This window comes from Speluncibacter jeojiensis, from assembly GCF_029589495.1.
Taxonomy (GTDB): Bacteria; Actinomycetota; Actinomycetes; order Mycobacteriales; family Mycobacteriaceae; genus Speluncibacter; species Speluncibacter jeojiensis.
This window is the reverse complement of record NZ_JAAIVF010000001.1, coordinates 1,199,653-1,314,726: the sequence shown is the minus strand read 5'-3', so window position 1 is coordinate 1,314,726 and position 115,074 is coordinate 1,199,653. Positions and strand designations below refer to the sequence as shown.

General features: G+C 69.1%; 101 protein-coding genes and 2 pseudogenes (1 of these 103 only partly in view). 64 read left to right on the top strand and 39 right to left on the bottom strand.

Features of this window, described 5'->3' with window-relative positions; all coding sequences use genetic code 11:
- Positions 1-603, bottom strand: partial view of an ABC transporter ATP-binding protein gene (locus G4X40_RS05710; protein WP_277830755.1) — the 5' portion only. Its footprint begins 168 nt before the window's first position; 603 of the gene's 771 nt are visible here — the first part of the coding sequence; the start codon lies at positions 601-603; the stop codon falls past the left edge of the window.
- Positions 604-713: 110 nt separating this feature from the next.
- On the opposite strand from G4X40_RS05710, the gene G4X40_RS05705 reads away from it, so the two are divergent.
- Both G4X40_RS05705 and G4X40_RS05700 read left to right on the top strand, forming a co-directional pair.
- A complete protein-coding gene (locus G4X40_RS05705; protein WP_277830754.1) occupies positions 714-1,964 on the top strand; it encodes a sensor histidine kinase in 1,251 nt (416 codons plus the stop codon).
- Positions 1,952-2,596, top strand: a complete 645-nt coding sequence (locus tag G4X40_RS05700) for a response regulator (protein ID WP_277830752.1) — start codon at positions 1,952-1,954, stop codon at positions 2,594-2,596. Before G4X40_RS05705 ends, G4X40_RS05700 begins: the two co-directional genes overlap by 13 nt.
- A gap of 51 nt (positions 2,597-2,647) precedes the next feature.
- Here G4X40_RS05700 and G4X40_RS05695 read toward each other — a convergent pair whose 3' ends face one another.
- The gene (locus G4X40_RS05695; protein ID WP_277830751.1) at positions 2,648-3,685 is read right to left on the bottom strand and encodes an Lrp/AsnC family transcriptional regulator; all 1,038 of its coding nucleotides are present in this window, start codon (positions 3,683-3,685) and stop codon (positions 2,648-2,650) included.
- An 89-nt stretch (positions 3,686-3,774) separates the two neighbouring features.
- On the opposite strand from G4X40_RS05695, the gene G4X40_RS05690 reads away from it, so the two are divergent.
- The 5 genes from G4X40_RS05690 (at position 3,775) to G4X40_RS05670 (ending at position 9,203) form a co-directional block, all read left to right on the top strand.
- A complete protein-coding gene (locus G4X40_RS05690; RefSeq protein WP_277831303.1) occupies positions 3,775-4,971 on the top strand; it encodes a M20 metallopeptidase family protein in 1,197 nt (398 codons plus the stop codon).
- A gap of 27 nt (positions 4,972-4,998) precedes the next feature.
- A complete protein-coding gene (locus G4X40_RS05685) occupies positions 4,999-6,444 on the top strand; it encodes an MFS transporter (protein ID WP_277830750.1) in 1,446 nt (481 codons plus the stop codon).
- Between the two features lie 329 nt (positions 6,445-6,773).
- Positions 6,774-7,859 carry an S-(hydroxymethyl)mycothiol dehydrogenase gene (locus tag G4X40_RS05680; protein WP_277830749.1) on the top strand — a complete coding sequence of 362 codons (1,086 nt, stop codon included), beginning with the start codon at positions 6,774-6,776 and terminating at the stop codon, positions 7,857-7,859.
- On the top strand, positions 7,856-8,485 hold the full coding sequence (locus G4X40_RS05675; protein ID WP_277830747.1) for an MBL fold metallo-hydrolase: 630 nt from the start codon (positions 7,856-7,858) through the stop codon (positions 8,483-8,485). The genes G4X40_RS05680 and G4X40_RS05675 overlap by 4 nt, the downstream gene beginning before the upstream one ends.
- A gap of 4 nt (positions 8,486-8,489) precedes the next feature.
- Positions 8,490-9,203: an MOSC domain-containing protein gene (locus tag G4X40_RS05670; RefSeq protein ID WP_277830745.1), complete on the top strand. Its 714-nt coding sequence runs from the start codon at positions 8,490-8,492 to the stop codon at positions 9,201-9,203.
- A gap of 3 nt (positions 9,204-9,206) precedes the next feature.
- Here the strand turns inward: G4X40_RS05670 and G4X40_RS05665 are convergent, their stop codons facing one another.
- A complete protein-coding gene (locus tag G4X40_RS05665) occupies positions 9,207-9,776 on the bottom strand; it encodes a helix-turn-helix domain-containing protein (protein ID WP_277830743.1) in 570 nt (189 codons plus the stop codon).
- A 66-nt stretch (positions 9,777-9,842) separates the two neighbouring features.
- Between G4X40_RS05665 and G4X40_RS05660 the strand changes: the two genes are divergently transcribed.
- A complete protein-coding gene (locus tag G4X40_RS05660; protein ID WP_277830741.1) occupies positions 9,843-10,520 on the top strand; it encodes an AzlC family ABC transporter permease in 678 nt (225 codons plus the stop codon).
- Complete coding sequence (locus tag G4X40_RS05655; protein WP_277830739.1) at positions 10,517-10,831, top strand: AzlD domain-containing protein; 315 nt, start codon at positions 10,517-10,519, stop codon at positions 10,829-10,831. Before G4X40_RS05660 ends, G4X40_RS05655 begins: the two co-directional genes overlap by 4 nt.
- Before the next feature lie 16 nt (positions 10,832-10,847).
- On the opposite strand, the gene G4X40_RS05650 is transcribed toward G4X40_RS05655, so the two are convergent.
- The 3 genes from G4X40_RS05650 to G4X40_RS05640 are packed head-to-tail and all read right to left on the bottom strand — an operon-like array spanning position 10,848 to position 13,815.
- A complete protein-coding gene (locus tag G4X40_RS05650; protein WP_277830738.1) occupies positions 10,848-11,684 on the bottom strand; it encodes a methyltransferase domain-containing protein in 837 nt (278 codons plus the stop codon).
- Positions 11,685-11,688: 4 nt separating this feature from the next.
- Complete coding sequence (locus tag G4X40_RS05645) at positions 11,689-12,228, bottom strand: hypothetical protein (protein WP_277830737.1); 540 nt, start codon at positions 12,226-12,228, stop codon at positions 11,689-11,691.
- Positions 12,229-12,267: 39 nt separating this feature from the next.
- Positions 12,268-13,815 (bottom strand): FAD-binding protein, encoded by a 1,548-nt coding sequence (locus G4X40_RS05640; protein ID WP_277830736.1) that lies wholly within the window; start codon positions 13,813-13,815, stop codon positions 12,268-12,270.
- Between the two features lie 325 nt (positions 13,816-14,140).
- On the opposite strand from G4X40_RS05640, the gene G4X40_RS05635 reads away from it, so the two are divergent.
- From G4X40_RS05635 to G4X40_RS05620, 4 genes are all read left to right on the top strand, one after another.
- Positions 14,141-15,457 (top strand): lipase family protein, encoded by a 1,317-nt coding sequence (locus G4X40_RS05635; RefSeq protein ID WP_277830734.1) that lies wholly within the window; start codon positions 14,141-14,143, stop codon positions 15,455-15,457.
- Between the two features lie 75 nt (positions 15,458-15,532).
- On the top strand, positions 15,533-15,949 hold the full coding sequence (locus G4X40_RS05630; protein ID WP_277830732.1) for an antitoxin Xre/MbcA/ParS toxin-binding domain-containing protein: 417 nt from the start codon (positions 15,533-15,535) through the stop codon (positions 15,947-15,949).
- Complete coding sequence (locus tag G4X40_RS05625; protein WP_277830730.1) at positions 15,950-16,507, top strand: RES family NAD+ phosphorylase; 558 nt, start codon at positions 15,950-15,952, stop codon at positions 16,505-16,507. It abuts the gene before it with no gap.
- Positions 16,508-16,730: 223 nt separating this feature from the next.
- Positions 16,731-17,138 (top strand): hypothetical protein, encoded by a 408-nt coding sequence (locus tag G4X40_RS05620; RefSeq protein ID WP_277830728.1) that lies wholly within the window; start codon positions 16,731-16,733, stop codon positions 17,136-17,138.
- Positions 17,139-17,296: 158 nt separating this feature from the next.
- On the opposite strand, the gene G4X40_RS05615 is transcribed toward G4X40_RS05620, so the two are convergent.
- Positions 17,297-18,952: a hypothetical protein gene (locus tag G4X40_RS05615; RefSeq protein ID WP_277830727.1), complete on the bottom strand. Its 1,656-nt coding sequence runs from the start codon at positions 18,950-18,952 to the stop codon at positions 17,297-17,299.
- A gap of 478 nt (positions 18,953-19,430) precedes the next feature.
- Positions 19,431-21,092, bottom strand: coding sequence for an ATP-dependent nuclease (locus G4X40_RS05610; RefSeq protein ID WP_277830726.1), 1,662 nt, complete (start codon positions 21,090-21,092; stop codon positions 19,431-19,433).
- A gap of 247 nt (positions 21,093-21,339) precedes the next feature.
- Between G4X40_RS05610 and G4X40_RS05605 the strand changes: the two genes are divergently transcribed.
- Positions 21,340-22,161 carry an abortive infection family protein gene (locus G4X40_RS05605; RefSeq protein WP_277830725.1) on the top strand — a complete coding sequence of 274 codons (822 nt, stop codon included), beginning with the start codon at positions 21,340-21,342 and terminating at the stop codon, positions 22,159-22,161.
- Positions 22,162-22,273: 112 nt separating this feature from the next.
- On the opposite strand, the gene G4X40_RS05600 is transcribed toward G4X40_RS05605, so the two are convergent.
- Positions 22,274-22,867, bottom strand: coding sequence for a TetR/AcrR family transcriptional regulator (locus tag G4X40_RS05600; RefSeq protein WP_277830723.1), 594 nt, complete (start codon positions 22,865-22,867; stop codon positions 22,274-22,276).
- A 123-nt stretch (positions 22,868-22,990) separates the two neighbouring features.
- On the opposite strand from G4X40_RS05600, the gene G4X40_RS05595 reads away from it, so the two are divergent.
- From G4X40_RS05595 to G4X40_RS05575, 5 genes are all read left to right on the top strand, one after another.
- Positions 22,991-24,436, top strand: a complete 1,446-nt coding sequence (locus G4X40_RS05595; RefSeq protein ID WP_277830722.1) for a DHA2 family efflux MFS transporter permease subunit — start codon at positions 22,991-22,993, stop codon at positions 24,434-24,436.
- On the top strand, positions 24,433-25,833 hold the full coding sequence (locus G4X40_RS05590) for an IS1380 family transposase (RefSeq protein ID WP_277830721.1): 1,401 nt from the start codon (positions 24,433-24,435) through the stop codon (positions 25,831-25,833). Before G4X40_RS05595 ends, G4X40_RS05590 begins: the two co-directional genes overlap by 4 nt.
- 410 nt (positions 25,834-26,243) lie before the next feature.
- Positions 26,244-28,604, top strand: a complete 2,361-nt coding sequence (gene hsdR / locus G4X40_RS05585) for an EcoAI/FtnUII family type I restriction enzme subunit R (RefSeq protein ID WP_277830720.1) — start codon at positions 26,244-26,246, stop codon at positions 28,602-28,604.
- A 9-nt stretch (positions 28,605-28,613) separates the two neighbouring features.
- Positions 28,614-30,062 carry a type I restriction-modification system subunit M gene (locus tag G4X40_RS05580; RefSeq protein WP_277830719.1) on the top strand — a complete coding sequence of 483 codons (1,449 nt, stop codon included), beginning with the start codon at positions 28,614-28,616 and terminating at the stop codon, positions 30,060-30,062.
- The gene (locus G4X40_RS05575) at positions 30,059-31,747 is read left to right on the top strand and encodes a restriction endonuclease subunit S (RefSeq protein WP_277830718.1); all 1,689 of its coding nucleotides are present in this window, start codon (positions 30,059-30,061) and stop codon (positions 31,745-31,747) included. Before G4X40_RS05580 ends, G4X40_RS05575 begins: the two co-directional genes overlap by 4 nt.
- Before the next feature lie 204 nt (positions 31,748-31,951).
- On the opposite strand, the gene G4X40_RS05570 is transcribed toward G4X40_RS05575, so the two are convergent.
- On the bottom strand, positions 31,952-32,401 hold the full coding sequence (locus G4X40_RS05570) for a GNAT family N-acetyltransferase (RefSeq protein WP_277830717.1): 450 nt from the start codon (positions 32,399-32,401) through the stop codon (positions 31,952-31,954).
- A gap of 126 nt (positions 32,402-32,527) precedes the next feature.
- Between G4X40_RS05570 and G4X40_RS05565 the strand changes: the two genes are divergently transcribed.
- From G4X40_RS05565 to G4X40_RS05535, 7 genes are all read left to right on the top strand, one after another.
- Positions 32,528-32,815 (top strand): putative quinol monooxygenase, encoded by a 288-nt coding sequence (locus G4X40_RS05565; protein WP_277830716.1) that lies wholly within the window; start codon positions 32,528-32,530, stop codon positions 32,813-32,815.
- Between the two features lie 56 nt (positions 32,816-32,871).
- Positions 32,872-33,576, top strand: a complete 705-nt coding sequence (locus G4X40_RS05560; protein ID WP_277830715.1) for a TetR/AcrR family transcriptional regulator — start codon at positions 32,872-32,874, stop codon at positions 33,574-33,576.
- Positions 33,573-34,412 (top strand): SDR family oxidoreductase, encoded by an 840-nt coding sequence (locus G4X40_RS05555; protein ID WP_277830713.1) that lies wholly within the window; start codon positions 33,573-33,575, stop codon positions 34,410-34,412. The genes G4X40_RS05560 and G4X40_RS05555 overlap by 4 nt, the downstream gene beginning before the upstream one ends.
- Before the next feature lie 45 nt (positions 34,413-34,457).
- Complete coding sequence (locus G4X40_RS05550) at positions 34,458-35,684, top strand: acyl-CoA dehydrogenase family protein (protein ID WP_277830712.1); 1,227 nt, start codon at positions 34,458-34,460, stop codon at positions 35,682-35,684.
- A complete protein-coding gene (gene fabG, locus G4X40_RS05545) occupies positions 35,681-36,433 on the top strand; it encodes a 3-oxoacyl-ACP reductase FabG (RefSeq protein ID WP_277830710.1) in 753 nt (250 codons plus the stop codon). Before G4X40_RS05550 ends, fabG begins: the two co-directional genes overlap by 4 nt.
- A 2-nt stretch (positions 36,434-36,435) precedes the next feature.
- On the top strand, positions 36,436-37,197 hold the full coding sequence (locus tag G4X40_RS05540; RefSeq protein ID WP_277830709.1) for an SDR family NAD(P)-dependent oxidoreductase: 762 nt from the start codon (positions 36,436-36,438) through the stop codon (positions 37,195-37,197).
- A gap of 70 nt (positions 37,198-37,267) precedes the next feature.
- Positions 37,268-38,077, top strand: a complete 810-nt coding sequence (locus tag G4X40_RS05535; protein WP_277830708.1) for an enoyl-CoA hydratase — start codon at positions 37,268-37,270, stop codon at positions 38,075-38,077.
- A gap of 31 nt (positions 38,078-38,108) precedes the next feature.
- Here G4X40_RS05535 and G4X40_RS05530 read toward each other — a convergent pair whose 3' ends face one another.
- Positions 38,109-38,996: an RluA family pseudouridine synthase gene (locus tag G4X40_RS05530; protein ID WP_277830706.1), complete on the bottom strand. Its 888-nt coding sequence runs from the start codon at positions 38,994-38,996 to the stop codon at positions 38,109-38,111.
- 159 nt (positions 38,997-39,155) lie between these two features.
- On the opposite strand from G4X40_RS05530, the gene G4X40_RS05525 reads away from it, so the two are divergent.
- Positions 39,156-40,184, top strand: a complete 1,029-nt coding sequence (locus G4X40_RS05525; protein ID WP_277830705.1) for an ATP-binding cassette domain-containing protein — start codon at positions 39,156-39,158, stop codon at positions 40,182-40,184.
- Complete coding sequence (locus G4X40_RS05520) at positions 40,181-40,984, top strand: ABC transporter permease (protein WP_277830704.1); 804 nt, start codon at positions 40,181-40,183, stop codon at positions 40,982-40,984. The genes G4X40_RS05525 and G4X40_RS05520 overlap by 4 nt, the downstream gene beginning before the upstream one ends.
- Here G4X40_RS05520 and G4X40_RS05515 read toward each other — a convergent pair.
- From G4X40_RS05515 to G4X40_RS05495, 6 genes and pseudogenes are all read right to left on the bottom strand, one after another.
- Positions 40,974-41,636 carry a hypothetical protein gene (locus G4X40_RS05515; protein ID WP_277830703.1) on the bottom strand — a complete coding sequence of 221 codons (663 nt, stop codon included), beginning with the start codon at positions 41,634-41,636 and terminating at the stop codon, positions 40,974-40,976. The genes G4X40_RS05520 and G4X40_RS05515 overlap by 11 nt on opposite strands.
- 102 nt (positions 41,637-41,738) lie before the next feature.
- A complete protein-coding gene (locus G4X40_RS22930; protein WP_408642141.1) occupies positions 41,739-42,506 on the bottom strand; it encodes an MSCRAMM family protein in 768 nt (255 codons plus the stop codon).
- Positions 42,507-42,710: 204 nt separating this feature from the next.
- Positions 42,711-44,219 (bottom strand): annotated as a pseudogene (locus tag G4X40_RS22925) (MFS transporter); the annotation flags it as partial.
- Between the two features lie 165 nt (positions 44,220-44,384).
- On the bottom strand, positions 44,385-44,849 hold the full coding sequence (locus tag G4X40_RS05505; RefSeq protein ID WP_277830701.1) for a MarR family winged helix-turn-helix transcriptional regulator: 465 nt from the start codon (positions 44,847-44,849) through the stop codon (positions 44,385-44,387).
- A 153-nt stretch (positions 44,850-45,002) separates the two neighbouring features.
- Positions 45,003-45,431 carry a MarR family winged helix-turn-helix transcriptional regulator gene (locus G4X40_RS05500; RefSeq protein WP_277831302.1) on the bottom strand — a complete coding sequence of 143 codons (429 nt, stop codon included), beginning with the start codon at positions 45,429-45,431 and terminating at the stop codon, positions 45,003-45,005.
- A 61-nt stretch (positions 45,432-45,492) separates the two neighbouring features.
- Complete coding sequence (locus G4X40_RS05495; RefSeq protein ID WP_277830699.1) at positions 45,493-46,680, bottom strand: L,D-transpeptidase; 1,188 nt, start codon at positions 46,678-46,680, stop codon at positions 45,493-45,495.
- Between the two features lie 235 nt (positions 46,681-46,915).
- Here G4X40_RS05495 and G4X40_RS05490 point away from each other — a divergent pair, with 235 nt between their 5' ends.
- Positions 46,916-47,836 carry a DMT family transporter gene (locus G4X40_RS05490; RefSeq protein ID WP_277830698.1) on the top strand — a complete coding sequence of 307 codons (921 nt, stop codon included), beginning with the start codon at positions 46,916-46,918 and terminating at the stop codon, positions 47,834-47,836.
- On the opposite strand, the gene G4X40_RS05485 is transcribed toward G4X40_RS05490, so the two are convergent.
- Complete coding sequence (locus G4X40_RS05485) at positions 47,802-48,899, bottom strand: MGDG synthase family glycosyltransferase (RefSeq protein WP_277830697.1); 1,098 nt, start codon at positions 48,897-48,899, stop codon at positions 47,802-47,804. The two genes, G4X40_RS05490 and G4X40_RS05485, sit on opposite strands and share 35 nt — an antisense overlap.
- Before the next feature lie 56 nt (positions 48,900-48,955).
- On the opposite strand from G4X40_RS05485, the gene G4X40_RS05480 reads away from it, so the two are divergent.
- From G4X40_RS05480 to G4X40_RS05470, 3 genes are all read left to right on the top strand, one after another.
- The gene (locus G4X40_RS05480; RefSeq protein ID WP_277830696.1) at positions 48,956-49,687 is read left to right on the top strand and encodes a polysaccharide deacetylase family protein; all 732 of its coding nucleotides are present in this window, start codon (positions 48,956-48,958) and stop codon (positions 49,685-49,687) included.
- Positions 49,684-50,529: an alpha/beta fold hydrolase gene (locus G4X40_RS05475; RefSeq protein ID WP_277830694.1), complete on the top strand. Its 846-nt coding sequence runs from the start codon at positions 49,684-49,686 to the stop codon at positions 50,527-50,529. The genes G4X40_RS05480 and G4X40_RS05475 overlap by 4 nt, the downstream gene beginning before the upstream one ends.
- 70 nt (positions 50,530-50,599) lie before the next feature.
- Positions 50,600-50,998: a DUF1801 domain-containing protein gene (locus tag G4X40_RS05470; protein WP_277830693.1), complete on the top strand. Its 399-nt coding sequence runs from the start codon at positions 50,600-50,602 to the stop codon at positions 50,996-50,998.
- A 45-nt stretch (positions 50,999-51,043) separates the two neighbouring features.
- Here the strand turns inward: G4X40_RS05470 and G4X40_RS05465 are convergent, their stop codons facing one another.
- Positions 51,044-52,291: an ROK family protein gene (locus G4X40_RS05465; RefSeq protein ID WP_277830692.1), complete on the bottom strand. Its 1,248-nt coding sequence runs from the start codon at positions 52,289-52,291 to the stop codon at positions 51,044-51,046.
- A 571-nt stretch (positions 52,292-52,862) separates the two neighbouring features.
- Here G4X40_RS05465 and G4X40_RS05460 point away from each other — a divergent pair.
- From G4X40_RS05460 to G4X40_RS05445, 4 genes are all read left to right on the top strand, one after another.
- The gene (locus tag G4X40_RS05460) at positions 52,863-54,068 is read left to right on the top strand and encodes an Ig-like domain-containing protein (protein ID WP_277830690.1); all 1,206 of its coding nucleotides are present in this window, start codon (positions 52,863-52,865) and stop codon (positions 54,066-54,068) included.
- A gap of 144 nt (positions 54,069-54,212) precedes the next feature.
- Positions 54,213-54,773: a ribonuclease H family protein gene (locus G4X40_RS05455; RefSeq protein WP_277830689.1), complete on the top strand. Its 561-nt coding sequence runs from the start codon at positions 54,213-54,215 to the stop codon at positions 54,771-54,773.
- A gap of 178 nt (positions 54,774-54,951) precedes the next feature.
- On the top strand, positions 54,952-56,367 hold the full coding sequence (locus tag G4X40_RS05450; protein ID WP_277830688.1) for an MFS transporter: 1,416 nt from the start codon (positions 54,952-54,954) through the stop codon (positions 56,365-56,367).
- Between the two features lie 11 nt (positions 56,368-56,378).
- Complete coding sequence (locus tag G4X40_RS05445) at positions 56,379-56,861, top strand: MarR family winged helix-turn-helix transcriptional regulator (RefSeq protein ID WP_277830687.1); 483 nt, start codon at positions 56,379-56,381, stop codon at positions 56,859-56,861.
- A gap of 11 nt (positions 56,862-56,872) precedes the next feature.
- On the opposite strand, the gene G4X40_RS05440 is transcribed toward G4X40_RS05445, so the two are convergent.
- On the bottom strand, positions 56,873-57,298 hold the full coding sequence (locus G4X40_RS05440; protein ID WP_277830685.1) for a hypothetical protein: 426 nt from the start codon (positions 57,296-57,298) through the stop codon (positions 56,873-56,875).
- A gap of 80 nt (positions 57,299-57,378) precedes the next feature.
- On the opposite strand from G4X40_RS05440, the gene G4X40_RS05435 reads away from it, so the two are divergent.
- Complete coding sequence (locus tag G4X40_RS05435) at positions 57,379-58,746, top strand: TetR/AcrR family transcriptional regulator (protein ID WP_277830684.1); 1,368 nt, start codon at positions 57,379-57,381, stop codon at positions 58,744-58,746.
- Here G4X40_RS05435 and G4X40_RS05430 read toward each other — a convergent pair.
- A complete protein-coding gene (locus G4X40_RS05430; protein ID WP_277830683.1) occupies positions 58,728-60,476 on the bottom strand; it encodes an acyl-CoA dehydrogenase family protein in 1,749 nt (582 codons plus the stop codon). The genes G4X40_RS05435 and G4X40_RS05430 overlap by 19 nt on opposite strands.
- 153 nt (positions 60,477-60,629) lie before the next feature.
- On the opposite strand from G4X40_RS05430, the gene G4X40_RS05425 reads away from it, so the two are divergent.
- Positions 60,630-62,465, top strand: a complete 1,836-nt coding sequence (locus G4X40_RS05425; RefSeq protein WP_277830681.1) for an acyl-CoA dehydrogenase — start codon at positions 60,630-60,632, stop codon at positions 62,463-62,465.
- Positions 62,462-62,995 (top strand): VOC family protein, encoded by a 534-nt coding sequence (locus G4X40_RS05420; protein WP_277830680.1) that lies wholly within the window; start codon positions 62,462-62,464, stop codon positions 62,993-62,995. The genes G4X40_RS05425 and G4X40_RS05420 overlap by 4 nt, the downstream gene beginning before the upstream one ends.
- A gap of 33 nt (positions 62,996-63,028) precedes the next feature.
- On the opposite strand, the gene G4X40_RS05415 is transcribed toward G4X40_RS05420, so the two are convergent.
- Positions 63,029-64,123 carry an adenylate/guanylate cyclase domain-containing protein gene (locus G4X40_RS05415; RefSeq protein ID WP_277830678.1) on the bottom strand — a complete coding sequence of 365 codons (1,095 nt, stop codon included), beginning with the start codon at positions 64,121-64,123 and terminating at the stop codon, positions 63,029-63,031.
- 138 nt (positions 64,124-64,261) lie between these two features.
- On the opposite strand from G4X40_RS05415, the gene G4X40_RS05410 reads away from it, so the two are divergent.
- On the top strand, positions 64,262-65,032 hold the full coding sequence (locus G4X40_RS05410) for a DUF6319 family protein (protein WP_277830676.1): 771 nt from the start codon (positions 64,262-64,264) through the stop codon (positions 65,030-65,032).
- Positions 65,033-65,038: 6 nt separating this feature from the next.
- Here G4X40_RS05410 and G4X40_RS05405 read toward each other — a convergent pair whose 3' ends face one another.
- The 4 genes from G4X40_RS05405 to ilvD form a co-directional block, all read right to left on the bottom strand.
- Entirely contained in the window at positions 65,039-66,019 is a 981-nt protein-coding gene (locus G4X40_RS05405) for a pirin family protein (protein ID WP_277830674.1), read from the bottom strand.
- Between the two features lie 74 nt (positions 66,020-66,093).
- Positions 66,094-67,257: an alpha-hydroxy-acid oxidizing protein gene (locus G4X40_RS05400; RefSeq protein ID WP_277830672.1), complete on the bottom strand. Its 1,164-nt coding sequence runs from the start codon at positions 67,255-67,257 to the stop codon at positions 66,094-66,096.
- A 60-nt stretch (positions 67,258-67,317) separates the two neighbouring features.
- Positions 67,318-67,989, bottom strand: coding sequence for a hypothetical protein (locus G4X40_RS05395; protein WP_277830670.1), 672 nt, complete (start codon positions 67,987-67,989; stop codon positions 67,318-67,320).
- A gap of 68 nt (positions 67,990-68,057) precedes the next feature.
- Complete coding sequence (gene ilvD / locus G4X40_RS05390) at positions 68,058-69,752, bottom strand: dihydroxy-acid dehydratase (RefSeq protein WP_277830669.1); 1,695 nt, start codon at positions 69,750-69,752, stop codon at positions 68,058-68,060.
- A 144-nt stretch (positions 69,753-69,896) separates the two neighbouring features.
- Here ilvD and G4X40_RS05385 point away from each other — a divergent pair, with 144 nt between their 5' ends.
- Entirely contained in the window at positions 69,897-70,247 is a 351-nt protein-coding gene (locus tag G4X40_RS05385) for a metal-sensitive transcriptional regulator (protein WP_277830668.1), read from the top strand.
- A gap of 21 nt (positions 70,248-70,268) precedes the next feature.
- Here G4X40_RS05385 and G4X40_RS05380 read toward each other — a convergent pair whose 3' ends face one another.
- The gene (locus G4X40_RS05380; RefSeq protein ID WP_277830667.1) at positions 70,269-71,057 is read right to left on the bottom strand and encodes a VOC family protein; all 789 of its coding nucleotides are present in this window, start codon (positions 71,055-71,057) and stop codon (positions 70,269-70,271) included.
- Positions 71,058-71,265: 208 nt separating this feature from the next.
- Between G4X40_RS05380 and G4X40_RS05375 the strand changes: the two genes are divergently transcribed.
- Genes G4X40_RS05375 through G4X40_RS05365 form a run of 3 tightly spaced genes read left to right on the top strand, consistent with a single transcriptional unit; the run spans position 71,266 to position 75,327 of the window.
- Complete coding sequence (locus tag G4X40_RS05375) at positions 71,266-71,487, top strand: heavy-metal-associated domain-containing protein (RefSeq protein WP_277830666.1); 222 nt, start codon at positions 71,266-71,268, stop codon at positions 71,485-71,487.
- Between the two features lie 49 nt (positions 71,488-71,536).
- Positions 71,537-73,831, top strand: a complete 2,295-nt coding sequence (locus G4X40_RS05370; RefSeq protein ID WP_277830665.1) for a heavy metal translocating P-type ATPase — start codon at positions 71,537-71,539, stop codon at positions 73,829-73,831.
- A complete protein-coding gene (locus G4X40_RS05365; protein WP_277830663.1) occupies positions 73,831-75,327 on the top strand; it encodes a multicopper oxidase family protein in 1,497 nt (498 codons plus the stop codon). Before G4X40_RS05370 ends, G4X40_RS05365 begins: the two co-directional genes overlap by 1 nt.
- A gap of 217 nt (positions 75,328-75,544) precedes the next feature.
- Here G4X40_RS05365 and trxA read toward each other — a convergent pair whose 3' ends face one another.
- Positions 75,545-75,904 carry a thioredoxin gene (gene trxA, locus G4X40_RS05360; RefSeq protein ID WP_277830662.1) on the bottom strand — a complete coding sequence of 120 codons (360 nt, stop codon included), beginning with the start codon at positions 75,902-75,904 and terminating at the stop codon, positions 75,545-75,547.
- Between the two features lie 61 nt (positions 75,905-75,965).
- Positions 75,966-76,646 (bottom strand): DUF998 domain-containing protein, encoded by a 681-nt coding sequence (locus G4X40_RS05355; RefSeq protein WP_277830661.1) that lies wholly within the window; start codon positions 76,644-76,646, stop codon positions 75,966-75,968.
- Positions 76,647-77,015: 369 nt separating this feature from the next.
- On the opposite strand from G4X40_RS05355, the gene G4X40_RS05350 reads away from it, so the two are divergent.
- The gene (locus G4X40_RS05350; RefSeq protein ID WP_277830660.1) at positions 77,016-77,195 is read left to right on the top strand and encodes a hypothetical protein; all 180 of its coding nucleotides are present in this window, start codon (positions 77,016-77,018) and stop codon (positions 77,193-77,195) included.
- Positions 77,196-77,219: 24 nt separating this feature from the next.
- On the opposite strand, the gene G4X40_RS05345 is transcribed toward G4X40_RS05350, so the two are convergent.
- Positions 77,220-78,584, bottom strand: coding sequence for an FAD-binding oxidoreductase (locus tag G4X40_RS05345; protein ID WP_277830659.1), 1,365 nt, complete (start codon positions 78,582-78,584; stop codon positions 77,220-77,222).
- A gap of 150 nt (positions 78,585-78,734) precedes the next feature.
- Here G4X40_RS05345 and G4X40_RS05340 point away from each other — a divergent pair, with 150 nt between their 5' ends.
- The 5 genes from G4X40_RS05340 to G4X40_RS05320 all read left to right on the top strand — a co-directional run bounded on the left by G4X40_RS05340 (position 78,735) and on the right by G4X40_RS05320 (position 82,970).
- A complete protein-coding gene (locus G4X40_RS05340; RefSeq protein ID WP_277830658.1) occupies positions 78,735-79,112 on the top strand; it encodes a DUF309 domain-containing protein in 378 nt (125 codons plus the stop codon).
- Positions 79,109-79,777, top strand: a complete 669-nt coding sequence (locus G4X40_RS05335; RefSeq protein WP_277830655.1) for an LON peptidase substrate-binding domain-containing protein — start codon at positions 79,109-79,111, stop codon at positions 79,775-79,777. The genes G4X40_RS05340 and G4X40_RS05335 overlap by 4 nt, the downstream gene beginning before the upstream one ends.
- 41 nt (positions 79,778-79,818) lie before the next feature.
- Entirely contained in the window at positions 79,819-80,808 is a 990-nt protein-coding gene (locus tag G4X40_RS05330) for a magnesium and cobalt transport protein CorA (protein WP_277831300.1), read from the top strand.
- A 66-nt stretch (positions 80,809-80,874) separates the two neighbouring features.
- The gene (locus G4X40_RS05325; RefSeq protein WP_277830654.1) at positions 80,875-81,918 is read left to right on the top strand and encodes an ATP-dependent DNA ligase; all 1,044 of its coding nucleotides are present in this window, start codon (positions 80,875-80,877) and stop codon (positions 81,916-81,918) included.
- Positions 81,918-82,970 (top strand): DNA polymerase domain-containing protein, encoded by a 1,053-nt coding sequence (locus tag G4X40_RS05320; RefSeq protein WP_277830653.1) that lies wholly within the window; start codon positions 81,918-81,920, stop codon positions 82,968-82,970. Before G4X40_RS05325 ends, G4X40_RS05320 begins: the two co-directional genes overlap by 1 nt.
- 373 nt (positions 82,971-83,343) lie before the next feature.
- Here G4X40_RS05320 and G4X40_RS22920 read toward each other — a convergent pair whose 3' ends face one another.
- A complete protein-coding gene (locus G4X40_RS22920) occupies positions 83,344-83,931 on the bottom strand; it encodes an MFS transporter (RefSeq protein WP_408642140.1) in 588 nt (195 codons plus the stop codon).
- 224 nt (positions 83,932-84,155) lie between these two features.
- Between G4X40_RS22920 and G4X40_RS05310 the strand changes: the two genes are divergently transcribed.
- On the top strand, positions 84,156-84,383 hold the full coding sequence (locus G4X40_RS05310) for a hypothetical protein (protein ID WP_277830650.1): 228 nt from the start codon (positions 84,156-84,158) through the stop codon (positions 84,381-84,383).
- Positions 84,384-84,441: 58 nt separating this feature from the next.
- On the top strand, positions 84,442-86,424 hold the full coding sequence (locus tag G4X40_RS05305) for an HNH endonuclease signature motif containing protein (protein WP_277830648.1): 1,983 nt from the start codon (positions 84,442-84,444) through the stop codon (positions 86,422-86,424).
- Positions 86,425-86,708: 284 nt separating this feature from the next.
- Here the strand turns inward: G4X40_RS05305 and ctaD are convergent, their stop codons facing one another.
- Positions 86,709-88,421, bottom strand: a complete 1,713-nt coding sequence (gene ctaD, locus G4X40_RS05300) for an aa3-type cytochrome oxidase subunit I (RefSeq protein WP_277830647.1) — start codon at positions 88,419-88,421, stop codon at positions 86,709-86,711.
- Positions 88,422-88,661: 240 nt separating this feature from the next.
- On the opposite strand from ctaD, the gene G4X40_RS05295 reads away from it, so the two are divergent.
- Positions 88,662-90,317 carry a sensor histidine kinase gene (locus tag G4X40_RS05295; RefSeq protein ID WP_277830646.1) on the top strand — a complete coding sequence of 552 codons (1,656 nt, stop codon included), beginning with the start codon at positions 88,662-88,664 and terminating at the stop codon, positions 90,315-90,317.
- Between the two features lie 4 nt (positions 90,318-90,321).
- Here G4X40_RS05295 and G4X40_RS05290 read toward each other — a convergent pair whose 3' ends face one another.
- Complete coding sequence (locus G4X40_RS05290; RefSeq protein WP_277831299.1) at positions 90,322-90,960, bottom strand: response regulator transcription factor; 639 nt, start codon at positions 90,958-90,960, stop codon at positions 90,322-90,324.
- A 222-nt stretch (positions 90,961-91,182) separates the two neighbouring features.
- On the opposite strand from G4X40_RS05290, the gene G4X40_RS05285 reads away from it, so the two are divergent.
- From G4X40_RS05285 to G4X40_RS05270, 4 genes are all read left to right on the top strand, one after another.
- A complete protein-coding gene (locus G4X40_RS05285) occupies positions 91,183-92,130 on the top strand; it encodes an acyl-ACP desaturase (protein WP_277830643.1) in 948 nt (315 codons plus the stop codon).
- Between the two features lie 120 nt (positions 92,131-92,250).
- Positions 92,251-93,705, top strand: coding sequence for a TIGR02677 family protein (locus tag G4X40_RS05280; protein ID WP_332520713.1), 1,455 nt, complete (start codon positions 92,251-92,253; stop codon positions 93,703-93,705).
- Positions 93,702-95,057 carry a TIGR02678 family protein gene (locus G4X40_RS05275; protein ID WP_277830640.1) on the top strand — a complete coding sequence of 452 codons (1,356 nt, stop codon included), beginning with the start codon at positions 93,702-93,704 and terminating at the stop codon, positions 95,055-95,057. The genes G4X40_RS05280 and G4X40_RS05275 overlap by 4 nt, the downstream gene beginning before the upstream one ends.
- A gap of 29 nt (positions 95,058-95,086) precedes the next feature.
- Entirely contained in the window at positions 95,087-99,349 is a 4,263-nt protein-coding gene (locus tag G4X40_RS05270; protein WP_277830639.1) for a TIGR02680 family protein, read from the top strand.
- 27 nt (positions 99,350-99,376) lie between these two features.
- Here G4X40_RS05270 and G4X40_RS05265 read toward each other — a convergent pair whose 3' ends face one another.
- Positions 99,377-100,417: an alpha/beta hydrolase gene (locus G4X40_RS05265; RefSeq protein ID WP_277830637.1), complete on the bottom strand. Its 1,041-nt coding sequence runs from the start codon at positions 100,415-100,417 to the stop codon at positions 99,377-99,379.
- A 100-nt stretch (positions 100,418-100,517) separates the two neighbouring features.
- Between G4X40_RS05265 and G4X40_RS05260 the strand changes: the two genes are divergently transcribed.
- Both G4X40_RS05260 and G4X40_RS05255 read left to right on the top strand, forming a co-directional pair.
- Complete coding sequence (locus G4X40_RS05260) at positions 100,518-101,906, top strand: WS/DGAT/MGAT family O-acyltransferase (RefSeq protein ID WP_277830635.1); 1,389 nt, start codon at positions 100,518-100,520, stop codon at positions 101,904-101,906.
- 99 nt (positions 101,907-102,005) lie between these two features.
- Complete coding sequence (locus tag G4X40_RS05255; protein ID WP_408642117.1) at positions 102,006-102,917, top strand: Ig-like domain-containing protein; 912 nt, start codon at positions 102,006-102,008, stop codon at positions 102,915-102,917.
- Between the two features lie 77 nt (positions 102,918-102,994).
- Here G4X40_RS05255 and G4X40_RS05250 read toward each other — a convergent pair whose 3' ends face one another.
- The gene (locus G4X40_RS05250) at positions 102,995-104,509 is read right to left on the bottom strand and encodes a DEAD/DEAH box helicase (protein WP_277830633.1); all 1,515 of its coding nucleotides are present in this window, start codon (positions 104,507-104,509) and stop codon (positions 102,995-102,997) included.
- Positions 104,510-104,819: 310 nt separating this feature from the next.
- Here G4X40_RS05250 and G4X40_RS05245 point away from each other — a divergent pair, with 310 nt between their 5' ends.
- The 3 genes from G4X40_RS05245 to G4X40_RS05235 all read left to right on the top strand — a co-directional run bounded on the left by G4X40_RS05245 (position 104,820) and on the right by G4X40_RS05235 (position 108,309).
- Positions 104,820-105,881: a winged helix DNA-binding domain-containing protein gene (locus G4X40_RS05245; RefSeq protein ID WP_277830631.1), complete on the top strand. Its 1,062-nt coding sequence runs from the start codon at positions 104,820-104,822 to the stop codon at positions 105,879-105,881.
- 794 nt (positions 105,882-106,675) lie between these two features.
- On the top strand, positions 106,676-108,088 hold the full coding sequence (locus tag G4X40_RS05240; RefSeq protein ID WP_277830629.1) for a WS/DGAT/MGAT family O-acyltransferase: 1,413 nt from the start codon (positions 106,676-106,678) through the stop codon (positions 108,086-108,088).
- Positions 108,089-108,165: 77 nt separating this feature from the next.
- Positions 108,166-108,309: a hypothetical protein gene (locus G4X40_RS05235; RefSeq protein ID WP_277830626.1), complete on the top strand. Its 144-nt coding sequence runs from the start codon at positions 108,166-108,168 to the stop codon at positions 108,307-108,309.
- A 356-nt stretch (positions 108,310-108,665) separates the two neighbouring features.
- Here the strand turns inward: G4X40_RS05235 and G4X40_RS05230 are convergent, their stop codons facing one another.
- A complete protein-coding gene (locus G4X40_RS05230) occupies positions 108,666-109,367 on the bottom strand; it encodes a GAF and ANTAR domain-containing protein (RefSeq protein WP_277830624.1) in 702 nt (233 codons plus the stop codon).
- 116 nt (positions 109,368-109,483) lie between these two features.
- Positions 109,484-110,527, bottom strand: coding sequence for an STAS domain-containing protein (locus G4X40_RS05225; RefSeq protein ID WP_277830623.1), 1,044 nt, complete (start codon positions 110,525-110,527; stop codon positions 109,484-109,486).
- 256 nt (positions 110,528-110,783) lie between these two features.
- On the opposite strand from G4X40_RS05225, the gene G4X40_RS05220 reads away from it, so the two are divergent.
- Positions 110,784-111,521: a GAF and ANTAR domain-containing protein gene (locus tag G4X40_RS05220; RefSeq protein WP_277830621.1), complete on the top strand. Its 738-nt coding sequence runs from the start codon at positions 110,784-110,786 to the stop codon at positions 111,519-111,521.
- Between the two features lie 120 nt (positions 111,522-111,641).
- Entirely contained in the window at positions 111,642-112,346 is a 705-nt protein-coding gene (locus G4X40_RS05215; RefSeq protein ID WP_277830619.1) for a GAF and ANTAR domain-containing protein, read from the top strand.
- 108 nt (positions 112,347-112,454) lie between these two features.
- Here G4X40_RS05215 and G4X40_RS05210 read toward each other — a convergent pair.
- Positions 112,455-112,787 (bottom strand): annotated as a pseudogene (locus G4X40_RS05210) (transglycosylase family protein); the annotation flags it as partial.
- Positions 112,788-113,073: 286 nt separating this feature from the next.
- Entirely contained in the window at positions 113,074-113,943 is an 870-nt protein-coding gene (locus G4X40_RS05205) for an alpha/beta fold hydrolase (protein ID WP_277830617.1), read from the bottom strand.
- Positions 113,944-115,074: the final 1,131 nt, after the last annotated feature.

Below are 115,074 nucleotides of genomic sequence, written 5' to 3'. Positions count from 1 at the left end.
GCGGCGCAACAGGTCCAGCACCTGGCGTCCGGTGCGCGAGTCGAGCGCGCCGGTCGGCTCGTCGGCGAACACCGCGTGCGGTCGGGTGATCAGGGCACGGGCGATCGCGACCCGCTGCTGCTGGCCACCGGACATCTCGGCGGGACGCCGATGGTGCTTGTCGGCGAGCCCTACCGCGTCCAGCACGTGGTCCAGGTGAGCACGGTCGGCGCGGCGGCCGGCGAGCAGCAGCGGCAGCGTCACGTTCTGTTCGACGGTGAGCGCGGCCATGAGGTTGTACGCCTGGAACACGAACCCGATGTGGTCGCGCCGGAAGATCGTGCGGGCCTTGGGCTTCAGGGCACTGATCTCGGTCTCGCCCAGCCACACCGAGCCGCGGGTGGGCCGGTCGAGTCCGGCGGCGCAGTGCAGGAAGGTGCTCTTGCCCGACCCCGACGGGCCCATGATAGCGGTGAAACTACCGGGGGCGAGGGACAGACTGACGGTGTCGAGCGCGGTGACCTGTGTGCGTCCGGAACCGTACGTCTTGCTCACGTCGGCGAGGCGGACCGCCGACTGCGGCGGACTCTGGACCGGGGGTGGGGGAGAAGTGAAGGACCTCATGGGTGACCACGCTAGGAATCATCGCCGCCCCGGAACATCCCGTGCGGTACCGGATCGATGGTGTAGTCAGCTGTACCGACACGCGGCTTCGGGTGCGGCATGCTGGAGCGATGGTGCTCGGAGATCGGCTCGCGACGCGGTGGCGTGCCCTGCGCTTTCTCGCGGTCGAGGCGGTGGCCGCCGTCGTGTCGCTCTGCATGCTGACGGCCGGTCTGGTGGTGGCCGCGCTGCTCGTCCTGATCGTGGGCTGGCTGGCCGTGCCACGGTACCTGCGGGTGCTGCGCTGGTGGGCCGGACGGGCCCGCCTCCGCGCCGGTCGTTTCACCGGAAGACCTGTTCCGGAAAGGTATCCGCCGATCCCCGACGACCCGGGCTTTGCCGACGTGTTCCGGCTGCTCGCGGCCCCGGCCACCCGACGCGACGCGTCATGGGTGGCGATCCACGGGGTTGCTGCGCTCGTCATCGGAGTGATCGCAATCGGGTTGCCCCTCGGGATGATCAACTCGTTCGCGATCCCGTTCTACTGGCGGGCGCTGCCGCCGGACGAGCCGGTGAGCAACATCTACCCGGTCACCTCGTGGTGGGGTGCGGCGGGGATGCCGCTGGTGGGGGTCGGGTTCGCGATACTGGCGTGGTGGGGGATCCCGGCCCTCGCCCGTGGTATCGCCGGGCTGGCCGGCACGCTGCTCGCGCCGGGCCGGGAAACCGAGCTGTCCGAACGGGTCTCGGCTCTGACGGTGAGCCGCGCCGCGGCCCTGGACGCGCACGCCGCGGAGTTGCGCCGTATCGAGCGGGACCTGCACGACGGCGCCCAGAATCGTCTCGTGGCCGTCGTGATGATGCTCGGTCTGGCGGAGCGGTCGCTGCGGGTGGCGCCGGATCAGGCGCTGCCGCAACTATTGCGGGCGCAGGACGCCGCGGCGGAGGCGCTGTCCGAGCTGCGCACCCTGGTGCACGACATCTACCCTCCCGTGCTCGACGAACTAGGTCTCGGCGGGGCCGTCTCCGCGCTCGCCGGCCGCAGCAGCGTGCCGTGCGTCCTCGACGTCGACGGACTGCGCCGGGCGCCGGCCGCGGTGGAGGCGGCCGCCTACTTCGTCGTCGCGGAAGCCCTCACCAACGTGGCGAAACACAGTGGTGCCGAACAGGTACGGGTCACACTCTCGACATGTGACGACGACCGGGGCGGCACGCTCGTGATCGACGTCCGCGACGACGGGGTGGGCGGTGCCATCGCATCGTCGGGCAGCGGACTATCCGGGATCGGGCGCCGCGTGGCGGCGTTCGAGGGGAAGATGACGCTGGACAGCCCGCTCGGCGGGCCGACGAGACTCGAGGTGGAGCTGCCGTGCGGATTCTGATCGCGGAGGACGACGCGCTGCTGCGCGAGGGGCTCGCCCTGCTGCTCGGCAGTGTCGGCATCGAGGTGACCGCCGCCGTCGACGACGCGGAGAAGTTCCTCGACGCCTTCGAGGCCGACCCGCCGGACGGCGCGGTACTCGACGTGCGGATGCCGCCGACGTTCACCAGCGAGGGTCTGAAAGCGGCGATCGAGGCGCGCCGGCGTCGCCCCGGATTCCCGGTGCTGGTGCTGTCGGCGTACGTCGAGGACCGGTACGCGGGCGACCTGCTCTCCGACGGCGCGGGCGGCGTCGGCTACCTGCTCAAGGAACGGGTCGGCAAGGTGGAGGAGTTCGTCGACGCCCTGCGCCGCGTGGTCGCCGGGGGCACCGTGATGGATCCCGAGGTGATCTCGCAGCTGATGAGCCGGCGCCGCGCCGACGATCCGATCCGCAGCCTGACTCCGCGCGAATCGGAGGTCCTCGGGCTCATGGCGGAGGGGCTCGGCAACGCCGACATCGCCCGCAAACTCGTCGTGAGCGACACCGCGGTGAGCAAGCACATCGGCAACATCTTCGCCAAGCTCGGACTGTCGGCGTCCGACAGCGGGCACCGCCGCGTGCTCGCGGTCCTCGCGCATCTGCGGTCCTGACCAGCGATCAACGACCGCTGCCGCCGGCTCCACTGCCGGTACGGCTCCACCTCATGCGCTGTCGGACCAGATGTCGAGTGGCACCACGCCCACGGCCCGTCCGTCCGGTCCGAGCAGCCTGCCCATCCGCTTGACCGTGGAGAGCGTGACCGTGCGGTCGATGATCCGCATCGCCGGCACGCGGTCGGCCAGCACCTGTTCGAGTCGTTCGGTGTCCTCCAGCGACCGTAGCCACGCGGTCAGCAGGAAGTTGCTGGCTCCGCCGGTGAGCCCCAGACACACCCGGGTTTCGGCCAGCCCGGCCAACGCCTGCGCGACCTTCGGTGCCTGATCGCCGGGCGCCTGCGCCCACAGGGTGAGCGAGACCGGCCAGCCGGACAGCGGTTGGGCCATGTCGCAACGGAATTCGAGCGACCGGTGCTCGATCATCGAGCCCAGTCGCCGACGGACGGTGCTGGCGCTGGTGCCGATCGCGTCGGCGATCTCGGTCAGCGACGTGCGCGCATCGACCGACAGCACCTGGACCAACTCGCGTTCGACCGGAGTCAGCGCCCGGGTGATCTGCCGGCCCGACGTCGCGGGTACGGACTTGCCGAGGCGGGCCCGCTGCCCGGGGGTCAGTGCCCGCAGGCGCCAGTCGCCGCCTATCACGTGCGGCCGGGTGACCAGATGCGTCCGCGTGGCACGGACGCCGTCGAGTGCACCCAGCGCGGTGGTGACCAGACGGGACAGTGCCCCCAGCGTAGGCACGGTCACCGTCAGCAGCAGGTCCCTGCCGCCGCTGACGTGCTCGACGGTGAGCACCGGCGGCCATGCCGCGACGGCCTGCGCGGTCGCGTGGACCTGTCCGGCCGCGCAGTCGACCTCGACAAATGCCGCCACCTGCGGGCCGCCGGGATGGGCGACGACCCAGGCGACGCCGCCTGCCACCAGCCGGGACCAGCGTCGCGCCGCCGTCGCGGGGTCGATGCCGAGCGCCGCCCCGATCGTCGACCACGGCGCTCGGGGATCGAACTGCAATGCATTGATCAGGGCGATGTCGACCTCGTCGAGAACGTCGGCAGATTCCTGCACGGGATGGTCATTCATGAATGATTCCTGCGATCGACACGGCGTCAAGAGCGATGCAGGTCACCATAGCGGCTCTGCTGAACACACCCAAAGGGGCTGCCATGACCATGTCGATCCTCGATGACGTCCGTGAGTTGCAGGGCGATCTGGTGCAGCTGCGACGGTCGCTGCACACCGAGCCGGAACTCGGCCTGCACCTGCCGCGCACACAGGAGAAGGTGCTGACGGCGCTCGACGGGCTGCCACTGGAGACCACGCTCGGCGCCTCGCTGAGTTCGGTCACCGCGGTGCTGCGCGGGGGGATGCCCGGGCCGACCGTGCTGCTGCGCGCGGACATGGATGCGCTGCCGCTGACCGAGCAGACCCGGCTCGACTACCGGTCGACCAACCCGGACGCGATGCACGCCTGCGGGCACGACCTGCACACCGCGATGCTCGTAGGTGCGGCTCAAGCGCTTGCGGCGCACCGTGATCGACTGTCCGGGGACGTCGTGTTCATGTTCCAGCCGGGCGAGGAGGGCCACGACGGGGCCGGCCTGATGATCCGTGAGGGTGTGCTGGAGGCCTCGGGCAACCGCCCCGTCGCCGCCTACGGTCTGCACGTCAGTGCGTCGATGCAGGCGCAGGGCAGTTTCGCCACGCGCAGCGGTCCGGTACTGGCCGCGTCGCACGCGGTGCGCGTGATCGTGCACGGACGCGGCGGCCACGGGTCGATGCCGCACCGCGCCCAGGACCCTGTTCCGGCGGCGTGCGAGATGGTCACTGCCCTACAGACGTTCGTCACCCGCACCTTCGACCCGTTCGATCCGGTGGTGCTCACGGTAGGCCGGTTCGTGGCGGGCACCGCAAACAATGTCATCCCGGACACCGCGGAGTTCGGCGTCACGATCCGCAGCTTCTCCCGCGACAACCAGCGGCTCGTCAAAGAGGGGTTCCTCCGGACCTGCACGGGCATCGCGCAGGCGCACGGCCTCGAGGTCGAGATCGAATATGCCGACCAGTATCCGGTCACCGTGAACGACGCCGGCGAGGCGGAGTTCGTCGCCGAGGTCGTTGCGGACCTGCACGGCGAGCACCGCTTCACATGGTCACCCCAGCCCGCGACCGGTTCCGAGGACTTCTCCCGTGTGCTCGACGAGATCCCCGGCGCCTTCACGTTTCTCGGCGCCTGCCCCGCCGGCGTCGACGCCGCAACGGCGGCACCGAACCATTCCGCGCGTGCCGAATTCGACGACGCCGTGCTCGCGGACGGCGCAGCGATCCTCGGCGAACTGACGCTGCGTCGCCTCGCCCGGACCGCCTGACCTCACCACCGACACCAGGAGTTCATCGTGTCCACCCGTACCGCTCGATCGGTCACGCACGCCGACCGCACCGCCGTCGGCGTCGGTATTGTCGCGTTGCTCGGCCCGCTGATGCTGATCGAACTCTTCAGCGGAATCTTCCAGGTCTACTTCGCACCGCTCTATCCCGCACTGGCACACAAGTTCAGCGTCGACATCGCAACCCTGTCCTGGGCGCTGATCGTGTTCACGCTGTCGGGCGCGCTCTCGACACCGGTGTTCGCCAAGCTCGGTGACGTGTACGGCCACCGGCGGATCCTCAAGGTCGAGCTCGGCCTGGTCACTCTCGGCACCGTGCTGATCGCGGTGGCACCCACTTTCCCGCTGCTCCTGGCGGGCCGGTTCCTGCAGGGCATGTTCGCGGCATTCCTGCCGCTGATGTTCGGAATCGTGCGATCGCGTACCGACGTCGGTACGACGACACGAGCCGTTGCGTACCTGTCGGCGGTGCTGCTGTTCGGCACGCTCCTCGGGTCGATCGCGTCGACCCTGCTGCTACGTGCCTCCTCGGGCATGACCTGGCTGCTCTGGTTGCCGGTGGCCGGACTCGCGGTCGGGCTGGCCTCGCTGTGGCTCGGCCCGGGTGAACCCGCGAACGCGGGCGCGTCCGCGAACATCGATCTGCCAGGACTGCTCCTGCTCGGCGTCGGGCTCGCGTCGCTGCTGCTGGGATTGAGTCAGGGCCCGAAATGGGGTTGGGGCTCTGCGCGCATCCTCGTCGCCCTCGCTGCGGGTGTTGTCGCGCTGGCGGTCTGGGTCGTCGTCGAGCTGAACGTTGCCGAACCCCTTGCCGATCTGCGGTTCCTGTTCCGCCGCAACGTCGTCCCCGTCTATGTCGTCGGTGTGGGGGTCTACTTCGGTAGCATCGGCGGGCAGGTGTCCAGCGCAACGTTCATGGCACTTCCAGGTCACCGGCTCGGCTACGGGCTGGGGTTGAGCGCGTCGGAGATCAGCACGATGTTCATCCCGATCCTCGTCGTCGCATCGCTGGCGGCGGTGCTGACGGGGCGGCTGGGTCGCGTGCTCGGGTTCTCCTGGGTCATGGTCCTGGGCGGCCTGTGCGCGGCCCTCGGCACGGGCGGTCTGATCTTCTTCCACCACTCGGTCCCCACGTATCTGGCGTTCGCCGTTGTCGGCGGCGCGGGGATGGGGTTCATCGAGGGCTCGACACGCGCAGTCATCGTCGGCGCGTTGCGTCGGGGCGAGGTGGCGATGGGGCAGAGCATCTATGAACTCGCCACCGTCATCGGTGGTGCGTTGGGCGGTGCGGTACTCGGCGCGATCCTGTCGGCGCACCTGGTGCACGGCGCGATCCCGAGTGAGCGAGGTTTCGAGATCGTGTGGTCGACCACCGCCGCCCTCGCCGTGGTGGCGACGATCGCCGCGCTGGTCCATGCGCTCCGCGGCGGGGACAAGGGTGCGCCTGCGCGCTGAGTGGACGCGGTGTGCCGGACGGGCTCCGCTACTGCCGTGGACCCGGCCTGTCGCCGACCGCGGACAGGGGGTGCCGCCCATGCCGCGATGTATGCGGGTGCCGGGTTCGCAGCGACAGCCCCACGACCAGGTACACCGGGGTCAGGACGGCGAGAGTGCCCGCTGCGGTCTGCAGAATGACATCCATATCCACCTCGAGTCGTCGGACGACAGTGGCTTGGCCGCTGCCGACTGTACTGGCGCGGGGGAATGCCGGTGGGCGGCTTCCGCGGAATCGCCGACGGTGGAAACATGTCCGGCAAACGTGATCAACCGACGAATGAGGGGCAATGTCGCAACGAGTCCAGGGTGTCATCGCGCGGAGCAAGGGCGCGCCGGTCGAGGTCGTCGAGATCGTGGTCCCCGATCCGGGTCCGGGCGAGGTCGTCGTCCGGGTGCAGGCCTGCGGGGTCTGCCACACCGACCTGACCTACCGTGACGGCGGGATCAACGACGAGTACCCGTTCCTGCTCGGACACGAGGCCTCGGGCGTGGTCGAGACCGTCGGTGAGGGCGTCACCCGCGTCGAGGTCGGCGACTTCGTGATCCTGAACTGGCGCGCGGTCTGCGGACAGTGCCGGGCCTGCCGTCGTGGCCGGCCGCAGTACTGCTTCGACACGTTCAACGCCGAGCAGAAGATGACGCTGACCGACGGCACCGAGCTCACCCCGGCGCTGGGCATCGGCGCGTTCGCGGAAAAGACGCTCGTCCACCAGGGTCAGTGCACGAAGGTCGATCCCGAGGCCGACCCGGCCGTGGCGGGTCTGCTCGGCTGCGGCGTGATGGCGGGCATGGGCGCGGCGATGAACACCGGCGGCGTCACCCGCGGCGACTCGGTGGCGGTCATCGGCTGCGGCGGGGTCGGCGACGCGGCGATCGCGGGCGCCCGGCTGGCAGGTGCGTCGCCGATCATCGCGATCGACCGGGACGCGAAGAAGCTTCAGTGGGCCCGCGAACTCGGGGCCACCCACACCATCGACGCGACCGAGTTCGACGTCGTCGAGGCAGTGCAGGACCTCACCGGCGGATTCGGTGCCGACGTGGTGATCGACGCGGTCGGCCGGCCCGAGACCTGGGAGCAGGCGTTCTACGCGCGCGACCTCGCCGGCACCGTGGTGCTCGTCGGGGTGCCGACCCCCGAGATGCGCCTCGAGATGCCGCTGGTCGACTTCTTCTCGCGCGGCGGTGCGCTCAAGTCCTCCTGGTACGGCGACTGCCTGCCCGAGCGTGACTTCCCGATGCTGATCGACCTGTACCGGCAGGGTCGGCTGCCGTTGGACAAGTTCGTCTCCGAGCGCATCGGGCTCGGCGACGTCGAGCAGGCCTTCGCGACCATGCATGCCGGCGAGGTGCTGCGCTCGGTGGTCATGCTGTGACGACCCTGCGGGTGGATCGGGTGGTCACGTCCGGGCAGTTCTGCCTCGACGGCGGGTGCTGGGACGTCGACAACAACATCTGGCTGATCGGCGACGACGAGGAGGTGCTGATCGTCGACGCCGCGCATCAGGCCGAGCCGATCCTCGACGCCGTCGCGGGCCGCAAGGTCGTCGCGATCGTGTGCACGCACGCGCACAACGACCACGTCACCGTTGCTCCCGAACTGGCCGAGGTGACCGGCGCCCCGATCTTCCTGCACCCGGACGACGACGTGCTGTGGCAGCAGACCAACCCAGGTGTCGGCTACACCGCACTGTGGGACGGTCAGCGGATCGGGGTCGGCGGCGCAGAGGTCCAAGTCCTGCACACGCCCGGCCACTCGCCCGGATCCTGCTGTCTGTACGTGCCCGCGCTCGGCCGGTTGTGCAGCGGCGACACGCTTTTCGCGGGCGGCCCCGGCGCGACCGGACGGTCGTACTCGGACTTCCCGACGATCATCGCGTCGATCCGGGATCGGCTGCTGACGCTGCCTGCCGAGACGGTCGTGCTCACCGGCCACGGCGACAGCACCGAGACCGGCGCGGAGGCCCCGCACCTGCAGGAGTGGATAGACCGGGGACACTAGAGGGGTGAGTTCTTCGTCCGCCGAGGTCCTGCTGGTGCGCACCGGGGTGGCCGCCACGCTCGACCGTACGAGCGTCGGCGGCCGCGGCACGGTCGCGTCGGCATTGGTGAAGACGCCCCGCCTCGGAGCGGTTTCGGTGGGCGAGCTGGGTTTTCAGGGCGATGTCCAGGCCGACCTGGAGGTGCACGGAGGCCCCGCCAAGGCGGTTTTGGTCTACTCGGACGAGCACTACGACGACTGGGTCGCGGAGCTGGGACGGGACCTGCGCGGCACCGGGCTGGGCGAGAACCTGCGCATCCGCGGGCTGACCGAGCGGGACGTCTGCCCCGGCGACCGGATCGCGGTGGGCAGCGCGCTGTTCCGGGTCAGTGCGCCCCGCCGGCCCTGCTACAAGCTCGCGCTCGCGCACGGGATCCGCGACCTGTCGGCGCGGGTGCAGCGCAGCGGGCGCACCGGTTTCTACCTGGCCGTGGACCGGCCCGGCGAGGTGTGCGCCGGCGACCGGCTCGCCATCATCGAGCATGCGCCGCACGGGATCTCGGCCTTCGAGGTCAATCGGGTGATCAACCTGGACAAGCGGGACGTCGACGGCGCCCGACGGGTGCTCACCGCCGCCGCGGACCTGCCCCCGCGCTGGGTGGCGAAGCTGCGGCGACGGGTCGACGGTGCGGTGGAGTCGGACGACTCGGACACCGCAAGGCTGTACGGAACCGACTGACCGTCAAGAGTTCTCGGACACCAGGACCGCGGTCGTGTCGGGCTCGAGCGCCTCGAACACATGCGGCAGGTCGCCGGGATAGGCCAGGTAGTCGCCGGGGCCGAGTTCGATCGGTTCGTCGGCGAGGCCGACGCGGGCACGGCCCTGCGTGATCACCACGTGCTCGATGATCCCGGGCATGTGCGGGTCGGACTCGCGCGGCGACCCGGGCTCGGCACGTACCAGGTAGATGTCGCGGCGGGCGTGCGGTGGGCAGGTGGACAACAGCGTGATCGCGTAGTCGGCCTGCTCGGCGGCCAGCGTCGCGCCCTCGCCGGCGCGGATCAGCTGGACCCGGGGACGCGGCGGGTCCACCAGCTGCGAGAACGGCACCTTCAGCGCGATCCCGAGTGACCACAGTGTCTCGATACTGGGGTTACCCGTCCCGGACTCCAGCTGGGACAGAGTCGATTTCGCGATGCCGGCGCGTCGTGCGACCTCCGCCAACGACAGCCCGGCCCGCTTACGCTCCCGCTGCAGCGCGGCGGCGATCGCGGCCAGGGGAGGGTGCTGCGGTGGGTGATCTCCGCCCATTCGTTCGCTCCATCGGTCTATTGTTCGGTTTGACGAACCCCGTCCTTGGTGTTCATCATAATGTCCATGCGGACGATATGGCGAACGTTGGATCGGGCGAGCGCCCGTGACATCGCGCTGCTCTGCGCCGCCGACACGCTGGTCGCGGTCTCGTTCGGCGCCATCGCCACGGGGGCGGGACTGCCGCTGTGGCTGCCCATGGCGTTGTCACTGCTGGTCTTCGCGGGCGCCTCGCAGTTCGTCTTCATCGGGTTGCTCGCCGCCGGCGCCGGGCCGGTCGGCGCGGTGGTCGCCGGCCTGCTCGTCAACGCGCGGCACTTGCCGTTCGGCTTCGCGGTCGCCGACTCCGTCCGGGGGCGCCTCGGCCGGACGCTGGTCGGCAGTCACCTGGTCCTCGACGAGACTGTCGCCTTCACGATGACGCAGGACGATCCGCACCGGCGCCGCATCGTGTACTGGGCATGCGGGACAGCGCTCTTCGTGACCTGGAACCTGGGCGTGCTGCTCGGGTTACTCGGCGGCGGACTGCTCACCGACACGGCCGCGTTCGGCCTGGACGCCGCGCTCCCTGCCGTGCTGCTGGCGCTGGTCATTCCGGAACTGCGTAAGGAACGGGCGACATGGCGCGCAGCGGTCGCGGGAGCCGCCATCGCGTTGGCCGTCACCCCGTTCGTGCCCGCCGGTCTGCCCGCGTTGTTCGCGCTCGGTGGTCTTGTGATGCTCCTGCCGGGGCGGTGGCGGTGACCGCCGTGGGCCCTGGCGTGGCGCTCGGCGTGCTCGTGCTGGCCCTGGGGACCTATGGCTTCCGGGTGTCCGGGCCGCTGTTGTCGACACGGATCACACTGTCGCCCAAGGCCTCCAGGATCATGGCGGTGGCGGCTGTGGTGATGCTGACCGCGCTGGCGGTCAACTCGGCGCTGCTCGACGGCCGGGCGGTGGCGGACTGGTCGCGCCCTGCGGGTGTCGCGGTCGGTGCCGTGCTGGCCTGGCGGCGGGCGCCGCTGGTGCTGGTCGTGCTCGCGGCGGCCGGCACCGCGGCGCTGCTGCGACTCTGAAGATCGCTGCGACTTCTCAGGCGCGGCAGAGCAACTGGCCGTGCGGGATCGCCAGCCAGCCGTCCTCGGCGGTGGCCCACGCCCGCCAGGCCGCGGCGATCGCCTCCAGCTCGGCGCGGTCGGCCCACCCGGCGTCGAGGAGCTGGTCGGTCAGCGCCGACTGCAGGATCCGGTCCGCCCACATCCCGCCCCACCAGGCCCGCTCGTCGGGTGTGGCGAAGCACCAGACGTCGGCGCTCGGGACGATGTCGGTGAAGCCGGCCTCCCGCGCCCACGACAACATCCGCCGCCCGGCGTCGGGCTCGCCGCCGTTCGCGCGGGCGGCCCGCTGGTACAGCTCCATCCAGCGGTCCAGTGCCGGGAACTGCGGGAACCAGACGAAGCCGGTGTAGTCGGAGTCGCGGGCGGCCACGAACCCGCCCGGCTTGCACACCCGGCGCATCTCCTGCAGCGCGTGCACGGGATCGGCGACGTGCTGGAGCACCTGGTGCGCGTGCACCACGTCGAACGTGTCGTCGGGGAAGCCGAGCGCGTGCACGTCGGCGACCACGAAGTCGATGTTGGTGCTGCCGCGCTCGGCGGCCTCGGTGCGGGCCAGTTCCAGCGCGGTGTCGGTCACCTCGACGGCGGTGACCCGGCCCGGCGTGACCAGCGCGGCGAGGTCGGAGGTGATGGTGCCCGGCCCGCACCCGACGTCGAGCACCGACACCCCGGCGCCCAGGTACGGCAGCAGGTAACCGGCCGAGTTCTCCGCGGTGCGCTGCCGATGCGAGCGCAGCACCGATTCGTGGTGCCCGTGGGTGTAGACGGCGGTGTGGTCCTGTGTGCGGTGACCACTGTCCGGCTGGTTCATCGGTTCACCCTTCCCGGACCGCGGCGGGAACCCGGATCCCGTCCAGTCCCAACGAATCTCGGGTAGCACTCACCAGATCGCGCTTGTGTTCGCGGTAGCGGAGCCGAAACTGCTCCTGGTCCGGCACGCCGTCGATCGTCGCGGCGGTGAGAAATCCGAAGTACGCGGTGGCGGCGTCGAGGACCCGGCCGGGGGCGACCAGGCGCAACTCGTTCACGGTGCGGTCCAGCTCGAGGATCGACTCGGCCAGCGCCCGCAGTGCCGCGTCGTCGGACCGGACCGCGTCCTCGAGGTCGGCCTCGGCCAGCACGTCCGGGTCGACCTCGACGATGGCGTTGTGGGCACGGTCGGCGGCGCCGAGGAACTGAACGCACACCGCGCGCAGTTCCGGCCGCCACCAGGAGGCCGTCTCGGCGACCGGCACGACCGGCTTGCGGCGCCACCGGACACCCGCGACGCCGAGCAGCACCCCGATGAAGACAGCAACCGGGACCGCCCACCATGGGACGGTCCCGGTGCTCAGAAAGTCCGTCAACGTGCCCACCAGCCAATGCTAGGACCGTCGGCGGGCACGAGTCGGCATCTAGACGTTCTTGCCTGCCATGTCCATCACGGCGAGGTGGCTGAACAGCACGGACGTGCCGATCGGGTTGCCGCCACCGGGGTAGACGTAGCCGCTGGGCGCGGCCATCGTGTTGCCGGCGGCGTAGAGGCCGGGGATGACCTTGCCGTTCTTGTTCAGCACACGGGCGCGGGTGTCAGTGCGCAGTCCGCCCTTGGTGCCCAGGTCGGAGATGCCGAACGCGGCGGCGTGGAACGGCCCCTGCTCGATGGTGACCAGCGGCGGCTCGCCGTTGGAGAAGGCGCGGTCGTAGGCCTCGTCACCGCGGCCGAAGTCGCTGTCGACGCCGGTCGGGACCATCTCGTTGAACCGCGCCACGGTGGCGACGAGATTGTCGGCCGGGATGCCGAGCTTCTCGGCGAGCTCCTCGAGGGTGTCGGCGGTGTGCCACAGCCCGGCGGCGACGTACTTCTCGGTCTCGACCATGGAGACGTTGCTCGCCTTGCACGGCGGCACCTCGCCCTCCTTGTCGTCGTAGATCATCCAGTACGGCAGCGTGACCGTGCCCTCTTCCATCTGGCGGATCACGTCGCGGCCCAGACGGTCGTACGGCGCGGACTCGTTGACGAAGCGCTTGCCGTCCTGGTTGACGAAGATGCCGCCGGTGAACCACAGGGCGAAGGCCGAGCGGCCGTCCGGGTGGGTCATGCCCGGCGACCACCAGGCCTGGTCCATCAGGTCGATGTCGGCGCCGGCGGCGATGCCGGCGTCGAGCGCCTTGCCGACGTTGCCCCACGGACCCATGGTGTCGCGGGCCTCGCCGGGCACGCCGTACTTCTGACGCAACTCGTCGTTCTGCTCGAAGCCGCCGGCCGCGAGCACGACACCCTTGCGGGCGTGGATGCGGACCTGCTGCCCGTCGCGTTCGACGACACCGCCGATGACCTCGCCGTCCTCGACGATCAGGTCGACGAGCGGGGTGTTCAGTTGCAGCGTGGCGTTCGGGTACTGCGCGATGGCCTTGAGGAAGCGGGCGATCAGCGCGCGGCCGCCGATGAAGTAGTCGTCGGGCTGCGGGGTGCCGAGCCGGTCGTTGTCCAGCGGTCCGCGCACGACCTCACGCAGCTCGGGCGCCTTGGAGACCTTCAGCGGGCTCGGCATGATGTGGCGCTGGCCGTCGTTGCGGGCCTTCGGCGCCTTGCCGAAGTAGTCCGGCCACGGCAGCATCTCGAACTTGAGGTTCTCGTCCTGCTCGAGGTACTCGATCAGCGGGGCGCCGCCGCGGACGTAGGTGTCCTGCAGGTCGCGCGGGGTGCGGTCGCCGACGACGGCGTGGTAGTACTCGAGCGCGTCCTCGATGGTGTCGTCGGTGCCGGCGCGCTTGAGCGCGGGGTTGGCGGGGAACCAGACGCCGCCGCCGCCGGAGTAGGCGGTGGTGCCGCCGAACTTGTCGGTCGCCTCGACCAGGAGGACGTCCAGACCCTCGCGGGCCGCGGTGTAGGCGCCGGTGACGCCGCCTCCGCCCGAGCCCACGACCAGAACGTCCACCTCTTCGTTGAAGTCCGCCACCTGCAACTGCCTCTCTTCGGACGCGGTGTCCGGACGGGCGCCGCGTCGTGTCTGACACAAACGATCGGTCGAGGGTAGGTCACGCCGGTTCGGCGCAGCCGGGAGGTCTCCCGGCCACCGGGACGCTCACGTGGCCCGTCCGCTGTGGCGGACTGCTCGTTCCACGCAGCCGAAAGTAGCTGGTGACGCCGCGTCGCACGCGGTCAACCGGCGAATTCACTGTAATTGATTCCAGTCGACCGAGGATCCCTTGCCGGTCGAGTTACCGGTGAGTAAGTTTCAATTCGGCGTGACGTCGGTCACGCGGAACGGGGAGGTTGTGGGAGTGACAAGAACACCGATGCTCAGGCGTGGGGCGAGTGCACTCGCGGCGATCTCGATGGCGGCGGCCGTCCTCACGGCGTTCGCGCCGGCCGCCGCCGCGGCCCCGGACTCGTTCTACGACTACGGCGGCAGTGCTCCGCTGTCCTCCCTTGCGCCCGGCACCGTGCTGCAATCGCGGACGCTGTCGTACCACGTCGTCGGGCTGCCGACCCCTGTCGCCGCCGTGCAGTTGCTCTACCGCACGACCGACGCCGAAGGGCGCCCGGTCGTGAACGTCACCTCGGTGCTCAAGCCCCCGGGCGGCGTCGATCCGTCGAAAGCGATTGCCTACCAGTCGTTCTATGACTCGTTGAATCCGGCGGACAGTCCCTCGCGCGCGATCGCCGGGGACGTGACGTTCGGCGGGCTGATCAACGGTGCCGAGGGACCGTTCCTGGCCCCGATGCTCGCGCAGGGATACACCGTCATCGTCGCCGACACCGAGGGGCAGAAGGCAGACTTCGCGGCCGGGCCCGAGTACGGGATGAACACCCTCGACTCCATCCGGGCGGCCACGCGGGCACCGGCGGTCGGCCTGAACTCGCACACCCGGGTGGGCATGTTCGGGTACTCCGGCGGCGCCATCGCCACCAACTGGGCCGCCGCGCTCGCGCCGAGTTATGCGCCGGACGTCGACCGCAACCTCGTCGGCGCCGCCGAGGGTGGGGTACTGGTCAACCCGGCGCACAACCTGACCTACGTCAGCGGCAGCCTCGGCTGGTCGGGCGTTGCGGCGATGGCGATCACCGGCGTCGCCCGGTCCTACGGCATCGACTTCGCGCCGTACCTGAACGACTACGGCAAGACCGTCATCGGGAAGATGCAGAACGCCTCGATCGGCAACGTGCTGTACCAGTACCCGGGCCTGACCTGGCAGCAGATGGTCAAGCCGCAGTACGGCGATCCCGCCAGCGTCAAGCCCTTCATGGATTCGGTGGCCAAGGTCGACCTGGGGCTCGCGCCGACGCCGACCGTGCCGATGTTCATCGGCCAGGGCGCCAACGGCGTGCTCGAGGGCACCCCGGGCGACAAACCCGGCGTCGGGCCCGGTGACGGAGTCATGATCGCCGGCGACGTCCGCGAACTCGCCCGCCAGTACTGCGCCACCGGCAACGCGCACGTTCAGTACACCCAGTACAACCTGCTCAGCCACACCTTGGCGATGCCGGTCTGGGCCGCGGCCGCTTACGGGTGGCTGAACGACCGCTTCGCTGACCGTCCGGCTCCGACGAGCTGCGGCCAGATCGCGCCGGGCAACTCGCTCGCGCCGCGGCCCTGACGGAGCCGTCTTGACCATCGCCGCGCCCCACCTTCCGCACTAACGCCCAACTCTGATGTTGGGTAGTATGCCGGTATGGCGAATGCGACGAAGAAGTCCACGGCGGCGGGGGCGCGTCACGCGGCCCGTCCGGGGCGGTCCGGCCGGCGGGCGGCCGCGGATGATCCGTTGTCGTCGACCCGGGTGCGGTACCTCGCCGACGAGTTCGGCGGTGCGGCGCTGGCCGCGATCGTCGGGGTCAACAAGTCGCAGCCGACGCGGTGGATCAAGGGTGACGAGCGCCCCGGGCCCGGCGCGGCACCGTTGCTGATCGACCTCGAACACGTGCTGGCCCGCGCCCGGCTGGTGTGGGGGGAGACCGCGGCGCGCACGTGGCTCGAGAGCGCGAACAGTCACCTCGACGGCGGCCGGCCCATCGACGTGCTGAAACTGTCCGGGCCGGCGCCCGTGCTCGAGGCCCTCGACGCGCAGGCGTGGGGCGGGGCGGCCTGAGTGCTGGTCTACCGCGTCTTCCCGTATCTTCCCGAGGCCGCCCCCGGCGAGCCGGGCCATCCGCTTTACGAGCATGGTCCGCAGCGTGGTGGCCGGATCGATCACCCGGACTATTACGTCTGGTATCTGTCGCGGCTGGCCGAGGCTGCCTGCGGGGAAACGTTTGGCAACCTCGCCCGGTGGGAGGAGGCGATGTTCGAGTTCCCGATGCTCCCCGGCGCCCGCCGGGCGCTCGGGGTCTTCGAGCTCCCCGACGACCTGCGGATCCTCGATGTCGACGACCCGGCCCAGCTCGTGCGGCTCGGCCTCCGCCCCACGCAGATCGTGACCCGCAACCTTGCGGTCACCGGCGCATGGGGACACCGCATCTGGTCCGAAACCGACCCACACGCCCCCGGCCGCAGCTGGCAGGCGGTGTCGTGGTGGTCGTATCACCGCCCGCAGTGGTCGGTGCTGGCCAGCTGGTCCCGGCCGGAGATGATCCGAGTCGAGCCGCTCAGTCTGGACCACCCCGCCGTCATCGACTCCGCGAAGGCGCTCTACCGCACCATGACATGAACACCCGCCCGCAGGCGAGGTCGGCGACCGGCGACTGCGGCAGCCCGGTCCGATAACCGACGGTATGACATCGAGGCTGGTCACCGGCGTCAGCGTCACCGCTGCGGGCCAGTCAACTGTCGACCTTCCTGTTCCGATTCGGCGGAAGGAGATGTCATGAGCATGAGATGGTTTTCCTGTGAGCGTGGGCAGACAACGTTGTCGGATATGCCGGAATCCGATCGTGGGAGCACCCGAATTTCATCGTGGCCTTTGCTACATCCATCGGACCGACCCGACCAAGCAAGTGGGGTTGAAGTCGAATCGCGACTCCTCTCCGTCCGGGCAGGTGCGGATCGCCAACCCGACCCCAGTTCAGCGAGCTCAGGTAGAACGCTTCATCGGCGAACTGCGGATCATCATCCGGAAGCGCTGGGGGCAAGGACCACGGGAGCTGTCACGCCGAACCGACTCGCTCGCCCGCGCAGCTGGCCGGCCGCCGAACCTTGATGCGATTCTCCGTGGCCTCGGCTACAGCGAAGACAAACCCACCGCCGATCTCGTCAAAAGGGAGATTCGCAGCATCTCGAAGATGACCCCTTCGGCCCACATCGTCGGAGGGGGACTACCGGGGCTCGGCGGGCAAAGATGACGAACCGACCTCCCACGATCGCCGCTTCGAGGTGCGGCGGGGGACCGGTTGGTATTCCCACCCCATGAACACTCGATCTCCGGGGATATCGGCCCCCGAAGACGCTGGCAGCACCGACCGATAACCGACGGTCACCTATCCGTGCAGCAGACCCGGACTCAACTCCACGCGGCCGTGTTCCAGCGATCGTGCATGTCGTCGCTGAGAGCCTGATTCTGGAGGTTGATTGTGCATGCAGCCAGCCAGCGGACCGCCTCGTCGCTGAGGTCACCGGTTTCTACCGCGGAGGCAAGTGTGGTTCCTGGCCATGTCCAGGCCACGCCGGCGCTCAAGACGAGCCACTCCGACAAATGCACCGGATGGTCGATCGCCTTGAGATATCGCAGGAAGGCGCGGCCCCCTCGCGCGTATGCCATTCGCGCGTTCGAGCGCTCTTCCTCTGCGCAACAGCGCGTTTCAAGATCGGCGAACAGTAGGTCGACGTTCATCGTCGGACGTAATGATCGCTCACTCTCGAGCTGGCTCGCCGCGGATGCCCGCTCGGCAGCAACGATTAGGTCTCGGCGCTCGATCGTGATCAGTCCGAGCGCGTGAGCGATGTGGGCCGGCACCGGCACTCGCTGGTTGAACCTCACATCTTCATCTGGACCGGCTTGTTCGAAAAGCGTTGCTTCGATCACTCTCCTCACGTCAAACTCACGTGCCTCATCGATCACCGCCTCGAAACCGTTGACGGGGATGGTGTTGCCATCCTCGGCGATCCTGGTTGGCCACAGAATGTGCTCGCCGTCGTGGACAAGGTGCAGTACTCGTCCAGCCTCAAGGTGATCTCGCCACATGACCGGCATACCGACAGCTTCGGCGAAGCGCGTCGGTATCCAGGCAGACGGGAGTCGAAGTCGCCAGCCGGGCGTGCGCACGGTGAAAGTGCTTGGCGTAGAGGAACGGTCCGTGCTGGCGAGCCACGTGATCATGTCATCGGTCTGGACCGCACGCTCGGCTCGCCAGGCGGCCGTAGCTCCTCTACCTGCTGAACCAACCGGACCCGGGCCGACTATGTGTCGCGCGAGTTCGTCCTCCCACCGCTCACTGTCTTGGTCCTGCTCGTCGAGAATCGTCAGGAACTCACCCGCACCGTCACCAGAAAGCCGGCATCGGGCAATGGTGGCTACTCGATCGAACCGCTCGCGCGCATGCCATGCGACGTCCTTCTTTAGCCGATCATGGACACGCTCCACCTCCGTCAACCCAGTCACGTTGGCGTCGCTGTTCGCGATCGCAAGTTCGCGTTTCTCCGCCGCTGCGTGGGCGGCTTCGGCAACCTCCCGTTCAGCGGCAGTGCGTGTGCTCTCGACGGCCATGCGCCACAGCCCGCGAGCTTGACGGCGGGTCATCACCTGGCAAGGCCCAAGGTTCGGGTCATCGAGAGGTTCGACGCGCGCGATCGCCGCCAAGATCGCATCAGTGCCGGGCCGTGCTTGATAGTCGGGATGACCACGAAATACAGATTGTCCCGGCAGATGGAAGCCGAAATCCCGGGCGGTGTCCCACAGCTCCCGATCACACCTCACGCGCAGTTGCTTGCCGTAGCTCGCCCCCCTCGTGCGCGCCTCGCTCCGGGTGAGTGGGTAGCGCAGCAGCGTGGCAATGTGAACAAGCAGTTGGTCGGGTTCGAGCGCCTGCTGCGCGGCAACGTACTCGTGCAGCAGGCGTTCGACGGTTTGGTTTCGCGAACTGTAGCCGCATCGGGCCCGGATCACTTCGAGCGCCGAGAGAGCGGATTCCGGAACCAGCACGTTGGTCCCCCCGGTCACCACTGCCGACCTTGACCAAGATATGCGGCCGCGGACAGCTGGTTCGGCCTACCGCCGAGCGTTGCGGATACCTGAGAGATACACAGCAGGACCACTACGACGGCGCGGGTCGCCGCGTTGATGTCGGTGCCGGCAGCCAGCAACGTGCTGAGGCACCAGAAGGATGTCACGCTCAGAGCTATCACTGTGACCGCTGTGGGCCATGGCCCGGACAACGGCCGTGACGGTACAGGCCGCTTCGTACGTCGTTTTTTGCCCCGCAAGTCAGCCACCGGGTCCTCCCTTTGCCAGCTCCGCCATCGGTGGCGGTCGTCGTATCGATCCAGTTGTCCAACTGTCGCGTACGTCCCGATGCCAGAGGGATACTCAATGTCACACTCTTCAATGCGGTCGCACTGAAAGTCATCGCGACACCGACGGCGAACGGCAGAATCCGATGGAATTCGCCCTCGTTGCGGCCCGATAATTCGCCCTTATGTCAACCAGCCGGCGTCGACTCGTACTGCCCACCGTCGTGGGTGTCTGGCACTGTCGAGTCGCCCAAAATAGCCTCGATCAGGGCGTCGAGTACACCGGTCGCCTCTGCAGGGTGGTCCTCAGCGGAAAGGCGTTGCGCGGCATACCGGGCCCGCAGCGGTTTAGACTCGCCGACGAATTTGACGGCTTCCGCGTGGAGCGTTGCCCAGCGTTCACCAAACAACCTCTCGGCAGCTCCCTCGAAGTTGGGGTCCAGTGTCGCGTAGCTGCTCGTCACAGCAATCGGTTCGTGCGAGAGATTCTCGGACTCGCCCCGGTCTTCCGCGAGGCCCAGCGCCGACATGATGTCGCGCCGCTTGCGGGCAAGGTTGGCGGCGTCTTTGGGTTTCTTGTCTGAGTCGGTGTCGAACACGCAGTAGCACTCGATTCCCAGGGCGGTATAGAGGCGATGCCATTTGGCGATGTTCCCGATGCCCTCGACGGAGACGATCGCAATGCCTTCGCGGAGAACGTCGAGTCCGCGTGCTCGGAGGAGTTCCGGCAGGGCGAGCGCCTCGGTGATGCCCTCGACGAGAACGCATCGGCGGGAAAACAACCCGCTGACGATCTCGGTGGTGGCCGAGGCTGAGTAGAACCCCCCGAGGGTGTCCGGTTTGGTCCGCTCGGCATCCGCTCCGTGCTCGACCAGATGCGCGCGCAGGTCGTCACGGCTGCGCTGGACCACCCTTGTCGCTCCGCCCGCATCTTTGCTGACCATCACGAGGTTCTCGGGGCGGGCGAGGTCCACGAAGTGTGGGGAGTGCGTGGTGATGACGACCTGCAGGCCGGGGGCGGTGAGCGCACCCAGCCGTGTCGCGAGCCATCGTTGCGCCAGCGGGTGCAGGTTCGCTTCGGGTTCGTCGATCACGAGGATGGTGCCATCAGACTGGCCGTATGCCATCGCGTAGGCGTAGGCGAATGCCAGCGCGAGGACCTGCGCCTGTCCGGTGCCGAGTTCGTCGAAGTTCCGGACCTCGTCGGCGAGCGTCGGGTAGACGCGCAGTGACCGGAAGAAATTGCTGGGGTCGTACGCGCTGAAGTCGATGTCCAGTCGATAGGGCAGGTTCTGGCCAAAGTCCTCGGCCGTCGAAGCGAGGATCTCCTTGAACTTCGCGAACTCCGGTACTCCCCCGAATTCTCCGACCAGCTGCGAGAAGAGGCCAGCGAGCTGGTCCTTGCGGGCGGGGTCGTCCATGAGCTTTTCATGGAAGCGGTGCATGAGCTTGGACAGCATGGTGAACTTGCTGGCGTAGCTGAGCTGGTAGTCGAGCCGACGGTCGGCGTTCAGCACCGTGGCGGAGAGCGCGGCCCGCATCTCCTTGTTCACGAAGGTGCGCTGGCAGTAGCTGTTGCTGCACGCGAACGAGTAGGTGACGGGATCTCCCGTGCTGGTGGGCGAAGACTGATCGTGTACCCACTTGAAGTAGGCCACTTCCCCGTCGGGGCAATGCGGGCAGGAGATCCCCGACACCTGTGCCGCGATCTGAACAGCGATCCCGTCGCTGTCTCGGCCGTGAAAGTCGTGTTCTTCGAGCCGCCTGCTGCCGGGCCACATGTCGCCGAACAGGATGTCCAGGGCTCGGGTGATGTTGCTCTTTCCGGCGTTGTTCTCGCCGAGGAGCACGAGTGCTCCCGTCGGCGGAAAGTTGACCTCGACCGTATCTTCTCCGACCGACCTCAAGTTCCGGACCCACAGACGTTCTATGCGAGGCGACACACAATCTCCTTTTCCACGGTGCACGTCATTGTGACCGGTGCGGAACGTCGAACCGCCAGACACGCACTGTCGCCCACGTGAAGCTCAGCGCTCCCGACGCCCGGACCAAACGCGACAACGAGCGGTGGTGGTTCGCTGAACTATGCTCCGCCCCATGGTCAGACCACCTGTCAGTGAAGAGATTGCGGCGACCGTTGCACGCTTCTACAAGGGCGGGGCAGGGCCGACGCACTCGAAACTTACCTCCGCCATCAGGGTGGGCGGCTACCTCGATGCCGACCCGTGGGATCAGGTCCTGAAGACCCCTAGTAAAGAGGTGCGAGTGATCGCGGTCATCCGCGCTGCCACTCGTGCACCGATTCGTGCCCGCGAACTGATGGACGCACTGTTCCGAGATCTCCGCGCTGACGGGCACTTCGACGACGGAACCATCACGACAGATGCGCTCCGCCGCGCGCAAGCGGCCTTCGCCGAGCAGGACTGGGACCTCTCTGTTCAAGGACACCTCACACAGAAAGGTCCTATCAATATCGACACGGGTGGCCGGCCAGCATTGGATGAACAGCTCCGTCGCCTTCAGCGCGCGAACGACGATCCAGCCCTTGCTCTAGGATCCGCAAAGGATCTTCTGGAGGCGGTCGCCAAGTTTGTTCTCCATGAGCTGGATTGGCCGTTGGCGAGCAACTCGGACTTCAACCAAGCCTGGTACTTCGCGCGCGAGCGCCTGAATCTTCTGCCGCAACAGGTTTCCGGTGATGCTCCCGGGGCGAAGCACATCAAAGCAGTTCTCCAGAGTGCGTGGAAGATCGCCGAGCAGGCCAATGAGCTGCGGAATCTTCAAGGCACCGGGCACGGGCGCACGCTGCCCACGGGGGTCAGCCCGGAACTGGCTCGCTTGGTGGTACGGGAAGCCTGCAGCATCGCCGAATTCACGTTGTCAGCACTGGACCGATCGAAGGGGCAGCCGGCCGCTTAGCCTGGATCCACCGATCCTGTCGGGTCTTGCCGGGCTGTCAGTGCTGAATATGTTGCGGCTCAGGCGATTCAACGATCCCTGTACTTTGCTAAGGCTGCATCTGAAAGGTGCGTCAAGTAACGGTGCCGGCGAGAATCGCTTCGATGCCAGAGCGGAAGCGACGATTGCGGTCGTCGCTGAGGATGGTGATGGCGTCGGAGGCGCCGGCTGGTTCGTCGACCCCGCCGCCGGGGGGCGTCTGTACGAGGTCGTCCCATTCGCCTGCCTCGACGAGGGCGAGGTATGCCTGTTCTTCGATGACGAAGCCGACGGTGTAGTTGCGCAGCACGTAGGCGAGATTCCCGGCGTCGAATGATGGGAGGGCAATCGCCTGCAAGAGGGTGCGCAGTGTCGCGCCTAGGGCGGCGGTCGCAGCGAACGGCGAGTAGGAGCCGGCGACGATGCGGCCGCCGTCGCGGAAGGACAGCATGGCCGTGCGCATGCGCAGGCAGCAGGCGATCACCTGCTCGACCGAGGGCTTGGCGGTGTCGATGTCGGACAGGTCGATCGTGGCGTAGACGGCGTCGGCCATCGCCCGCCGCAGGTCACGCTGATCTTTGAAGTGCTTGTACAGCGCTCCGGGTGTGACGTCGGCGGCGACCGCCAACCTCCGCACCGTCAACGCGTCCAAGCCGTGCTCGTCGACGTAGTCGTGCGCGATCGCCACCAGCCGATCCCGGTTCAGTCCACGCGCAGCCATCGCCGATGAGCCTACGGCGCCGGGTTGACCGCCGGGAAGGCCAGGCTCTAACGTCCCCATGGTGAACACTGTTTACCAGAAGGTGGGGCTGTGAAGCCCCATATCCCCGCGGCCGCGGTGCTCGTCCTCGCGTGCGGCGCGCAGTTGATGGTCGTCCTCGACGGGCTGGTAGTGAACGTGGCACTGCCGCAGATGCGCCTGGACCTGGGCATGTCGCCGTCGGCGCTGCAGTGGGTGGTCAACGGGTATCTGGTCACGTTCGGCGGCCTGTTGCTGCTGGCTGCCCGGGCGGCGGACCTGATCGGGCACCGTCGGATCTTCCTCGCCGGGGTGGCGGTGTTCACCCTGGCCAGTCTCGCCGGCGGCCTCGCGCAGAACCCGGCGATGTTGATCGGGTCGCGGCTGGTGCAAGGTATCGGGGCCGCGGCGCTGGCCCCGAGCAGCCTGAGCCTGCTCACCGCAACGCACATCGGCGAACACCGTGGGCGGGCGCTGTCGATCTGGAGTGCCACCTCCAGCTCGGCCGGTGCGCTCGGTCTGGTGCTCGGCGGCGTGATCACCAGCGCCCTGGGCTGGCGCTGGGTGCTGCTGATCAACGTGCCGATCGGTGCGGTGCTGTTCGTCCTGGCGTCAGCGACACTCGCACCGGAACATGCGCGTGAGCGCAGGTCACTCGACCTGTCCGGCGCGGTGACCGTCACCCTGGGCGTGGGGGCACTGACGTACGGCATCTCGCAAACCACACAGCACGGATGGGCATCGGGCCGCGTCATCGCGCCACTCATCGTCGCGGCCGCCGCGCTCGGCCTGTTCATCCTCGCCGAGCAGCGCAGCCCGCAGCCGCTGGTGCCGTTGTCGATCCTGCGGCGCCGCAACATCGTGGTCGCGAACACGATCATCGCCGGACTCGGCGCGATCATGACCGCCACGATGTACTTCCTGTCGCTCTACCTGCAACAGGTCCTCGGGGACAGTCCGCTGCGGACCGGCCTCGCGTTGGTTCCGATGAGCATTGTGCTCACCGTGGGCGCCATCGCCTCCAAGACACTGCTGCCGAAATTCGGGATACGCCGTTTGCTCGCCGCCGGCGGAACGCTGATGGCGGCCGGACTCGGCTGGCTGTCCACCATCGGCACACACAGCACCTATCTGCTGCACATTTTTGGGCCCACACTCATCTGGGCGGCCGGGGCCAGCATCGTCATCATGCCGTGCGTCGCCCTGGCCACCACCGGCATCGGCGCCGAGCACGCGGGCCTCGCATCCGGGCTGGTCAACACCGCACGCGGCGTCAGCGGTGCGGTGGGCCTGGCTATCCTGGGCACCCTCGCCGCCACGGTGACCGCCCACTCCGGCGCCGCGGACCACCTCGACCGGATCGTGCACGGCTACCGCATCGCCATGCTCGCCGCGGCCATTCTCGCCGGCCTCGTGGCGCTCCTAGCACTGCCCGCCGGGACGGCCGACGCTGCCGCGACCCCGGAAGATCAGACACCCAGCGAGACACCGTCGGAGGCCGCGGACACCGGCCGATGAGCCAGTTCGCACCGGTCACCGCGATCCGGTTCGACGACCCGAATCTCGTCGCCGACGCCGGACTCGACCCGCTCACGAAACTCGCCCAGATCACCGAGCTCGAAACCTTGGCCAACGAGCATTTGAGCGTGCCGACGGACAAGGGCGCCAACGCCGGACTGAAAGTCACCTCCCTGGTGACGGGAATGGTCGCCGGCGCCGACAGCATCGACGACATGGCACTTTTGCGACACGGCGCGATGCACAAGATTCTCGAGCGGCCCTATGCGCCGTCCACCCTCGGATCGTTCCTGCGGGCGTTCCGGTTTGGGCACGTCCGGCAGCTCGACGCGGTCGCCACGCGGCTACTGGCCAACCTCGCCGCCCACACGCCCGCGGTCGCGGGTATCGATACTGGCCGGGTGCTCGTCGATGTCGACGACACCATCATCGAGGTCCACGGGCACACGAAGGAAGGCTCCGGCTACGGCTACTCCGGGGTGCGGGGCCTGAACGCGCTGCTCGCCACCATCACCACCGATCAGGCGGCGCCGGTGATCGCCGCGCAACGGCTGCGCAAAGGCGCCTGCGGCTCGCCCCGCGGCGCAGCCCGGATCGTCGCAGACACTCTTGCCGCCGTCCGCAGACTTCGCTCGCCAGGCGCAACCAGCCGCGTGTTGCTGCGCGCGGACAGCGCCTTCTACGGGCACCCCACCATCAACGCGGCCTTGAAGGGTGGGGCGGACGTGTCGGTCACCGTTCGCCTCGACCCCAAGGTCCGAGCGGCGATCACCCAGATTCCCGACGACGCGTGGACCACGATCGAATACACCGACGCGGTCTACGACGAGCAGACCAGCCAGTGGATTTCGCGGGCGGAGGTCGCCGAATTCGGTTTCACCGCCTTCACATCCAAGAAGGCCAGCCAGCGGGTCCCGGGCCGGCTGGTGGTCCGGCGCATCCCCGACCTCAAATCGAAAGCGTCTGATGGCCAGGAGACGTTGTTCGACACCTGGCGGTTCCACGCGTTCTTCACCACCACCGACCGCGCGGACCTCGACACCGTCGCAGCCGACAAGACGCACCGGCACCACGCCATCATCGAGCAGGTCCACGCCGATCTGAAGAACTCCGCCCTCGCGCACCTACCCTCGAGTTCTTTTTCAGCAAACGGCGCGTGGTTGGTCCTCGCGACGATGGCATTCAACCTGACCCGCGCCGCGGCAACCCTCGCCGGAGGCAAGCTCGCGAAAGCAGCCACCGCCACGATCCGGCGCACCCTGATCGCCGTCCCCGCCCGCATCGCCTCCTCGTCCCGGCGACTGACACTGCACCTTCCACGCGCCTGGCCCTGGGAAACCGCCTGGATGCGGCTATGGGCCAACTGCTCCGGGCCACCGGACCAGGTAGCCACCTGACCACCCAGCCGGAAACGGCACGAGACGAAAGACCCAGTGGAACGACTCGGCAACCGAGGCCGGACGATCACCCACGCCCGTCGACGCAGGCAGCCGTGAAATCCGAACTCAAGCCAACATCACCCGCCGGTCGGTGGATTTGGGCTTAGAGGCTCCGCCACGCTTCGACTGCCGATCACGAGATTGTCGCCGCTCTGGCCTGCTCTCTCCTCCACGCTCGCTGATTACAGCCGGGCACGATGCTCTCGACCGGACGTCCAACGGAAGCAGGCGACTCAAGCAGCACCCGTCCACCACCGGCTCCAAGAACCTGCTCCCATCCCGGCGCGTCAACGAACGAGGCGATCTGCCCGAGTGCCGTCTGCCCTGCCCAATAGGATCACGATCGTGATGGTGATGGTGATGGCGTCGTGAGCGCGCTCGACAAGAAGGCATTGAAGGAGACCGAGATCCGCACTCGGTACATCACACCTGCCATCGTGCGCGCGGGCTGGGATCCTGAGAAGAGTCAGATGCGCGAGGAATACACGATCGCGCCCGGCAAGATCGTGGTGCGCGGCAAGCTCCACGCCCGCGAGGGCGTCAAGGCCGCCGACTACGTGCTGTTCCTCAAGCCGGGCTTGCCGCTGGCGGTCGTCGAGGCCAAGGACAACAACCACAGCCTCGGTGCCGGCATGCAGCAGGCACACGGCTACGCAGATCGTCTGGACGTACCGTTCGTGTTCAGCTCGAACGGTGACGGCTTCCTGTTTCACGACCGAACGGTCACCTCCGGTGACATCGAGCGCGAACTGACCCTCGACGAGTTCCCGTCACCGAAGGAATTGCATCGTAAGTGGCTCGCGTGGAAGGGCATCGAGCCCGACACCGTCGAGACCCAGGTCATCGAGCAGGACTATTACTTCCGGGGCAAGGAGCTGCGGTACTACCAGCTCCAGGCCGTGAACCGGACGGTCGAGGCAGTGGCACGCGGGCAGAACCGGGCCCTCCTTGTCATGGCCACCGGCACCGGCAAGACGTTTACCGCCTTCCAGATCATCTGGCGACTGTGGAAGTCCCAGCGCGCTAAACGGGTGCTGTTCCTCGCGGACCGCAACATCCTGATCGACCAGACACGGGTCAACGACTTCAAGCCGTTCGGCACCGCGATGACCAAGATCACCAACCGCACGGCCGACCCGTCCTTCGAGATCTTCCTCGCCATCTACCAGGCCATCACGGGTACCGAGGATGCACAGAACATCTACAAGCAGTTCTCGCCCGACTTCTTCGATCTCATCGTGGTCGACGAGTGTCACCGGGGAAGTGCCCGGGAAGACGCCCAGTGGCGGGAGGTGCTCGACTACTTCAACGACGCCGTCCAGATCGGGCTCACCGCGACCCCGAAGGAGACGTCCGACACCTCGAATATCACCTACTTCGGCGAGCCGGTCTTCACCTACTCGCTCAAGGAGGGCATCGACGACGGATACCTCGCGCCCTACAAGGTCGTGCGCATCGACTTCGACAAGGACGTCGCCGGCTGGCGTCCCGAGGCTGGAAAAGCCGACAAGCACGGCCAGGTGATCGAGGACCGGATCTACAACCAGCGCGACTTCGACCGCGGACTGGTCCTCGAGCAGCGCACCAAGTTGGTCGCTGAGAAGGTCACCCAATACTTGACGGAGTCGGGCGACCGATTCGCCAAGACCATCGTGTTCTGCCAGGACATCGACCACGCCGAGCGGATGCGCTCAGCCCTGGCGAACGAGAACAGCGACCTCGTTGCCGAGAACCGCAAGTACGTCATGCGCATCACCGGTGATGACGCGGAAGGCAAGGCCGAACTCGACAACTTCATCGACCCCGAGTCGCGCTATCCGGTGATCGCGACCACGAGTGAGCTCATGTCGACCGGTGTCGACGCTCAGACCTGCAAGCTCATCGTCTTGGACCAGTCGATCAGCTCGATGACCAAGTTCAAGCAGATCATCGGCCGCGGCACCCGCATCAACGAAGAGCACGGCAAGTTCTACTTCACGATCATGGACTTCCGCCGTGTTACGGAGTTGTTCGCCGACCCGGGCTTCGATGGGTCGCCGGTGGTCATCTACACCCCCGGTCCGGACGATCCGGTTGACCCGCCGGCTGATCCAGGTCCTTCCGGTCCTGCCGACCCCACTGTGACCGACCCACCGGCTGATCCACCGGAACCGCCCGAGCGACGGACGAAGTATGTCGTCGGTGACGTGCCGGTTGAGCTCGTGGCCGAGCGTGTTCAGTACATGGGGACCGACGGCAAACTGATCACCGAGAGCCTCACCGACTACACCCGCAAGCGGGTGCACGACGCGTACCCGACCCTCTACGCGTTCCTGACGCGCTGGAATCATGCCGACAGCAAGCAGGCGATCATCTCCGAGCTGCAGAATCAGGGCGTCTTCTTCGAAGCCCTCGCCGAGGAAGTCGGCAAGGACTTCAGCCCCTTCGACCTCGTGTGCCACGTCGCCTTCGGCCAACCGCCACTGACCCGCCGTCAGCGGGCCAGCAACGTCCACGCCACCGGCTACTGGGCCAAATACTCCTCCAAAGTTCAAGCGACACTGCAGGCGCTGCTCGACAAGTACGCAGACGAGGGCGTCGAGCCGGACCATGACGCGAAGATCCTCCAGATCAGGCCATTCCCCGACATCGGCACCCCGCTCGAGATCGTCAAGGAGTTCGGCGGCAAGGTTGGATACGACTCCGCCGTCGAAGAGCTGGAGCAGCACCTCTACGCGGCAGCGCAGTAAGGAACGTTTGTGAGCACCATCAGCGGCACCGTGAAGTCGATCCAGGACATCATGCGCCAAGACGCAGGCATCGACGGCGACGCACAACGGATCGGCCAACTCGCCTGGATGTTCTTCCTCAAGATCTTCGACGATCGTGAGGCCGAGACCGAACTGCTCGACCCCGACTACACGTCCCCGATCCCGACAGAGCTTCGCTGGCGCACCTGGGCGGCTTCGAAGGAGGGCATCACCGGCGACGCCCTGCTCACATTCGTCAACAACGACCTGTTCCCGACGCTCAAGCAGTTCGCCGAGACGGCGACGACGGGCCGCGCGAGCGTGATCGGCAACGTCTTCCAGGACGCCTTCAACTACATGAAGAATGGCACCCTGATCCGGCAGGTCGTCAACAAGATCAACGAGATCGACTTCAACCGGTCTGAGGACCGGCACCTGTTCGGCGACATCTACGAGCAGATCCTCAAGGACCTCCAGAGCGCCGGCAACAGCGGCGAGTACTACACCCCGCGTGCGGTCACCCAGTTCATGATCGACATCGTCGGCCCGAAGCTCGGCGAGAAGGTGCTCGACCCTGCCTGCGGCACCGGCGGCTTCCTCACCGGAGCGATCGAGCATGTCCGCGTGAACCATGTGAAGACACCCGACGACGAGGCACACATCCAGGATTCGATCCGTGGGGTGGAGAAGAAGCAGCTGCCGCACCTGCTGTGTACGACCAACATGCTCCTGCACGGCATCGACGTGCCGACCAACATCGCCCACGACAACACCCTCAGCCGGCCGCTGCGTGACTATCGCAACGCTGACCGCGTCGATGTCATCCTCACCAATCCGCCGTTCGGCGGCACCGAGGAGCCGGGCATCGAGAACAACTTCCCGCAGGCCTACCGCACCCGGGAGACGGCGGATCTGTTCCTCGTGCTCATCGAGCATCTGCTCAAGGACGGTGGCCGAGCCGCCGTCGTTCTGCCCGACGGCACCTTGTTCGGTGACGGCGTGAAGGCCCGCATCAAGGAGAAGCTGCTGACGGAATGCAACCTGCACACCGTGGTTCGGCTCCCGAAAGGTGTCTTCAACCCGTACACGAGCATCGCGACGAACCTGCTGTTCTTCACCAAAGGGCAGCCCACGACCGAGATCTGGTACTACGAGCACCAGTACCCGGCGGGCTACAAGAACTACTCCAAGACGAAGCCAATCCGCATCGAAGAGTTCGCGGCCGAGAAGGCTTGGTGGGGCAACCGCGTCGAGTCCGAGGTCGCGTGGAAGGTCTCCATCGACGACGTCAAGGGCGACTGGAACCTCGACATCGCCAACCCCAACAAGGTCGACGCCGACCACCGCGACCCCGACGAGTTGCTCAAGGAGTACGAAGAGCTCCTGGGCGAGATCAACGCCACCCGGACCAGCCTTCGCGACGCGTTGGTTGCTGCGATTGACGACGGGCTGAAGTGAACAAGCAGACCTTCCTCGACTCGTTCGGCCACATCGCCGATGCGCCCGGGGGCATCCGTAAGCTCCGTCAACTGATCCTCTCCCTCGCCGTTCGAGGGAGGCTCACAACTCCGCTCGCCACCGATGAACCAGCGGCCGTCCATCTAGCGAATGTCCAAGCCGAACGGCAGCGCCGACTGGCGGCTGGCGAACTCAGGAGGGCCACAGATGACTTCCTTTCAAGTGACGTTGATGCGCTGTACTCGCTGCCAACAGGCTGGTCGTGGGCGCATCTTCGGGACACCTGCATCAACCTCGACAGCAAACGAGTGCCTCTTTCCGGCAGCGAACGCGCTAGGAGAGGTGGCCCGTACGATTACTACGGCGCGTCAGGAGTGATCGACACCGTTGACGACTACCTCTTCGACAAGCCTCTTCTCCTTATCGGCGAAGACGGCGCAAACCTTCTGCTGCGATCGACCCCAGTGGCATTCGTTGCCCGCGGCCGTTACTGGGTGAACAACCACGCTCACGTTCTCGATTCTGTGGACGTGGCGTGCCTCAAGTACCTCGCGGTCTTCGTCAATGCGACCAGCCTCGCCCCATACGTGACTGGCACTGCACAGCCCAAACTGAATCAGACAAGGCTGAATCAAATCCCGGTTGCCGTCCCGCCGCTCGAAGAGCAGAAACGCATCGTCCGCCGCGTCGATGAACTCATGGCTCTGTGCGATGAACTGGAGGAACAGCAGGCCGTTCGGATCGAGGCACGCTCGACACTGATGGCAGCGACCCTGCACCGCGTCTCGAAGGCGAGCCGGCCCGACGACCTACGGACAGCGGTAGGGGCCTTCGCCGACAACATCGGCCTCCACCTCGTGCCGGGCGAAGGCGACCTCGCCGCGCTGAAGCGCATACGTCAGGCGATACTTGATCTTGCCGTCCGTGGACGGCTGACTCACCGAGACCCCGACGATGTGCCCGCCACCGATCTCCTCACGCAGATCGCGGCCGAGCGCGACCGCCTCGTCAGGGCCAAGGAGATCCGCAAGCCGAAGCAGTTTGCCTCAGTGGAGCCGGGCGAGGTTTCGTTCACGCTTCCTGGGGGATGGACGTGGGCGCGGGCCAATGAGTTCTTCATTGCCAGCGACTCGGGATGGAGCCCCCAATGCCTCATCGAACAGGCGGGTCCCGGTGAGTGGGGAGTACTCAAAACGAGCGCCGTTTCGCGAGGGGCGTTCGAAGAAGCTGCCAACAAGAAGCTTCCGCCGACTCTCGAACCTCGGCCGCAGCTGGAGGTCCAGCCGGGCGAGTTTGTGATGATTCGAGCTAGTGGTTCGAAGGGGCTTGTCGGACGCGGGGCGATCGTGACCGAAACTGAGTCACATCTCATGCTCTCGGACAAGCACATTCGGTTGTCGTTCCTCGCTGAGGCGTCGACCCGATACTGGGCGATCTTGAACGACTGCACCGAGGTGCAGCGCTACTACTCGGCCAAGTCTTCTGGAACCAGCACGATGAGCAACGTGACGCGGGATCGAATCGGAGCCTTGGCGGTGCCGGTTCCTCCCTTGGGTGAGCAGGTTCGGATTGCAGAAGCGGTGGAGGCCCTCTTCGCTCTCTGTGACGACTTGGAGCAGCAGTTCTTGGCCGCCCAAGACGTTCGCAGGGACTTGGGAGATTCAGTCGTCGCGCATGCAAGCTGATAGTTCCCTATTGGGGTGGTGGACTATCGTCCGCGCGGGCAAACACGCTCGTCGAACCATTTTCAGGCCCGTCTCACATCCTTGGAAGTGAGACGGCCGGGCATCGCTGATCACCAGGCTCGACCACCCCAGGCCGGACTGTCTCAGAAGTTCATCTCGAAACTCCGTGTCGAAACACCTTCACGAAGCCGGCTTTCGACACACTCACCCGCGGCTGTCGGCCGGCGGCTCCCATGCCATGTGGTGGCAGACGATGTCGAATCCGTTGCGCAGGTAGCTGCGGTGCGCCGCATGCCGGGTGTACCCGGTGTCCAGGTGTAGCTGGTCGCAGCCGCGGCGCACGGTCTCGTCCTGCAGGAAGCGCAGCAGCAGCGAACCGAGGCCGCGCCCGCGATGCGTCGGCAGCGCGATGAGGTCGTCGAGGTAGAGGACGTGTCCCCAGGCCATCGTCGTCATCTCGCGGAACCCCGCCGCCGCAACGATCTGGCCGTCACCGTCGCGCACGTAGACGAGCTCGTAGCGCTCCTCGCGTTGGCGCCGCCACCGGGACAGGAAGGTCTCCTCGTCGAGGAACGGGCGCAGTTCCCGGAACAGCGGGAAGCAGGCGCGGACATCGTCTTCGGTGCGGGCTGGTTCGATCGGTGCGGGGCTCACGGTGTCAGTGAACCAGTGTCGCTCGCCGGGCCGGGTGCCCAACCCTCGATTCGGTGGGCATCGCCGTGCTAGACACGTGACACCCGTCCGGCAGTCGGCCGGACGTCGAAACACCACGGAGGCAGCATGATCGGGGTCATCGCGACCATGACCGTCCAGGACGGCAACGGACCGCAGTTCGAGGCGGTGGCGGCGGAGCTGATCGAGAAGGTCCGCGCGCAGGAGGACGGCAACCTGCTCTACCAGCTGACCCGCTCAAAGGCGGACGCGAACGTCTACAAGTTCATGGAGCTCTACCGCGACGCCGACGCGCTGCGCGCCCACGGCACCTCGGACTACTTCCGGGAGTCCTTCGGCAAGCTCGGTGCGCTGCTCGCCGGCGAGCCGCAGATCGAATACCTCGACGGGGTCTGAGCTGCGACTTTCCGCAAAACATCGAACTTGACGTCGGATTCAGGTATAACGGTGTCATGACCGATCCGGCGGACCGCGACTGGGGCGAGGCCCCGCCGTCGATGACGCCGCCGGACCTTTTGCGCGAGCCGCCTGCGACGGCGCGGGGAGCACGCACCCGCGCCGCCCTGGTGGCGGCCGCGCGCACGGTCTTCGAGCGCGATGGCTACCTCGACGTCCGGTTGGCGGACATCGCCCGCGAGGCCCACTGCGCGACCGGGTCGTTCTACACGTACTTCGCCAACAAGGAAGAGATCCTTGCCGCGGTCCTCGACGAGGCGCAGGAGGAGATGCTGCACCCCGGGGTCAACCGGCTGCGTGAGTCCGACGACCCGTATCGGATCCTCGAGGCGAGCAATCGGGCCTACCTCGAGGCCTACCGCCGTAACGCCAAGCTGATGGGCCTGCTCGAGCAGGTCGCACAGGTCGACCGCCGGTTCGCCGACTACCGCTCCCGCCGCGCCGAGGCGTTCATCCGGCGCAACGCCCGCGGCATCGCCGAGCTGCAGTCCCGCGGCGTCGCCGACGCCGCGATCGACGCGCTGCTCGCCTCGCGGGCGTTGTCGGGGATGGTCAGCCGGCTCGCCTACAGCGTCTTCGTGCGAGACGAGGCCGGTGCGGTGGACTTCGGCGAACTCGTCGACACCGTCACCCGGCTGTGGGCCAACGCGCTTCGCTTTTCGGATGTGCCCGCCGCGCGCGGTGGAGAGGAGCTTTCGTGAACCCAGCAGGCAAGGTCGCAATCGTCACCGGCGGTGGCGGGGGAATCGGCGGCGCGTTGGCGGCGCGGCTGGCCGAGGCCGGTGCCCGGGTGGTCGTCGCCGACCTGGACGCGGCCGCGGCGGGCACCGCCGCCGCACATATCGAGGCCGATCACCCCGGCGCGGTACTCGCGGTCGGGGCCGACGTCGCCGACCGCGGCGCGATGGCCGGGCTGATCGACACCGCTACAACGGTATTCGGCCCTGTCGACATGTACTTCGCCAACGCGGGGGTCACCGGCGGCGTGGGGCTGGACGCGGGCGAGGACGCCTGGGACCGCGCCCTCGACGTCAACCTGCGCGCGCACGTACGCGCCGCGCAGCTGCTCGTACCCGGCTGGGTCGAGCGCGGCTCCGGCTACTTCGTGAGCACCGCCTCGGCGGCGGGCCTGCTCACCCAGATCGGTTCAGCCACCTATTCGGTCAGCAAGCACGCCGCCGTCGGATTCGCGGAGTGGCTCTCGGTGACATACGGCGACAAGGGGATCCGGGTCAGTTGCCTGTGCCCGATGGGTGTCGACACACCGCTGCTGCGGGAGGGATTCGCCGCGGGCGACCCCGTCGGCGAGGCGGCGACGACGGCGGTCACGGCGGCGGGCCGGGTGCTCGCGCCCGATGACGTCGCGCAGTGCGTGCTGGCCGCGATCGACGCCGAGCAGTTCCTGATCCTCCCGCATCCGGAGGTGCTGGAGATGTACCGGCACAAGGGCGCCGACTACGACCGCTGGCTGCGCGGGATGCGCCGCTATCAGGCGACGCTGCTGGGCGATTCGGACGCGCAAGGGCCGGTCGCGTGACAGGTTTCGACACACAGTTTCGACACACCCACTGAAGGAGGACGCATGTCCATGTTCGACGTCTCCGAACGCGGGGCGAAGTACCAGGCGGATCTGCTGGAGTTCATGGACTCGCACATCTACCCGGCCGAGGCCGTCTACGCGCAGCAGATGCGCGAGTCCGGCGACCCGCACTTCCACCCGCCGATCCTCGAGGAGCTCAAGGCGGAGGCGCGCCGGCGCGGCCTGTGGAATCTCTTCCACCCGCACCCCGAATGGGGGCCGGGCCTGACGAACCTCGAGTACGCGCCGCTGGCCGAGATCATGGGCCGCAGCCCGGCGCTGGCGCCGGAGGCGTGCAACTGCAACGCCCCGGACACCGGGAACATGGAGGTGTTCACGCTCTTCGGCACCGACGAGCACAAGGAGAAGTACCTGGGGCCTCTGCTCGACGGCACGATCCGGTCGGCGTTCGCGATGACCGAGCCGGCGGTTGCGAGCTCGGATGCCACCAACATCGAGATGTCGATGGCCCGCGACGGTGACGAGTACGTGCTCAACGGCCGGAAGTGGTTCACCTCCAACGGTTTGCACGCGAACTGCAAGGTGCTCATCGTGATGGGCAAGACCGACCCGACGGCGCCGACCCACCGGCAGCAGTCGATGCTGGTCGTGCCGATCGATGCCCCCGGCGTGAGCGTGCTGCGCAACCTCCCGGTGTTCGGCTACCAGGACCGCGAGGGCCACGCCGAGATCGACTTCCGGGACGTGCGGGTCCCGATCGAGGACGTGCTCAAGGGTGAGGGCGAGGGGTTCGCGATCAGCCAGGCGCGGCTCGGGCCGGGCCGCATCCACCACGCCATGCGCGCGATCGGCATGGCCGAGCGCGCACTGGAACTGATGTGCACGCGGGCGCTCTCGCGGGTCACGTTCGGCCGTCCCGTCGCCGACCGCTCCAACATCCAGGACTGGATCGCGGAGGCGCGCATCGAGATCGAGATGGCACGGCTGCTCACGCTCAAGGCCGCGCACCTGATGGACACCGTCGGCAACAAGCAGGCGCGCATCGAGATCGCGGCGATCAAGGTCGCCGCGCCGAACGTCGCACTCAAGATCGTCGACCGCGCCATCCAGGTGTTCGGCGGGGCCGGGGTCACCGACGACGTGCCGCTGGCGGCGTTCTGGGCGCACCTGCGCACGCTGCGCCTGGCCGACGGCCCCGACGAGGTGCACAAGATGTCCATCGCCCGGCAGGAACTGCGCAAGTACCGCGACAAAGGAGAAGGCAAATGACCCAACGCACAGCGATCGTCACCGGATCGGCGCGCGGGATCGGCGCGGCCGTGGCCAAGCGCCTGGCCGCTGACGGGTTCCAGGTGGCCGTGCTCGACCTCGACGAATCCGCTTGTGCGGCAACGGTCGATGCGATCAAGTCCGCGGGCGGGCAGGCTCTCGCGGTGGGTGCGGACGTGTCCGACGAGGCCGCCGTCGCGGCTGCGGTCGAGAAGGTCGCGACCGAGCTGGGCGCGCCGACCGTGCTAGTGAACAACGCCGGCATCCTGCGCGACAACCTGCTGTTCAAGATGTCCGTCGACGACTGGGACATGGTGATGAACGTGCACCTGCGCGGCGCGTTCCTGATGACCCGCGCCGTGCAGAAGTACATGGTCGACGCGGCGTACGGGCGCATCGTGAACCTGTCGAGCACGTCGGCGCTGGGCAACCGCGGTCAGGTGAACTACTCGGCGGCCAAGGCCGGCATGCAGGGCTTCACCAAGACTCTCGCCATCGAGCTGGGCAAGTTCGGCGTCACCGCCAACGCGATCGCCCCGGGGTTCATCGTCACCGACATGACCGCCGCCACCGCGGCCCGCGTCGGCGCCGACTTCGAGGACTTCAAGAAGCTCATGGCCGCGCAGATCCCCGTCGCCCGTCCGGGACAGCCGGAGGACATCGCGCACGCGGCGTCGTTCTTCGCCAGTGAGGCAGCCGGATTCGTGTCCGGACAGGTGCTGTACGTCGCCGGCGGACCGAAGGACTGACCATGGGAGTGCTCGACAAGTTCCGGCTCGACGGCCGGGTCGCGATCGTCACCGGCGCCTCGTCCGGGCTCGGGGTGAGCTTCGCGCAGGCGCTCGCCGAGGCAGGGGCGGACGTGGTGCTCGCCGCGCGCCGCGCCGACCGCCTGCAGGACACCGCCCGGTTGGTCGAGGCGGCGGGGCGTACCGCACTGCCGGTCGAGACCGACGTGACCGACCCCGCACACGCCCAGCGCCTGGTCGACGCGGCGATGGAGCGGTTCGGCCGGGTCGACGTGCTGGTCAACAACGCCGGTATCGGCACCGCGGTGCCGGCGACCAAGGAGACGCCCGAGCAGTTCCGTCAGGTGGTCGACATCAACCTGAACGGGTCGTACTGGATGGCGCAGGCGTGCGGTCGGGTGATGCGGCCCGGCAGCTCGATCGTCAACATCTCGAGCGTGCTCGGGCTGACCACCGCGGGCCTGCCGCAGGCCGCCTACAGCGCCAGCAAGGCCGCGATCATCGGGCTCACCCGGGACCTCGCCCAGCAGTGGGGCACCCGCAAGGGCATCCGCGTGAACGCCATCGCGCCGGGGTTCTTCAAGTCGGAGATGACCGACACCTACCAGCCGGGCTATCTCGAGTCGATGGCGCAGCGCATGGTGATTCCGCGGATGGGCGATCCGGAGGAGCTGGCGGCGAGCGTCGTGTGGCTGGCGTCCGACGCGGGCGGGTACGTCACCGGTCAGACCATCGCGGTCGACGGCGGCATCACGATCACCTAGCCGAAGGCGGCTAGAACACGTTTCAGAAACGGGTCCCGATCCGACGCGACTTCGCGTAGGGTCGGGACCCGTGGACTTTGTGCTCGTGGACAAGCCGAAACCGAATGTCGCCGTCGTGACGCTGAACCGCCCGGAGCGGATGAACGCGATGGCGTTCGACGTGATGGTGCCGCTCAAGGAGACGATCGAGCAGATCAGCCATGACAACGAGGTGCGCGCGGTCGTGCTCACCGGTGCCGGTAAGGGCTTCTGCTCGGGCGCCGACCAGGTCGCCGCCGGGCGGGTGCCGTACACAGAGGGACTGACCCGCCCGACCATCGCGCTGCGCTCGATGGAACTGCTCGACGACGTGGTGAACGCGTTCCGGAAAATGCACCAGCCGGTCATCTCCGCGATCAACGGCCCGGCGATCGGCGGCGGCCTGTGCCTGTCGCTGGCCACCGACATCCGGATCGCCTCGACCACGGCGTACTTCCGCGCGGCCGGCATCAACAACGGCCTGACCGCCAGCGAGCTCGGCCTGAGCTACCTGCTGCCGCGGGCGATCGGCTCCTCGCGCGCCTTCGAGATCATGCTGACCGGTCGTGACGTGCACGCCGAGGAGGCAGAGCGCATCGGGCTGGTCTCCCGCGTGGTCGAACCCTCCGCGCTGCTCGACGAGGCCATCGCGCTCGCCGACCGCATCACCGCGTTCTCCCGCCCGGGCATCGAACTGACCAAGCGCACGCTGTGGTCGGGCCTCGACGCGGCCAGCCTGTCGCAGCACATGAACCAGGAGGGACTCGGCCAGTTGCTGGTGCGGCTGATGACCGACAACTTCGAGGAAGCCACCCGCGCACGTAAAGAGAAGCGCCAGGCGATGTTCCGCGACAAGCTGTGAGCGCGTTGCGACTCGGGGCCGGATGATCCGCTCAGAGGGTGCGACGGCTGACGAAGCGCCGCGGTCGACCGTCGAGCGGGTCGTCGAACTCGAGCGAGTGGGCCAGCAACCGCAGCGGTGAGCTGTAGTCGTCGACCGCGACATCTTGGGCGATCGGGTACAGGCTGTCGCCGTGAAGGGGAATCCCCAACGCGCACATGTGCACCCGCAGCTGGTGAATCTTGCCGGTGTGCGGAAGCAGGCGGTAGCGGCCGATCCCGTTGTCGTCACCGAGCAGTTCGATGCGCGTCTCGGCGTTCGGCTCGCCCGGCACGATCTGCGCCTGTAACACGCCGCGTTCCTTGATGATCCGGTTGCGCACGGTCAGCGGGAACGCCAGATCCGGCCGGACATCCGCGAGCGCCCGGTACTCCTTGTGGACCCGGCGTGCGGCGAACAGTTCCTGATAAGCCCGGCGCGCCTGCGGCCGGACCGTGAACACCAGCACCCCGGCGGTCAACCGGTCCAGCCGGTGCGCGGGGGCGAGGTCGGGCAGGTCCAGATCGCGGCGCAGCCGCACCAGCGCCGACTCGACCACGAACCGTCCGCGTGGCGTGCTGGCCAGGAAGTGCGGCTTGTCGACGACCAGCAGGTTCTCGTCGCGGTGCAGGATCTCGATCTCGAAGGGCACCCGCGGCTCGACCGGCGGGTCGCGGTACAGGTAGACGAAGGTGTGCGGTTGAAACGCTGTCGACGCATCGATCGGCGCGCCGTCACCGTCGACGACCTCGCCGGCCGCGACCTTCTCGCGCAGCCGCGCCGCATCGTCGGGGAAGCGTGCCAGCAGGTACTCGAGCACCGTGGCCCACGTTCCGTCCGCGGGCATCCGCAGCCGGCTCGGGTTGAGCCCGTCGCGCACGGGCAGCGGGACGGACGGCACGGTCCCGAGGATAGTCGCCGATAACCGGGTGATTCTGTCGGACGATGCCGCTACCGTCACCTGCACACGTCAGGACGGCGATGAGTTCTCGGCCTCCGGGCGGTCTGACCACAGGAGAAGGGTCGGCGGCGGCGCCGGCCGGACAACCGCGAGGTGGACATGACGCAGGCGATAGTGGTCGAGGGATTGACCAAGACGTATGGCGGCAAGACACGGGCGCTGGACGGGGTGGACCTGCAGGTCCCGGTGGGCTCGGTGTTGTCGGTGCTCGGCCCGAACGGGGCCGGCAAGACGACGCTCGTGCGGATCCTGGCCACGCTGCTGTCGGCGGACGGTGGGCGGGCCGAGGTGTTCGGCATGGATGTCGCCGCGCGCGCCGACGAGGTGCGGTCGGTGATCGGGCTGACCGGCCAGTTCGCGGCGGTCGACGAGTACCTGACCGGCTTCGAGAATCTGGACATGGTCGGCCGGCTGTTCGGGCTGGGCAAGAAGGAGAGCCGGCGCCGCGCCGACGAACTGCTCGACCGGTTTGATCTTCTGGCCGCCCGCGACCGGACCGCCAAGACCTACTCCGGCGGGATGCGCCGTCGGCTCGACATCGCGGCCAGCCTGATCGGGCACCCGAAGGTGCTGTTCCTGGACGAGCCGACCACCGGGCTCGACCCGCGCAGCCGGATCTCCATGTGGGACTTCATCTCCGGTCTGGCCGGCGACGGTACGACGATCTTCCTGACCACCCAGTACCTCGAGGAGGCCGACCGGTTGGCCGACTCGATCGTGGTGATGGACCGCGGATCGATCATCGCCGAGGGCACCGCCGACCAACTCAAGGCGCAGGTCGGCGGCGAGCGCCTCGAATGCGTGGTCACCGATCCGGCGCTGCTGCACACCGCGCTGGAGTTGCTGGCGCCGCTGGGCATCGAGGGCGCCGGGGTCGACGAGCAGGCGCGGCGGGTGAGCGTGCCGGTGGCCGGCGGGACCGAGGTGCTGATGGAGGGTCTGCGCCGGCTCGACGCGGCGGGTGTCCGGGTGGTCGACGTGGGCCTGCGGCGGCCCGACCTCGACGACGTGTTCCTCACGCTGACCGGTCACACCGCGGCCGATGAGTCCGCGACCGGGGAGGATCCGCCGGACCCCGGCGGCACAGACGAGTGGCGGGCCGACGAGCAGAGCGAGGTACGGGCATGAGCAGCGTCGCGCATGCGGTCGAGGGCGCCGCGGTCATCACCAAACGCAACCTGATCAAGATCAAGCGGGTGCCGGACCTGCTGGTGTTCGCGACCCTGTCGCCGATCATGTTCGTGCTGCTGTTCGCGTACGTGTTCGGCAGCGCGATCGAGGTGCCCGGGGTCAACTACAAGGAGTTCCTCATGGCGGGGATCTTCGTGCAGACGGTGATCTTCGGCTCGACGTTCACCGGGGCGAGCCTGGCCGAGGACCTGCAGAAGGGCGTGATGGACCGGTTCCGCTCGCTGCCGATGGCGCGGTCCTCGGTCGTGCTGGGCCGCACGGTCGCCGACGTGGGCATCAACATCGTCACGCTGGTGGTCATGTCGATCACCGGGCTGATCGTCGGCTGGCGGATCCGTTCGTCGGTGCTCGACGCGGTGCTCGGGTACGTGCTGCTGCTGTTGTTCGCCTATGCGATGTCGTGGCTGATGGCGTTGGTCGGTCTGATGGTCAAGACCCCGGAGTTGGTCAACAACGCGTCATTCATGGTGATCTTCCCGCTGACGTTCATCGCGAACACGTTCGTCCCGACCGACAACTTCCCCACGGTGCTGCGGGTGATCGCCGACTGGAACCCGGTCTCCGCTGTCACGCTGGCGGCACGTCAGGCGTTCGGCAACACCAATCCGGTTGTCCCGCAGCTGGACGCGTGGCCGATGCAGCATCCGGTCGTCTACACGCTGATCTGGGTGGTCGCTCTGCTGGCGATCTTCGTGCCGCTCGCCGTGCGCCGGTACCAGAAGACGGCTACGGCGTAGGGCGGTCCGGTTCGCGGACGAGTTCGGGGTGGCGCGCGCGGAGGTACAACCCGAGGAACATCACGCCGTCGTCCGCCAGCCACGTCCAGCACGAACGGCCGAACTTGGGAAGATCGGCCAGCGCATCGGCGACGGTGATCGGGCCGTCCGCGGTAGTGCGGATGACCTCGGTGGGGTCGTCCCAGTCGATCGCCGCGGCACGCGGGTCGAGCGGGGAGGCGTCGGCGATGATCCTGGCGTCGGTCGAGGTCGGGTCCTCTCGGTCACGAGCGCGGCCGAGCGCTGCCGCCATGAGGCGGCCGGGGTCGACCGCGGCACTGGTGTCGAGTTCGGCGACCAGCCACGAGTCGCCATCCGCGCGAATCAGGATGGCAACCAAGGGGATCGGCCCGTGATCGGATCCGGTGACCGCGCCCATCACCACGGCATGGTCGCCGTCGACGGCCGCGACCGGATTGGCGGCCAGGCCGCGCAGCGTCGCATCACGCAGGCGCGCGTAGGCGGGCTCGCTTTCGGCGGAGAGCAACTGTCGCAGCAGCGGTCCCGTGGCCCGCCGCGCGATCGACCAGCGGTCGCCGTCGCGGACCGCCTCGAGGAGCAACTCGACGACGGTGAGGACCTGAAAGCGCTCCGGGCCGGTTTCGGTGCTCATCGCCTCATCCTGGCCGAATCCGGATGCCGCGGCAGGGGATACGGCCGGAACATGCCCAGGAGCCCGCGCCGCACACGCGGCGCGGGCTCCGGGACGCGCGACTCAGCGCGCGGCGACCTCGACCAGCTCGTCGCCAGGGCGGTCGGCCGCCGGCTGCAACTCGACGTCGATGACGTTGGCCTGACCGCCCAGCACGCCCACCTGCACGGCGCTCGGCTCGTAGGCGGTCGTCACCACCGTATAGTGCCCGTCCGCCAGACCGCCCAGCCGGTAGCGGCCGTCGGCATCGGTGGCGGACCGCGCCACCACCGCGCCGGACGGGTCGAGCGCGGTGACGGTCGCCTGCGCGAACGGCGCGCCACCCGGTCCGGTGACCACGCCCTCGACCCGGCCGACCGCCGCGAGCACGATGTCGGCCACGTTCTCCGCGCCGTGCACGATCTCGATGACCTGCGACTCGGGTTGGTGCGCCCCGGCGGCGGCCGTGACCACCACCTGGCCCGGCGGCAGTCCGTGGATCGCGAACGCGCCGGCGGCGTCGGCCTCGGTGCGCGCGACCACGTTTCCGGTCAGGTCGGTGACGACCAGGGTGACGGGGGTCCCCGGGTCCCGGGTGATGACCGTGCCGGTGAGCGTGCCGCCACCGGACAGGGCGAAGTCCCGACGGACGGGGTGCTCGTCGACGCTCACGCTGACCGCCTGCGGGTCGTAGCCGTGTGCCGACACGATGAGCGTGTACCGGCCGGGTGCCAGTCCGCGCAGCGCGTAGCTTCCGTCCGGCTCGACGAGGGTCCGCTCGATCTGCGTGCCGTCCGCCCCGGCGACCGTGACCGCCGCCTGCGGGGTCGTCACGCCGTCCTCGACGAACACGTGGCCGAGCACCGAGACGCGGTTCGACCCGTGTCGTCCGCCGGTGCGCGGGGCGTCGCCGTCGGGGTCGGATCCGGCCGCGAGGACTTCGGCTGCGGCGCCGTCGGATTCGAGAGCAGCGGATCCGAGTGCGTCGATCTCGGAGACGGCCGCCACGGAATCGTCGACAGCGGCAGAGCCGGACGGTGCGCCCGTCCCCGCGGACAACCGCTGCTCCTCACCGCTCTGGGTGCGCAGCGCGACCTCCTTGATGAACAGGACCGCGACGAAGCCCACCAGCGCGACGATGCCGGAGATCAGGAACACCCGGCCGGTCGCGTCGCCGTAGGCGCCGCGCACGATGCCCGCGATCGCCGCCGGCAGGTCCTTGAGGTTCGACAGTCCCGCGCCCGATCCGCCGGACGGTGCGGCGTGCACGCCGGCGTTGCTCAGGCCCTGGGTGGTCAGTTCGGCGACATGGCTCGAGAGCACCGCGCCGAGCACCGAGACACCGGCCGCGCCGCCCATCGAGCGGAAGAACGACACCGTCGCACTGGCCGAGCCCAGGTCGGACGGGGCCACGTTGTTCTGCACCGGGAGCACCAGGTTCTGCATGGTCATGCCCATGCCGAGACCCAGCAGGAACAGGTAGGCGCCGATGACCACCATGCTGGTGGCGTGGTCGATGGTCGAGAGCAGGAAGAACCCGGCGGCCATCGCGGCCGCACCGGCGACGAGGTACCCCTTCCACCTGCCGTAGCGGGTGATCAGCGATCCGGAGATGGTCGACGAGAGCATCGACCCGATCACCATCGGCAGGGTCAGCAGTCCGGCCGCGGTCGGTGAGTAACCGCGAGCGATCTGGAAGTACTGACCCAGGAACACCGCACCGCCGAACATTGCGACACCGACCGAGATACTGGCGACGGTGGCCAGCGTCATGGTGCGGTCACGGAACAGGCGCAGCGGGATGATCGGGTCCTTGGCCCGGGTCTCGACGAACATGGCCAGCGCCAACAGCGCGATGCCCAGTGCGATCAGCCCGAAGGACATCGGCGACACCCAGTCGAAGTTCTTGCCCGCCAGGGTGACCCAGATCAACAGGGTGCTCACACCGCTGGCGATCAGCGTCGCCCCGGTGTAGTCGACGCGGACGTTGCGCTTGACGACCGGCAGGTTCAGGGTGCGCTGGATGACCACCAGCGCGATGACAGCCAGCGGCACGCCGACATAGAAGGTCCAGCGCCAGCCGAGCCAGCTGGTGTCGACGATGACGCCGCCGATCAGCGGTCCGGCCACCGTCGCGACCGCCATGACCGCCGCCATCGGTCCCTGGTAACGCCCGCGCTCGCGGGGGCTGAACATCGCCGCGACGACGATCACGACCAGCGCCTGCAGGCCGCCGAGCCCGAGGCCCTGCAGCACGCGGAACCCGATCAGCATGGGCACCGACTGCGACAAGCCGGCCAGGATCGAGCCGAGGGTGAACACCGTCAGCGCCAGTTGCACCAGCAGTTTCTTGCTGACCAGGTCGGCGAACTTGCCCCAGATGGGCGTGGTCGCGGTCGACGCGAGCAGCGTGGCGGTGACCACCCAGGTGTACTGGTCCTGGGTACCGTGCAGCTCGGTGATGATGGTGGGCAGCGCGTTCGAGACGATCGTCGACGACAGGAACGCGACGAACATGCCCAGCAGCAGCCCGACGAGTGCCTCGATGCGCTGGCGTTGGGTCATGGGTCCGGTGTGGTCCGTGCCTGGGGGCTTGGTCCGGTTGGAACCGGCCACCGTGGTGGGTGAAGAAGTGCTCACGAGCGGTCTCCAGATGATCGAAGCAGGTTGAGGGACCGGGCGGGACGACCCGCCGGCGGTGTTCGGTGGAGGCGAGTGCGCCGGCCGGATTCAGAAAGCGGCGAGGGCGTCGTCGGTCATGTCGACGGCGGCCGCGACCCGGGCGAGGTGGTCGACGAAGGTCCGGCCGTCCGCCTCGTCCCAGTCGGCCAGTGCGACACGGAGGAATTCGCCCTGTTCGTGCCGATGGCGGCGCAGCGCCTCGGCGCCGTGCGCGGTGAGCGAGAGCAGCGCGGCACGACCGTCCGCTGGGTCGGGCACGCGCTCGATGTAGCCGATCGAGATCGCTTGTGTCACTTGACGACTGAGTGCCGATTGAGTGATCCTCAGGCTCTCGGCGAGATCGCACGACCGATGGTTCTCGAGTGTGTGTACGTGGCCGAGCAGTGCGGCCAGGTGTGGGGGCAGGAAGCCGCTGTCGGACTGGTGCGCCCGTCGCGCGGTGTTCGCGCGGCTGGAGCGGACGATCGCCCGCAGGTGGTCGATCACCGCCTCGGCGGTCTCCGGTGCAATCACGTCGCACATCCCTTACTTGGTTGAATGTTGCAACTATATGGATATTGGTTGCAACTTACAAGTAAGTATCTGTCGTATGAACGGTGAGATCCGTCTCAGGGGCCGTCGGTCGGGGACGGTGGTGCCGGCGCCTGTCGGTTCAGGCGTGGCCGCTCAGTCGGTGAGGCAGAGCCGGTGCAGCAACCCCGTCAACGTGGCGACGTCGTCCGGATCCCACTGCGCGAGTTGCTCGCGCCAGCGCCCGACATAGACGTCCCGTTGGGCCGCCAACCGGCGTCGGGCGTCGGGGGTGAGCGCGACCAGCCTGGCCCGCGCGTCCTCGGGGTCGGTCCGCCGCTCGACCAGCCCCAGGCGGGCCGCGGAGTCGATCTGCCGGGTCAGCGTCGACTTCTCGATGCCGAGTTCCGCGACCAGCGCCGACATCGGCATGGCGTCCTGGCGGGTCAGCAGCACCAGCAGGGGAAAGCCGGCGGGGTCCAGCTTCGGGTCGAGTTCGCGCGCACGTTCGCGCAGGCGGACCCGGCCGATACGCCAGATGTCCATCAGCGCGGCCTCCAGGCCGGCCACCGGGTCGGGGGTCACCGCGTGCTCCGGACGAGCCGGCGCGGTGGTGCTCCCCACTGCTGCGGGGTGATCAACGGGCTCAGCTGTTGGCGTCGCCGGCCTGCCACGTCGACCAGGGCACGTCCCAGTCGCCGTAGGTGTCCCACGCGGGCAGTTCCGGGCCGCCCGAGTTCGTGATCTCGACGACGTCGCCGATGTTGAAGTGGTCGTACATCCACTGGGCGTTGTCCGGGGACAGGTTCACGCAACCGTGCGAGACGTTGCTCGACCCCTGCTCGCCGACCGACCATGGGGCCGAGTGTACGAACTCGCCGTCGTTGGAGATCCGCAGATCCTTGTAGACCGTCTCCTTGTAGTAGCCGGGCTGGCCCTCGCAGACCCCGTAGGTGCACGAGTCCATCACGATCGACGGCTGCTTGTCCGAGATCACGTGCGGGCCCTCGTGCGACGGGTGGCCCGGCGAGCCGAGGCTCATCGGCATCTGGTTGACCTGCACGCCGTTGTGGAAGACGGTCAGCTCTTCGGTGTTGCCATCGGCCTTGGCGACCCACGAGTCGTGGACGGTGTAGTCGGCAGAGTTGTTCTCGGCGCCGTAGACGCCGTTGCCGAGATCGAGCCCGTAGACGTCGGCCTCGATGTGGATCTTGGTGCCCGGCAGCCAGTAGTTCGGGCCGCGGTAGTGCACGTCCTTGTCGTCGACCCAGTACCAGGCGCCGGGCTGCGGCGGGGTGACGGTGATGTGCAGGTGCTTCTGCACCTCGGCCTTGTTGACCACCGGCGCGGTGAACTGGAAGACCATCGGCTGGCCGACCCCGATACCGCTCTGAGCCACCAGATCCGGCGCGGGAACGACATTCGCGTAGGCGGTGCTCGCCGGGTTCATCGTCTGCACCGTGAAGGTCTTCTCGGTCGGCTTGCCGGCGGCGTTCACCGCGTCCGCGACCACCGAGTAGCCCGCGCCGTAGCCGAGGGCCTCGTCGGTGGACCAGCTCTGCCTGTTCGGTGACAGCGTTCCGGTGACGACCTTGCCGTTCTCGGCGGGATTGGTGACGGTGACCTTGGTCAGCTGACCGTCGGCGACGTTGACGACGATCGGGGTGGTCGGGTTGATCGGCGTCGCCCCGGCCACCGGGACGGTGATCGCGGCGGCGGGCGCGGATTCGGCGGGGGCGGCGGTTCCGGTGGAGCTGGTGCTCCGGCATCCGGTCGCCACCAGCGCGATCATCGACAACGCGGCTCCGCCGAGCAGGATCTTGCGCGCGGCCATGGTCGCCTCCTCATCTTCCCAGGTCACATGGGGCGGCGGCGATGCCGACAGCACGCGGACCGGTGGGCGCGCCCTTGCGGTGGCGCGCGGTCAACTCGGCAATTCTGCCAGCCGAACCTGTGAAATCCCCGGCAGCCACTCCGCGCGAACTAGGCTGAATCACAATCGACAGACCGCCGCACTGGGACGTTCCAGAGGGGTTGACACCGATGCCCGGTACACCGAGGTGCTCGTCGTGTTAGCGGTGCTGTTCGCGCTGCTCGCGTCGACGGCCAACGCCATCGGGTCGGTGCTGCAGCGTCGCGGGGCGCTGCAGGCGCCGCCGGAGTTGAGCATGCGGATCGGGCTGATCGTCGACCTGGTGCGGCGGCCGGTGTGGCTGTTCGGGTTCTCGGCGCTGATCGTGGCGTTCATCTGCCAGGCCGTCGCGCTCTCGTTCGGTGGACTGGCGCTGGTGCAGCCGTTCGTGGTCACCGAGTTGCCGTTGACCTTGGTCGTGGCGGGCATCGTCTTCCGTACCCGGCTGGACCGGGATGCCTGGCTCGGGGTGTTCTGCGTCAGCGCCGGATTGGTGGTGGTCCTGCTCTCGCTCGCGCCCGGCGAGAGCGACACCCAGCGGGACGTCTGGGCGTGGTTGTGGACCTGCGTGGCCAGCGTCGGCGTGGGTGTCGGGTTGGTCGCCGCCGGATTGTCGACACGCGGCGGTGCGCGCGCCGCGCTGTTCGGCGCCGCCTCGGGGCTCGGGTTCGGCTTCACCGCGGCGCTGATGAAGGGCGCGCTGCTCGCGCTCGGCGACGGCGGATTCGCCGCCCTCTTCGGGTCCTGGCAGCTGTATCTGATGATGATCTTCGGGGTGCTGGCGTTCTTCATGTACCAGAACGCCCAGCAGGCCGGCAGCCTTGTCGCATCGCAGCCTGCGGTGACCACGCTGGACCCGCTCTCGAGCGTGCTCTACGGCGTGCTGCTGTTCGAGGAGCAGGTCCGCGGTGGATGGTGGCTGGCGCCGACGTTCCTGGGGGCGTTGCTGATCGCCGGGGGCAGCGTGCTGCTCAGCCGCACCCCGCAGGTGACCGGCGAGACCCCGGTCGAGCGGGCGCGGGCCGAGCACGAAGCCGCGGGGATCAGTGTGCGACCGAGGCCCGGAGCCAACGGGTGATCGCGACGCCCGGATCCTCGGCGAACACGGATCCGGCTCGGCGGACCAGCGCGTCGCGCTCCGGCCCCGGCTGGCGCAGTGCTTCGACGGCCGCGGTCAGGGCGGTGTCGTCGGCCGCGTAGCGGACCAACCCGTCGTCGGCCAAGGCGCGGACCACGGGCCCACCGTGTCCGGGAATGGGCCGGTGCCCGACCACCGGCACCCGGGAGGCGAAGGCCTCCATACACATCGAGCCGCCGGCATTGTCGACGACGACCGCGGCGGCGGCGAGCAGTTCGGGGACGTCGTCCCGCCAGCCCAGCGCCAGCGCGCCCGGCACCGATGCGACCCGCTCGCGCAGCCGGGTGTTGTTGCCGCACAGCACGACCGGACGCACCCTCTCGATGCGGGCCAGCGTCGCGACGATCTCCACCGGGTCGCCGACGCCCCAGGAGCCGGTGGAGATCAGCACCGCGTCCTCGCCGGGCGCCAGGCCGAGCGCGGTGCGGCCGGGCTCGGGGCCCGGTGCGCGCAGGAACCGCGGGTCGACCACCGGGCCGGGCGCGATCGCGGCGGTCCCGGTCCTCGCGGTCACCGCGTCGGCGATCGACGGGTAGAGGCAGCAGTACAGGTCGGTGCCGCGTGCCAGCCACATCTGGTGCGGCACCACCTCGGTCACCGCCACCACCGACGGCGCGCCGAGCCGGCCGGTGTTGCGCAGGTGGCCGACCGTCTGACCGGCCAGGTGGAACGTCGACACCACGCACGTGGGGTCGGTCTCGGCGAGGATCGGGGCCAGGCGGCGCGCGGCCAACCGGACCAGCGGGGCGGGGGTGGGCCGCGGTCCCCGCCGCGGCGCCATGAAGGTCGAATAGATCCCCTCGTAGAGCCACGGTGCGTACCTCAGCATGCGCGCGTAGCCGCCGCTGATCATCGTGCCGATGCGCCACGGCAGCACCGAGAGCAGGTCGACGACCTGCGCGTGGGCGCCGGTCGCCTCGAAACGGCGGGCCAACTCGGCGGCGACCTGATCGTGCCCGGCGCCCATGCTCGCGGTGACTAGCAGAAACCGGTCATCACTCACGCCGATCACACTATGTTCGAATCGTGTCGCACACACGAGGTTCGAGCGGCCGGTCGATGAGGCGCGCCGTCGTCGGTGCCTGCGGTCTCGCCGTCGGCGCCCAGGTGTTGCCGGCCGCGACCTGGCTGCCGCCGGTCCGCCGGACCCTGGCCCCCGCCCTGCGCGCTCCGGGCCGGGCCGACCATGTGGCGTTGACCTTCGACGACGGCCCCGACCCGGAGTCGACCCCGCGGTTCCTCGACCTGCTCGACCGTCTCGACGTGCGGGCCACCTTCTTCCTCGTCGGCGAACGGGTGGTGCGCGCGCCGACGGTGGTCCGGGAGGCCGCGGCGCGCGGCCACGACATCCAGGTGCACGGCTGGGTGCACCGAAACCAGTTGGCGCGCCCGACCGGGTTGCGGGCGCAGCTGCGGGACACCCGCGACCTGCTCGCCGAGCTCACCGGCTGTGAACCCCGTTGGTACCGGCCGCCGTACGGGGTCCTGTCGGGGGAGGGGGTGCTGGCCTGCCGGCGGGTCGGGTTGCGCCCGGTGCTGTGGTCGGCCTGGGCCCGGGACTGGTACGCCGACCGCGACAGCGCCGATGTCTACGACACGGTACGTCCCGGATTGCGCGGTGGCGCAACGATTCTGTTGCACGACACCGATGCGTACGCGCAACCCGGATCCTGGCGCGCCACGCTCGGTGCGGTCGAACCGACGGTCCGGACCTGTCGGGACCGCGGTCTCGAGGTGGGGACGCTGTCGGATCATGGTTTCGGTGAACGACGATCAGGAGTGGGTTCATGAGCGGCGAGTCGGTTCGGGTGGAGGATCTGGTCTTCGACGTCGACGTGTCCGGCACCGACACCGGTACCGCCGTGCTGTTGCTGCACGGCTTTCCGGAGACGAAGGCGTCGTGGCGGTCGGTGACCGAGCGGCTCGGCGCCGCGGGGTTGCGGACGATCGCGCCTGATCAGCGCGGCTACTCGCCGGGCGCGAGGCCCGTCGCGGTTGACGACTATCACATCGATCGGCTGGTCGCCGACGCGCTCGGGCTCCTGGATGCGTTGGCCGTCACCGATGCGCATGTGGTCGGGCACGACTGGGGCGCGATCGTCGCATGGTTCCTGGCGGCGCGGTATCCCGAGCGGGTGCGGACGCTGACGGCGGTGTCGGTGCCGCATCCCGCGGCATTCGGGTGGGCACTGCGCGTGGATGCCGATCAGCAGCAACGCTCGTCGTACATCACACTGCTGCGGCAGGAGGGCAAGGCCGAGGACCTGCTGCTCGTCGACGGTGCCCAGCGCTTGCGTGCGATGTTCGGCGGAGCGGTCGACGCGCGGTTGGTCGACGAGCACGTCGCGCTGCTCACCGAACCGGGCGCGTTGACCGCGGCGCTCGGCTGGTACCGGGCGATGACCGCGGACTTCGCGGCGCTGGCGCCGGTGACGGTCCCGACGACCTACGTGTGGAGCACCGAGGATGTCGCACTGGGACGCGCCGGGGCCGAGCGATGCGGTGAATACGTCACCGGCCCCTACCGATTCGTCGAGCTGTCGGGCGTCACGCACTGGATACCGGAGCAGGCGCCGGCCGAGCTGACGGAGGCGGTGCTCGCGCGGATCGCCGAATCCGACCGTTCTGAGTAGTCGACGAGCTGTGTGACCGAGGACCTGTGTAGCCGACGAGCTGTGTGACCGAGGACAGGAGAGTGTGACGATGGCGAACGAGGATGCAGGCGAGAACGCCTCGCCCGCACAACGGATCGACGCCCGGATCGCGGAGTTGGGGGACTGGCGCGGCGACCTGCTCGCCAGGTTGCGGGCACTCGTCAAGCAGGCCGATCCGGAGGTCGTCGAGACGTGGAAGTGGCGGGGTGTTCCGGTGTGGGAGCACGACGGGATGCTCTGCACCGGTGAGACCTACAAGCAGGTGGTGAAGATGACGTTCACCAAGGGTGCGTCCCTGCAGGATCCCGCCGGGCTGTTCAACTCCAGCCTGGAGGGAAACACCCGCCGCGCCATCGACTTCCACGAGGGTGATCCCGTGGACGAGGCGGCGCTGCAGGATCTCGTGCGGCGGGCGGTGGAGTTGAACATCGTCACGCGCCGGAAGTGACGCCGGACCGAGCACGGTGTCCGACCGCTCGGACCGGCGTCCGGGTCAGCGCCAATTGTCCCGTCGCGCAGTCGCCTTCCGCATCGCGGACAGCGGATCGGAGTAGATCGCGCTGAGCGAGGTGGCGCTGGCGGCGGCTTGCTGCACCCGGACTCCGAACCCGGACACGTGCACGGTCATCGGCGGCAGGCTCGTCGACTCGGTGAACGCACGCATCACATGATGATTCCCGTTCGGATAGTCGGTGAAGGCCTGCCCGCCCAGGATCAGCCGGTCCGGGTTGAGCAGGTCGCGAAGCAATCCCGCTGCGTGACCGAGGATCTCCGCTCGCTCGTTGAGCAGACGCCGGGCAGCGATCGAGCCCGAGTCGGCGGCATGACGCACCGCCGCGACGCCGGACTGCGCGGCGGTCTCGTCGATGAGTCCGTCCCGGAGTGCAGCGGCGACCACGGACGAGTCGCGGACGGTCGCCTCCAGGCAACCGGTGCGCCCGCAGTCGCAGCGGGTGTCCGAGCCGGTCGGCAGATGGCTGATGGTGCCGGCGCCGGCCGCCGGGGTGTGCACCTTGCCGTCGATCGTCAGCGCGGCGCCGACGGTCTCGCGGCAGTAGAAGTACAGGCTGCTCCCGGCCTCGTCATCTCGGAAGTTGTTGCGTGCCAGTAGCAATTCCGCCGCCGCCATCGCCTCCACGTGCGCTGCCACGGAGACCGGCAGGCTCAGCTGCGTGGACAGCACCGCCGCGACCGGCGCATCGTTCCAGCCCAGCGGCGGGTGGTCGACGGTGCCGGTGCGGGTGTCGACCCGGCCGCCCAGTGCGACACCGACCCACAACACCCGGCGGCCCGGCCAGCGGCCGAGGTGGCGCCGCGCGGCCGCGGCGATGGCGGACAGTGCGGTCACCGCGTCCGACCGCGGGGTGCGCACCTCGACGACGCCGAGGGTGTGTCCGCGCAGGTCGTTGGCGACGATGCTGGTCACGCGGGCGCCGAGGTGGATGCCCAGCGTCAGGTACGGCTCGTGCAGCACCTCGACGGGTACGCGCGGCCGGCCGATGGCGCCGGGAGTGACCAGATCGGCACGCTCGCGCAGCATGTCGCTGTCGAGCAGTGCGGTCACCTGCCGGTTGACGGTGGCGGCGGACAGTCCGGTGTCGCGGACGAGTTTGTCGCGGGTGACGGTGCCCGCTCGGCGGACCGCCTGGAGTACGGAACCGGCCGCGGTCTGCGACAGTCGCAGTTCCGGTGCGATGACGCGCGGTGTCGGCTGGGGGGCGAGGGCTACGGCTGTGGTCACTTCGATCCTCGAGAATGCGGGGCCGTGACGGCGGCGGTGGGCTCGGACGCGGGAACACCGCTGCGGGCCGAGGTGCACTCCATCGAGTGATCGGGATCCGGAGATCAACAGATCCGGAGAGGAACGGCCGGCGTCAGCGGTGCCGCATACAACACAGTTCGCGCGGCAACGGCAGCCGAGAACCCAGCGCGGCGGTCACGTAGGTGACGCGCGCAGCTGAGGGCAAGCCGGTCGACATGGACGAGAACCTAGCATCTGCACGGGCCTGCGCTCGAACCGATGCCCGATGACGGGCGGAATCCGGGCGTCACAACGAAGTTTGGGACGAGTCATATCGGCCTGGCCCTCAGCCGCGCGATCGCGGTGAAGCCGCAGGTCGCGCGGTCTCGGCCGGTGTTCGCTGTGCGCCTGCTGTGACCGGCGAACCGGACAATTCACCGAACCTCGGGTCGAACGCCCGACGTCGGCGAAAACGCCTCTGCCGGAATAGGTAACGGTGTGATCTACTGCACTGCCCTTATCGTCGGGCAGATTCCCCGGGCCGTTCGGCCCATTCGTCGAGGAGTTGTTCATGGCAGGTAGTGCGGGCGGCCGGCGCGTGGCCGCGTTGGTGGCGGCGTCGGCAACGGCGGGCGGGTACATCCTGCTCGCCGGCGGGGTCGCGTCGGCGGATCCGGTGTCGTTCACGTCGACGTGCAACGTGTACGAGTACCCGGGGATCCAGCAGTCGGACGCGCAGGTCAATTCGAATGTGACGGTGACGGCGCCGGCGACCGTCGCGCCGGGTGCGCAGGTGACCTACCGGGTGCAACCGGGCAGCATGACGGTCCCGACCGGCGGCCACGCGTCGCGCAGCGTGGTGGACTGGACACGGATGAAGTACGACCTCGACATTCCGGCGGGCACCACGTTCGTCGGCGCGCAGATCGTGTCCGGCACGGGCTCGAATGTGTCGGGCACGGCGTCGGTGACGCAGGTCGACGACAACGGCACCCCCTCGGCGGCGGGTGCGCACCTGCGGATCTCCGGCGGCAACCAGACCGCGGACAGCAACAGCGGCGGCGGCAACGGTCCGAGCATCAGCAAGAACTCCGCCGGCGGGCTGACCGCGAACGCGGGCAGCGCCTTTCAACTGTCGGCAGTGGACGTGACGGTCACCGCGGGCGCCGCCGGGACGAAGATCGTGCCGATGCTGCGGGTCGCCGACGGCAACTCGGGCGCCTACAACAGCCCGAAGAACTATCTGACGTTCCTCCAGCAGGAGAAGGACGTGTTCTCGGTCGCGTACTGGGAGCGGGAGAACTGCTCACCGCGGAACAACTCCTCGGCCGCACTGAATGCAGGTGGGCAGGGGCTCGCGACGATCGACGTCGTCGCGCCGAATGCGCAGACCTCGACCACGGTGACCGCTCCCGGCACGGCCACCACGGGCACTGCGGTGCCGCTGTCGGCGTCCGTTGCGCCGGCTCCGACGGGTGGGACGGTCCAGTTCATGGACGGCGCGACGGCGCTCGGTGCTCCGGTGACGGTCGGGGCCGGCGGCACGGCGTCGTTGTCCCAGGCCTTCACCACGGCGGGGGCGCATCAGATCACCGCCGTCTACAGCGGCGCCACCGGCTTCGGCGGTTCGACGTCGCCGGCGGTGACCGTCACCGTCTCCGCCGGGACCGGAGGGACGGGCGGCGGGACCGGCGGCAACGGCGGGACCGGAGGCACGGGAGGCACGGGTGGGACCGGCAGCGCCGGCCTGAGCCTGCCGTTCGGCTCTTCCAAGTAGCGGCCCTCCGCGAGACCGCTCGACAGACGGCGCCCCACTCCGGCTTCACCCCGGGGTGGGGCGCTTCTGCGTGCGTATGTCACGAAAGCGCTTGTGCGGCCTGGTGAGATGACGGTTGTCGGTCGCTCGACGTATGGTGCTGGCGTGATCATCGTGAGTACCGACGGTTCCTGTCTGCGTAACCCTGGTGGGGCGATCGGGTGGGCGTGGGTGAATCACGAGGGCGGCAACCGGTCCGGCGGGGCGCGATCGGGGACCAATCAGATCGCCGAGCTCACGGCGCTGCTCGAGGCGGTCACCGCGCATCCCGGCGCGGACCCGCTGCTGATCGAATCGGACTCGCAGTACGCGATCAAATGCGCCTCCGAATGGCTGCCCGGCTGGAAGCGCAAGGGCTGGCGCACCGCCTCGGGCGGCGAGGTGAAGAACCTGGCGCTGATCCAGCAGATCGACCGGGTGATCACCGAGCGTGAGGGACCGGTCCGCTTCCGCTGGGTCCGCGGACACGTCGGCAACCATTACAACGAGATGGCCGACACGCTCGCGGGCGAGGCCGCACGGACCGTGGCGGACGGTGGCCCCGTCGTCGCCGAGCAGACGCCGGCCGCCGAGACGCGGTCCAACTGGTCGACGTCCATGGACCACCCCGCTCCCGAGGTGCCCGTAGGAACCGAGGTCAAGGAAGAGAGCCTCACGCTGTTCTGAGCGCGCGGCATCTGTCCGCAACTCCGCAAGGTAATACGCATTACGTACTAATCGGCCGCCGCTTGAACCCCGATATCGGCTGATCTTGGGATTTCACTGGTCGAGATGATGCTTGCAGCCTCGCCGTGTCATAAATATGCTTCTGATACAGAAGTAATTGCACGGTGAGGGGTGATCGATGTTCGTGGTGGAGCCGGCGAGACCGGTCGCGGTGCGTGAACACCCACGGGCGGGGTGGTTCGCGGTCGGCACCGTGTGCTTCGGGGCCTTCATGGGGCAGCTGGACGCGAGCATCGTGACGATGATCTTCCCGGCGTTGCAGCACCGGTTCGGTGCCTCGCTCGCGGAGGTCCAGTGGGTCTCGCTCGGCTATCTGCTCGCGCTGATCGGCCTGGTCGCGGCCTCGGGCCGGATCGCCGACGCGGCCGGCCGCAAACTCGTCTACCTGTACGGGTTCGCGGTGTTCACGGTGGCCTCGGCGGCCTGCGGGCTCGCCCCCACGCTCGGGCTGCTCATCCTGTTCCGGGTGGTGCAGGCGGTCGGCGCCGCGATGCTGCAGGCGAACAGCGTGGCGATCGTCGTCACCAGCGTGCCCGCAGGACAGATGCGCAAGGCGCTCGGCGTGCAGGCCGCCGCGCAGGCATTGGGCCTCGCACTCGGCCCGACCGTCGGCGGACTGTTCGTCGCCACCGTCGGCTGGCAGTGGGTGTTCTGGGTGAACGTGCCGGTCGGGGTCGTCGCGCTGATCGCGGGGCGGTATCTGCTGCCGCGTACCCGCGAGCGGACGCCGCTGCGCCGCCTCGACTGGCAGGGGCTGGTCCTCCTGCTCGCGGCGAGCGCGGCCCTGCTGCTCGGTTTGACCGCGGTGTCGGGGCTTGGGCTGCCGACGTGGGCGGTGGTGACGCTGTTCGTGCTGGCCGCGGCGTCCGCGACGGCGTTCGTACTGCGCGAACGCCGGGCACGGTTCCCGATCGTCGACCTCACGCTGCTGCGTCCGCGGGCCGTGTCGGCCGGGCTGGTCGGCGCGCTGTGCGGCTACCTCGTGCTGTTCGGGCCGTTGACGCTGTTCCCGCAGGTGTTCTCGGCACAAGGGGTGTCGGAGATGACGGCCGGGCTCGCGCTGACCGCGCTGCCGGTGGGCTTCGCGATCGGTGCACTGGCCGGCGACCGCCTGCTGCCGAGCTCGATCGCCGCGCGGTCGCGGGCCCTCGTCGGCGTCGGGACCTGCGTCGCGGCGGCGGCGGTGCTGGCCCTGAATCCGACCGACATGGGGTGGGTCGTGCCGGGGCTGATCGTGCTGGGGTTGGGGCTGGGCGTGTTCATCCCCGCGAACAACGCCTCGATCATGGCCGCGATCCCGGAGCGGAGCTCGGCCGTGGGTGGCGGGCTGGTCAACATGGCCCGCGGCCTGGGGACCGCGGTGGGCGTGGCGGCGGCGACGCTGTCGCTGCACCTGGCGGGTGGTCAGATGGGGCGGGGCGCGTCCGCGGCGCTGATCGCTCTGGCATTGTTCTCGGTGGTCGCGGCCGTCACCGTGCTCGGCGGGGAGCCGCGTGGCCACCGGATCGGCGAGGGCGCCGGCCGTGGGAAATGATCGGAGCGGTGATGGAGCAGGGTTCGGGTGAGGTCTCGCTTGCCGATGTGATCGCACGACTGCGGCGCGCCATGCGGCGCGCGGCACGCGCGGGCGACCCGGACAACACGCTGTCCGTCGCCCAGCTCGAGCTGCTGTCCTGCCTGTCGGAGAACCCCGGTTCGCGGCCGAGCGAGCTGGCCAAGCGGCTGCGGCTCGCGCCGAGTTCGGTCACCACCTTGGTCAACGGCCTGCGCACCCGCGGGATGATCAGCCGGGTCGGCGGCACGGCCGACCGCCGCACGGTCGTGTTGTCGGTGACCGAGGACGGCGCCGCGGCGGTCCAGCGGTGGAACTCGACGAACGCCACGATCCTGCGTGCCGCGCTGGCCGACCTGCACCCGGGCTGGCAGCACCTGATCGGCGCCGCGCTGCCCGCACTGCGCGAGCTGATCCAGGCCATCGACTCGCTGGCCGACCACCCGGCGGACGACGGGCACACCGGCAAGCGCTGACCGGCACCGACTCAGAAGAACTGGCCGCGCACGAACCCCGCGAGGATCAAGGCGGTGCCGCCGATCTCGCCGACGATGAGCGCGAACATGAACGCGTGCGTGCCGGCCACCGGATGGGTGAACTGGTTGTCGGTGTCCCGCATCAGCCCGTGCGCCACATAGCTGCCGATCGCGGCGACGAAGAAGAACACCACGACCAGCGCGGCCGTCAGGTTCACCGCGGTCGGCCAGTCGCTGAACTGGACCAGCGCCGCCAGCAGCATCGTCGCGAACGAATACATCAGCGCCGCGCGATGGGCGATGTCGACGTAGGGGTGCGCGAGCGAGTTCGCCGACGTCGCCATCTGGCGGTACTTCCACACCCCCAGGCTCAGTGCCCACAGGAAGATCAGTCCGGCGGACAGCAGCACGATCTTGGTGTCGATTCCCAGTTCCACCCGATCATTCGACCATTACCCGTGGTCGTGGCGGCGGGGCAGGTTCTCCGCGGGGGCCCTGGTGGTGGACACTTGGCGCGATGGGTACCGAGTCACGCGACCGCACCGCCACCCGTCGCCGGAGCTCTCCGGTGACCGCGGCGGCGCCGCGACGTACCCGTCCGGCGAACCGCAAGGCGACGATCCTGGCCGTGGCCGGCGAACGGTTCGCCCGCGAGGGCTATCACCGGACCTCGATGGCCGACATTGCCGCCGAGGTCGGGATCAGCTCGACCGCGCTGTACCGGCACTTCCGTAACAAGCAGGATCTGTTGGGCCGCACGCTGATCGACGGCCTGGACCGCACCCTCGCGGGCGTGCAGCAGGCGGTAGGCCACCCCGAGCAGCCGGACGGTGAGTCGGGGCCCGGGCAACCGGGTCCCGCGCCGGACCCCGTCCTGGCCGAGTCGATCATCGCCGGACTCGTCGACCAGTCCCTGACCCATCGGCGGCTGACCGCGCTGTGGCAACGCGAGGTGAAGGCGCTCTCGGAGGAGGACCGCCGGGCGGTACTGGTGCGGGTGGCGCGGGTGCACCGCTGGGTGCTGCGTGCGGTGACGGCGCTGCGCCCGGAACTCGATGCCGGCCGCGGCGAGATGCTCGCGTGGTTCGCGCTGTCGGCGGCGGTCAGCCCGACCCAGCACAACGTGCAGTTGCCGCGCGCGGTGTTCGCAGCACAGCTGCGTGAGCTGACCACCGCGGTGATCCACGCCGATCTGCCCGCGGCCCCTGCGACGCCATCGGCTTCGGACGGGGATGGAGTGGGCGAGGCCGGGGCGTCGCCCGCCGTTCGGGACGGGTCGGTCGACCGTGTGCTGCGGCGAGAACGGCTGATCGCGGCGGCCACCCGGCTGTTCGACGAGCGCGGGTACGCGGCGGTCGGCATCGAGGACATCGGCGCGGCGGCCGGGATCTCCGGGCCGAGCGTCTACCACCATTTCGGCAGCAAGGCGGAGTTGCTCGCGGAGATCGTCGACCGCAACGAGCAGTGGATCCGGCTGTACACCGCGCGGGCGATGCGCGGCGGCGGCACCTCCCACGAGTCGCTGGTGCTGCTGTTGCGCTCCTACGCGGAGTTCGCGATCGAACACCCGGACCTCATCGGCACCACGGTCACCGAGGTCGTGCACCTGCCGGTCGACGAGGCCCGACGCTGCCGCCGCGCACACCGTGAGGGCGTCGTCACCTGGGCCAGGCTGCTGCAGGTGGTGCGGCCCGAGTTGACGGTCGACCAGGCCCGGGTCGCGGTGCAGGCCGCGACCGCCGTCGTGGGTGACGCCGTGCGCAACGGCCGCCTGCGTGCCCGACCGCACCTGGCCGACGAACTCGTCGCCGCGGGAACCGCGCTGCTGCTCGGCCGCGGCGACGAGTCCGGCTCAGAGGGGTCCGGTCAGCCGCGCATCTCGTAGCGGCCGGAGTGGCCCACCACCTCGTCCCACACGCGGTCGAACCCCTCACCCGCGGCGGCCTGCCGACGCACCAGGGCAAGTGCGTGCGCCTGCTGCTCCGCGCTCGCCCCGGTCTTGCCGTGCAGTTCGACCGCCCGGCGCGAGAAGTCGCGCACGAGCACGTCGAAGAACTGGTCGAGGACGTCGTCGGAGACGACCGGAGCTTCGGTGTCGGACACCCCGACGATCGCGGCCTGCTCGCAGATCAGCTGCCCGTAGACGATCAGCGTGAACAGCTCGCCGAGCGCCAGCATGAAGTCGAGGTCCTGCTGTTGGTCGGCGTCGGGACCGACCTCGCGGATCAGGTCGGCGAAGGCGTCGGCCTGCTCGAGGAAGAGGGCGACGTTCGGCAGGTGCGCCTTGGCCTCGTAGGCGGTGCGCCAGCGGTGGAAGCGGACCTTGCCGAGTCCCCGCGCCGGGCCCTGCGCGAACAGGAACTCGTCGTCGGCGGCGTCGTTGCGGGTCGGTGCGGGTTCGTGCTCGGCCGGGCCGAAGAAGTACGCGGGCAGGAACTTCAGGATCAGCGCCAGGTTCACCGCGACGGTGCCCTCGAGCTTCGGCAGCCCGGGCACGTCCGAGCGGGCGATGGTCAGGTACGTGTCCGCCTCGAAGCTCTTGGCGGCCACAACATCCGCCAGCAGCGCGAGCACGTTCTCGGCCTCGGTGGTGACCTTCATCTTGGTGATCGGGTTGAACAGCAGGTAGCGCCGGTCGCCCAGGTGCGCCGAGCGGAAGTAGTCGATGGCACGGTCCGAGAACAGCTTCATGCCGATCATCCGCACGTAGGCGTCGACGAAGGTGCGACGCACGTGCGGGAAGTCGGTGACCGGGTGGCCGTACAGGATCCTGTTGTGCGCGTGCGTGATCGCCTCGTAGAAGGCGTGGGTGCACATGCCGATGCCGCAGAAGCACAGGTTGAACTTGCCCACGTTGACTGTGTTCAGCGCCGCGCTGAACGCGTCGTCGCCGGTGTGCAGGATGTCCTCCTCGCGCACCGGGTAGGCGTCGAGCGTGAACTCGGCGACGAACATCTGCGAGGCAACGACGTTCTTGACCAGGTGGAACGCCGGGTGGTCCGCGTCGGCGTAGAAGAACACGTAGCGGTCCGGCCCACCCTCGGCGACGATCTTGCCGAACACCGAAACGGTGTTGGCGCAGTTGCCGTTTCCGATGTAGTACTTCGATCCCGAGGCGGTGTAGCCGCCGTCACCGTCGGGTGAGAGGACCATGTCGGTCGAGTAGATGTCGGCCCCGTGTTCGCGCTCGGACAGTCCGAACGCGCCGACGCCGCCGGCGTCGAGGGCCTGGGCTGCGCGGGCGCGGGCGGACTGATTGGCGCTCTGCCACACCGGGCCCAGCCCGAGGATCGTCACCTGCCACGGGTACCAGTAGGTCAGGCCGTAGAAGCCGAGGATCTCGGACAGCGCGGAGATCCGACTGGTGTCCCACCGCTTGTCGGGCGCGCCGCCGGCCTCCGCGGTCGGGGTCAGGAAGGTCGCGAACAGTTTCTCGCGCGCGGCGAAGTCGAGGAACTCCTGGTGGAAGACGCGCTGGTGGTAGTCCGAGGCCAGGCGCGCCTTGCCTCGGGACTCGAACCAGTCGATCGTCGCGCGCAGCAACCGGACGGTCTCCGGATCGAAGTGCTCGGGCGCGTAGGTGTCGGGGTTGATCAGCAGCGAATTCGGGTACACGTCCACTCTCCTCGGCGGTTCGGCTTGCCCATCACTCTAGTCATGAGTAACTTACGCCGAACTGACCGCAGGTCAGACACTATTTATGTAACACTGTGTTGAGCTGCATCACCTACGCATGCGTAGCTTGACGCCGGTCTAGGGAGGACCACGATGGGGCACTACCGCAGTAATGTCCGGGACCTGGAGTTCAACCTGTTCGAGGTGCTCGGGCTCGGCGACGTACTGGGCACGGGGGTCTTCGGCGATCTCGACGTGGACACCGCACGGGCGATGCTCGCGGAGGCGGCGCGGCTGGCGGAGGGTCCGCTCGCCGAGTCGTTCGCCGACGCCGACCGCACCCCTCCGAGGTTCGACGCGGACGGTCACGCGGTGTCCCTGCCGGACTCGTTCAAGGTGTCCTTCCGCGCGTGGAGGCAGGCCGAGTGGTTCCGGATGGGTCTGGCCGAGGAGGTCGGCGGGGTGCCTGCGCCGCGAATGCTCGCGTGGGCGATCAACGAGTTCGCACTCGGCGCGCAGCCCGCCGCGTACATGTACCTGACCGGACCGAAGTTCGCCGACATCCTCCACGCGATCGGCACCGAGCGGCAACGGCATTGGGCGACGCTGGCGATCGACCGCAACTGGGGTGCGACGATGGTGCTCACCGAGCCCGACGCGGGTTCGGACGTGGGCGCGGGCCGTACCAAGGCGATCGAGCAGTCCGACGGCACCTGGCACATCGAGGGCGTCAAGCGGTTCATCACTGCGGCGGATTCGGATGACCTGTTCGAGAACATCTTTCATCAGGTGCTGGCCCGCCCCGAGGGTGCGCGCCCGGGCACCAAGGGGCTGAGCCTGTTCCTGGTGCCCAAGTTCCACTTCGACCCGGAAACCGGGGAACCCGGCGAACGCAACGGGGTGTTCGTCACCGGACTCGAGCACAAGATGGGGTTGAAGGCCTCCGCCACCTGCGAGTTGACGTTCGGTGGGCATGGCACCCCCGCGGTCGGCTACCTGGTCGGCGAGGTCCACAACGGCATCGCGCAGATGTTCGACGTCATCGAGCACGCCCGGATGATGGTGGGCACCAAGGCCATCTCGACGCTGTCGACCGGCTACCTGAACGCGCTCGAGTACGCCAAGACCCGCGTGCAGGGCTCCGATTTGACGCAGATGACCGACAAGTCCGCCCCGCGCGTGACGATCACCCACCACCCGGACGTTCGCCGGTCGCTGATGACCCAGAAGGCGTACGCCGAGGGCCTGCGCGCGATCTACCTGTACACCGCCGCGCACCAGGACGACGTCGTCGCGCAGCAGGTCTCCGGCGCCGACAAGGAGATGGCGTTCCGCGTCAACGATCTGCTGCTGCCGATCGTCAAGGGCGTGGGCTCCGAGCAGGCGTACGCGAAGCTGACCGAGTCGCTGCAGTGCTTCGGCGGATCCGGCTTCCTGCAGGACTACCCGATCGAGCAGTACATCCGCGACGCGAAGATCGACTCGCTCTACGAGGGCACCACCGCCATCCAGGCGCAGGACTTCTTCTTCCGCAAGATCATCCGCGATCGCGGCGTCGCGCTGGCGCATCTGTCCGCCGAGATCACCAAGACGGTGCAATCGGTGGAGGGCAACGGCCGGCTCAAGGTCGCGCGGGACCGGCTGGGCACGGCGCTCGAGGACGTGCAGGCGATGACCGCCACGCTGACCGGGCACCTGATGGGCGCCCAGGAGCATCCGACCGAGCTGTACAAGGTCGGACTGGGTTCGGTCCGGTACCTGATGGCCGTCGGTGACCTGCTGATCGGCTGGAAGCTGGTGCAGCAGGCGGAGATCGCGCTGCGCAAGCTCGACGACGGCGCCGCCGGCAAGGACAAGGCGTTCTACGAGGGCAAGGTGGTGACGGCATCGTTCTTCGCGCGTAACGTGCTGCCCGGGTTGCATGCGACCCGCGAGGTCCTCGACGACCTCGACAACGAGCTGATGGAACTCGACGAGGAGGCGTTTTGACGGCAGCACCGCAACAGGGTCCCGGCAGTGGTCCGATCGTGCAGGTCGGATACGTCGTCGCCGACCTCGACGCGAGCGTCGAGTCCTGGGTGCGGCGCACCGGAACCGGGCCGTGGACGGTGATCCGCAACGTCACGCTGCGGGGACCGTATCGAGGCGAGGACACCGAGGTCGTCATCGACGTGGCGTTGGGGTACTCCGGCCAGACGCAGATCGAGCTGATCCAGCCCACGATCGGCGAGCCGTCGCCCTATGTGGACGACGCCGGGGCGCCGCTGCTCGGCCCGCACCATGTGGCCTGGTGCACAGACGATCTCGATGCGAGCATCGCGGCGGCCCTGGCCACCGGGCTGGAGGTGCTGTTCGCGGGCGAGGGGATCGGCACGCGGGTCGCCTATCTGCAGTCGCCGGATCAGCCCGGCGTCATCTACGAGTACATCCAGATGGCCGGCATGCGGGACATGATCGCCGCGGGTGTCGAGCAGGCGCGCGTCTGGGGCGGCACCGACCCGATCCGCGTCATCGGCTGACCGGACGGCCACCGGCCACGTTGTCGGGCGGGTTCACCTCGGCTTCGGCCCGCGCAGCACGTACGGTTTGAGCTTGTGGAAGCCGCGCACCCGCATCGAGCGCAATGCCTTGACGCGAAGGTCGGGGGCGTCGCCGAGGACGTCGGCGAGTTCCGCGTCGAGCAGGATGGTGCCGGGTTTGGCTGCGCTGGTGAGCCGGGCGGCGATGTTGACGACGGAGCCGTACGCGTCGCCGAACCGGACCAGCACCGGGCCGAGCGCCATGCCGATCCGCAGCGCCGGCAGTCCGTCGTCGGCGTGCACACTCGACTGCAATTCGAGCGCGATCGCGGCGGCGTCGGAGGGGTCCTCCACCGCGAACATCACCTCGTCGCCGACGTTCTTGATGACCCACCCGCGCCGCTGCGCGATCACGGCGGTCGCGGTCGACTCGAAATCCTCCAGCAGCGTGGACAACTCGGTGATGTCGATGCGCCGCGTGAGGCTGGTGTAGCCGACCATGTCGGCGAATCCGACGACCTGTGTTCGGCCCGTGCGTTTGTCGTCGGGCAACACCAGTGAGCGGCCCGCGACCGCGGCCAGGTGCCGGCGCCACACGTACGACTGCAGTGCCTCGATGACCGGGACGATCTCGACGGCGGTCTCGCGGATGGCGTCGACCACCTCGTCGTGGTCGGTCTGGTCGAGATTGTCGGCGTTGATGCTCAGCCGGCGCAGCACGTGCCGGCCCATCAGCGTGACCTGCCAGTCGGCGAGTCGCGAGAACGTCTGGCCGAGTGCGCGAGTGACAGCGACCTCCAGGTCCGGTTCGACGATGCCGGAGGTGATCAACGAGTCGAGCAGACGCAGCGCCTCGACGTCGTCGTCCGTGAACATCACCTCGTGCGGATCCTCCGCTGCGGCGAAACCCATTGCGGTCCACAGCCGCTGAGCACGGTCGAGCGGGACACCGCTGAGCGCCACGGTCTGTTCGCGGTCGTACTTGCGGGCACCGCGCAGCAGGTCGTCCTCGACCACGGCCTGAATGCGCTCGAGCAGCACATCGGGGGAGTCGCGTTCCGGCTGCGGGGACGATGCCTGCGAGGTCGTCACGGTGCCCTCCGATCGGTTGTCGACTGTCGTCTGCATGATCCCACCGCGTGTCGCCGGACGTCCACGACTCGGTCGGCGTGGGTGTGATGTCGACGTGTCGGTCATTTGTGCGAAAGTGGACGCGCAGCCGCAGCGTCCCACTGCCGCGCACCCTCGTCACAAGAAAGGTCGGCCATGCCTCCCCGCAGTCGCACGGACTCGCTCACACCGGAGAATCTCGTCGAGCTGACCGAGGCGGTCGCCGAGGGCAGACGCGTGACGGTGTACTTCCGGGAGGCCACGCCGAGCCTGAACCTGGAGGCCGGGAGTTCGGCACGGGTGGTGTCAGTGAGCGGCACCACGGTCATGCTGCGGCCGAAGGGCGTCAACGACGAGCTGCCGTTCGAGGCAGACGAGCTGCGGATGACCAAGACTGGTCCCGCCGCGGCCACGCCGAAGCGTCGTCCGGCTGTCAAGCCCGCGCAGAACGAGCCCGGCAAGGCGCCCGTCGCGGTCAGGCCGACCGCAGCTGTTCCGGTGAAGCCGCAGGCCACGCCCGCGACGCCGCCCGCAGAGTCGGTCAAGGAGCCGGTCGTCGCGTCGCAGCCCCAGGCGAAGGCGGCGCAGCCGCCCGCGCAGGCTCCTGCGCCGAAGACCGCGCCCGCCGCCCGCAAGCGGACGTCCAAGAAGGCGCCGACGTCGGTGAGCGTGACGATCTACGGCAGCGCCGACAACGAGTGGACGGTCGCCGTGACGCACGGCGCACGCCGCCCCGGCAAGTCCGCGCCGGTCACCCCCGACGCGGTCGAGCGCGCGGTGCGCGAGCTGGGTGAACCGGCCGCGCTGGAGGCGGTCGACTCGCTGCTCGGTGCCGCCCGCGAGGAGGCCGAGCGCCGCGTGGCCGAACTCAGCCGCCAGCTCGAGGAGGCCAGGGACGCGCTGGCCGCGCTGGGTGTGGAGGAGTAGTCTCCCTCACCCCCGCGGCCGCAACCGCGCATTCGGCAGCTCCGGCGCCGGCAACGTGTGGTCCCACTCGGAGGGGAACCCGGCGAATCGATTCGCCGCGCCCTCGCGCGCCTGCTGCCACTGACCCCGGTACTCGACGATGTCCTCGTGGGTGCGCCCGATGAAGTTCCACCACATGACCACCTGCTCGCCGAGCGGCTCGCCGCCGAGCAGCAGCACCCGCGCGGACCGGTCGCCGGTCGCCTCCAGGTGCAGCTCCGCGGAGCCCGGCTGCAGGTAGATCAGCTGGCCCGACGAGCCGGCGATCGCGTCGACGCCGGCGCATCCGACCGCGACCTCGCCGGTGTCGACCAGCACCCCGTGCTCGAAGCCCGGCTCGACCTCGACCGTCAGTCGTCCGCCCGGCGGCAGGGTGATCTCGGCGCCGACCAGCGGGCTGAACGTGCGCACCGGCGAGGTGTCGCCGAGCAGCGTGCCGATGAACACTCGCACCTGTGCGCCGTCCCGCTCCAGTACCGCCGGGACGTGATGTTCGAAAGTTGGTGCGGTGAAACGATGTTCGGTCGGAAGCGCGACCCACAGCTGGGCGCCGTGCAGGACTGTCGTCAGGGGCGTCGAGTATTCCGAGTGCGCGATGCCCGCCCCGGCGGTCATCAGGTTGACCTCGCCGGGCCGGACGAACTCGTGGGTACCCAGCGTGTCCCGGTGCTCGATCTCGCCGGTGAACAACCACGAGACCGTCTGCAGTCCGGTGTGCGGATGCCCGGCGACATTCATACCGCCGCTGCGCGAGACGTCGTCGGGGCCGTAGTGGTCGAGAAAGCACCACGCGCCGATCAGCGACCGTTCCCGCTGCGGCAGCGTACGCCGGACCGGCATCCCGCGGGGCCCGCCGAGCGGGACCTGCCGCGGCTCGAGCACGCGCGGCCGTGTCTCGTCGGTTGCAGCGCAGGTCACCAGAGTCGGTGTCGTTTCCAGATTGCTCATCGGAGCCTCTTCGGTCGGCGAAGGACGACGACACCGACGCTATACCTGCGGCATAGTCGAGGCATGACGTACGTTCACACCCGGCGCAGCGCCTCGGGAGTGAGGTCGGCAAGCGTCGGATAGCCGTCGACGGCCATGATCAGATCGGCCTCGGCCAGGATCGAGCGCAGCACGTGCACGATCCCGTCCTCGCCGCCGAGCGCGAGTCCGTAGGCGTAGGGCCGCCCGATGCCGACCGCACTTGCGCCCAAGGCCAGCGCCTTGACCACGTCCGCGCCGGAGCGGACCCCGGAGTCGAACAACACCGGCAGGCCGTCGGCGGCCTCGACGACCCCCGGCAGGCAGTCCAACGCCGGCAGTCCACCGTTGGCCTGCCGCCCACCGTGATTCGAGCAGTAGAGGCCGTCGACGCCGAAGTCGCGGGCCCGGCGGGCGTCCTCGGGGTGGCAGATGCCCTTGAGGATCAGCGGCAGCGAGGTCGCCTCGCGCAGCCAGGTCAGGTCGTCCCAGGTGACGGAGTGGCCGAACACGCTCACCCACTGCAGGACCGCCGCCCGCGGGTCCTGTTCCGGCGGGGCGGCCAGCAGGGCGCGGAACCGCGGGTCGCTGGTGTAGTTGGTCAGGCAATGTCCGCGCAACTGCGGGAAGTTCGAGGTGGCCAGGTCCCGCGGGCGCCAGCCGGGTATCCACGTGTCCAGCGTGACGACGATGCCCTTGTAGCCCGCCTGTTCCGCGCGGTGGATCAGGCTCAGCGCCAGGTCCCGGTCGGTCGGGGTGTAGAGCTGGAAGAGCCCCGGGGTCTCGCCGAGCTCGCCCGCGACGTCCTCGAGGGTGTCCTCCATCAGCGTCGACCCGATCATCGGCACGCCGGTACGCGCCGCGGCCCGCGCGGTCGCCAGATCGCCGTGACCATCCTGGGCGCACATCGCGATGACGCCGATCGGCGCCATGAACACCGGTGTGGGCCAGTGCATCCCCCACAGGTCCACCGACAGGTCGCGCTCGGTGGCGCCGACCATCATGCGCGGCATCAGCCCCCAGCGGTCGAACACCTCGACGTTGGCGCGCTGGGTGCGCTCGTCGCCGGCGCCGCCGACCACATACGACCACACGGACTCCGGCAGGGCCGCCTCGGCGCGGCGCTCCCATTCGGCGAACGTCATCGGCAGCTTCGGCAGTACCCCGCCGAGGCCCTGCAGGTAGATCTCGTACTGGTAGTTGCCGAACGACTGCGTCATGCCGGGGACGCTACTAGGTGGTCGGGCACCTGACGAGGATCCGCGTCCCCGGAACGACCTTCAGAGCGTGCCGTTCTCGATGTCACGCTTCATGGCCTGCTGGTTGGCGATGTGAGAGGACACGCCGTTCTTCACGGTGTAGTCGATCAGCGAAGCCGGCGCCGAGAACGTCAGATGCTCGGTGACCGTGGTCGCGCCGCCGTGTGCGTCGAAGGTGACCTTCTGGTGGGTGATCACGCCGGGTGCGTCCCAGGTGTCGGTGCTGTACCAGTGATCGGCGGCGTGCATCTCTTGTCGGCCCACAGTGCGTCCGGGGATGGACACAGGTCCGGCCGGGATGTCTTCGAGGGCGATGAACTCCCAGACTGCCGCGTCGCCGTCGGTGTACCTGCGATGGTCGAGTACGCCGCGCAGGAAAGGGTGACGGCCCAGGCTGTTCTCGAGATTCGAATATGCCGGGAACACCCGGTCGACAGGCGCGTCGATGGTGACCGGCAGGTCGACGCTCCGGGTCGCGAGCACCGAGCCGGCATGGCTGTTCTCGTACTGGAAGGCGGCCCACGACGCGTCCCATTCCGCGTCCACCGCGGAGCTCGAGCCCGAGACGGGCTCGGCCCCGGCGACTCCCACGCTGCCGAGTGCGATCCCGGCGGTCACCACCAGGGCCGCGCAGAGCAGCGACCCGGAACTCCCGCGTCGCAGCCCGCCGAGCACCTCGGAACGTCCGGCCATTCGTGTCACCCACCCCGTCGAAACCGTTGTCGCCGTTCGGCGACCGGGTGGACGATACGGCACCGTCCTCAGCCGCAGACCGCGCCCTCGGACGCCGACCCGACCAGCTTCGTGTACTTGGCCAGCACGCCGCGGGTATAGCGGGGCGGCAGCGGATTCCAGCCCTCGCGCCGCCGGGCCATCTCGGCCTCGTCGACGCCCAGGTCGAGGGTGCCGTGGGCGACGTCGAGGCTGATCGGATCGCCGTCGCGGACGAAGGCGATCGGGCCGCCGTCGACCGCCTCGGGCGCCACGTGCCCGACGCACAGTCCGGTGGTCCCGCCGGAGAACCGCCCGTCGGTCAGCAGCAGCACGTCCTTGCCGAGCCCGGCCCCCTTGATCGCCGCGGTGATGGCCAGCATCTCGCGCATGCCCGGCCCGCCCTTGGGGCCCTCGTAGCGGATGACCACCGCGTCGCCGGCGGTGATGGTGCCGTCTTCGAGCGCGTCGAGCGCGGCGCGTTCCCGGTCGAAAACCCGTGCGGTGCCGGTGTAGACGGTCTCGTCGAACCCGGCCGACTTGACCACCGCGCCACCGGGGGCGAGCGTGCCCTTGAGGATGGTGATGCCGCCGGTCGGGTGGATCGGGGCGTTCATCGTCCGCAGCACGTTGCCGTCCGGGTCGGGTGGGTCGATGTCGGCGAGGTTCTCGGCCATGGTCTTTCCGGTGACGGTCAGGCAGTTGCCGTCCAGTAGTCCCGCGTCGAGCAGCGCCTTCATCACGACCGGCATGCCGCCGATGCGGTCGACGTCGAGCATGACGTGCTTGCCGAACGGCTTGACGTCGGCCAGGTGCGGCACCTTCTTGTTGATGCGGATGAAGTCGTCCAGGGTCAGTTCGACCTCGGCCTCGTTGGCGATCGCCAGCAGGTGCAGCACCGCGTTGGTCGAGCCACCCAGCGCCATCACGACCGCGATGGCATTCTCGAAGGCGTTGCGGGTCAAGATGTCCCGCGCGGTGATGCCGCGGCGCAGCAACTCGACGACGGCCTCCCCGCTGCGGCGGGCGAAGCCGTCGCGACGGCGGTCGGCGGCCGGCGGCGCTGCGCTGCCGGGCAGCGACATGCCCAGCGCCTCGGCGACACAGGCCATGGTGTTGGCGGTGTACATGCCGCCGCACGCGCCCTCGCCGGGGCAGAAGGTGCGCTCGATGGCGTCGACGTCGTCACGCGACATCAGCCCCCGCGCACAGGCGCCGACCGCCTCGAACGCGTCGATGATCGTCACCTCGCGTTCGGTGCCGTCGGACAGCTTCGCCACACCCGGCAGCGTCGACCCCGCGTAGACGAACACGTTGGCCAGGTCGAGCCGGGCCGCGGCCATGAGCATGCCGGGCAACGACTTGTCGCAGCCCGCCAGCAGCACCGACCCGTCGAGGCGTTCGGCCTGCATCACGGTCTCGACGCTGTCCGCGATCACCTCGCGCGAGACCAGCGAGAAGTGCATGCCCTCGTGGCCCATGGAGATGCCGTCGGACACCGAGATGGTGCCGAACTCCAGCGGATAGCCGCCCGCGGCGTGCACGCCGTCCTTGACCGCCTGCGCGAGGCGGTCCAGTGACAGGTTGCACGGGGTGATCTCGTTCCAGGAGGAGCCGACGCCTATCTGCGGCTTGGCCCAGTCCTCGTCGCCCATGCCGACCGCGCGGAGCATGCCCCGCGCGGCGGTCTTCTCCAGCCCGTCGGTGACGTCGCGGCTGCGGGGCTTGAGGTCGGGCGTGTCCATGGCGTTCCCCATTCGGCTCGGCTGGAGATCAGGTTGCCTCTACGAAACTCCGCCCGCGGGCGCTCGGCAAGGGAAACACGCCCTACCTGGGAGACCTTTATACCCCCTTAGGGTATTGTGGGGCTTGACCCGAGGAGGGACACCATGACCACCGTCGACTCGACCGCCATCGACCACGAGGATCACGGCGACCAGCAGTGCCACGACCACGCGGCGCACGGGTACATCTCCAACAAGGACGACTACCTCAAGCGGTTGCGCCGGATCGAGGGCCAGGCGCGCGGCCTGCAGCGCATGGTCGAAGAGGACAAGTACTGCATCGACATTCTCACCCAGGTCTCGGCGATGACCAAGGCGCTGCAGGCGGTCGCGCTGGGGCTGCTCGAGGATCACCTCGAGCACTGCGTGGTCGACGCCGCGGTGGCCGGCGGCCCGGAGGCCGAGGCGAAGCTCAAGGAGGCAAGCCAGGCCATCGCCCGGCTCGTGCGCTCCTGACCGCCGGCGCGGACGGGCCGGCTACTGGGCCGGCGTCGAGATATTGGGTCCGACCAGCCGGAATGCGGCGCCCATGGGGTCACGGACCTCGGCGATCCGGCCGTACGGGGTGTCCTCGGGTGCCCGCACGACTGCGCCGCCTGCCGCGCCGATCGCGGTGGCCGCGGCGTCGGCGTCGTCCACCGCGAAGTAGGTCGTCCACTGCGGCGGTGTGCCGGCGGGAAGGAAGTCGGTCGCGTCCATCACGCCGGCCAGCTGCTGGTCGCCGTCGCGCACCACCGTGTAGCGGAACGCCGGTGTGTCGCTGATGGTCTCCACGTCCCAGCCGAGCGCCGAGCGATAAAACTCGAGCGCGGAGCCGTAGTCGCGGGTGTACAACTCGAACCAGCCCGGTGCGCCGTGCTCGGCGATCAGCCCGAATCCGGCGTGCGTTCCCGGCTGCCACAGGCCGAACCGGCCGCCGTTCGGGTCGACCACGACCGCCATCGTGCCCAGGTCGCCGACCGCCATTGCCGGGGATTCCACCTGGCCGCCGCCGGCGGTGATCGCCGAGAGCGTCTTGTCGGCGTCGTCGGTGGCGAAGTAGATCGACCAGACGTCCGGTGTACCCATGCCCTCCATTGCGGGCATGCAACCGGCGACGCGCACGCCGCCCAGGGTGAAGTTGAAGTAGCCGCCGAATTCCGGCGCCGGCTCCTCGGCCTCCCAGCCGAACATCCGGCCGTAGAACTCCCGGGCCGCGGCCGCGTCGGACGTGTACAGGTCGACCCAGCACGGTGCACCGGCCGGCGCCTTGGCGTAGACGGACATGATTGCTCCTCTTTTCCGGGGCGTTTCTCTCTGGGCGTTGCGATGTCTCACCAACTCAGACCTGTCGTCGAACGGAAACTCATCGCGCGGACGGAAAGTTTTCGACTTCGCTTCCGTCCGCCCCTTGACTACATACCTACGGGGGGTATATTCATCACGTGTAGATACCCCTAGCGGGTACCGTGGAAGACGAACCGAGGAGAGCGACATGAACACCACCAGCTACCAGGTGACCGGCATGACCTGCGGACACTGCGCCAACGCGGTCTCGGAGGAACTGCGGGACGTGCCGGGTGTGGAGGACGTCCACGTCGATCTCGTGAAGGGCGGCTCCTCGACCGTGACCGTCACCAGTGTGTCCTCGCTGACCCGGGACCAGGTCGCCGCGGCGCTCGACGAGGCCGGCGACTACCACCTCGCCGACAACTGACCTGGTGCGCGGCTCGCCACGCGGCGAGCCGCGCCGGAGGGGATGAGACATGAGCACCACCGAGCAGGCCGCGGTGACCACGCTGCCGAACTCCGTCGAACTGTCGATCGGCGGGATGACCTGCGCGTCCTGCGCCGCACGTATCGAGAAGAAGCTCAACAGGCTCGACGGCGTCACCGCCACCGTCAACTACGCCACCGAGAAGGCGAAGGTGAGTTTCGACGACGCCGTCACACCCGACGACCTCGTCGCGACCGTCGAGGCCACCGGCTACACCGCGGCCCTACCGGCGCCGCCGCGGCCGGAGCCGGCCGGAGACGACGCCGCACCGGCGCCGCAGGCCGACGAGGCCGCCGCGCTGCGCAACAGGCTGACCATCTCGGGCATTCTCGCGGCGCCGGTCGTCGCGCTGTCGATGATCCCGGCCCTGCAGTTCGACAACTGGCAGTGGCTCGCGCTGACCCTGGCCTCGCCGGTCGTCGTGTGGGGTGCGCTGCCGTTCCACCGCGCCGCGTGGACCAATGCCCGGCACGGCGCCGCGACCATGGACACGCTGATCTCGCTGGGCGTGACCGCGGCCTACCTGTGGTCGCTGTGGGCGCTGTTCTTCGGCCACGCCGGCATGACCGGCATGAAGATGGAGTTCAGCCTCCTGCCGACCTCGAACACCGACCACATCTATCTCGAGGTGGCCGCCGCGGTCACCGTGTTCATCCTGGCGGGTCGCTACTTCGAGGCCCGGGCCAAGAAACGCTCCGGCGCCGCGCTGCGCGCGCTGCTCGACATGGGCGCCAAGGATGTCGCGGTGCTGCGTGACGGCGTCGAGACCCGCATCCCCACAACGCAATTGGCCGTCGACGACGTATTCGTGGTCCGGCCCGGCGAGAAGCTCGCCACCGACGGCGTGGTGACCGAGGGCACCTCTGCGGTCGACGCGTCGATGCTCACCGGCGAATCGGTGCCCGTCGAGGTCGGCCCCGGCGACACGGTGGTCGGGGCGACCGTCAACGCCGGCGGGCGACTGCTGGTGCGCGCCACCCGCGTCGGCGCCGACACCCAGCTCGCGCAGATGGCGCGTCTGGTCGAGGACGCGCAGAACGGCAAGGCGCCGGTGCAGCGGCTCGCCGACAAGGTGTCCGGGATCTTCGTACCGATCGTCATCGTGCTCGCGCTCGCGACTCTGGCGGGCTGGCTGCTCACCGGGCACCCGGTGACCGAGGCGTTCACCGCCGCGGTGGCCGTGCTGATCATCGCCTGCCCGTGTGCACTCGGCCTGGCCACCCCGACCGCGCTGATGGTCGGCACCGGCCGCGGCGCCCAGCTGGGCATCCTGATCAAGGGCCCGCAGGTGCTGGAGTCGACCCGGCAGGTCGACACCATCGTGCTGGACAAGACCGGCACGGTGACCACCGGGAAGATGAGCCTGCAGTCGGTGCACGCGGCCGCGGACGTCGACCGTGACGAACTGCTCCGGCTGTCCGGCGCGGTCGAGCACGCCTCCGAGCACCCGATTGCCCAGGCGATCGCGTCCGCCGCCCAGGAGGGCGCGGGATCTGATTCGGCGCTCGCGCCGGTCGCCGACTTCAGCAACCACGACGGTCGCGGCGTCTCCGGCGTCGTCGACGGGCACGCGGTGCTGGTCGGCCGGCGGGGCTGGCTCGCCGACGAGTGGTCGCTACTCGCGCCGCAGGAACTGATCGACGTGGCCGACGAAGCCGAGGCGCAGGGCAAGACGCCGGTCTGGGCGGCCTGGGACGGCGCGGTGCGCGGCGTGCTGGTCGTGGCGGACACGATCAAGTCCACCTCCGCGGAGGCGATCGCACAGTTCCGTGCGCTGGGCCTGCGCCCGGTCCTGCTCACCGGCGACAACACCCGGGCGGCGCGGTCGGTCGCGGAGCGCGTCGGCATCGATGCCGACGACGTCATCGCCGAGGTGCTGCCGGCCGACAAGGTCGACGCGGTCAAGCGCCTGCAGGCGCAGGGCCGCACGGTCGCGATGGTCGGTGACGGTGTCAACGACGCGGCCGCGCTGGCCCAGGCCGACCTCGGCCTGGCGATGGGCACAGGCAGCGACGTGGCGATCGAGGCCTCCGACCTGACGCTGGTGCGTGGCGATCTGCGCGCGGCGGCCGACGCGATCCGGCTGTCCCGGTCGACGCTGCGGACCATCAAGGGAAACCTGTTCTGGGCCTTCGCCTACAACGTCGCGGCGCTGCCGCTGGCGGCACTGGGGCTGCTCAACCCGCTGATCGCCGGCGCCGCAATGGCCTTCAGTTCGGTGTTCGTGGTCAGCAACAGCCTGCGGCTGCGCCGGTTCCGGGCGGCGAATGCGGGTGACCGGTGATGAACCGGCCGATCACCCGGCGCGGCTTCCTCGCCGCCTCCGCGGTCGGGCTCGGCGGGTTCGCGCTCGCGGCGTGCGGCTCGTCGGGGACGTCCGGAAGCGGCAGCGGCAGCGCGATTGATGGACAGGCCGTCGCCGCCGCCGAGGCGCGCCGCCCGCACACCGGCAGGACGGTCACCGCGGACCTGGTCCCGCAGTCCGTCGAGGTCGACCTGGGCGGCCCGACCGTGCGGACTCTCGCCTACGGCGACACCGTCCCCGGACCGCTGATCCGTGCGAACGTCGGCGACGAGTTGGCGGTCCGGGTGACCAACCGGCTCGACCACCCGACCTCGGTGCACTGGCACGGCATCGCCCTGCGCAACGACATGGACGGCGCGGCGCCGGCCACGCCGGACATCGGCGCCGGCGGCGAGTTCACCTACCGGTTCTCGGTGCCGGATGCGGGCACCTACTGGGCGCACCCTCACGTCGGCCTCGACACCGACTACGGGCTGTACCTGCCGGTGATCGTCGACGACCCCCGCGAGCCCGGCGACTACGACGCCGAATGGATTGTGGTGCTCGATGATTGGACCGACGGCGTCGGCAAGAGTCCGCAGCAGATCTACGACGGCCTGCGCCGGGGCGACATGAGCTCGATGCCCGGCATGGGCGGCAACATGAACCACGGCGGCGAAGCGGGCAACCTGCTCGGCGGGGACGCGGGCGACGTCGACTACCCGTACTACCTGGTCAACGGGCGGATCCCCGCGGCCCCGGCCGGCTTCACCGCCGAGCCGGGGCAGCGGGTGCGGATCCGGATCATCAACGCCGGTGCGGACACCGCCTTCCGGGTGGCACTTGCCGGGCACCAGATGACCGTCACCCACACCGACGGGTTCCCGGTCGTTCCGGTGCCGACCGACGCAGTGCTGCTGGGCATGGGCGAGCGCTACGACGTGCTCGTCACCGTCGGCGACGGGGTGTTTCCGCTGGTCGCGTCGGCAGAAGGCAAGAACGGCCAGGCGCGGGCGCTGCTGACCACCGGTGCGGGGTCGGCTCCGGACGCCGCGTTCCGCCCGTCAGAGCTGGACGGCCGGCTCGTGACGGTCGACGATGTGGTGGCCGCGCCCGATGTGATGCTGCCGCAAGGCAAGCCGGACGTGCAGCTGCGTGCCGACCTCGCCGGCGACATGATGAGCTACAACTGGACGATCAACGGGCGCGATTACGATCACACGCGGTCGCTGACCATCAGGGAGGGGCAGCGGGCCCGGCTCACCTTTCGCAATCGCAGCATGATGTGGCACCCGATGCACCTGCACGGCCACACCTTTCAGGTGCTGCGGGCCGACGGCACCCCGGGCCCGCGCAAGGACACGGTGATCGTGCTGCCGATGCGGTCGGTCGCGGTGGACCTGGTTGCCGACAATCCGGGCGATTGGATGCTGCACTGCCACAACGCCTATCACCAGGACGCCGGGATGATGACGAGCCTGGACTACGTGCGCTGATCTGCGCGCTGACCAGGCAGTTTGCTGCTCGATCACAAGTTTTTTTGGGATCGGTACCATTGCCGGGCGCAAGGCCTCGCTGTTAGCGTTCCCGGGACCCTGCGTGGTGCTGTCGGGGGCATCGCGCAGGGCCTGAACTCGATACACAAAGGAACCGCCCGGTCAGTCCGGGCGGTTCCTTTGTGCCTGCAGGGCGATCTGTCTGCGGGGCCCGCGATCAGGCCTGTGCGGCCACCTGTGCCCGCACGTCGTCCATGTCGAGCGCGCGCACCGCGCCGATCACCTCGTCGAGGGACGCGGCGGGCAGTGCGCCGGGCTGCGAGAAGACCAGGATCCCCTCGCGGAACGCCATCAGCGTCGGGATCGAACTGATCTGGGCGGCAGCGGCCAGTGACTGCTCCGCCTCGGTGTCGACCTTGCCGAACACGATGTCCGGATTCGCCTCTGCGGCGCGGTCGTACACCGGCGCGAACATCCGGCACGGTCCGCACCAGGACGCCCAGAAGTCGACGAGCACGATGTCGTTGTCCTCGACGGTGGACTCGAAGTTCGCTGCGCTCAGTGTGGTGGTTGCCATGGGGTCTCCTGTTCGAGGCCGGAAGTGATACCTATGGGGGTATAACGCAGGAGGGTGGGGACTATTCCCCGCGCCGTTCGGGCTCGCCGTTCGGCCGGGTCAGCGCGATGACCACGACCAGCGGCCACGCCGTCTCCGCCCCCGTCATCACCCGCTCGGCCAGACCGAGCCCGCTGCCGCCGAGCGCCTCGAGCCCCAGCCAGCCGGCGAGCGCCAGGAACAGCAGCGCGACCACGGTGGCCACCGGCGGACTGAGCACGGACGGCCAGGGCCACGACCGCGACGACGCCAGCAGCGGCCAGGTCGTCATCACCACGGCGCCCGCGATGGCGCAGACAAGGTGGGCGGGTGTCGCGCCGTCGACCGGCTGGGGGAACAGGGCGACGCCGATGCCGAGCACCCCGCCCAGCGCGAGCACCCACCGGGCCAGAGGTCGCAGCGGCCGTAATCCCGCCGCGGTGACCAGATGGCAGCAGCCGACCACGAACAGAGAGCCGGTCATGATCCAGCGATCGGCCGCGGCGTCTCCGGCGAGCACGCTGATCGACTGGCGGACGGCGCTGTAGTCGCCCTGCTGCTGCGCACCGGCGACGATCCAGCCGCCGACCAGCGCGAGCGGCGCCAGCGATGCCGAGACGATCGTCCACCACGCGACGCCCGGCACGGCCGGCCCGCCCGGTGGCTCGGTCCGCCTCGGTGACCGTGACGTACCCGAGGACGTCACCCGCTCGAAAGCGTCCACGATCCAATGTTTGCCCACGCCCGGCGGCGATGTTCGCGGATTCGGCCGAAAACGATCACCGTCGGCGCGCACGTGCGGCGGGCGATCCTGCCGCGGTACTCGCCCGGAGCGCGGCATTCCGCCTGGTCAACAAGGCCTCGGGCAGGTTCGGGGTTCCTACAGAATGCGATGTGACACTGCACAAGCGCCGCGGCGCTGTCGGAGTCCGGCGGTAGCGTCGCAGCCAGTGGAACGAGGGTGGTCACGACCGTCGAGTCGTGGCGGACGGCGCTTCGACGCCGACGAATTTTCCTATCCCGAGGCGCCAGGTGCGCCAACCGCACGGACGGCGCTGTCGCCGTCCTCCAGGAGGTCACGCAGATGCGGGACATGAGTCAAGAGACGCTCGCCACCCACCGGAAGATGGATCTGCGCACGTATCTGCGCGCGCAGCAGGTGGTGGCGGCGCATTCCGTCGACACGCCGGACTGTCGGGTCCTGCTCGAGATGCTCGGACTGATCGACGACGACGTCGCCGCCCCGGAATTCGCCCTGGCCGTCGACGACTAGGCTCTGCCCGCCCTCACCCGGGCATCACAGCACGGCGCCCGGGTTGAGGATCCCCTCCGGATCCAGCGCCGCCTTGATCCGCCTATTCAGCTCCAGCACATCCGGTCCCAGATAGTCCGGCAGCCACGCCTTCTTGAGCCGGCCGACGCCGTGCTCACCGGTGATGGTGCCGCCGAGCGTGATGGCCAGGTCCATCACCTCGCCGAACGCCAGGTGGGCGCGCTCGGTCAACTCCGCGTCGTCGGGGTCGAAGACGATCAGCGGGTGGGTGTTGCCGTCGCCGGCGTGGGCGACCACCGCGATGGTGACATCCCGACGCTCGGCGATCTGCGCGATCCCGTCGACCAGCGCGGGTAGTTGCGTCAGGGGCGCTCCGACGTCCTCGAGGAGCAGGCTGCCGAGGCGCCCTACCGCATCGAACGCCATGCGTCGGGCGGCGCAGAACGCCTCGCCCTCGTCGACGTCGTCGGTGCTGAACACCTCGGTGGCGTTGTTCGAGCGGCAGATGTCGCCCATCTCGAGGATCTCGTGGCCCGCATGCTCGCCGGGGGCGTCGGACCGCGCGATCAGCATGGCCTGGGCCGAGCGGTCCAGGCCCATGCGGGTCGCGTCCTCGACCGCGCCTATCGAGGTGTGGTCCATGAACTCGAGCATGGCCGGGCGCATCTTCTGGGTGATGCCGAGCACGGCACCGGTGGCGTCGGCGAGCGAGTCGAACGTGGCCACCAGTGTGGCGCAGGCGGATTGCGCGGGGATCAGCCGTAGCGTCACCTCGGTGACCACGCCGAGGGTGCCCTCGCTGCCGACGAACAGCTTCGTCAACGACAGTCCCGCAACGTCTTTCAGTCGAGGCCCGCCGAGCCGGACCGCGGTGCCGTCGGCGAGCACCACCTGCATGCCGAGCACGTAGTCGGTGGTGACGCCGTACTTGACGCAGCACAGCCCGCCCGCGTTGGTGGCGATGTTGCCGCCGATCGAACAGATCTCGAACGACGACGGGTCCGGCGGATACCAGAGGCCGTGCTCGGCGACCGCGGCCTTGACCTCGGCGTTGAGCAGTCCGGGCTGGACCACCGCGGTGTGCGTGACCGGATCCACGGTGATCGCGCGCATGCGTTCGGTGGTGAGCACGATGCCGCCGTCGACGGCGGTGGCGCCGCCGGACAGTCCCGACCCCGCCCCGCGCGGGACCACCGGCACCCGGTGCGTACTCGCCCAGCGCAGGGTGGCCTGGACGTCCTCGGTGCAGGTCGCGCGGACCACCGCCAGCGGGGTGCCGGCGGACGGGTCCTTCGCCCAGTCCTGCCGGTAGCCGGCCGTCATGTCCGGTTCGGTGAGCACACTGTGGTCGGGCAGCAGCCCGACCAGTTCGGTGAGCCTGCTGTCCATGCCCGTCCCGCCCTCTCCGACGACGCGCCCCGATCTGGCCGGGACGGCCCGGGGCTGGTGCGGATGCTACCGGCGCGGCGGGGCCGGTCACATCGGCGACGCTCGTGCGTCCGGCCGACGGGTGTCGGGGGTGACGGCTAGATTGAGTTCATGGCCGATGTGCGTGAGGATCCGCCGCTCGAGCTCGCGGCGACGATCACCGAGGTGCAGCGCCTGCTCGACCACGGCGAGGCGAAGCCGGCGCAGCGTTTGCTCGAACGGACCTGGCGGGACGTGCCCGCGGAGGAACTCGAATTGTGGGAGGGGCTGACCCGCCTGCTGCTGGGCTGGGACGCCGCGACGAGCGGCAATCGCGCGTCGGCGGCCGACTCGCTGACGCGCGGCGCGGAGTTGCTCGGCTCCTATGAGGACCGCCCGCCGCACGCCCTGGACGTCGCGGGTCTGCGGGCCTGGGCGCAGCATCTGGTTCGCGAACTCGGTGACGAGCGGTCGGCGCCGCCGCCGGTTCCGCGGTTGCGGCTGCCATGAGTTTCCCGCTGCCGGTGCCGGCCGACCCGTTGCCGATGTTCCCGCTCGAGCGCACCGCGCTGCCCGACGAGGGTCTGACCCTCAACGTGTTCGAGCCACGCTTCCACGCCCTGGTGCAGGACTGCCTCGACGCCTGGTCCGAGCGTCCGCGTTTCGGCGTGGTGCTGATCGAACGGGGCAGCGAGGTCGGGGGTGGCGAGGTCCGCACCGACATCGGGACGATCGTCGAGATCTGCTCGACCCGCAAGCATTCCTGCGGCCGCCTCACGCTCGACGCGGTCGTGTGTGAACGGATCCGGGTGCGTAGCTGGCTCGACGACGACCCGTATCCGCGGGCGCTCGTGGAGGGCTGGCCGGACCAGCCGACCGGGGGAGTCAGCCCGGAGGACCTGATGGCGCTCGAGTTCAAACTGCGCCTCCTCGACGACAGGATGGACGAGCTCGCCTTCAAGCGCTCCACCTCGGCGCCGATCATGCCGACGACGGTGGACCTGTGGGGCGAGCCGGGCGCCAAGCTGCTCCAGCTCGCGCGCGAGCTGCCTATGGGCGATTCGGACCGTCAGCGGGTGCTGTCCGCGCCGGGCGCGGCCGAGCGGGTCCGGGTGCTGTGCGAAATACTCGACAGCGGGATCGAGCAGCTCGAGTTCTGGTTGTCGGTGCCGTGAGCGTCGACGGGCACGGCGGTGCGGCCGGGGTCGAGGCCAGCATGGTCGACAGCGCGGTGTACCGGGACGGTCACCGCATCCTGTCCCCGCCGACCCTCGTCGAGGCTCTCAAGAGCCTGCCCGACGAGTCGTCGATGGCATGGATCGGTCTGTACCGGCCGACGCCCGAGCAACTGTTCGCCGCCGCCCGCCAGTTCGACCTGCACGAACTGGCAGTAGAGGACGCGATCCTCGCGCATCAGCGGCCCAAGCTCGAACGCTACGGCGAGACGCTGTTCGTGGTGCTGCGCGCCGCGCGTTACGTGGACGAGACCGAGCGGGTCGACTTCGGCGAGTTGCACGTCTTCTGCGGTCCCACCTTCGTGTTGACGGTCCGGCACAGCGAGTCGCCTGACCTGTCGAAGGTGCGCACCCGCATGGAGAACACCCCCGACCTGCTGCGCCTCGGACCCGAGGCGGTGCTGTACGCGATCCTCGACGCCGTCGTCGACGGCTATTCGCCGGTGCTGGCGGGCCTGCAGAACGACATCGACGAGATCGAGACCGAGGTCTTCGGCGGCGACCCGAAGGTCTCCCGGCGCATCTACGAGCTGACCCGCGAGGTCATCGAGTTCCAGCGCGCCACGAAACCGCTGCTGGGCCTGCTGCGCCAACTGTCCTCGGGGTTCGTCAAGTACCGCACCGACGAGGAACTGCAGAAGTATCTACGCGACGTCGCCGACCACGCCACCACCGTCGTCGAACGGGCCGACGGGTTCCGGGAACTGCTCGGCAACATCCTGACCGTCAACGCCACGCTCGTCTCGCAGGAGCAGACCCAGGCCAGCTATGCGCAGAACGAGGAGATCAAGAAGGTCTCGGCGTGGGCGGCGATCCTGTTCGCGCCCACGCTGATCGGCACGGTGTACGGGATGAACTTCGACGAGATGCCCGAGTTGCACTGGGCCGGGGGCTATCCGATGGCGTTGATGCTCATGGCACTGACCTGCGTGGTGCTCTACACGGTGTTCAAGCGCCGCGGCTGGCTCTGAGAACCGGTCCCGGCGGCCCGCCCGGAACGCTCGCGAAACGTGCCCGGGTAGGTCAGGATGAGACTCGTGCAGCTGCCCATCATGCCGCCGTTGCAGCCGATGCTCGCCAAGGCTGCCACCACCGTGCCGTCGCAGCCGTCCGACGGGCCGCGGGCCTGGTTGTACGAGCCGAAGTGGGATGGCTTTCGTGCCATCATCTTCCGCGACGGCGACGAGGTGGTGCTCGGCTCGCGGGGCGGCAGGGACCTGGCCCGGTACTTCCCCGAGATGGTGCAGTCGGTGCTGCGTGAGTTACCGCCGCGGTGTGTCGTCGACGGCGAGTTGGTCGTCCCGCGGGTGATCGACGGCCGCAGGCGGCTGGACTGGGAGGCGCTGTCGGAGCGGATCCACCCTGCCGACAGCAGGGTCCGGTTGCTGGCCGAGCAGACGCCATCGCAGTTCATCGCGTTCGATCTGCTCTGTCTCGGCGACGAGGATCTCATGGGCGCCGCGTTCGAGGCGCGTCGCGACCGGTTGCTCGCCGAGGTCGGCGGGGGACCGGCGTGCCAGGTCACCGCGGCGACCGACGACGCCGCGGTCGCCGTGCACTGGTTCGAGACCTTCGAGGGCGCCGGCCTGGACGGTGTGGTCGCCAAGCGGCTCGACGGCAGGTACCTGCCGAACAAGCGGGAGATGGTCAAGCTCAAGCACTCTCGCACTGCCGACTGCGTGCTTGTCGGGTACCGGGTGCACAAGAGCAAGCCGGGCGTCGGGTCGCTGCTGCTGGGGCTGTACCGAGGCGACGAGCTGCAGATGATCGGTGGCGCCTCGGCGTTCACCGACAAGCGCCGCGTGGAACTGCTCGAGGAACTGCAACCACTGCGCACCGGCGAGGACGCCCAGGAGGGCGAGCCGACCCGGTGGCGGTCGGGAGTGGACCGGTCGTGGATCCCGCTGCGGCCCGAACGGGTGGTGGAGATCGGATACGACCAGATGGAAGGCGCGCGGCTGCGACACGCCGGACGCTTCCTGCGATGGCGTCCCGACCGTGAACCACGCCAGTGCACCTATGACCAACTGGAGGTCCCGATGCGCTACGACCTGACCGACGTTCTCGCCGGAGGCTCCTGATGGCAGCCAAGGCGCCGGCCGAACTGCTGGACGTCGACGGCATCGAGGTGCGGTTGTCGAGCCCGGACAAGATCTACTTCCCGAAGCTGGGCAGTGCCGGCGGCACCAAGCGGCACCTCGTCGACTACTACCGCGCCATCGCCACGCTCGAGGGTGGCGGGATCATGACGGCGCTCCGGGACCGCCCCACGCACCTGCAGCGCTTCCCGGACGGCATCGAGGGCGAGGAGATCTATCAGAAGCGGGTGCCGGCCAAGCGCCCCGAGCACATCGGCACCTGCCGGGTGACCAACCCCAACGGGCGTACCGCGGACGCGCTGCGGGTGCGTCATCCCGCCGACGTCGTGTGGGCGGCGCAGATGGGCAACGTGACCTTCCATCCGTGGCCGGTGCGGTGTGTGGACACAGACCGTCCTGACGAGCTGCGCATCGACCTGGACCCGCAGCCGGGGACAGGTTTCGCCCAGGCGCGCGCGGTGGCGTTGGAGATCGTGCGGCCGCTGCTCGACGAGTTGGGGCTGGTCGGGTATCCGAAGACCTCGGGCGGGCGTGGAATCCACGTGTACGTCCGGATCGAGCCGCGGTGGGACTTCGTCGAGGTGCGGCGCAGCGCGATCGCGCTCGCGCGGGAGATCGAACGGCGGGGGCCGGATCTGGTCACCACCGCATGGTGGAAGGAGGAGCGCGGCGAGCGCATCTTCGTCGACTTCAACCAGACCGCCCGCGACAAGACCATCGCGTCCGCGTATTCGGTGCGCAAGACACCGTCGGCTACGGTGTCCACGCCGGTCACCTGGGCCGAGTTGCCCGATGTGGAGCCCGACGACTTCACCATCGCGACCGTGCCGGAACTGGTCGGGCGCCGCGGCGATCCGATGGCGGACATCGACGCGGTCGCGCACTCGCTGGACGTGCTGCTGGAGATGTCGGGCCGGGACGAGACGGCGGGACTCGGCGACATGCCGTACCCGCCGCAGTATCCGAAGATGCCGGGCGAACCGAAGCGGGTCCAGCCGAGCCGGGACCGCGACCGCAGGGAGCGGGAGAAGTAGGCGACGCCGCCGGTGTCGGGGGAGCCGGCGGCGTCTGGATTCATTTCTAGCGGATGCGGTGCCGTCGTGAAAAGTCGGCCGGCCGGTATTAGGGGCAGATTAGGGGCACCCGCCCGACTCGGGGTCGGAGCCAGAGGTGCGGCGAAAGTATCTGTTGGACGTTCGTTTTGGAGGTGGCTTGCCGGCATGACGCGCGGGTTTCGTCGCGTTGTACTTCGGCGGCAGCGTGGATCACATCACCCAGGCGTTCGTCGGTACCGCGGTGGCGAGGCCGCGCATTTCAGTGCAGTTTCGGCGGCGTCGGCGTCGGCGTCGGCGGCGCGGCTTGCACTTGACGTGCTCCGGTAGCGGGCCATGGCTTCTCGGTTCGAGTTCACCGGTTCTGCTGAGACGTAGTCCTTTTCGCGACAACGTCTGGATCCCTGGTTACGGCTACGAGTGTGCGGGGTGGCCCACGTGGGCCAGGCCCCCGAGGACTGCCACGAGCAGAGCGACGACGCCTGAGGCGACGAAAGCAGTGCTGTCGCCGTCCGTGACGCGCTCGAGTGTGTCCGCATCGCCCGAGTGGGAGGTCGCCGCCGCGGCAAGGGTGGCCAAGGCCGCCGGCCCGACCGCGCCATTGGTGCCGCGAGCGGTGTTGACGAGTCCCGAGGCCAGGCCGGCATGTTCGGCGGCGATGCCGGTGGTGGCCAGGGCGCGCGTGCGGCATCAGGCTCGGCGCCAGCGCGGCGGCCCCGGCGCCCTGTACCAGGCGCGCTGCGATCAGCATCGTCGGATCGCGGGTGAGACCGCCGGCGAGGCCGGCGAGGCCGAACGCCGCGACGCACGCGAGGAAGATCCGCCGGTGACCGACGAGGTCGGCGGCGCGGGCCGCCAACAACAACAGTCCGCCGAACGTGACCAGGTAGCCGTTGACGACCCACTGCAGCGCCGACGAAGTCATTCCCAGGTCGAGGCGCATCTGCGGCAGGGCCACGTTCACGACCAGCCCGTCCAGGACCACCATCAGCTGCGCCCCGCAGGCGAGCGCGAGTACCGCGACCGGCGGGTGCTGCCGGCGTCACTCCCGGTGCGCTCTACAAGCACTTTCGGAATCAACGTGACTCGCGTCGTGCGATGGCCGACGCTGGCTACGCCACGATCGATCTGTCCGACATCGACACCGCCGCAACCACTGTGGATTAGGTGATCACCTGCTGCCTGCGAATGCGCGCGGCAATGCTCCTCTTCCGGGACGGTGGCCGTATCGTCGCCGGCTCCTACTCTCCCTTCGCCGCAACCGCAGTTTTCGGTGCGACGATGCGCACCATCTTGCAGGCGATCACGCTGCCTTCCTTCGCCATCCTCGGTGGCCGTCGCGACCAACGGTTCCGCGCGGGTATCGAGGCGATCCTGGCCGGAACCGTCACCTGACCAATCGCAGCGTGGAAAGTCATTGCCGCTCAGGCGCAGTCGTGGTAGTATCGAACGTATGAGCGAGATGCGAACTCTCACTGTGATCGAGAAGTCGTTGAGCTCACTCATGGTCTCCGACCTTCGGGACCGGTTGCTCGAATCGGAGCGGCTGGAGAACCGGGCGCACGCGTCGCGGATCCTGGCGACGCATGCCTGGGCCGGCACGATTGTCAAGACCCGGCGAATGGCGGGCCTCGACGTCGACCGCGCCGAGAGGTTTGCGATCTCGGAGGTGGCCGCCGCCTTGACCTGTTCGGCGCGGATCGCCCGCAAGTACATCGACTTCGGTGCGGCCTTGTCCTCTCGGCTTCCGTTGACGCGCAGCGCGTTCCACTCAGGCGACATCGATCATCGACGCGCCGAGACAATATGGCGGTCCACCCGTGGGGTGGATCCGGAAACCATCGAAGCGATCGAGGAGCAGGCGGTCGCCGCGGCCCTCCGGCTCCCGCCGGGCAAACTCGCATCGGAGATCGAGCGATTGCTGATCGAGGTCGACCCCGAGGGAGCCCGCGGCCGTCGGCGTTCGGCGGCGGGCAATCGTCGGGTGACGACGCGGACGTCGGCGTTCGGTATGGCTTGGCTGGAGGCATATTTGACGGGCGAAGAGGCCGTCGCGGTCGAGCACATGATCGACGAAGTCGCCGACACGGTGTGTGCGGCCGATCCACGCGACAAGCAGGAGCGTCGCGTCGATGCCTTTGTGGCACTGTTGAATCAGGAACAGTTCCTCGGCTGCCGATGCAGTCGTGGTCAGGCCTGCCCGGTTGCGGACCAGGCGACCGTTCCTGCACGGCGTAAGCCGCACGTGATCGTGAACATCGACATGGCCACGCTGCTTGCGTTGGCCGATCATCCCGCCGTGCTCGCCGGGTACGGGCCCATTTCGCCGGAGGTGGTTCGGCTGCTCTCCCAAGACGCGACCTGGCAGCCGTTCATCGCCGAATCTCGCCGGTTGGCGCAGCAGTGGATCGGCACTCACGGAGTGCCCGAGGGCACAGAAGCAGGTGCGGGGGCAGGTGGTTCGGAGGGAGTGGAGGCCGACCCGGAGTTCGACCAGGCCGGCGTGGACGCCGAGGCGGACGAGCCGGCGCCGGCCGACGAGCCCTACGACGAGGAGTACGAGGACTACATCGAGCGCTGCTACCAAGAATTCCTCAGCCGACCGGAGAACGCCGGCGAGACCACCGCAGGTGAGGGTGACGGCGGTGGTGGCAGCGCGGGCGATGAGGGCGGTTCCGGTGCGGGCGCAGAGAGGGGGCGTGCTGCGGAATCTGCACTCGGCTCCGCTCCACTGGCCGGAAGGGCCTGTCCTGCGCCGAGACCACTGCACTACGGACCGTTGTACCCCGGTGGTCGTCGACTCGGGCCGGTGTACGGAGACGGCGCGATCATCGCCGCAATCGAGGTCGCCCTGGCTGCTGACCCTCGACTGAGGTGCGGGGTGTATCCGGACGGTCATGGCGGCCACGGCGATCCGCCTCCCGGTGCGCTGACCTATCGTCCCTGCGCGGAACTGTCGCGTCAGGTGCGAAGACGGGACGGCGCCTGCCGACACCCCGGCTGCACCGTGCCCGCACGGCGGTGCGAGATCGACCACATCGTGCCGTTCGACCACGGCAGCCCGCGACAGGGTGGGTGGACGATCTACGCGAACCTGCACTGTCTGTGCAAATTTCACCACGACTTGAAGACGTGGGGACTGTGGACGGTCACCGTGCTCGCCGGTAACGCGGAGTGCTGGACGTCGGACGGCGGACAGCAGGTGATCAGCCTGCCCGCCGGACTGCGCACCGTTGCCGAGCGGCTCGCGGAGTCGGCTTCCATGGGGGAAGGCGACGCGGCGCAGGGTGTTGCGGGTCGGAACGACGCTGCGGGTATGCGGTACACAGGCGACGCCATCATCGAACGGCCCGAACAACTTCGCCACATCGGCCCGCCGATACCGTCGCAGCCTGTAGACACACTGGATCAGGACGACGATCCGCCACCGTTCTGACCGCGGCTGTGGTTCGGGTGTACTTCTGGAGCAGGGACTTTGGTCCATGAGGAGCAGGCCCACGGTCCCTTCCGGCAATCGTCGCGCGATCCTACGCTTGGAAGTACGAAAATAGCAGCGGGAAGGGAGGATCGGCTATCGGACGGACTCTTTCAACTTGCGCCAACTGTGAAGCGAAGGCGCGGACCGAACAATCGGTCCGCGCCTTCGCTCTGTGTCCGGACCCCACGAACACTCGTGGCCGGCTCCCTCATGAGAGAGCCGGCCCGAAAGTGTGCCCCGGGTCAGGACCGCACGGACACCTTCTCCTGATGCCCCTTGCCGACATGCAGCTCCTCGCGCATGCGCTCGACCATGTACGGGTAGTGCAGCTCGAACGCCGGACGCTCGGAGCGGATGCGTGGCAGCTCGGTGAAGTTGTGCCGCGGCGGCGGGCAACTGGTGGCCCACTCCAAGGAGTTGCCGTAGCCCCAGGGGTCGTCCACGGTGACCACCGTTCCGTATCGGAAGCTCTTGAAGACGTTCCACACGAACGGCAGCGTCGACGCGCCCAGGACGAAGGAGAAGATCGTCGAAACGGTGTTGAGTGTGGTGAATCCGTCCGTGGGTAAGTAGTCGACGTAGCGCCGCGGCATGCCCTCGTTGCCCAGCCAGTGCTGGACCAGGAACGTGCCGTGGAAGCCGATGAACGTGGTCCAGAAGTGCCACTTGCCGAGTTTCTCGTCGAGCATGCGTCCGGTCATCTTCGGGAACCAGAAGTAGATGCCGGCGTAGGTGGCGAACACGATGGTGCCGAACAGGACGTAGTGGAAGTGGGCGACCACGAAATAGGTGTCACTGACGTGGAAGTCGATCACGGGACTGGCCAGCAGCACACCGGTCAGACCGCCGATGAGGAAGGTGACGATGAAGCCCACCGAGAACAGCATCGGCGTCTCGAAGGTCAAGTGGCCCTTCCACATGGTGCCTATCCAGTTGAAGAACTTGATGCCGGTCGGGATCGCGATCAGCATCGTCATGAAGCTGAAGAACGGCAGCAGCACCGCGCCGGTCGCGTACATGTGGTGCGCCCAGACGGCCATCGACAGCGCGGCGATCGAGATGGTCGCGTACACCAGGCCCTTGTAGCCGAACACCGGCTTGCGGGAGAACACCGGGAAGATCTCCGAGACGATGCCGAAGAACGGGATCGCGATGATGTACACCTCGGGATGACCGAAGAACCAGAACAGGTGCTGATACAAGATCACGCCGCCGTTGGCCGGGTCGTAGACGTGCGAGCCGAACCTGCGATCCATCTCCAGCGCGACCAGCGCCGCCGTGAGCACCGGGAACACCAGCAGGATCAGCATGCTGGTCACGAAGATGTTCCAGGTGAAGATCGACATCCGGAACATCGTCATGCCCGGGCAGCGCAGGCACACGACGGTGGTGACCATGTTGACCGCACCCAGGATGGTGCCCAAGCCGCCGATCGCCAGGCCCAGGATCCACAGGTCGGCGCCCGATCCCGGCGAGTGCAACGAGTTCGACAGCGGGGTGTAGGCGAACCAGCCGAAGTCGGCGGCCCCGCCGGGGGTGATGAAGCCGCCCAACGCGATCAGGCCGCCGAACAGATACAGCCAGTAGGACAACGCGTTCAACCGTGGGAAAGCCACATCCGGCGCGCCGATCTGCAGCGGCAGAACGTAATTCGCGAATCCGAACACGATCGGGGTCGCGTAGAGCAGCAGCATGATCGTGCCGTGCATGGTGAACAGCTGGTTGAACTGCTCGTTGGACAGGAACTGCTGGCCCGGCCGCGCCAGTTCGGCGCGCATCAGCAGCGCCATCAGCCCGCCGACCATGAAGAACGCAAAGGCGGTGAACATGTACATCATGCCCAGGACCTTGGGGTCGGTCGTGGTGATCATCTTGTAGATCGCGGCGCCGCGCAGCCCGCGGGTCGGTGGGTGGGGCCGGTTCAGTTCGGGCGGCCGGGCCGCGACGGTGGTCACGCCGGGCACCGATCCGGGCGGTGCAGCACGCGCTGCGAGGGCGAGATGGCATACATGAGCGAATTGTGCTCGCCGGCTGCTCAAGCGGGCTTGTGCCGAGAGTCCCTGTTCGACAGGGACTTTGGTCGCAAACTTCGAACAGTTGTGTGGCGAGTGTCACGTAGGGGTCGTAGTGGGATACTCGAACTGCAATCGTCGGTCACGACAGGGCCGGCCGGGCGCGGAAAGGTGTCGGGGATCGTGGACAGCACCATCGACGAACTGCTGCAGCAGGTGCGCTCCAACCTGAAGGTCGGGGCAGACCCGGACCGGCTGCGCCAACTGCTCGAGGCGACCCTCACCGTCAGCTCCGGGCTCGAACTCGATTCGACGCTGCGGCGGATCGTCGAGACGGCTGCGGGCCTGGTCGACGCGCGGTACGGGGCGCTCGGCGTGCGGGGGCCGACCGGAGACTTCTCCGAGTTCGTCTACGTCGGCATCGACGACGAGACCCGCGCCGGCATGGGCCGGCTGCCATACGGGCACGGCGTACTCGGCGAGATGATGCACTCGCCGGAGACCCTGCGCATCGAGAAGGTCGAGGCCCATCACGCGTCGATCGGCTACCCGCCCGGTCACCCGCGGATGGAGACGTTCATGGGCGTGCCGATCCTGGTGCGCGGCGAGGTCTTCGGCAGCATCTATCTCACCGAGAAGGTCGACGGCAGCCAGTTCTCCGCCGAGGACGAGGTCATCTTGAAGGTGCTCGCCTGCGCTGCGGCCGTCGCCATCGACAACTCCCGCCTCTACGAGTCGCTGCATGCGCGCCAACGCTGGCTCAGCGCCCAGTCGACGGCGAACGCCGGGTTGCTCCGCGGCGCGAGCGTGCCCGACACTTTGGAACAGCTCGTCCGCGACGTCTGCGACTCGACGCCGAGCACCGACGCCTTCGTCGTGATCGACGGCGACGTGGTGGCCGCGGCGTCGACCGTCGAGCGTGCCCGCCCGGTCACCGCCGGCACCCGGCTGGACCGGGTTCTGGCGGACGACACCGCGCGTGGGCGGGTGCGCATCGTCGAGCACCCGGCGACGCTCGGACCGTGCTGGGCGGACTATCAGGGGCCCGCCGCGGTGATCGCGCTGCCGCTCGCCGTCCCGGAGACCGAGTCGGGGTCGCAGGGCGTGCTGGTGGTCATCGGCCGGTCCCGGCGGGTCGGCTGGTCCGAGGACGACCTGCGCCAGCTCACCGCGTTCGCGGACGTCGCGGGCGTGGCGGTGGCCTTCACCGACGAACAGTGCCGCCGCCGCGAACTCGATGTCCTCGCCGAACGCGACCGGATCGCCCGCGACCTGCACGACCACGTGATCCAGAGCCTGTTCGCCACCGGCATGACCCTGCAGAGCGTGGTGCCGCAGATCCAGCGGATGGACGGTGACGGCGCCGAACTACTCGTCGAACAGGTCAACCGCGCGGTCCGCCAGCTCGACCGCACCGTGCGGCAGATCCGCACGGCCATCTTCGATCTGCACTCGAGCAGCGAGCACGGCCTGCGCCGGACCGTGCTCGACACCGCCCGCGAGCTCGGCGGCACGCTGCCGGAGGTGGAGTTCTTCGGCCCGGTCGACACCCTGGTGCCGCCGCAGCTGATCCCGCACGTGGAGGCGGTCGTGCGCGAGAGCGTGAGCAACGCGCTGCGGCACTCCTGTGCCGACCAGGTGTCCATTGCCGTCACGGCGGCGGATCATCTGTCGATCATCGTGTCCGACAACGGAATCGGCATCGACCTCGCCGCGCCGCGCAGCGGATTGGTGAACCTGGAACAGCGCGCACGGCTGCACGGTGGCGACTTCGAGGTGGAGCGTCCGGAGTCGGGCGGCACCCGGCTGGCCTGGACGGTGCCGCTCGGCGAACCGTGAGCGCTCAGCGTCCGCGTTTGGCGCGCAGTTCGGTGGCGAGCACCGCCACCTGGGTGCGTCGCCGCATCCCGAGCTTGGACAGCAGCCGGGTCACGTAGTTCTTCACCGTCTTCTCCGCCAGGAACAGCCGCTCGGCGATCTCCCGGTTCGTCAGGCCCTCACCGATCAGCTCGAAGACCGCGCGCTCCTGGGTGGTCAGCTCGGACACCCCGTCGGCCTGTCGCTGCTCGGCGCGCAGCCGGTTCATCAGCGCGGTCGCGGCCCGGTTGTCCAGCAGCGACTGGCCCGACCCGACCGTACGCACCGCGGTGACCAGGTCGGATCCCAGGATCTGCTTGAGCACGAAGCCCGACGCGCCGGCCATCACCGCGTCGAACAGCGCCTCGTCGTCGGCGAAGGAGGTGAGCATCAGGCACCGCAGGTCGGGCAGTTGCGCGCGCAGGTCCCGGCACAACTCGACGCCGGACCCGTCGGGGAGCCGCACGTCGAGGACCGCGACGTCGGGGCGGGTCGCCGGGATCCGCACCATGGCGGCGGACACCGAGGGCGCCTCGCCGACGATCTCCAGGTCGTGCTCGCTGCCGAGCAGGTCGGCGAGCCCGCGGCGCACGATCTCGTGGTCGTCGACGAGGAAGACCCGCAGCGGCCGGCGTTCGGTGTCCGCGGCGACGGGCCGCCCGGTGTTCGGTGAGCTCGCGGTGGTGTCCACCGGTCCATTGTCGGGTCTGCCGGTGCGGATGTCTGCCGCGGACCGCACGCCGTGACCTCTGGCGCGGCATTCGGGACCTTCGGCCCCCGGTTTCGCCGACCGCGCCGTCGATGATCATCTCGAACCGATTCCGGCGGGTGAGAGGAATGCTGACCGATGCCCCGTGAACTGACCGACCTGGAACTGCTCGGTGAGCTCGAACAGGTCGCCGAGGACGAGGTCGACCGGCACCTGTCGATGGCCAAGCTGTGGCACCCGCACGACTTCGTCCCGTGGGACGACGGGCGCAACTTCGCCGCGCTCGGCGGCGACGACTGGGACCCCGAACAGTCGACGCTGAGCGACGTCGCGAAGGCGGCGATGATCACCAACCTGCTCACCGAGGACAACCTGCCCTCGTATCACCGGGAGATCGCCGCGAACTTCTCGCTCGACGGTGCCTGGGGAACCTGGGTGGGACGGTGGACCGCCGAGGAGGCCAAGCACTCGATCGTGATGCGCGACTATCTCGTCGTCACCCGCGGGGTCGACCCCGTCGCGCTCGAGCATGCCCGGATGGCCCACATGACCAACGGCTTCGATCCCGGGATGGATCACGGGATGCTGCACTCGGTGTCGTATGTGACGTTCCAGGAACTCGCCACCCGCGTCTCGCACCGCAACACCGGCAGGGAGTGCGGCGACCCGGTCGCGGACCGGATGCTGGCGCGCGTCGCGGCCGACGAGAACCTGCACATGATGTTCTATCGGAACATCGTCGACGCGGCGATGGACCTCGCGCCCGACCAGACGCTCGCCGCGGTCGTGGCGGTCGTGAAGAACTTCCAGATGCCCGGCGCGATGATGGCCGACTTCCGGCGCAACGCGGTGCTGATCGCCAAGCACGGCGTGTACGACCTGCGCCAGCACCTCGACGACGTGGTGCTGCCGGTGCTGCGCAAGTGGCGGGTCTTCGACCGCACCGACTTCACGCCCCGCGGCGAGGCCTTGCGCGACGACCTCGCCGCGTTCGTGGACGTCCTCGAGGCCAAGGCGCGGAGGTTCGAGGAATCGCGCGATCGGGCGCTGGCGCGGGAGGCGCAGCGCGAGCGGATGCGGGCCTGATCGCCGCGGCCGAGCGGATGGTCGGGCGCGGGGCAGGTCGTGCCCTACCCTGGTCCGGTGAGTGAAGCCGGAACCGACGTCGGGACGCCCGCGTCCGAGTCGTCCGTCCAGGACGAGCGGCTGCGCCTGTTCTCCTTCACCACCGCGCGCAATCGGGCCGAATACCTGGCCGTGCTGCGGGCCTTCGACCACGCGCGTGCCAACTACGCGGTGCTGCTGCACGCCGGCGAGGTCGCCGAGATCCTGGACCGGGTGCACGGCGCGGCGCCCGCACACCTGTCGACCGCGGACATCGCCGCGCTCCTCGAGCAGTTGCACGGGTGGGGTGTGCTCGAACGCAGCTATGACGGCGCCCGCGCGGCCACGCTGGCCGAGTATCGCAACCGGCACTTCGTCTACCAGTTCAGCCAGGGCGGCTACCAGGTGTACCGCGCGGTCGAGGACGTGCTGGGCGGCGGCGCCGGCGATGCCTCGCTGTCGCGGCTGGTGCTGCCCGAACTCCTCGCCGACCTGGAGGCGCTGGCGGCCGCCAACCTCGCCGGCGACGCCGAGCAGGTGTACCGACGCCTGACCCGGCTGGACTCGGCGCTGTCGGAGATGGCGACCCGCGCCGCGCACTTCTACCTGATGCTCGGCGACCTCGTCCGTACGACCGACATCACCCCCGAGACCTTCCTCGTCCACAAGGACGCGCTTCTCGCGCACATGCGCGAGTTCAGCTCCGACCTGGCCCGGTTCGCGCCGCGGCTGGCCGAGGCGATCGACGCGGTCGAGCGGACCGGCCTCGAGCGGCTGCTCGAATCGGCCTCCGGCGCCGACGAGCGCCTGTTCCGCACCCGCGCCGAACGGGTCGAGGACTGGCGGGCACGGTGGTCCGGTCTGGTGCACTGGTTCGCCGCGGACGGCGAAACACCCAGCGAGACCGAGCGTTTGCGCGAGGGCACGATGACCGCGATCTCGGCGGTGCTCACGCTGCTGCGCCGGGTCACCGAGGCCAAGCGCGGCGGGGTCAGCCGGGAGAGCCAGCTGCGCCACCTCGCCGGCTGGTTCGCCAACAGCCCCACCGAGGAGTCGGCGCACGCGCTGTTCGAGACGGTGTTCGGGCTCGGCCGACCGCGCCACCTGAGCACCGTGCACCCCGACGCCGACATCATCCCGGCGACCCGATCCTGGTGGGAGGCAGCGCCGGTCGCGATCTCTCGCACTCTCGCGGAGACCGGCCGGGCGCCGTCCGCCGGGGTCCCCGCGCGGGTGGCGCGCAACGACGGCGGACAGCGCCGCATGCGCGATGCGCAGCTGGCCGCGCAACGGGCCCGCAAGCAGGCGGCGCAGTCGCTCGCGGCGGGCGGTGTCGACGACCGTGTCCTCGACGAACAGGAGACCGAGGTGCTGCTGAGCCTGCTCAATGCGGCACTGACCGCGCGGGTCCCGGTGTCGGCGCAGGTGGGGTCCGCCGAGTCCACCGGCTCCGACAGCGGTGTGCGGTTGACGCTGCGACCGCACACCGAGTCGACGACCGTCCGCACGGCGCGTGGGCTGCTGCACCTGGACCGGCTGGCGGTGAGCGTGCAGTGAGTCTGCGCGAGGTGCCCGCCCTCGAGCGGGAGTCGTACCAGCGTGCGGTCCGCGTGCTGCTGGCCAATCATCTTGTGACCGAGAACTTTCCGGACCGGCTGGCATTGCCCCTGGTACGTCGCTGGGCGACGGAGCTGCGCGAGGACCTGCTGGAGCTGTGCGGCTACCGCGTCGAGGTGACCGAGACGACGGCCCGGCTGTACCCGGTGATCGACCGGTTGGACCCGACCCGGCCCGCGCGTGCGGTCTCCGAGCGGGTGTTCGACCGCCGTCGCTACGCCTATCTCGCCCTCGCGCTGGCTGCGCTGGGCCGCGGCAGCACCCAGATCACGTTGAGCGAGTTGGCCGATCAGGTGTCGGCGGACGCGTCGCGGATCGACGGCCTGCAACTGTCCACCGCCCGGGCGGCGGACCGCGATGCGTTCGTCGACGCGGTCGGCTGGCTGGCGATACGCGGGGCGATCTCGTTGGCCGACGGCGACGCGGGCGGGTGGGCCACCGACCCGGGTGACGGCGAGGCGCTGTACGACATCGACCGCGCGGTCGTCGCGGCGCTGTTCCGGCCGGGCCGGGTGCTGCAGCACATCACCGGGGTGCGGGCCCTGCTGTCCGGTGAGCAGGGGCCGGGCAATGCGGAGACCGGGAAGTCGGAGTCGGCGAAGGACGGGCGGCGCCGGGTGCGGCGGCTGCTGGTGCAGAACCCGGTCGTCTACTACGACGAACTCGACGAGCAGGCCGCGGCGATCCTGCACGCCGGCGACGTGGTCGACGAGGTGGTGGCGCTGACCGGGATGCCTGCGGAACGCCGCGCCGAAGGTGTTGCGCTGATAGATCATTCGGGCCGCATGTCGGACCAGCGGTTCCCCAGCACGGGCACGGTCGCGCAGGTGGCGCTGCTGCTGGCAGGGGAACTGGCCGACCGGGTGCTCGATCCCGACGCGACCGAACCTCCGCGGCTGCCGCTGCCCGAACCGGTCTCCGCCGTGCTCGCCGCACAGCTCGACGCGGCGATCCCGCGCGCCGGTCTGGTCGATGAGTTCGCCGTCCCGGGCGCAGCTGCTGCCACTGCGGATGGGCCCCGGGACCGCATGATCGCCGCGCCGCTGGTCGAGTCGTCGTGGATCGACGAGGTGATGCGCGGGATGCTCGAACGGTTCGGGCACACCTTCGCGGCCCAGTGGCGCGCCGATCCCGGCGGGCTGGCACGCGCGTCGCTGGCCGTGCTCGAGCGCCTCGGGATGGTCCGGGTCGTCGACGAGGGCGTGCTGGTGCTGCCGGTGCTGGCCCGGTACCGCGACGTGGTCGTGCAGGTGCGCTCCCACTCCTGGCAGTCGAGACTGTTCGATGCGTGAATCACGATGAATGCGAGAGGAATCGGCAGATGGTGACGCAGCCGGCCACTGATGCGAAGCGTTTCAAGCCGACCCGGGCCGGAATCGTGAACCTGTGGGACTACCGCGACGAGGAGTTCTCGTTCGCGGACGGCCGCCTGGTGCTGCGCGGGCCCAACGGGTCCGGCAAGACCAAGGGGCTCGAGGTGCTGTTCCCGTTCGTGCTCGACGGCCGCATCGAACCGCGGCGGCTGAACCCGTTCGCAGGCGAAGAACGCACCATGAAGTCGAACCTGCTCTACCGCGGGCAGGACTCCGAGCACGCCTACGTGTGGATGGAGTTCTGCCGGGCCACCCGGGACGACCCGGAGGCGGTGACCGTCGGCATCGGCATGCGGGCGGCCAAGCACACCGACCGCGTCGCCCGATGGTACTTCGTCGCCGAAGGGCGTGTGGGCGTGGACTTCTCGCTGCTCGCGCCCGACGACCGGCCGATGACCAAGAAACAGCTGGCGGAGCAGATCGGTGCCGACGCCATCGTCGAGCGCCCGGCCGACTACCGGGCGGCGATCGACGCGCGGCTGTTCGGGCTGGGGGCCGAGCGCTACGAACAGCTGATCAACCTGATCCTCACGCTGCGCCGGCCCCAGCTGGCGAAGAACCTCGACCCCAAGGGGTTGTCGCGGGCGCTGACCGACGGCCTGCGCCCCCTCGACGACGACCTGCTGGTCGAGGCCGCCCGCTCGTTCAGTGACATGGAGCAGGTCAGCCGCACCCTCGAACGTGTCGGCCGCGCCGACCGCGCCACCCAGGCCTTCCTCGCCGACTACGTGCGCTACGTGCAGGTGCTCGCCCGGGACGCCGCCGACGGGCTCGGTCGACGGCTCGATCAGGTGCGCACCTCGGCGAGCGCGGTCGAGCAGTCGACGGCGACGCAGGTGGCCGCCTACGCGGAGCGGTCACGCGCCGAGACGGAGGCCGAGGAGGCCGAGCGCCGGCTCGAGAAGTGGCGCACCGAGTTGGAGGTGCTCAAGGGCAGCGCCGCCTACGAGGGCAAGCAGCAACTCGACAAGCTGAGCGAACTGGTCGGCAAGCTGGCGCAGGCCGCGGCCGGTGCGACGAAGCAGGCCGGCGCCGCCCGCGAGGGATTCGAGCGCCGGGTCGACGAGGCCGAACGAGCGGAAGCGGCGGCCGAGTCCGCGACCGCGGCGATCGCCGCGCAGGCCCACGCGCTGGCGGATGCGGCGCGCGACGCGGGCATCGACTGGGGGACCGGCCCGGGCGATGCAGCCGGGGCGGTGTCCGACGAGCAACTATCCGACGAGCACCTGCTGCTGCGGGTCCGCGGCGCCGTCGAGCAGCGGCTCGGCGACGTGCGGACGGTGCGCGAGGCGTTGACCGCCGTCGACACGTCCGCTGCGGACCGCGCGCGCACCGAACGGTCGGTGGAGCGCGCGCAGGAGCGGCTCGAATCCGCGAAGCAGGAGATCACGCTCGCGGAGGAGCAGGTGGCGGCGGCGCGTACCGCGGCCCACGATCAGCTGAGCGCGTGGTGGCAGCGGCACGAGGCGGTGGTCGACGGGTGTGCGGACGGCGTCGATCTGCCCGGTCTGCTGCAGGACGGGCTGGCGCAGATCGGTGATCCCGACGCGCCCGTGCCGTCGGCGGTGTTCGCGGGCGAGGTCGCCGCGGGCCTGCACGCCGCCCGAGCCCGCCTCGCGGTGCTGTCCGGCCGACGCGACGAACTGCGCGCGCAGGCAGACGCCATGCGTGCGGACCGTGAGCGGATTGCCGCCGAACACGACGATGCGCCAACGACATTCGCGATGCGGTCGGACGACCGCGCCGGTCTGCCCGGCGCGCCGCTGTGGCAGCTGGTGCGCTTCGCCGAGGGTGTCGACGACGTGTGGGCGGCGGGGATCGAGGCGGCGCTGGAGGGCGCGAACCTGCTCGACGGATGGATCACCATGCCGGAGGTGGCCGCGGTCACGACCGGATCGCACCAGTTCCTGCTGCCGCTGGCCCCGGCCGACCGGCCGGACGGCCCGACGCTGGCCGGGGTGCTGGTGGCCGAGGAAGACGCCGGTGTGGACCCCGAGTACGTGGGCGCGGTGCTCGCGTCGATCGCATTGTGCGAGAGCGGCGCCGACCCGTCCGGTTCGGCGCTGCCCGCCATCGGCGTGGACGGACGTTACCGGCAGGGCGTCCAGACCGGAACCCACCACAAGCCCCACGCCGAGTATATCGGCGTCACCGCGCGTGCGCGGCGGCGACGTCTGCGGCTGGCCGAGCTCGGCGACTCGATCGGCGAGGTCGGGCGGCAGATCGAGAACCTGGACGGGCAGATCCACCAAGAGCAGGAGGAGGTTTCGGCTGTCGAGGCGGCCGGACAGGCACTGCCGAAGGTGGGGCCGATAGTGCTGGCGCTGCGGCGGCTTGCCGAGACCGCCGGCGCGCTGCACAGCCGCGTCGACGCCGACCAACAGGCCCGCGAGGAACACGACCGCGCCCTTGCCGACCACGGTGCGCGGCGCAAGCAGGCGCAGTCGCTGGCGGTGGCGCGCCGCACGCCCGAGACCGGTTCCGGCCTCGAGTCGCTCGCCGCGGCCGTCGACCACTTCCGGACCGTCGGTGAGCAGACCGTGCGCACCCGCCGGGACCGGGTTGCCGCGCTCGAGCGTGCTGTCGAGGCGCGCGGTCGGGTGGACGAGGCGCGCACGAACGCAGAGGAATTCGCAGTCGAGGCTGCGCAGGCCGAGTCCGAGCACCAGGTGCAGGCGGACGGACTGGCGCGGCTGCGGGAGGCCCTCGGCGCCGACGCGGACCAGATCGACGCCGACATCGCCGCCACCCGCGACCGCATCGAGGCCGGCAAGCGCGCGGTGCGCGAGGCGAACGCCGCCAAGGAACGGGCCGTCGAACTGGTCGGCAAGGCCGGCGGCGAGTGCGCCGGCGCGCAGGAGTCGTTGCGCACCGCGGTGGTCGAGGCCCAGGCCGACGCCCGCGAGCTGGCCCCGTTCGCGCGCCGGGATCTGCTGGAGATCCTCGGCGTCGCCGACGAGCACCGCTGGCCGACCGGGGTGTCCGTGTGGACGGAGCCGGACGTGCTGGTGAGCCGCCACCACTCGGCGCAGGCCGATCCGTCGGGCGCCGACGCCGAACCGCTGCAGTCGTTCGAGGTGCTTCCGCCGGCGGTGCTGGCCCTGCACCGGGCCGTGGAGCGGGCCACCGAGTCCGTCAAGGTCACGGACTCGGCGCGAAAGGCCATCCGCAGCAAGCTGTCCGGTGCTCTTGGCGACCTGGAGGTGCAGCTGTCCGCCGCCGGACAGGACTACCGGCTCGAGTGGGACTCGCCGGACGGGGTGATGGTCGTCCGGGTCGAGGACGAGCACGGGTTCTCCCCGATCGGCGAGTTCGCCCGGCGGATCGCCGACGCGCGTGGCGATCAGGAACTGCTGCTGACCGATTCGGAACGGTGCATTCTCGAGGACGCGCTGCTGTCGGGGCTCGCCCAGCAGATCCACGAGCGGACCGCCGCGGCGCGCAAGCTCATCGCGCAGATGGGCGCCGAGATGCGCCTGCGGCACATGTCCTCCGGTGCGACGATCGGCGTGCACTGGGTGCTCGCCGACGGGCTCGACGAGCGGCAGCGCACGGTGTGCAAGCTGCTCGACCGCGAGTCGGCGGACCTGACCGCCGAGGACCTGTCGACCGTGCGCGCACATTTCGCCGCCCGGATCCGCGATGAGCGCGCGGCGCACCCGGAGCGGTCGTACCCGGAGATCCTCGCGGACGTGCTCGACTACCGGTGGTGGCGGGTGTTCTCGTTCAGCCTGATCGGGCCGGACGGCACCGAGGACCGGCTCACCCAGGCCCGGCACAGTGCGCTGTCCGGCGGGGAGCAGTCTGTCTCGCTGCACCTTCCGCTGTTCGCGGCGGCGCACGTGATGCTGTCGTCGGCGGATTCGCACTCGCCGCGGCTGCTGGCGCTGGACGAGGCCTTCGCCGGCGTCGACGACATCGGCCGGGGCGAATTGCTGGGCCTGAGCGTGCAGTTCGATCTGGACCTGTTCATGACCGGGTACGACCTGTGGATCACCTACGACGACGTTCCGGGATGTGCGCACTACGACCTGGCGCACTCGAGTGTCGAGCACACGGTCAGTGCGGCGCTGCTGGTGTGGGACGGCGCGGGCCTGCTCGCCGAACACGACCGCGGCGACCTGCGCAAGGCGCTCGGCTCGCCGAACCGGCGCCGGGTGCCCACGCCGGTCTCGACCGGGTTCTCGTTGCTGTCGGTGCCGATCGGGTAGTCCGTGCCGATCGGGCGGCGCGCGCGGCTACCGGACGGCGGACAGCCGCGGGGGCACCGTGGTCCGGATGAACCGCGCGATCTCCTCGATCGCGCGGCGCCCCTCGGGCACCAGGTCGAACGCGGCCTGGAAGACATGCACCTGCCGGTCCCAGACCTGCAGTTCGGTCGGCACCCCGGCCTCCGCGAGACGCTCGGCGATCAACTCGGCGTCGGTCAGCAACATCTCGTGTGATCCCGCCTGCACCAGTGTCGGCGGCATGCCGCGCAGGTCGCTGTCGACCGGGCAGGCCCGTGGCGCCTGACCGCGGGTGCGCTCGGCATCGGCGTCGAGCCGGTCGGACAGGGCGGTCAGCGCGGGGACCGCGTGCCGGGGGAACAGCGCGCAGCGGCGGGCATTGCGGTGCTCGAGCTTGTGCCGGGGATCGAGCTCGGTCAGCGGCGACAGGGCGACCACCGCGGCCGGTCGCGGCAGGCCCGCGGCACGAATCGCCAACGGCACCATGAACGACAGGTATCCGCCCGCGGAGTCGCCCGCCACGATGATCTGGCTCGGCCGGTAGCCGCGCCGCAGCAGCCAGCGGTACCCGTCCATCCCGTCGGTGATCGCGTCACTGATGGTGTGCTGCGGGAACATTCGGTAGTCGACCATCAGCGCCGGCGCCTTCGCCGAGGCAGAGATCTGCGAGACCAGGCGGCGGTGGGTGTGCAGTCCGCAGCACAGGAACGCTCCGCCGTGCAGATACAGGATGACCCGCTCGTCGCCGGCGCCCGGGCCGCGCACCCAGTCGGCCGCGCAGTGATCGAGCCGCACGTGGGTGACGCGGGTGCCGTCGATCGCCGGCAACAGCCGCCCGGCGTGGTCGACGATCCCGGTGGGCCAACGCAATCCGGTGCTGCGCGACCACGCTTCGAGTACGGGACGGATGGTGACCCGCAGCGTCCGGTCGAGTGCCCGGGACTGCACACTGGCGCCGCGCAGTTGCTGTCGCCGGACCGTGGTGGGCGCGGCGAAGGGTGCCGAGGCGTTGCCGCCTTCGACGAGCCGCAGCGGCCGGGTGCTGGTCACGACTCCTCCTTGCGGATACGGGAGTACGAGCGTGCCATGTTCATCGGGCCGGTCTGCCACACTGTTACCGAATCGTAGGGATCTGGGGAAGGATTCAGGCGTGGCGCTGATGCCGGTGACGGACTCGATCTTCTTGCTGGCGGAGTCGCGTGAGCATCCGATGCACGTGGGCGGGCTGGAGCTCTTCGCGCCGCCGCCCGGTGCCGGACCGGATTTCGCCCGTGAGGTCTACGACCGGCTGATGACACAGACCGGGGTCAACCCGCTGTTCCGCAAACGCCCCGGCCGGCCGGTGAGCAGCCTCGGGAACCTCACCTGGGCGCAGGACACCGAACTCGACCTCGAATACCACGTACGACGGTCCGCGCTGCCCGCCCCGGGACGGATCCGCGAACTGCTCGAGATGGTGTCCCGGCTGCACGGTTCGCTGCTCGACCGGCACCGGCCACTGTGGGAGATGCACGTCATCGAGGGGCTCGAGGACGGGCGCGTCGCGGTCTACACCAAGATCCACCACGCGATGCTCGACGGGGTGTCGGCGCTGCGGACGTTGCAGCGGTCGCTGAGCACCGATCCCGCGGCCCGGGACTGCCCGGCGCCGTGGGGGCTGGACCGTCGGGTGCGCCGCGACCCCGGGCCGAGCCTGCTCGGGCTCAACCCGCTGCCGCTGCTCGGTGCGGGCGCCCGGCTGCTCGGCGAGGTGGCGGGCCTGGCGCCGGCGACGCTGCGGGTTGCGGGCAGCGCCCTGCGCGAGGACGGGCTGGTGCTGCCGATGTCCGCGCCGCGCACCATGTTCAACGTCTCGATCGGCGGCGCTCGTCGGTTCGCGGCGCAGTCGTGGTCCTACGACCGACTCAAGGCCGTGCGGGCGGCCACCGGGGCGACGCTCAACGACGTCGTGCTGGCGATGTGCTCGGGCGCGCTGCGCCGCTATTTGCTCGAACGCGGCGCGCTGCCGGACGCGCCGCTGATCGCGATGGTGCCGGTGTCGATGCGGGCGTTGACCGAGCGAGAGGAGATCGGCGGCAACGCGGTCAGCAGCGTGCTGTGCAACCTCGGCACGCACCTGGTCGATCCGCTGGCCCGGCTGGCGGTCATCCGCAACTCGATGAGCCAGGCCAAGGCGGTCATCTCCGAGATGACCCCGCTGCAGTCGCTGGTGATCGCGGCGCTGACCGTCGCACCGCTCGGGCTCTCGCCGCTGCCGGGGTTTGTCGACCACACCCGTCCGCCGTTCAACGTCGTCATCTCCAACGTGCCCGGGCCGCGCGAGACGATGTACTGGAACGGCGCCCGGCTCGACGGCATCTATCCGATGTCGATCGCGATGGACGGGCAGGCACTGAACATCACGCTGGCCAGCAACGGGGACTCGCTCGATTTCGGGGTGGTGGGCTGCCGGACCCGGGTGCCGCACCTGCAGCGGATCCTGCTGCACCTGGAGAACACGTTGGCCGAGCTGGAAAAGGCGGTCGGCGCAGGTGCGTGACCTGGCGTAACGCCGATCACATTTGCCTGACCTCACGGCGCGATGCGGTGTTCGCGCTGTCATGCTGGTCCCTCACGTCCAGCAGAGTTGAGGTTCGTCATGAAGTTCCGCAAGTCCAGCATGCTGGCGACGACCGCCGCCGTCGGGGCTGCGGCCGCGCTCATGCTCTCCACGGCCGCCGTAGCCGCACCGCTGTGGCCCGGTGGCCCCGACGTCCCGGGAGCGCCCGCCGTCCAGCTGCCGGCCGTGCCCGGCATCCCCGGCCTGAAGCCGGCGCCGCCGGCGAAGCCGAACTTCTCGGCGCCGCGCGTCACCCCCTCCGAGGGTGCGGTCGTCGGCGTCGCCCAGCCGGTCATCATCAACTTCAACGAGCCGGTCACCGACCACGCGACCGCCGAGAAGTTCATCAAGATCACCACTGCCCCGAAGATCGACGGCGCGTTCCACTGGTTCAGCGACAGGCAGGTGCGCTGGCGCCCGCAGAACCTGTGGCCGGCGAACACCAAGATCACCGTCGACGCGGGTGACACCCACAACACGTTCAGCACCGGCGACGCCGTGGTCACGACCGCCGACGACGCCACCCACATGATGACGATCACCCGCAACGGGCAGGTCATCAAGACCATGCCGACCTCGATGGGCAAGCCCGGCCACGAGACGCCCAACGGCATCTACACGCTGGCCGACCGCTACGCCGACATGACCATGGACTCGTCTACGTACGGCGTCCCGGTGGACTCGCCGCAGGGCTACCGCATCGACGTCAAGTACGCGACCCGGATGTCGAACGACGGCATCTTCGTGCACGGCGCCCCGTGGTCGGTGTGGGCGCAGGGCAACACCGACACCAGCCACGGCTGCCTGAACGTGAGCATCCCGAACGCACAGTGGTTCTACGAGAACACCCGCACCGGCGACCCGGTGATCGTCAAGAACAGCACCGGCGAGCGCCACGGCCTCGACGGGCTGACCGACTTCAGCATGCCCTGGAACCAGTGGGCAGACTGATCGGCTGAACCCGACCGACGCGAAAGGGGCGCCCTCCGCAGTGGAGGGCGCCCCTTTCGCGTCTGGTGTGCGGTGGATCAGCCGGCGGTGCGTGCGGCGGCGGGACGACGGCGACGCCGCGCACCGCCGTTCGCCTGCTGCTGACCGCCCTGGCCGGCGTGGTCGCGCTGGCCGCCCTGGGAACGCTGACCGCCCTGCGTGCGCTGGCCGGACTGAGAACGCTGGCCGCCCTGACCGCCTTGGCCACGGTGGCTGCTCTGGCCGCCCTGGCCGCCGCGCGAGCCGTTGCCCTGCTGGCCGCCCTGGCCGCCGCCGCGGGTGCCGGTGCGCCGGCGGGGCCGGGAGGTCCCATGCGCGGCGCCCGACGGCTGCGCCGGGGCCTGCTTGGGTGCCGGGGCGACGTACGGGGCGACCTCGCCGACCAGCGCCGTCACCGGCGCGGAGTCCGCGGTCACCTGCTGCGGGGTGGCCTTGATGCCGGCCTTGCGTAGCAGCACGGCCAGGTCCCTGCGCTGGTCCGGGAGCACCAGCGTCACCACATCGCCGGTGCTGCCGGCGCGGGCCGTGCGGCCGGAGCGGTGCAGGTAGGCCTTGTGCTCGGCCGGCGGGTCGACGTGCACGACCAGTTCGACCTCGTCGACGTGCACGCCGCGCGCCGCGATGTCGGTGGCCACCAGCACCCGGGCGGAGCCCTCGGTGAACGCGGCCAGGTTGCGGTCGCGGGCGTTCTGCGACAGGTTGCCGTGCAGGTCGACGGCGGGGATGCCGGCATCGGTCAGCTGCTTGGCGAGCTTGCGGGCCTGATGCTTGGTGCGCATGAACAGGATCCGGCGGCCGGTGCCCGAGGCGAGCTTGTGCACCAGCGCCTTCTTGGCGTCGGCACCGGTCACGTCGAAGATGTGGTGGGTCATCGCCGCGACCGGCGAGTTCGCCTCGTCGACCGAGTGCAGCACCGGGTTGTGCAGGAACCGCTTGACCAGCTTGTCGACGCCGTTGTCGAGCGTGGCGGAGAACAGCAGCCGCTGACCGTCCGCGGGCGTGGCGGCCAGGATGCGGGTCACGCCGGGCAGGAATCCGAGGTCGGCCATGTGGTCGGCCTCGTCGAGCACGGTGATCTCCACCGCGTCCAGGTGCAGCAGGCGCTGCTTCATCAGGTCCTCGAGCCGGCCGGGGCAACCGACGACGATGTCGATACCCGACTTGAGCGCCGACACCTGGCGGTTCTGCGCGACGCCGCCGAAGATCGTGGTGACCTTCAGCCCGTGGGCGGCCGCCAGCGGCTCCAGGGTCGCGGTGATCTGGGTGGCCAGCTCGCGGGTGGGGGCGAGGACCAGGCCGCGCGGGCGCGACGGCTTACGGGTGTGGCCGGATCCGGCGAGCCTGGCGGCCAAGGGAATCGAGAACGCCAGGGTCTTGCCGCTGCCGGTCTTGCCGCGGCCGAGGACGTCGCGTCCCGCGAGCGTGTCGGGCAGGGTGTCGGCCTGGATCGGGAAGGCGCTGGTGATGCCGCGCGCGTCGAGGGCGTCGACGATCGGCGCGGGGACGCCGAGATCGGCGAAGGTGGTGGTCGCACTGGGTGCGGTGGCGCTCATGAACTGGTGCCTTTCGGGCATCGGTTGCACCGCAGCGGTTCCACGCGTGCGGCACAAGGTGGCGATATTGCCGGTGGGCAAGATCGATCGCCGCGAGAAGAGCTTGTGCTCGGCACGGTCGCCGGCCATCGGGAACCGGGCACGGCGGCCCGGTGACGATGAGGCGGGGAGCATTCCACGACGTATTGGCGTCAGCGATGAGCCGCGACACCAAGGCGATCACAAGAATACCGTACGGTCGTCTTGAAGTGGGCCTACCGAGGCTGTGACGGCCGCGACACCTGTCGGCGTCGGCGGATAGATTCGGGTCATGACGACGCCTGGTGAGTTGGCCCTGCTGCGCATGGTCGCGCAGAAGATTGCCGGACCGGGGGCCGCGACGGCGACCGAGGCCGTGCGGTGGCTGACGGCGATGCAGGCACAGGACTATCCGGGGGCGCTGACCTCGGTCGCGCTGCGCACCGCCGGTCCGGGGCGGGAGTCGGTGCTCGCCGCGCTCGATTCCGGTGAGGTCGTGCGGTCGTGGCCGATGCGCGGCACCCTGCACTTCGTGCTCGCCGAGGACCTGCCATGGATGCTGGCCCTGACCGGTCCGCGCACCCTGTCCGGCGCGGCCGCGCGGCACCGCGGGCTGGGCATCGACGAGGCCGCGGTGAACCATGCGCGTGACGTCGCAGTCGGCGCGCTCGCAGGCGGCGGACGGCTCGACCAGCGCGACCTGATGGACGTGTGGGAACGGGCAGGCATCGCCACGGCGGACCAGCGCGGACGCCATCTGATCTGGACGCTCTCGCTGACCGGAGCGGTCTGTCTCGGGCCGGTCCGTGACGGCCGGCAGCAGGTGGTATTGCTCGACGAATGGGTGCCGGCTCCACGTGTCCTGTCCGAGGAAGAGGCGCTCGGCGAGTGGGTGCTGCGTTACTTCCGCAGTCACGGTCCGGCCACCCTCAAGGATTTCGGTTGGTGGACGAAACTCACTGTGCGGCAGGCCAAGGCAGGCCTCGCTCAGGTGATCGACCAGTTGGCGCGGATCGAGGTCGACGGGGTCGAGTACTACATGGACCCGCGCACGCCCGAACTGCTCGGCGAGCACCGGAACGACGCGCGTGCGGTGCACCTGCTGCCGGGATTCGACGAGTTCATCCTCGGCTACCGGGACCGGTCCGCGGCCGTCGATCCGCGGTTCTCCGAGTTGCTGTGTCCCGGTGGCAACGGCATGTTCTTCCCGACGGTGGTCGACGGCGGCCAAGTGGTCGGCACCTGGAAGCGCAACGGCCGCAAGTCCGGAGAGCCGGTGCACGCCAGCGCATTCACGCGCTTCTCCGCGCGGGTCGAGAAGGCGATTCCGCGGGTGTATGCGGGGCTGGGGTAGGAGGAGGTCCCTGCTTCACAGTTGGTGGTGGCAGGCGGAGGTTCTGTGCGGCCAGGCGTAGGTCGGCGTCAATGTTTCCTTGTGCGTAGCGGCGGAGTTGCTCTCCGGTGAGGCTGGTTCCGGCGGCGAGCGTGTCCCAGTCGGGGGTTGGATCGACAGGTGCGGACATGGGATTTCCTTTGTCGTAGAGGTGCCCCGGAGGAGTACCCGTCCGCACTGCGCACGAACCTGATGCGGCGCACCGGCCGCGACCCGGGGCGCGGCCGTTCTCTGTCCGGGGCTCATGTGTAGCCGTTTTCGAACAGGCTGTCGGGCGGCCGGATGTGGTCGGCTTCGAGTTCGGTCAGGGTGGCGGCAAAGACCAGGGCGTCTCATCGACAGGCACGCCGCCCCAGTGTGACCCTTCGCCGCGCCGCGGGCGGCGCAATCACACAGAACTGAAGCGCACCGGCAGGAGTGATGGCCGCGCAGTTGCTCCGGCTCCTTGCGGGCTTGCCGACGGTCAAAACTACTGAGCGAAAGGAAGTTCCGCTTTCTCGGGCGAGGGCAAGTCGCGCGTGGACTACCCGGTATGTGGTTGGCGCCAAACGTGATGGGGCTCTGACCAGGACTGGACGGTCGTATAGTGGCAGGGGTCACGTATGTGGTGCTAGACATGGCAGTCGTCACGGTTTTGTGACGTTTCACGGCTCGATCCGCGCCGCTGGGTCAAAGTGCGCGCATCGATGTCAATCGGTCCCCCGGCCCCCGGGACTGTTGCTGGTGTGTATCCGAAGAGGATCGGAGATTACTCAGTGCTGTTCCCGATGTCGCCACGCGACTCGATGTTTCTGCTGGCCGAGGCGGCCCACCGCCCGATGCATGTCGGGGGGTTGGCCGTGTTCGATCCCCCCGGTGACGCCGATCCGGACGAGGCGATGGCGCTGTTCGCGGCCGCGGTCGAGCGCGACCGGGTGGCTCCGGTCTTCGGCAAGCGGGCCCGCCGGTCGGTGACCACGCTCGGCCAGTGGGGCTGGGACCACGGCGTCCAGGCGGACCTGGACTATCACGTGCACCGCAGCGCGGTGCCGTCCCCGGGTGGCACCGACGAACTGATGGGGCTGGTGTCGTGGCTGCACTCGAGCCCGCTCGACCTGGGCCGACCACCCTGGGAACTGCACCTGATCGAAGGGCTCGCGGGTGGTCGGTGGGCGGTGTATTTCAAGATCCATCACGCCCTCGCCGACGGGGTCGGCGCGATGGGGTTGTTGCGGGGCGCTTTGTCGACCGATCCGGACCTGCGCGGCATGCCGGCGCCGTGGGAACCTGCGCTCGATCAGCGCCCGGACACATCGGCCGAAATGGTCGCCGGCAGGTCCGGCCAGGGGGCGGACCTGCCGGGCCTGCCCGGCGCCGTGTTCGGCGCCGTTCGGGACGCCGGCATCGAGGCGGCGGGGATGGTGGCGGCCGTGGCCGGGACGGTGGACCGGGCGTTGCACGGTCGAGGCGGCACGTTGTCGTTCTCTTCGCCGGCGAGTGTGTTCAATGTGCCGGTCCGTTCCGGTCGTGGGTTCGCGGCCCGGTCCTGGCCGGTCGAGCGGCTCCGTTTGGTTGCCAAGCACGCCGACGCGACGATCAACGACGTGGTGATGGCGATGTGTTCGGGCGCGCTGCGCCGCTACCTCGACGCGCTCGGCGCCCTGCCGGAGCGGTCACTGGTGGCGATGGTGCCAGTCTGTCTGCGCTCCGACCGCACAGATCCCGATACCGGCAACAAGATCGGATCGTTGGTGTGCGAGTTGGCCACCCACGTCGACGACGCGGCGCAGCGCCTCGCATCGGTGCGCACACGGATGCGCGAGGGCAAGGCGGCGTTGTCCGCGCGCAGCGGACCGCAGGTCCTTGCGATGAGCGCCCTCGGCGCGGCGCCGCTCGCGCTCGGTATGCTTGCCGGCGGCACCCGTAAGCTGCTCCGGGCGCCGAACGTGATGATCTCCAACGTGCCCGGACCGAGCGAACCGCTGTATTGGAACGGCTATCGTCTCGAGACGCTGTATCCGTTGTCGATCCCGGTCGACGGACAGGCCCTGAACATCACCTGCACCAGCACCGGCGATCAGATCACGTTCGGGCTCACCGGTTGCCGCAGTGCGGTACCGAACATCCACACGCTTCCGGGCCATCTCGACGAGGAACTCGGCACCCTCGAACTGGCTGTCGGGCTATGACCACGGACTCGACGACCACGCCCTTGACCCCTCTCAGTCGCCGCCGCAGAACGGCCCGCGACCGGACGCCAAAAGCGTTGCCCCCGGTTCCGGTCGTCGCGGTCGGCGCCGCCGCCGTCGTGTTCACCACGGCGGCGGCGGTCACCGGATCGGTCGCTCTGGGCGGGCTGCTCGCCGTGACCGTACTCGCCTGCGTCGGTGCGGCCGCACTCATGATCTGACCCGGCGCCAGCGCTGCGGTGGCGCCGACTCGGACTGCGGGCGCCTTGCGGTGTTTGCAGCCAACGGCTTCAACAACTTTCAGATGGGATTGCGCCTACGTGAGCACCACGATCCACACCGTTCGCCCCGCATCGGGCGGTTCGATGAGCACAGCCGAGATCAAGACCCACCTCGCGGCCATGTTCGCCGACCGGCCCACACCACCACCCGCGGAGCGCCCACGGCAGTAAACGCCTGGAACAGGGATTCGCGCCGGCCACCTCAAACGCTGCCGGCTCACCGTCACCTTCGGGGCATGGCAGCCACATCGTCCCGACGCGGATGGGCGGTGTTGCGCTGCTCAATGCCGAGGACGTCAGGGGCGAAACACGCCCTCGACAATTGCGCCCGCGATCTCCTGAATACTGCGACTGCGGCTGCGAGCGTGCCCGCGCATCAGTGTGAACGCCTCATCGATGCTTGTGTGTCTTTCGGCCGCGATGATGCCCTTGGCCTGCTCGATGACGATCCGTGAATCCAATGCGTGTCGCAGCTGTGTGGAAAGCCGTTGTTGCTGTTCGAGTTTCGAGGCGGTGATCAGGTAGAAGGCCGCGATGTTGGCGAACACCTTCGCGGCCCCCAGCTCGTCACCGGACCACGTTCGCGGCTCGGCTGCATAGAGGCAGAGCGCACCGACCGTTTCGTCATCCAGATTCATCGAAACGCTTGCGGCTCCGGCGATCCCGATCGTCTCGGCGCGTGCGGCATAGGACGGCCACCGCACGTGCTGTTCACGGACGTCAGCGCAGCAGACGGTCTCGCCGCTCGCGGTGGCATCACAACCGGGCCCTTGCTGCCATTGCTCCTGGCATTGTTCGAGTTCGGCCGCGGGGCCAGGGGACGTAGCGATGTGGCGAAGACGTCCATCGGCCAGCACACTGACGCCGCTCCCCGCCAGGGACAGCAGACCGGTCACCGACGCAGTCAACTCCTCGAGTACACGGTCGGTTGTGGGAGAGGCGACCAGCACCGTGGTAAACCCGGTCAGAACCTCCGTGAGCGCCCACACATCATCCATCGGACCCCGACCCCTTCCGCCCCAACTGCAGTGACATCGGCTGCGCCGATCCGCGGCTCTCACATAGGAATCGGCGGCACAACCGCGTGAGCGATCTTGCTCGAATCGTCGGCAGTCTACTCCCGGACTGCGGTGTGGCAGACGAATTCCGAGTCCATGCCCAGCAGCCGCAGCAACCGGATCACCTCGGCGGTGGCCACAAGGGTGATCGAGGGATCATCCTCGCCGCACCGTTGGGCGACCGAGTGCAGTGCTTCGAATCCGGAGACGCTGATGAACCCGGCGCCGGTCAGGTCGAGTGTGATCCTTCGATCACCGCAGCCCAGCGCAATGTTGTGCAGGGTCGCGGACAACTCGGAAGCGTTCGCGAGGTCGACTTCGCCGGTCACGTGAAGAATCAACGACGAGCTGGTGCGGGTGCAGGCCAGTTCCAGGTTCTGGCCACATCGATGGGATGTGCGATCACGGGGGTAGAGCCGTTCGGTACGGGCGTCGGGTTCGGGCAGGTGATCGCGGATCGCCGCCGCGGCGATCTCGGCGGACCGACCTTCGTCTTCAACGGCTTGCCGGTCATCGGTGTGGACACCGTGGTGAGTCGGCCGTGGCGCGACCGCCGGACTTTCTGCGCGACCGGGCACCGCGGATCCGCTGCCTTGCTGCGACAGCACCGCCTCGGCTTGGGCGGCGAACTTCGAGAGGACGTTTTCGGCGTTGGCGTCGAACCCGCCGGCCGCGGAGCCGTAGACGTTGAGCACCCCGTGGCCTGCGCTGGGACACGTGAAGGGCAAACACAGGGCGCACCGCACGCCGAGCGTGCTCGCCTGTGCGACGAACTCCGGCCAGCGGGTCTCCCGGCGTAGGTCGGTGATCCGTTCGCAGTGATGCTCGCGGACCGCGGAGCGGCCTGGGCCGTCGGGCGTTGCCGTGTACAGCTGATCGAGTGTCACCACCGGCACGTGATCGGGTTGTTCGTCGCGCGGCCGGTCGGCCAAGTAGGCGCCGCCGACGATGCCCGCGTAATCGGCGCCCGGTACCTCAGCGACCACCCGCGCTGTGATGGCGGCGAGCGCATCAGCTCGGGCAATTGCCTCGCAGTCCCGCCACACTCGGTCGTGGTCGTCCGTGTCGACCCACGGCCCGGCGCGATCATGGGTGCTCATCGGGTTTGCGTGCAGCCCAGATCGGGAAGAGTGGCTGGTGAGCATGTCGCCTACCTCTGTCGGTGAAAGGTATGTGGGCGACTGCCGAGGTCTGGGACAGCCTGGGACGTAAATCAAGGGTAGCGTTCGGCCGTCGGTGTGAGCAGACGAGTTTTTCTCCCGGTGTGAGGTGGGTGAACATGGTCGGCAGGCCCGAGGCCCCGATGTGCTGTCCGTTCGGCACCTATCCCGCCACTCTGTTCCGACAGTGGTGTGCGTGACGAGCCGGGCGGGCGATGACGGGCAGGCGATCGCGGCTGTGTGGGCGGCGGTGGTCGACGGCATCCGGGACAACTCGAGCGGCCTGGCTCCGGTGGCGCGCGTGTGTCGCGCCTGCGTGGAGGTTCTCCCCGTCGACGGCGCGTCGATCTCCGCCGTCACCGGCAAGAATGGTCCGGAAACCCTGTACGCCAGCGACGCGGTCAGTGATCGACTCGCGTCGCTCCAGTTCACCCTGGGAGAGGGCCCCTGTGTCGAGGCATTCACTGCCGGCCGGGCGGTGATCATCTCGGATCTGGCCCGCGCCTCTACCGCCGCGTGGCCCGTGTTCGCCTCCGAGCTCGCAGGACTGGAGGTGGGGGCGGTATTTGCTTTCCCGATACGCTCCGGTGCGATCGACATCGGCACGTTGCAGATGTATCGCAGCCGCGCAGGCGCACTCACCGAGGCAGATCTGGCCCTCGCCCTGCGCGTCGTCGACATCGCGGCAGTCGCGCTGTTGGCCCTGCACCCGGGCCCGGGAAGGCAGGTCGAGGGGGAGTGGCTCGCCGCCCTGCCCCGCGACGGAATCGCCGTGCATCAGGCCACCGGGATGCTGATCCATCAACTCAACATCCCTGCGAAAGAAGCATTGGCGCGACTGCGGGCCCATGCTTTCGCCACCGGGCGCAGCGTCGATGCCGTTGCCCGTGAGGTGCTCGCCGGACGATCGCCTTTGCCTGATCCAGACGGGTGAAACCACGCTGGGGTTCGGCCCGCCGCGCAGCGTTACGGTATTCACGTCAGACCAATCAGTGGAGATGGACCCATGTCAGAAGACACCCGCGAAACGCGAGTGGTCCGGGCGCTCGTGGAGATGGCAGACACGCTCGTCGACGACTACGACGTCGCCGATCTGTTGCACCAACTGGTGCAACATTGCGTCGGACTGCTCGACGTCGCCGCGGCGGGACTGGTGCTCGCCGATCAACGCGGCGGACTGCAGGTGCTGGCCGCCTCGAGTGAACGCACTCGCCTGCTCGAGCTGTTTCAATTGCAAAGCAATCAGGGGCCGTGCCTGGAGTGTTTCCGCAGCGGTGAACCCGTCCTGGTTGCCGATCTGGCGGCGCAGACCGTCCGGTGGCCCTCATTCGCCTCCGAAGCGCACCGTGAGGGCTTCGCCTCCGTACACGCGGTGCCCCTGCGGTTGCGTAAACAGACCATCGGCGCCCTGAATTTGTTCGGCAACCAACCCGGATCGTTGACTGCGGAGGACCTGGTCATTGCGCGGGCGCTGGCCGACACTGCCACGATCGGGATCCTTCAAGAACGTGCAATCGCCCGCAGCGAGATCCTGACCGAACAGTTGCAGACCGCGCTGAACAGCCGAATCACCATCGAACAGGCCAAGGGCGTCCTCGCCAGCGCCGGTAACCTCGACATGGAGCAGGCTTTCGAAGCGCTCCGCGGTCACGCCCGCCGACACAGCAGCCGCCTGAGCGAGATCGCTCACCGCATCGTCACAGGCGACCTCGACCCCGCCGAACTCCTGCACGCCGCCCGGACACACCGGGCAACCTGACGGGCAACGTCGGGCCATCGGCATCGGTGGTGCCGGGGCAAGCGCGTGCGGCGCTCACCCCGGCACAGGGTCACGGCTGCGGCCCGGTCGCGGTCACTGCGCGGTGTACAGATACTTGCCGCAGACAGGCCAGGCGCCGGGGCCTTGTCCGACGAGGATGTTCTCGGCGACGCGGATCTGCTCCGCCTTGGAGGCGTGTTGTGGCATGCCTGTGCCGCCGTACTCGTACCAGGTGCTTGGCAGGAACTGCAGGCCGCCGTAGAAGCCGTTGCCGGTGTTGATCGCCCAGTTGCCGCTGCTCTCGCATCGTGCGACTGCGTCCCAATTGTGGGTGGTCGATGCATGCGCAGGGGTGTTGCCGCCGGCGGCGAGGGGGATCGCGGCCAGGGCGGCGGCCGCGACGGCGAACCCTGCGGCCTTGGCTGCGGTGCGGTGTCGCATACGGGTGGTGAACATGTCGGTTCTCCTTTCCGCGTTCGCGCTGAACTCCTCGCCACGGGGCACGCATTTCTGCGCTTCCGCGTCTGTCGTCATCGCCCCGAATGTGGTTGTCGTTGATCCGGACCCGTCGGGGCGATGTGGCGAACGCGCCGGGCCGGTGGTGCCCCGGAAGGTGGGGCGATGAAGTTGTCAAAACTGAAGGCGGACTGCGGTAGCTCCACTACCGCAGGCAGCGTGTGTCGACACGTCGGCGGTCGACCTGCCGGTGGGAAACGGTCTGCTGTGTTCAGGCGGCCGCCTGCTGTCGCGCGGCGGCGGCCGCGAGCGCGGCGCCCATCGCGACACCGAAGGCGCCGGGGTCGACGACCAGCCAACCGTGATTTCCATCCACGGTGAGCGTCAACGGGTTTCGTAAGGCGTCGCGTAGCGTGCGCAGGCTGGCCTGGGGGATCACGACGTCGCCTCGGCCCCACAGCACGACCACCGGTAGGTCCCGGTCGGCGAGTGCGCGCAGCTCACGGCGCAGGTCGGCGGTGCGCGCCAGATGCGCGGACTGCCAGAGTGCGCACAAGTTCGACACTGCGTTGGCTGCCGCGTCTCTCGCGAGCCCGACGATCGCAGCCGGGTGCGGGCGACTCGAGAAGGCTTCGGCGAGGCCGGCCATTCCCCAGTCCCACAAGGGGCGTTCCGCGATGTCGCCGACGGCGTCGCCGTCGGATGACCAGGTACCTCCGCCGATGCTGTTGACCAGTACCAGGGTGCGAACGCGGTCGGGAAGATCGTGCGCGGCTTGGATCGCGACACCGCCGCCGAACGAGTGCCCTACCAACGTGACCGGCTCGTCGATCCCGGCCGCGTCGAGGAACCGGCCCAGCCAGGACGCGTATCCGGCAAGGCTCCGATGGCCTCGAGGGAGGTCGGTGGTACCGGCGAAGCCGGGCAGCGTCGGCGCGTAGACCCGCACACCGGATTCGGCAAGCCGCTCGATCGCAGGCCGATACGCCCTCGACGTGAAGCCCCAGCCGTGCACGAACACCACCGGCCGACCCCGGCCGACCGCCCCGTACGACACGGCGCCGTCATCGACAGTGGCTGTGCGCCAGGCGATTCGGTCGATGCGGCCGACCGTCGGTCGGGCCGCGGGATTGTTGTTCATCAAATGCCCCTGCGGGTTCTGCTGCTGCGATGTGCATCACACCTTCGCCGACGGGGAATCCTGTAGCCAGGGGAAAAGTACCCACGGGATACGTGGATTCGGACAAAACACGTACCTGATCGGCGCTGACGACCACGCCACGCGCGAACGCGCACATCGGCATTGGATCAGCGGGGCCCAGGCCCGGTCGAGGCGGGCGTGCGGCCCGTCCCTCCGGAACAAGTCCGACGTCGGTTTGGCCGATCCTCGTCATCGAACCTGCGATGGCGCCGATACTGAGGTAGCACGCGCGATTCAAACGCCTACGTGCACAAGCGCGTCGGCTATTCCGGGTCCATCCATCCAGATCGGAAAGTGCTCATGGACTGCCTTGTTCACGTGCTCGGCGGCGGCGTCAGCGTCGGCGTGAATGCGGACGCGGCGCTTCCTGTGCGGTTCAGTGCCCATGCGATAAAACACTGCAGCGCGGACTGACGGCGAGGCAGGTCTCGGTCACCGGGACAATGCCACGTCGGCGGGACGGCCGCGTGTATAGGGTCGCCGCACCCTGCTCGAAGTTGCCCCCCGACAACTCGGACAGGGCGGCGAGCGCCGGGCCGTCCCCCCGCGACTCGGCAGTCTCGTCACCGTGCGGCAACCGCCACCCCCCGGGCGGACCGTGAAGCCCCCGCCGGCCTCCCCCTGTGGCCGGCGGGGGTGCCGCCGGGAAAGTGTCAACATTGCGCCAGGATCCCTGTCCTGCGCTTCACTGAGCCAGGCGTGCGTTCGTACCGTGGGACTGCGCGGTGCGTTGGTCTCCTCCACTGACGACACCGAGCAGTCCTCGCCGGGCCGTCCACCCCTGTGCTCGGCGAGGATCGCCAGGTTGCGGCGGGTCGAAAGCGTGTCGAGGGGTCCCGCCGCACGGCCGAGACCGGCCACGGTCGGCCGGCCCATCCCGCGCGGCGGACGCCGTGGGATCGAGTAGGTATCGAGTAGGTGTATCCAGGTCCCGGTGCGGACCCCCGGGGCATCGGCATCACCGCCGTTTTTCCCGGGGTACACCACAATTCCGAGGGGCACAGGCCGGCGCAAGTGGAGCGGGTTCGAGCCATGATTCATGGGTCGCTGGGGCCGCTGGGCGGCGATAGT

What these genes read in the sequence shown, in the direction of transcription:
- G4X40_RS05705 (WP_277830754.1), top strand. Translation starts at nt 714, where the DNA reads ATGGTGCTCGGAGATCGGCTCGCGACGCGGTGGCGTGCCCTGCGCTTT.
- G4X40_RS05695 (WP_277830751.1), bottom strand. Translation starts at nt 3,685, where the DNA reads ATGAATGACCATCCCGTGCAGGAATCTGCCGACGTTCTCGACGAGGTC.
- G4X40_RS05690 (WP_277831303.1), top strand. Translation starts at nt 3,775, where the DNA reads ATGTCGATCCTCGATGACGTCCGTGAGTTGCAGGGCGATCTGGTGCAG.
- G4X40_RS05680 (WP_277830749.1), top strand. Translation starts at nt 6,774, where the DNA reads ATGTCGCAACGAGTCCAGGGTGTCATCGCGCGGAGCAAGGGCGCGCCG.
- G4X40_RS05665 (WP_277830743.1), bottom strand. Translation starts at nt 9,776, where the DNA reads ATGGGCGGAGATCACCCACCGCAGCACCCTCCCCTGGCCGCGATCGCC.
- G4X40_RS05660 (WP_277830741.1), top strand. Translation starts at nt 9,843, where the DNA reads ATGCGGACGATATGGCGAACGTTGGATCGGGCGAGCGCCCGTGACATC.
- G4X40_RS05650 (WP_277830738.1), bottom strand. Translation starts at nt 11,684, where the DNA reads ATGAACCAGCCGGACAGTGGTCACCGCACACAGGACCACACCGCCGTC.
- G4X40_RS05630 (WP_277830732.1), top strand. Translation starts at nt 15,533, where the DNA reads ATGGCGAATGCGACGAAGAAGTCCACGGCGGCGGGGGCGCGTCACGCG.
- G4X40_RS05605 (WP_277830725.1), top strand. Translation starts at nt 21,340, where the DNA reads ATGGTCAGACCACCTGTCAGTGAAGAGATTGCGGCGACCGTTGCACGC.
- G4X40_RS05590 (WP_277830721.1), top strand. Translation starts at nt 24,433, where the DNA reads ATGAGCCAGTTCGCACCGGTCACCGCGATCCGGTTCGACGACCCGAAT.
- G4X40_RS05565 (WP_277830716.1), top strand. Translation starts at nt 32,528, where the DNA reads ATGATCGGGGTCATCGCGACCATGACCGTCCAGGACGGCAACGGACCG.
- G4X40_RS05560 (WP_277830715.1), top strand. Translation starts at nt 32,872, where the DNA reads ATGACCGATCCGGCGGACCGCGACTGGGGCGAGGCCCCGCCGTCGATG.
- G4X40_RS05550 (WP_277830712.1), top strand. Translation starts at nt 34,458, where the DNA reads ATGTCCATGTTCGACGTCTCCGAACGCGGGGCGAAGTACCAGGCGGAT.
- fabG (WP_277830710.1), top strand. Translation starts at nt 35,681, where the DNA reads ATGACCCAACGCACAGCGATCGTCACCGGATCGGCGCGCGGGATCGGC.
- G4X40_RS05540 (WP_277830709.1), top strand. Translation starts at nt 36,436, where the DNA reads ATGGGAGTGCTCGACAAGTTCCGGCTCGACGGCCGGGTCGCGATCGTC.
- G4X40_RS05525 (WP_277830705.1), top strand. Translation starts at nt 39,156, where the DNA reads ATGACGCAGGCGATAGTGGTCGAGGGATTGACCAAGACGTATGGCGGC.
- G4X40_RS05520 (WP_277830704.1), top strand. Translation starts at nt 40,181, where the DNA reads ATGAGCAGCGTCGCGCATGCGGTCGAGGGCGCCGCGGTCATCACCAAA.
- G4X40_RS05515 (WP_277830703.1), bottom strand. Translation starts at nt 41,636, where the DNA reads ATGAGCACCGAAACCGGCCCGGAGCGCTTTCAGGTCCTCACCGTCGTC.
- G4X40_RS05495 (WP_277830699.1), bottom strand. Translation starts at nt 46,680, where the DNA reads ATGGCCGCGCGCAAGATCCTGCTCGGCGGAGCCGCGTTGTCGATGATC.
- G4X40_RS05480 (WP_277830696.1), top strand. Translation starts at nt 48,956, where the DNA reads ATGAGGCGCGCCGTCGTCGGTGCCTGCGGTCTCGCCGTCGGCGCCCAG.
- G4X40_RS05475 (WP_277830694.1), top strand. Translation starts at nt 49,684, where the DNA reads ATGAGCGGCGAGTCGGTTCGGGTGGAGGATCTGGTCTTCGACGTCGAC.
- G4X40_RS05470 (WP_277830693.1), top strand. Translation starts at nt 50,600, where the DNA reads ATGGCGAACGAGGATGCAGGCGAGAACGCCTCGCCCGCACAACGGATC.
- G4X40_RS05460 (WP_277830690.1), top strand. Translation starts at nt 52,863, where the DNA reads ATGGCAGGTAGTGCGGGCGGCCGGCGCGTGGCCGCGTTGGTGGCGGCG.
- G4X40_RS05450 (WP_277830688.1), top strand. Translation starts at nt 54,952, where the DNA reads ATGTTCGTGGTGGAGCCGGCGAGACCGGTCGCGGTGCGTGAACACCCA.
- G4X40_RS05445 (WP_277830687.1), top strand. Translation starts at nt 56,379, where the DNA reads ATGGAGCAGGGTTCGGGTGAGGTCTCGCTTGCCGATGTGATCGCACGA.
- G4X40_RS05435 (WP_277830684.1), top strand. Translation starts at nt 57,379, where the DNA reads ATGGGTACCGAGTCACGCGACCGCACCGCCACCCGTCGCCGGAGCTCT.
- G4X40_RS05425 (WP_277830681.1), top strand. Translation starts at nt 60,630, where the DNA reads ATGGGGCACTACCGCAGTAATGTCCGGGACCTGGAGTTCAACCTGTTC.
- G4X40_RS05415 (WP_277830678.1), bottom strand. Translation starts at nt 64,123, where the DNA reads ATGCAGACGACAGTCGACAACCGATCGGAGGGCACCGTGACGACCTCG.
- G4X40_RS05410 (WP_277830676.1), top strand. Translation starts at nt 64,262, where the DNA reads ATGCCTCCCCGCAGTCGCACGGACTCGCTCACACCGGAGAATCTCGTC.
- G4X40_RS05405 (WP_277830674.1), bottom strand. Translation starts at nt 66,019, where the DNA reads ATGAGCAATCTGGAAACGACACCGACTCTGGTGACCTGCGCTGCAACC.
- G4X40_RS05400 (WP_277830672.1), bottom strand. Translation starts at nt 67,257, where the DNA reads ATGACGCAGTCGTTCGGCAACTACCAGTACGAGATCTACCTGCAGGGC.
- G4X40_RS05395 (WP_277830670.1), bottom strand. Translation starts at nt 67,989, where the DNA reads ATGGCCGGACGTTCCGAGGTGCTCGGCGGGCTGCGACGCGGGAGTTCC.
- ilvD (WP_277830669.1), bottom strand. Translation starts at nt 69,752, where the DNA reads ATGGACACGCCCGACCTCAAGCCCCGCAGCCGCGACGTCACCGACGGG.
- G4X40_RS05385 (WP_277830668.1), top strand. Translation starts at nt 69,897, where the DNA reads ATGACCACCGTCGACTCGACCGCCATCGACCACGAGGATCACGGCGAC.
- G4X40_RS05380 (WP_277830667.1), bottom strand. Translation starts at nt 71,057, where the DNA reads ATGTCCGTCTACGCCAAGGCGCCGGCCGGTGCACCGTGCTGGGTCGAC.
- G4X40_RS05375 (WP_277830666.1), top strand. Translation starts at nt 71,266, where the DNA reads ATGAACACCACCAGCTACCAGGTGACCGGCATGACCTGCGGACACTGC.
- G4X40_RS05370 (WP_277830665.1), top strand. Translation starts at nt 71,537, where the DNA reads ATGAGCACCACCGAGCAGGCCGCGGTGACCACGCTGCCGAACTCCGTC.
- G4X40_RS05365 (WP_277830663.1), top strand. Translation starts at nt 73,831, where the DNA reads ATGAACCGGCCGATCACCCGGCGCGGCTTCCTCGCCGCCTCCGCGGTC.
- trxA (WP_277830662.1), bottom strand. Translation starts at nt 75,904, where the DNA reads ATGGCAACCACCACACTGAGCGCAGCGAACTTCGAGTCCACCGTCGAG.
- G4X40_RS05350 (WP_277830660.1), top strand. Translation starts at nt 77,016, where the DNA reads ATGAGTCAAGAGACGCTCGCCACCCACCGGAAGATGGATCTGCGCACG.
- G4X40_RS05345 (WP_277830659.1), bottom strand. Translation starts at nt 78,584, where the DNA reads ATGGACAGCAGGCTCACCGAACTGGTCGGGCTGCTGCCCGACCACAGT.
- G4X40_RS05340 (WP_277830658.1), top strand. Translation starts at nt 78,735, where the DNA reads ATGGCCGATGTGCGTGAGGATCCGCCGCTCGAGCTCGCGGCGACGATC.
- G4X40_RS05335 (WP_277830655.1), top strand. Translation starts at nt 79,109, where the DNA reads ATGAGTTTCCCGCTGCCGGTGCCGGCCGACCCGTTGCCGATGTTCCCG.
- G4X40_RS05330 (WP_277831300.1), top strand. Translation starts at nt 79,819, where the DNA reads ATGGTCGACAGCGCGGTGTACCGGGACGGTCACCGCATCCTGTCCCCG.
- G4X40_RS05320 (WP_277830653.1), top strand. Translation starts at nt 81,918, where the DNA reads ATGGCAGCCAAGGCGCCGGCCGAACTGCTGGACGTCGACGGCATCGAG.
- G4X40_RS22920 (WP_408642140.1), bottom strand. Translation starts at nt 83,931, where the DNA reads ATGCGCCTCGACCTGGGAATGACTTCGTCGGCGCTGCAGTGGGTCGTC.
- G4X40_RS05305 (WP_277830648.1), top strand. Translation starts at nt 84,442, where the DNA reads ATGAGCGAGATGCGAACTCTCACTGTGATCGAGAAGTCGTTGAGCTCA.
- G4X40_RS05285 (WP_277830643.1), top strand. Translation starts at nt 91,183, where the DNA reads ATGCCCCGTGAACTGACCGACCTGGAACTGCTCGGTGAGCTCGAACAG.
- G4X40_RS05270 (WP_277830639.1), top strand. Translation starts at nt 95,087, where the DNA reads ATGGTGACGCAGCCGGCCACTGATGCGAAGCGTTTCAAGCCGACCCGG.
- G4X40_RS05255 (WP_408642117.1), top strand. Translation starts at nt 102,006, where the DNA reads ATGAAGTTCCGCAAGTCCAGCATGCTGGCGACGACCGCCGCCGTCGGG.
- G4X40_RS05250 (WP_277830633.1), bottom strand. Translation starts at nt 104,509, where the DNA reads ATGAGCGCCACCGCACCCAGTGCGACCACCACCTTCGCCGATCTCGGC.
- G4X40_RS05245 (WP_277830631.1), top strand. Translation starts at nt 104,820, where the DNA reads ATGACGACGCCTGGTGAGTTGGCCCTGCTGCGCATGGTCGCGCAGAAG.
- G4X40_RS05230 (WP_277830624.1), bottom strand. Translation starts at nt 109,367, where the DNA reads ATGGATGATGTGTGGGCGCTCACGGAGGTTCTGACCGGGTTTACCACG.
- G4X40_RS05225 (WP_277830623.1), bottom strand. Translation starts at nt 110,527, where the DNA reads ATGAGCACCCATGATCGCGCCGGGCCGTGGGTCGACACGGACGACCAC.
- G4X40_RS05215 (WP_277830619.1), top strand. Translation starts at nt 111,642, where the DNA reads ATGGCAGACACGCTCGTCGACGACTACGACGTCGCCGATCTGTTGCAC.
- G4X40_RS05205 (WP_277830617.1), bottom strand. Translation starts at nt 113,943, where the DNA reads ATGAACAACAATCCCGCGGCCCGACCGACGGTCGGCCGCATCGACCGA.